The 112,274-nt window shown below is 72.4% G+C and carries 99 protein-coding genes (1 of these 99 only partly in view); 49 read left to right on the top strand and 50 right to left on the bottom strand.

Annotated elements, in window-relative coordinates; all coding sequences use genetic code 11:
• The first annotated feature begins 58 nt into the window (after positions 1–58).
• The 3 genes from ACFYXK_RS15675 to ACFYXK_RS15665 all read left to right on the top strand — a co-directional run bounded on the left by ACFYXK_RS15675 (position 59) and on the right by ACFYXK_RS15665 (position 3,527).
• A complete protein-coding gene (locus tag ACFYXK_RS15675; RefSeq protein WP_389411613.1) occupies positions 59–808 on the top strand; it encodes a hypothetical protein in 750 nt (249 codons plus the stop codon).
• A gap of 101 nt (positions 809–909) precedes the next feature.
• Positions 910–2,202 (top strand): M18 family aminopeptidase, encoded by a 1,293-nt coding sequence (locus ACFYXK_RS15670; protein WP_383506565.1) that lies wholly within the window; start codon positions 910–912, stop codon positions 2,200–2,202.
• Positions 2,203–2,501: 299 nt separating this feature from the next.
• Complete coding sequence (locus ACFYXK_RS15665) at positions 2,502–3,527, top strand: hypothetical protein (protein ID WP_389411662.1); 1,026 nt, start codon at positions 2,502–2,504, stop codon at positions 3,525–3,527.
• Between the two features lie 48 nt (positions 3,528–3,575).
• Here ACFYXK_RS15665 and ACFYXK_RS15660 read toward each other — a convergent pair whose 3' ends face one another.
• Entirely contained in the window at positions 3,576–5,414 is a 1,839-nt protein-coding gene (locus ACFYXK_RS15660) for an NHL domain-containing thioredoxin family protein (protein WP_389411612.1), read from the bottom strand.
• A 127-nt stretch (positions 5,415–5,541) separates the two neighbouring features.
• Here ACFYXK_RS15660 and ACFYXK_RS15655 point away from each other — a divergent pair, with 127 nt between their 5' ends.
• Positions 5,542–6,120, top strand: coding sequence for a Uma2 family endonuclease (locus ACFYXK_RS15655; protein WP_389411611.1), 579 nt, complete (start codon positions 5,542–5,544; stop codon positions 6,118–6,120).
• On the opposite strand, the gene ACFYXK_RS15650 is transcribed toward ACFYXK_RS15655, so the two are convergent.
• Positions 6,117–6,638: a DUF4240 domain-containing protein gene (locus tag ACFYXK_RS15650; protein WP_389411610.1), complete on the bottom strand. Its 522-nt coding sequence runs from the start codon at positions 6,636–6,638 to the stop codon at positions 6,117–6,119. The two genes, ACFYXK_RS15655 and ACFYXK_RS15650, sit on opposite strands and share 4 nt — an antisense overlap.
• Positions 6,639–6,667: 29 nt before the next feature.
• Positions 6,668–7,471: a hypothetical protein gene (locus ACFYXK_RS15645; RefSeq protein WP_389411609.1), complete on the bottom strand. Its 804-nt coding sequence runs from the start codon at positions 7,469–7,471 to the stop codon at positions 6,668–6,670.
• A 32-nt stretch (positions 7,472–7,503) separates the two neighbouring features.
• Between ACFYXK_RS15645 and ACFYXK_RS15640 the strand changes: the two genes are divergently transcribed.
• Positions 7,504–7,998, top strand: a complete 495-nt coding sequence (locus tag ACFYXK_RS15640) for an LURP-one-related/scramblase family protein (RefSeq protein ID WP_389411608.1) — start codon at positions 7,504–7,506, stop codon at positions 7,996–7,998.
• A gap of 6 nt (positions 7,999–8,004) precedes the next feature.
• Here the strand turns inward: ACFYXK_RS15640 and ACFYXK_RS15635 are convergent, their stop codons facing one another.
• Positions 8,005–8,787 (bottom strand): carbon-nitrogen family hydrolase, encoded by a 783-nt coding sequence (locus tag ACFYXK_RS15635; RefSeq protein WP_389411607.1) that lies wholly within the window; start codon positions 8,785–8,787, stop codon positions 8,005–8,007.
• A 149-nt stretch (positions 8,788–8,936) separates the two neighbouring features.
• On the opposite strand from ACFYXK_RS15635, the gene ACFYXK_RS15630 reads away from it, so the two are divergent.
• Positions 8,937–9,767, top strand: coding sequence for a maleylpyruvate isomerase family mycothiol-dependent enzyme (locus tag ACFYXK_RS15630; protein ID WP_383506598.1), 831 nt, complete (start codon positions 8,937–8,939; stop codon positions 9,765–9,767).
• Between the two features lie 186 nt (positions 9,768–9,953).
• Entirely contained in the window at positions 9,954–10,979 is a 1,026-nt protein-coding gene (locus ACFYXK_RS15625) for a helix-turn-helix domain-containing protein (RefSeq protein ID WP_389411606.1), read from the top strand.
• Positions 10,980–11,262: 283 nt separating this feature from the next.
• Here ACFYXK_RS15625 and ACFYXK_RS15620 read toward each other — a convergent pair whose 3' ends face one another.
• Both ACFYXK_RS15620 and ACFYXK_RS15615 read right to left on the bottom strand, forming a co-directional pair.
• Positions 11,263–12,576 carry a nitrate/nitrite transporter gene (locus tag ACFYXK_RS15620; RefSeq protein WP_389411605.1) on the bottom strand — a complete coding sequence of 438 codons (1,314 nt, stop codon included), beginning with the start codon at positions 12,574–12,576 and terminating at the stop codon, positions 11,263–11,265.
• Positions 12,573–13,238, bottom strand: coding sequence for a GntR family transcriptional regulator (locus ACFYXK_RS15615; RefSeq protein ID WP_389411604.1), 666 nt, complete (start codon positions 13,236–13,238; stop codon positions 12,573–12,575). The genes ACFYXK_RS15620 and ACFYXK_RS15615 overlap by 4 nt, the downstream gene beginning before the upstream one ends.
• 145 nt (positions 13,239–13,383) lie before the next feature.
• Here ACFYXK_RS15615 and ACFYXK_RS15610 point away from each other — a divergent pair, with 145 nt between their 5' ends.
• Positions 13,384–14,580, top strand: coding sequence for a DUF418 domain-containing protein (locus tag ACFYXK_RS15610; RefSeq protein WP_389411603.1), 1,197 nt, complete (start codon positions 13,384–13,386; stop codon positions 14,578–14,580).
• On the opposite strand, the gene ACFYXK_RS15605 is transcribed toward ACFYXK_RS15610, so the two are convergent.
• The 6 genes from ACFYXK_RS15605 to ACFYXK_RS15580 form a co-directional block, all read right to left on the bottom strand.
• The gene (locus tag ACFYXK_RS15605) at positions 14,546–14,881 is read right to left on the bottom strand and encodes a protease inhibitor I42 family protein (RefSeq protein WP_389411602.1); all 336 of its coding nucleotides are present in this window, start codon (positions 14,879–14,881) and stop codon (positions 14,546–14,548) included. The two genes, ACFYXK_RS15610 and ACFYXK_RS15605, sit on opposite strands and share 35 nt — an antisense overlap.
• Before the next feature lie 18 nt (positions 14,882–14,899).
• Entirely contained in the window at positions 14,900–16,858 is a 1,959-nt protein-coding gene (locus tag ACFYXK_RS15600) for a C1 family peptidase (protein ID WP_389411601.1), read from the bottom strand.
• A 174-nt stretch (positions 16,859–17,032) separates the two neighbouring features.
• The gene (locus ACFYXK_RS15595) at positions 17,033–18,046 is read right to left on the bottom strand and encodes a hypothetical protein (RefSeq protein WP_389411600.1); all 1,014 of its coding nucleotides are present in this window, start codon (positions 18,044–18,046) and stop codon (positions 17,033–17,035) included.
• A gap of 279 nt (positions 18,047–18,325) precedes the next feature.
• Positions 18,326–19,906, bottom strand: coding sequence for an MFS transporter (locus ACFYXK_RS15590; RefSeq protein ID WP_389411599.1), 1,581 nt, complete (start codon positions 19,904–19,906; stop codon positions 18,326–18,328).
• A gap of 76 nt (positions 19,907–19,982) precedes the next feature.
• Positions 19,983–20,966 (bottom strand): NADPH:quinone reductase, encoded by a 984-nt coding sequence (locus ACFYXK_RS15585; RefSeq protein ID WP_389411598.1) that lies wholly within the window; start codon positions 20,964–20,966, stop codon positions 19,983–19,985.
• Between the two features lie 188 nt (positions 20,967–21,154).
• Positions 21,155–21,733 carry an NADPH-dependent FMN reductase gene (locus ACFYXK_RS15580; protein WP_266665632.1) on the bottom strand — a complete coding sequence of 193 codons (579 nt, stop codon included), beginning with the start codon at positions 21,731–21,733 and terminating at the stop codon, positions 21,155–21,157.
• 271 nt (positions 21,734–22,004) lie between these two features.
• Between ACFYXK_RS15580 and ACFYXK_RS15575 the strand changes: the two genes are divergently transcribed.
• Positions 22,005–22,895 carry a pirin family protein gene (locus ACFYXK_RS15575; protein ID WP_389411597.1) on the top strand — a complete coding sequence of 297 codons (891 nt, stop codon included), beginning with the start codon at positions 22,005–22,007 and terminating at the stop codon, positions 22,893–22,895.
• A gap of 162 nt (positions 22,896–23,057) precedes the next feature.
• Positions 23,058–23,198 (top strand): hypothetical protein, encoded by a 141-nt coding sequence (locus ACFYXK_RS15570; RefSeq protein ID WP_389411596.1) that lies wholly within the window; start codon positions 23,058–23,060, stop codon positions 23,196–23,198.
• Between the two features lie 21 nt (positions 23,199–23,219).
• On the opposite strand, the gene ACFYXK_RS15565 is transcribed toward ACFYXK_RS15570, so the two are convergent.
• The 4 genes from ACFYXK_RS15565 to ACFYXK_RS15550 form a co-directional block, all read right to left on the bottom strand.
• A complete protein-coding gene (locus tag ACFYXK_RS15565) occupies positions 23,220–23,765 on the bottom strand; it encodes a hypothetical protein (protein WP_389411595.1) in 546 nt (181 codons plus the stop codon).
• A 79-nt stretch (positions 23,766–23,844) separates the two neighbouring features.
• Complete coding sequence (locus ACFYXK_RS15560; protein WP_389411594.1) at positions 23,845–24,201, bottom strand: hypothetical protein; 357 nt, start codon at positions 24,199–24,201, stop codon at positions 23,845–23,847.
• Positions 24,198–24,764 carry a DUF6232 family protein gene (locus tag ACFYXK_RS15555; protein ID WP_389411593.1) on the bottom strand — a complete coding sequence of 189 codons (567 nt, stop codon included), beginning with the start codon at positions 24,762–24,764 and terminating at the stop codon, positions 24,198–24,200. Before ACFYXK_RS15555 ends, ACFYXK_RS15560 begins: the two co-directional genes overlap by 4 nt.
• 300 nt (positions 24,765–25,064) lie before the next feature.
• Entirely contained in the window at positions 25,065–25,727 is a 663-nt protein-coding gene (locus tag ACFYXK_RS15550; RefSeq protein WP_389411592.1) for a TetR/AcrR family transcriptional regulator, read from the bottom strand.
• A gap of 181 nt (positions 25,728–25,908) precedes the next feature.
• On the opposite strand from ACFYXK_RS15550, the gene ACFYXK_RS15545 reads away from it, so the two are divergent.
• The 9 genes from ACFYXK_RS15545 (at position 25,909) to ACFYXK_RS15505 (ending at position 38,995) form a co-directional block, all read left to right on the top strand.
• Positions 25,909–26,460 carry an SRPBCC family protein gene (locus ACFYXK_RS15545; RefSeq protein ID WP_389411591.1) on the top strand — a complete coding sequence of 184 codons (552 nt, stop codon included), beginning with the start codon at positions 25,909–25,911 and terminating at the stop codon, positions 26,458–26,460.
• Between the two features lie 71 nt (positions 26,461–26,531).
• A complete protein-coding gene (locus ACFYXK_RS15540) occupies positions 26,532–28,145 on the top strand; it encodes a class I adenylate-forming enzyme family protein (RefSeq protein WP_389411590.1) in 1,614 nt (537 codons plus the stop codon).
• Entirely contained in the window at positions 28,145–29,350 is a 1,206-nt protein-coding gene (locus ACFYXK_RS15535) for an FAD-dependent oxidoreductase (RefSeq protein ID WP_389411589.1), read from the top strand. Before ACFYXK_RS15540 ends, ACFYXK_RS15535 begins: the two co-directional genes overlap by 1 nt.
• Positions 29,347–31,347 carry an FAD/NAD(P)-binding protein gene (locus ACFYXK_RS15530; RefSeq protein WP_389411588.1) on the top strand — a complete coding sequence of 667 codons (2,001 nt, stop codon included), beginning with the start codon at positions 29,347–29,349 and terminating at the stop codon, positions 31,345–31,347. Before ACFYXK_RS15535 ends, ACFYXK_RS15530 begins: the two co-directional genes overlap by 4 nt.
• Complete coding sequence (gene pcaB, locus ACFYXK_RS15525; protein WP_389411587.1) at positions 31,344–32,780, top strand: 3-carboxy-cis,cis-muconate cycloisomerase; 1,437 nt, start codon at positions 31,344–31,346, stop codon at positions 32,778–32,780. Before ACFYXK_RS15530 ends, pcaB begins: the two co-directional genes overlap by 4 nt.
• Positions 32,781–32,870: 90 nt before the next feature.
• On the top strand, positions 32,871–34,262 hold the full coding sequence (locus ACFYXK_RS15520) for an MFS transporter (RefSeq protein ID WP_389411586.1): 1,392 nt from the start codon (positions 32,871–32,873) through the stop codon (positions 34,260–34,262).
• On the top strand, positions 34,255–36,390 hold the full coding sequence (locus ACFYXK_RS15515; RefSeq protein ID WP_389411585.1) for a molybdopterin oxidoreductase family protein: 2,136 nt from the start codon (positions 34,255–34,257) through the stop codon (positions 36,388–36,390). The genes ACFYXK_RS15520 and ACFYXK_RS15515 overlap by 8 nt, the downstream gene beginning before the upstream one ends.
• Positions 36,387–37,778, top strand: a complete 1,392-nt coding sequence (locus ACFYXK_RS15510; protein WP_389411584.1) for an FAD-dependent oxidoreductase — start codon at positions 36,387–36,389, stop codon at positions 37,776–37,778. Before ACFYXK_RS15515 ends, ACFYXK_RS15510 begins: the two co-directional genes overlap by 4 nt.
• Positions 37,775–38,995, top strand: coding sequence for an NAD(P)/FAD-dependent oxidoreductase (locus ACFYXK_RS15505; RefSeq protein ID WP_389411583.1), 1,221 nt, complete (start codon positions 37,775–37,777; stop codon positions 38,993–38,995). Before ACFYXK_RS15510 ends, ACFYXK_RS15505 begins: the two co-directional genes overlap by 4 nt.
• 117 nt (positions 38,996–39,112) lie before the next feature.
• On the opposite strand, the gene ACFYXK_RS15500 is transcribed toward ACFYXK_RS15505, so the two are convergent.
• The 4 genes from ACFYXK_RS15500 to ACFYXK_RS15485 form a co-directional block, all read right to left on the bottom strand.
• The gene (locus ACFYXK_RS15500) at positions 39,113–40,282 is read right to left on the bottom strand and encodes an acyltransferase family protein (RefSeq protein ID WP_389411582.1); all 1,170 of its coding nucleotides are present in this window, start codon (positions 40,280–40,282) and stop codon (positions 39,113–39,115) included.
• 166 nt (positions 40,283–40,448) lie between these two features.
• Complete coding sequence (locus ACFYXK_RS15495) at positions 40,449–41,858, bottom strand: aldehyde dehydrogenase family protein (protein WP_389411581.1); 1,410 nt, start codon at positions 41,856–41,858, stop codon at positions 40,449–40,451.
• A complete protein-coding gene (locus ACFYXK_RS15490; protein WP_389411580.1) occupies positions 41,858–42,961 on the bottom strand; it encodes an AMP-binding protein in 1,104 nt (367 codons plus the stop codon). Before ACFYXK_RS15490 ends, ACFYXK_RS15495 begins: the two co-directional genes overlap by 1 nt.
• A gap of 107 nt (positions 42,962–43,068) precedes the next feature.
• Positions 43,069–43,860: an arylamine N-acetyltransferase gene (locus ACFYXK_RS15485; RefSeq protein ID WP_389411579.1), complete on the bottom strand. Its 792-nt coding sequence runs from the start codon at positions 43,858–43,860 to the stop codon at positions 43,069–43,071.
• 308 nt (positions 43,861–44,168) lie between these two features.
• Here ACFYXK_RS15485 and ACFYXK_RS15480 point away from each other — a divergent pair, with 308 nt between their 5' ends.
• The 5 genes from ACFYXK_RS15480 (at position 44,169) to ACFYXK_RS15460 (ending at position 50,019) form a co-directional block, all read left to right on the top strand.
• The gene (locus tag ACFYXK_RS15480; protein WP_389411578.1) at positions 44,169–45,785 is read left to right on the top strand and encodes a carboxylesterase family protein; all 1,617 of its coding nucleotides are present in this window, start codon (positions 44,169–44,171) and stop codon (positions 45,783–45,785) included.
• A 74-nt stretch (positions 45,786–45,859) separates the two neighbouring features.
• The gene (locus ACFYXK_RS15475) at positions 45,860–47,074 is read left to right on the top strand and encodes an MFS transporter (protein ID WP_389411577.1); all 1,215 of its coding nucleotides are present in this window, start codon (positions 45,860–45,862) and stop codon (positions 47,072–47,074) included.
• Positions 47,075–47,103: 29 nt separating this feature from the next.
• Positions 47,104–48,507 (top strand): FAD-binding oxidoreductase, encoded by a 1,404-nt coding sequence (locus ACFYXK_RS15470; RefSeq protein ID WP_389411576.1) that lies wholly within the window; start codon positions 47,104–47,106, stop codon positions 48,505–48,507.
• Positions 48,504–49,346, top strand: a complete 843-nt coding sequence (locus ACFYXK_RS15465; protein WP_389411575.1) for an arylamine N-acetyltransferase — start codon at positions 48,504–48,506, stop codon at positions 49,344–49,346. The genes ACFYXK_RS15470 and ACFYXK_RS15465 overlap by 4 nt, the downstream gene beginning before the upstream one ends.
• A gap of 187 nt (positions 49,347–49,533) precedes the next feature.
• Positions 49,534–50,019, top strand: a complete 486-nt coding sequence (locus ACFYXK_RS15460; protein WP_266665655.1) for a hypothetical protein — start codon at positions 49,534–49,536, stop codon at positions 50,017–50,019.
• Positions 50,020–50,228: 209 nt separating this feature from the next.
• Here ACFYXK_RS15460 and ACFYXK_RS15455 read toward each other — a convergent pair whose 3' ends face one another.
• A complete protein-coding gene (locus ACFYXK_RS15455) occupies positions 50,229–51,083 on the bottom strand; it encodes an arylamine N-acetyltransferase (protein WP_389411574.1) in 855 nt (284 codons plus the stop codon).
• A gap of 2 nt (positions 51,084–51,085) precedes the next feature.
• The gene (locus ACFYXK_RS15450) at positions 51,086–52,090 is read right to left on the bottom strand and encodes an aldo/keto reductase (protein ID WP_389411573.1); all 1,005 of its coding nucleotides are present in this window, start codon (positions 52,088–52,090) and stop codon (positions 51,086–51,088) included.
• Positions 52,091–52,208: 118 nt separating this feature from the next.
• Here ACFYXK_RS15450 and ACFYXK_RS15445 point away from each other — a divergent pair, with 118 nt between their 5' ends.
• From ACFYXK_RS15445 to ACFYXK_RS15435, 3 genes are all read left to right on the top strand, one after another.
• Entirely contained in the window at positions 52,209–53,150 is a 942-nt protein-coding gene (locus ACFYXK_RS15445) for an NADP-dependent oxidoreductase (protein WP_389411572.1), read from the top strand.
• Positions 53,151–53,297: 147 nt separating this feature from the next.
• On the top strand, positions 53,298–54,524 hold the full coding sequence (locus tag ACFYXK_RS15440) for a hypothetical protein (RefSeq protein ID WP_389411571.1): 1,227 nt from the start codon (positions 53,298–53,300) through the stop codon (positions 54,522–54,524).
• On the top strand, positions 54,521–55,921 hold the full coding sequence (locus ACFYXK_RS15435) for a hypothetical protein (protein WP_389411570.1): 1,401 nt from the start codon (positions 54,521–54,523) through the stop codon (positions 55,919–55,921). Before ACFYXK_RS15440 ends, ACFYXK_RS15435 begins: the two co-directional genes overlap by 4 nt.
• Here ACFYXK_RS15435 and ACFYXK_RS15430 read toward each other — a convergent pair.
• The 4 genes from ACFYXK_RS15430 to ACFYXK_RS15415 are packed head-to-tail and all read right to left on the bottom strand — an operon-like array spanning position 55,905 to position 59,574.
• Positions 55,905–57,098, bottom strand: coding sequence for a 3-hydroxybenzoate 6-monooxygenase (locus ACFYXK_RS15430; RefSeq protein WP_389411569.1), 1,194 nt, complete (start codon positions 57,096–57,098; stop codon positions 55,905–55,907). The two genes, ACFYXK_RS15435 and ACFYXK_RS15430, sit on opposite strands and share 17 nt — an antisense overlap.
• 25 nt (positions 57,099–57,123) lie before the next feature.
• Complete coding sequence (aroA, locus tag ACFYXK_RS15425; protein WP_389411568.1) at positions 57,124–58,389, bottom strand: 3-phosphoshikimate 1-carboxyvinyltransferase; 1,266 nt, start codon at positions 58,387–58,389, stop codon at positions 57,124–57,126.
• The gene (locus tag ACFYXK_RS15420; RefSeq protein ID WP_389411567.1) at positions 58,386–58,856 is read right to left on the bottom strand and encodes a transketolase C-terminal domain-containing protein; all 471 of its coding nucleotides are present in this window, start codon (positions 58,854–58,856) and stop codon (positions 58,386–58,388) included. The genes aroA and ACFYXK_RS15420 overlap by 4 nt, the downstream gene beginning before the upstream one ends.
• Positions 58,857–58,872: 16 nt before the next feature.
• Complete coding sequence (locus tag ACFYXK_RS15415; RefSeq protein ID WP_389411566.1) at positions 58,873–59,574, bottom strand: SDR family oxidoreductase; 702 nt, start codon at positions 59,572–59,574, stop codon at positions 58,873–58,875.
• A gap of 221 nt (positions 59,575–59,795) precedes the next feature.
• Here ACFYXK_RS15415 and ACFYXK_RS15410 point away from each other — a divergent pair, with 221 nt between their 5' ends.
• Positions 59,796–60,275 (top strand): AtaL-like protein, encoded by a 480-nt coding sequence (locus ACFYXK_RS15410; RefSeq protein WP_389411565.1) that lies wholly within the window; start codon positions 59,796–59,798, stop codon positions 60,273–60,275.
• 64 nt (positions 60,276–60,339) lie between these two features.
• On the opposite strand, the gene ACFYXK_RS15405 is transcribed toward ACFYXK_RS15410, so the two are convergent.
• Genes ACFYXK_RS15405 through ACFYXK_RS15385 form a run of 5 tightly spaced genes read right to left on the bottom strand, consistent with a single transcriptional unit; the run spans position 60,340 to position 65,240 of the window.
• Positions 60,340–60,654, bottom strand: coding sequence for a hypothetical protein (locus ACFYXK_RS15405; protein ID WP_389411564.1), 315 nt, complete (start codon positions 60,652–60,654; stop codon positions 60,340–60,342).
• Positions 60,651–62,534 (bottom strand): anthranilate synthase family protein, encoded by a 1,884-nt coding sequence (locus tag ACFYXK_RS15400; RefSeq protein ID WP_389411563.1) that lies wholly within the window; start codon positions 62,532–62,534, stop codon positions 60,651–60,653. Before ACFYXK_RS15400 ends, ACFYXK_RS15405 begins: the two co-directional genes overlap by 4 nt.
• Entirely contained in the window at positions 62,531–63,211 is a 681-nt protein-coding gene (locus ACFYXK_RS15395) for an isochorismatase family protein (RefSeq protein ID WP_133897449.1), read from the bottom strand. Before ACFYXK_RS15395 ends, ACFYXK_RS15400 begins: the two co-directional genes overlap by 4 nt.
• 58 nt (positions 63,212–63,269) lie before the next feature.
• On the bottom strand, positions 63,270–64,040 hold the full coding sequence (locus tag ACFYXK_RS15390; protein ID WP_030302457.1) for a 2,3-dihydro-2,3-dihydroxybenzoate dehydrogenase: 771 nt from the start codon (positions 64,038–64,040) through the stop codon (positions 63,270–63,272).
• A 30-nt stretch (positions 64,041–64,070) separates the two neighbouring features.
• Entirely contained in the window at positions 64,071–65,240 is a 1,170-nt protein-coding gene (locus tag ACFYXK_RS15385) for a 3-deoxy-7-phosphoheptulonate synthase (protein ID WP_389411562.1), read from the bottom strand.
• A 338-nt stretch (positions 65,241–65,578) separates the two neighbouring features.
• Between ACFYXK_RS15385 and ACFYXK_RS15380 the strand changes: the two genes are divergently transcribed.
• Positions 65,579–66,568: a transaldolase family protein gene (locus tag ACFYXK_RS15380; RefSeq protein WP_389411561.1), complete on the top strand. Its 990-nt coding sequence runs from the start codon at positions 65,579–65,581 to the stop codon at positions 66,566–66,568.
• Here the strand turns inward: ACFYXK_RS15380 and pabB are convergent.
• Both pabB and ACFYXK_RS15370 read right to left on the bottom strand, forming a co-directional pair.
• The gene (gene pabB, locus ACFYXK_RS15375; protein ID WP_389411560.1) at positions 66,495–68,651 is read right to left on the bottom strand and encodes an aminodeoxychorismate synthase component I; all 2,157 of its coding nucleotides are present in this window, start codon (positions 68,649–68,651) and stop codon (positions 66,495–66,497) included. The two genes, ACFYXK_RS15380 and pabB, sit on opposite strands and share 74 nt — an antisense overlap.
• Positions 68,652–68,675: 24 nt before the next feature.
• Positions 68,676–69,416, bottom strand: coding sequence for a methyltransferase domain-containing protein (locus ACFYXK_RS15370; protein ID WP_389411559.1), 741 nt, complete (start codon positions 69,414–69,416; stop codon positions 68,676–68,678).
• Positions 69,417–69,744: 328 nt separating this feature from the next.
• On the opposite strand from ACFYXK_RS15370, the gene ACFYXK_RS15365 reads away from it, so the two are divergent.
• Complete coding sequence (locus ACFYXK_RS15365) at positions 69,745–71,655, top strand: helix-turn-helix domain-containing protein (protein WP_389411558.1); 1,911 nt, start codon at positions 69,745–69,747, stop codon at positions 71,653–71,655.
• A gap of 90 nt (positions 71,656–71,745) precedes the next feature.
• Here the strand turns inward: ACFYXK_RS15365 and ACFYXK_RS15360 are convergent, their stop codons facing one another.
• On the bottom strand, positions 71,746–72,900 hold the full coding sequence (locus ACFYXK_RS15360) for an IS701 family transposase (protein ID WP_389411557.1): 1,155 nt from the start codon (positions 72,898–72,900) through the stop codon (positions 71,746–71,748).
• 383 nt (positions 72,901–73,283) lie between these two features.
• On the opposite strand from ACFYXK_RS15360, the gene ACFYXK_RS15355 reads away from it, so the two are divergent.
• Positions 73,284–74,486, top strand: coding sequence for a DUF1266 domain-containing protein (locus ACFYXK_RS15355; protein ID WP_389411556.1), 1,203 nt, complete (start codon positions 73,284–73,286; stop codon positions 74,484–74,486).
• A 9-nt stretch (positions 74,487–74,495) separates the two neighbouring features.
• Here the strand turns inward: ACFYXK_RS15355 and ACFYXK_RS15350 are convergent, their stop codons facing one another.
• A complete protein-coding gene (locus ACFYXK_RS15350) occupies positions 74,496–75,929 on the bottom strand; it encodes a hypothetical protein (RefSeq protein WP_389411555.1) in 1,434 nt (477 codons plus the stop codon).
• 101 nt (positions 75,930–76,030) lie between these two features.
• Between ACFYXK_RS15350 and ACFYXK_RS15345 the strand changes: the two genes are divergently transcribed.
• Positions 76,031–76,228: a hypothetical protein gene (locus ACFYXK_RS15345; protein ID WP_389411554.1), complete on the top strand. Its 198-nt coding sequence runs from the start codon at positions 76,031–76,033 to the stop codon at positions 76,226–76,228.
• Positions 76,229–76,309: 81 nt separating this feature from the next.
• Positions 76,310–76,726 (top strand): PPOX class F420-dependent oxidoreductase, encoded by a 417-nt coding sequence (locus tag ACFYXK_RS15340; RefSeq protein ID WP_389411553.1) that lies wholly within the window; start codon positions 76,310–76,312, stop codon positions 76,724–76,726.
• On the opposite strand, the gene ACFYXK_RS15335 is transcribed toward ACFYXK_RS15340, so the two are convergent.
• Positions 76,723–77,487 (bottom strand): hypothetical protein, encoded by a 765-nt coding sequence (locus tag ACFYXK_RS15335; RefSeq protein WP_389411552.1) that lies wholly within the window; start codon positions 77,485–77,487, stop codon positions 76,723–76,725. The genes ACFYXK_RS15340 and ACFYXK_RS15335 overlap by 4 nt on opposite strands.
• A gap of 167 nt (positions 77,488–77,654) precedes the next feature.
• Between ACFYXK_RS15335 and ACFYXK_RS15330 the strand changes: the two genes are divergently transcribed.
• A complete protein-coding gene (locus ACFYXK_RS15330) occupies positions 77,655–78,923 on the top strand; it encodes a hypothetical protein (RefSeq protein WP_389411551.1) in 1,269 nt (422 codons plus the stop codon).
• On the opposite strand, the gene ACFYXK_RS15325 is transcribed toward ACFYXK_RS15330, so the two are convergent.
• The 4 genes from ACFYXK_RS15325 to pdhA (ACFYXK_RS15310) form a co-directional block, all read right to left on the bottom strand.
• Entirely contained in the window at positions 78,911–79,846 is a 936-nt protein-coding gene (locus ACFYXK_RS15325; RefSeq protein WP_389411550.1) for a GNAT family N-acetyltransferase, read from the bottom strand. The two genes, ACFYXK_RS15330 and ACFYXK_RS15325, sit on opposite strands and share 13 nt — an antisense overlap.
• A 97-nt stretch (positions 79,847–79,943) precedes the next feature.
• Complete coding sequence (locus ACFYXK_RS15320) at positions 79,944–81,404, bottom strand: dihydrolipoamide acetyltransferase family protein (RefSeq protein WP_389411549.1); 1,461 nt, start codon at positions 81,402–81,404, stop codon at positions 79,944–79,946.
• A 12-nt stretch (positions 81,405–81,416) separates the two neighbouring features.
• Complete coding sequence (locus ACFYXK_RS15315) at positions 81,417–82,397, bottom strand: alpha-ketoacid dehydrogenase subunit beta (protein ID WP_389411548.1); 981 nt, start codon at positions 82,395–82,397, stop codon at positions 81,417–81,419.
• Entirely contained in the window at positions 82,397–83,611 is a 1,215-nt protein-coding gene (pdhA, locus tag ACFYXK_RS15310; RefSeq protein ID WP_383506773.1) for a pyruvate dehydrogenase (acetyl-transferring) E1 component subunit alpha, read from the bottom strand. The genes ACFYXK_RS15315 and pdhA (ACFYXK_RS15310) overlap by 1 nt, the downstream gene beginning before the upstream one ends.
• Positions 83,612–83,935: 324 nt before the next feature.
• Between pdhA (ACFYXK_RS15310) and ACFYXK_RS15305 the strand changes: the two genes are divergently transcribed.
• Together ACFYXK_RS15305 and ACFYXK_RS15300 are read left to right on the top strand one after the other, a co-directional pair.
• Complete coding sequence (locus ACFYXK_RS15305) at positions 83,936–84,598, top strand: response regulator (RefSeq protein ID WP_389411547.1); 663 nt, start codon at positions 83,936–83,938, stop codon at positions 84,596–84,598.
• A 90-nt stretch (positions 84,599–84,688) separates the two neighbouring features.
• Positions 84,689–85,105 (top strand): pyridoxamine 5'-phosphate oxidase family protein, encoded by a 417-nt coding sequence (locus tag ACFYXK_RS15300; RefSeq protein WP_389411546.1) that lies wholly within the window; start codon positions 84,689–84,691, stop codon positions 85,103–85,105.
• A gap of 73 nt (positions 85,106–85,178) precedes the next feature.
• Here the strand turns inward: ACFYXK_RS15300 and ACFYXK_RS15295 are convergent, their stop codons facing one another.
• Complete coding sequence (locus ACFYXK_RS15295; protein WP_389411545.1) at positions 85,179–86,732, bottom strand: protein kinase; 1,554 nt, start codon at positions 86,730–86,732, stop codon at positions 85,179–85,181.
• A gap of 262 nt (positions 86,733–86,994) precedes the next feature.
• Between ACFYXK_RS15295 and ACFYXK_RS15290 the strand changes: the two genes are divergently transcribed.
• The 10 genes from ACFYXK_RS15290 to ACFYXK_RS15245 all read left to right on the top strand — a co-directional run bounded on the left by ACFYXK_RS15290 (position 86,995) and on the right by ACFYXK_RS15245 (position 98,867).
• Complete coding sequence (locus ACFYXK_RS15290) at positions 86,995–88,683, top strand: protein kinase (protein ID WP_389411544.1); 1,689 nt, start codon at positions 86,995–86,997, stop codon at positions 88,681–88,683.
• Between the two features lie 126 nt (positions 88,684–88,809).
• Positions 88,810–89,418 (top strand): hypothetical protein, encoded by a 609-nt coding sequence (locus ACFYXK_RS15285; RefSeq protein ID WP_389411543.1) that lies wholly within the window; start codon positions 88,810–88,812, stop codon positions 89,416–89,418.
• Between the two features lie 107 nt (positions 89,419–89,525).
• The gene (locus tag ACFYXK_RS15280) at positions 89,526–90,173 is read left to right on the top strand and encodes a PadR family transcriptional regulator (RefSeq protein ID WP_389411542.1); all 648 of its coding nucleotides are present in this window, start codon (positions 89,526–89,528) and stop codon (positions 90,171–90,173) included.
• A 29-nt stretch (positions 90,174–90,202) separates the two neighbouring features.
• Positions 90,203–90,982: an ABC transporter ATP-binding protein gene (locus tag ACFYXK_RS15275; RefSeq protein ID WP_389411541.1), complete on the top strand. Its 780-nt coding sequence runs from the start codon at positions 90,203–90,205 to the stop codon at positions 90,980–90,982.
• Positions 90,979–93,801 (top strand): FtsX-like permease family protein, encoded by a 2,823-nt coding sequence (locus ACFYXK_RS15270; protein ID WP_389411540.1) that lies wholly within the window; start codon positions 90,979–90,981, stop codon positions 93,799–93,801. The genes ACFYXK_RS15275 and ACFYXK_RS15270 overlap by 4 nt, the downstream gene beginning before the upstream one ends.
• 93 nt (positions 93,802–93,894) lie before the next feature.
• Positions 93,895–94,428 carry a bacterial proteasome activator family protein gene (locus tag ACFYXK_RS15265; RefSeq protein ID WP_030292759.1) on the top strand — a complete coding sequence of 178 codons (534 nt, stop codon included), beginning with the start codon at positions 93,895–93,897 and terminating at the stop codon, positions 94,426–94,428.
• A gap of 143 nt (positions 94,429–94,571) precedes the next feature.
• Positions 94,572–95,441 carry an NTP transferase domain-containing protein gene (locus tag ACFYXK_RS15260; RefSeq protein ID WP_389411539.1) on the top strand — a complete coding sequence of 290 codons (870 nt, stop codon included), beginning with the start codon at positions 94,572–94,574 and terminating at the stop codon, positions 95,439–95,441.
• Positions 95,438–96,751: a molybdopterin molybdotransferase MoeA gene (locus tag ACFYXK_RS15255; protein ID WP_389411538.1), complete on the top strand. Its 1,314-nt coding sequence runs from the start codon at positions 95,438–95,440 to the stop codon at positions 96,749–96,751. The genes ACFYXK_RS15260 and ACFYXK_RS15255 overlap by 4 nt, the downstream gene beginning before the upstream one ends.
• Entirely contained in the window at positions 96,739–97,836 is a 1,098-nt protein-coding gene (locus tag ACFYXK_RS15250; RefSeq protein ID WP_389411537.1) for a potassium channel family protein, read from the top strand. The genes ACFYXK_RS15255 and ACFYXK_RS15250 overlap by 13 nt, the downstream gene beginning before the upstream one ends.
• Before the next feature lie 53 nt (positions 97,837–97,889).
• Complete coding sequence (locus tag ACFYXK_RS15245) at positions 97,890–98,867, top strand: NAD(P)H-quinone oxidoreductase (RefSeq protein WP_389411536.1); 978 nt, start codon at positions 97,890–97,892, stop codon at positions 98,865–98,867.
• A 44-nt stretch (positions 98,868–98,911) separates the two neighbouring features.
• On the opposite strand, the gene ACFYXK_RS15240 is transcribed toward ACFYXK_RS15245, so the two are convergent.
• From ACFYXK_RS15240 to pdhA (ACFYXK_RS15230), 3 genes are read right to left on the bottom strand one after another with little or no spacing between them, the layout of a single operon-like run.
• Positions 98,912–100,231, bottom strand: a complete 1,320-nt coding sequence (locus ACFYXK_RS15240; protein WP_389411535.1) for a dihydrolipoamide acetyltransferase family protein — start codon at positions 100,229–100,231, stop codon at positions 98,912–98,914.
• Positions 100,231–101,229, bottom strand: a complete 999-nt coding sequence (locus ACFYXK_RS15235) for an alpha-ketoacid dehydrogenase subunit beta (RefSeq protein ID WP_389411534.1) — start codon at positions 101,227–101,229, stop codon at positions 100,231–100,233. The genes ACFYXK_RS15240 and ACFYXK_RS15235 overlap by 1 nt, the downstream gene beginning before the upstream one ends.
• Positions 101,226–102,362: a pyruvate dehydrogenase (acetyl-transferring) E1 component subunit alpha gene (gene pdhA / locus ACFYXK_RS15230; protein WP_389411533.1), complete on the bottom strand. Its 1,137-nt coding sequence runs from the start codon at positions 102,360–102,362 to the stop codon at positions 101,226–101,228. Before pdhA (ACFYXK_RS15230) ends, ACFYXK_RS15235 begins: the two co-directional genes overlap by 4 nt.
• Before the next feature lie 202 nt (positions 102,363–102,564).
• Here pdhA (ACFYXK_RS15230) and ACFYXK_RS15225 point away from each other — a divergent pair, with 202 nt between their 5' ends.
• Positions 102,565–103,119: an Lrp/AsnC family transcriptional regulator gene (locus ACFYXK_RS15225; RefSeq protein ID WP_389411532.1), complete on the top strand. Its 555-nt coding sequence runs from the start codon at positions 102,565–102,567 to the stop codon at positions 103,117–103,119.
• 80 nt (positions 103,120–103,199) lie between these two features.
• Here ACFYXK_RS15225 and ACFYXK_RS15220 read toward each other — a convergent pair whose 3' ends face one another.
• From ACFYXK_RS15220 to ACFYXK_RS15210, 3 genes are all read right to left on the bottom strand, one after another.
• A complete protein-coding gene (locus ACFYXK_RS15220) occupies positions 103,200–104,828 on the bottom strand; it encodes a PKD domain-containing protein (RefSeq protein ID WP_389411531.1) in 1,629 nt (542 codons plus the stop codon).
• Between the two features lie 182 nt (positions 104,829–105,010).
• A complete protein-coding gene (locus tag ACFYXK_RS15215; protein ID WP_053787048.1) occupies positions 105,011–105,604 on the bottom strand; it encodes a TetR/AcrR family transcriptional regulator in 594 nt (197 codons plus the stop codon).
• Complete coding sequence (locus ACFYXK_RS15210) at positions 105,601–107,100, bottom strand: 3-hydroxyacyl-CoA dehydrogenase (protein ID WP_389411530.1); 1,500 nt, start codon at positions 107,098–107,100, stop codon at positions 105,601–105,603. Before ACFYXK_RS15210 ends, ACFYXK_RS15215 begins: the two co-directional genes overlap by 4 nt.
• A gap of 167 nt (positions 107,101–107,267) precedes the next feature.
• On the opposite strand from ACFYXK_RS15210, the gene paaN reads away from it, so the two are divergent.
• Entirely contained in the window at positions 107,268–108,950 is a 1,683-nt protein-coding gene (gene paaN, locus ACFYXK_RS15205; protein WP_389411529.1) for a phenylacetic acid degradation protein PaaN, read from the top strand.
• Here the strand turns inward: paaN and ACFYXK_RS15200 are convergent.
• From ACFYXK_RS15200 to ACFYXK_RS15190, 3 genes are read right to left on the bottom strand one after another with little or no spacing between them, the layout of a single operon-like run.
• Positions 108,947–109,690: a TrmH family RNA methyltransferase gene (locus ACFYXK_RS15200; RefSeq protein ID WP_389411528.1), complete on the bottom strand. Its 744-nt coding sequence runs from the start codon at positions 109,688–109,690 to the stop codon at positions 108,947–108,949. The two genes, paaN and ACFYXK_RS15200, sit on opposite strands and share 4 nt — an antisense overlap.
• A 10-nt stretch (positions 109,691–109,700) precedes the next feature.
• Positions 109,701–110,900 carry an HTTM domain-containing protein gene (locus ACFYXK_RS15195; protein ID WP_389411527.1) on the bottom strand — a complete coding sequence of 400 codons (1,200 nt, stop codon included), beginning with the start codon at positions 110,898–110,900 and terminating at the stop codon, positions 109,701–109,703.
• Entirely contained in the window at positions 110,888–111,676 is a 789-nt protein-coding gene (locus ACFYXK_RS15190) for a DUF5819 family protein (RefSeq protein ID WP_389411526.1), read from the bottom strand. The genes ACFYXK_RS15195 and ACFYXK_RS15190 overlap by 13 nt, the downstream gene beginning before the upstream one ends.
• 135 nt (positions 111,677–111,811) lie before the next feature.
• Between ACFYXK_RS15190 and paaA the strand changes: the two genes are divergently transcribed.
• On the top strand, positions 111,812–112,274 hold the start of the coding sequence (paaA, locus tag ACFYXK_RS15185) for a 1,2-phenylacetyl-CoA epoxidase subunit PaaA (protein WP_389411525.1). 584 nt of this gene lie beyond the right edge of the window; 463 of the gene's 1,047 nt are visible here — the first part of the coding sequence; it begins with the start codon at positions 111,812–111,814; its stop codon lies off the right edge, out of view.

The following is a 112,274-nucleotide window of genomic DNA, read 5'->3' as shown; positions in this document are numbered from 1 at the left end:
CCGGCGGCCCACCGGCGGCATTCACAGGTTGTCGGTGGTTCGTGGGACGCTCGTAGGCATGAGCCCAGCAGAGCAGCACGGCAACAGCAGGGGGTACTCCGTCCCGACCGGGCGGCCGTACGCCCTCAAGGAGCTGCAGGCTGCCCTGGGCAGCCTCGGCGACCATCTGCGGGAGCTGTACGACGGCGCCCACCCCGCGGAGTACGAGGCCGTCGCCGACGCCCTCTACACCGCCTTCCAGACCGCCGCCGGGCTGGCCCCCGCCAAGAGCTACACCGGCTGCTCCGAGCACCCCAACGGGGCCCTCGACCCCGAGGCGCCCGACGGCTGGGGCCGCTGCCTGATCTGCAACGACCGGCGCCGCCTCGGGCTGCGCGCCCAGGGCGTCCGCGGCGCCCGCGCGGCGGCCGCCGCCCCGCCCGCCGGGGAACAGCGCCGGCTGGGCTACCCCGTGCCCGACCCCCCGTACACCCTGCAGGCCCTGCGCGACCACCTCCGCACCGTCGAGGACCGCCGCTTCCACCTGGGCTTCTCCTCCCCCGCCGAGGAGTTCGTACGGATCGCGGACGATCTCCACCGGGCGTTCATCGTGGCCCGCGAACTGTCCCGGCCGCGCAATGCCTCCGGCTGCTCCGAGCACCCCGGCGCACCCATCGATCCGGACGCGCCGCCCGGTGAGGCCTGTATCTTCTGCGCCGGACGCAAGAGACGCGCGCAGCGCTCCGCGACGGCCCCGGAGATGCTCCCGCGCATCCGCCGGGGCGAGCGCAGGCAGCTGCAGCGCCGATTCGAGCGCCCGCCGGGCTGAAAAGCCGCCGGGAAGTGGACCACACAGCCCGCGGCCCCGGCGTCTCGGCTATCCGCCGCAGTCCGACCATGGCGAACACGACCGTCGTTAAGGTGAACCACATGAGCTCTCCCGCCCGCTTCGACCGCGGACACACCGACGATCTGATGACCTTCCTGACGGCCAGTCCGTCGCCGTACCACGCCGTGGCCAACGCGGCCGAGCGGCTGGAAAAGGCAGGCTTCAGGCAGTTGTCGGAAACGGACGCCTGGGACTCGGGCAGCGGAGGCCGCTTCGTCCTCCGCGGCGGAGCGCTCATCGCCTGGTTCGTCCCGGAGGGCGCCACCGCGCACACCCCGTTCCGGATCGTCGGCGCACACACCGACTCCCCCAACCTCCGCGTCAAGCCGCTGCCTGACACGGGGTCACAGGGCTGGCGGCAGATCGCCGTCGAGATCTACGGCGGCACCCTGCTCAACACCTGGCTGGACCGGGACCTGGGCCTGGCGGGCCGGCTGAGCCTGCGCGACGGCAGCGAGCGGCTGGTGAACGTGGACCGCGCACTGCTGCGCGTCCCGCAACTGGCCGTCCACCTCGACCGGTCGGTCAACAGCGACGGCCTCAAGCTCGACAAGCAGCGCCACATGCAGCCGATCTGGGGTCTCGGCGAGGTCCAGGAGGGCGACCTCATCGCCTTCCTGGAGGAGGAAGAGGGCCTGCCGCAGGGCTCGGTGGCCGGCTGGGACCTGATGGTCCACTCGATCGAGCCGCCGTCGTACCTGGGGCGCGACCACGAGCTCGTGGCCGGCCCGCGGATGGACAACCTGATCTCGGTGCACGCGGGCGTCGCGGCGCTGGCCGCCGTCTCGACCGCCGGCAAGCTGGACCACATCCCGGTGCTGGCCGCGTTCGACCACGAGGAGAACGGCTCGCAGTCGGACACGGGCGCGGACGGCCCGCTGCTGGGGAACGTGCTGGAACGTTCCGTCTTCTCGCGCGGAGGTACGTACGAGGACCGGGCGCGCGCCCTCGCGGGCAGCATCTGCGTGTCCTCCGACACCGGCCACGCCGTGCACCCCAACTACGCGGAGCGGCACGACCCCTCGCACCACCCGCGCGCCAACGGCGGCCCGATCCTGAAGGTCAACGTCAACCAGCGGTACGCGACGGACGGCAGCGGGCGCGCGGTGTTCGCGGCGGCGTGCGAGCGGGCCGGCGTGCCGTGGCAGACCTTCGTCTCGAACAACTCGATGCCCTGCGGCACGACGATCGGCCCGATCACGGCCGCCCGCCACGGGATCCAGACGGTGGACATCGGCGTCGCGATCCTCTCGATGCACAGCGCCCGCGAACTGTGCGGTGCGGACGACCCGTACCTGCTCGCGAACGCGCTGGTGGCCTTCCTGGAGGGCTGACGCCGGCGCGCCGCCGTACGGAGCGCGCGCTGCGCCGCCTGCCGGGACGCCCGGGAGGCGGCGCGGGCTCGGGTGGCGGGCGGGGTGGCTCAGCCCCAGGGCGGGGCGGGCGGGTGTGGGGTCGGCGGGGGCTTCGGCCGGGGGCTTCGGCCGGGCGGGTCGATCTGGGGGGCGCCGCGGTGCGATGAGCCGATGATGACACTCCGTCATGTTGTGCTGGACTCCCGTCCCGTCAGGCCGACAAGGAGAGTCCCGTGCTCCGCCTGCTCCGCACGCCCCGAACGGCCCGCAGACTCCGCATGCCGCGCATCGCCGGCGCCGCGGGCGCCGTGGGCCTCGTCCTCGCCCTGCTCGCGTCCGCCCCCGCCGCAGGCGCGGCCGCAGCCGGCCCGCCGGCTGAGGCCGCACTCTCCCTCACGGACCCGCGGATCGTCGCGCACTTCGACTTCAAGGCCGGCGAGACGCCGGAGAACATCGCCCTGGAGCCCGACGGCTCCGCCGATCTGACCTTCGCCTTCGCCCGCCAGGTCGTCCGGGTGGACCGGCACGGCGGCAGATGGGTCCTCGCGACCCTGCCCGCCGTCACGGACCCGAAGACGCCCCTCGTCGGCGCCGCCGTCGTCTCGGGGATCGTCCGCACCCACGACGGGACGCTCTACGTCGCCTTCAACACCGGGACGGCCCTGACCGGCGTCTACCGGATCACCCCGGACGGCGAGGTCGGCAAGTTCGCCGACCTGCCGCCTAACGGTTTCGCCAACGGCCTCGCCCTCGACGAGCACCGCGGCCTGCTCTACGGCGCAGACTCCGTCCTCGGCACGGTGTGGCGCATCTCACTGGACGACGAACACCCGGTGGCGACGACGTGGGCCGCCGGCGCCGCGCTCGAGCCGGCCACGTTCATCGGCGCCAACGGCATCAAGGTGCGCCACCACGCGGTCTGGGTGTCGAACTACGACCGGGGGACGCTGCTGCGGATCCCGGTCGAGGAGGACGGGGCCGCGGGGGTGATCAGGACGCACGCCACCGGGCTGACGGGGATCGACGACTTCGCGTTCGCCGGGCACGGCAAGACGGTGCTCGCCGCACTGAACGACACCGACAGCGAGCTCGCCCTGGTCCGGCCGGACGGCACCCACACCGTCGTGCTGACCGGGAAGGACGGCCTGTCCGGCCCCACCTCGGTGGCGGTCCGCCACCACAGGGTCTACGTCCCCAGCGCCGCCTTCCTCACGGGCATCGACCCGAACCTGCTGGTCGCCGACGTCGAGAGGAACACGGGCGAGCAGCACGGCGAGCCCGGAAAGCACGAGGCCCGAACCTGAGCCCCCGACGGCCGGGGCCCCCGCAGCGGGAGCCCCGGCCGGCCGTCGCTAGGCGTCCATGCCGGCCAGGACGAGGGGGAGGCGGCTCGTGCCCGCCGCCGTGACGGTCACCGGCACGCCCCAGTCCTGCTGGTGCACGTGGCAGGCCGGGTACTCGTTCGCCGGGTCGTCGTCGCACGACGCCGCCATGGCGGAGACGTGCAGGACCCCCTCGGTGACGTCCGGGTTCAGGGCCAGCTCCCGGAACAGGTCCGTCCCGGCCCCCTCGCCCGCCACCAGGAGCTCCGGCGGGGTCGAGGAGACCAGCAGGCGCGTCGAAGGCCCGTAGCGGGTGTCGAGCTTCTGCCCGGTCGGCGCCTGGAACACCACGTCGAGCCGGAGCGTGCCCGGGGCGACCTCGGTGGCGGCCCGCTGGGTGCGGTGGGCGACGGCGTCGACCCGTACCGCCTCCTCCGGCAGCCGCAGCCGGGTCAGCCGGTGCCGGGCGGACTCGACGACCACGATGTCCTCGCCGACCAGCACGGCGTCGCTGGGCTCCCGCAGGTCGGTGGCCAGCGTGGAGACCTGGCCGGTCGCCGGGTCGAAGCGGCGCAGGGCGTGGTTGTACGTGTCGCACACCGCGACCGAGCCGTCGGGCAGCGCGGTCACCCCGAGCGGGTGCTGGAGCAGGGCCTGGGCGGCGTCGCCGTCCCGGTGCCCGAAGTCGAACAGGCCGGTCCCGACGGCGGTCCGTACGGCATATCCGTCGGCCCCCTCGCCCGCGGGTTCCACGTAGCGCAGGGCGCTGTTCTCGGAGTCGGCGATCCACAGCCGGTCCCCGGCCGCCGCGAGCCCGGACGGCTGCGCGAGCCAGGCCTCGAGCGCGGGCCCGTCGTGCAGGCCCTCGCTGGTCGTCCCGGCGGAGACGGCTACGGTCCCGGTCTGCGGGTCCCAGGTCCACAGCTGGTGCACGCCCGCCATGGCGATCCACACCTTGCCCTGCCACCAGGCCACGTCCCACGGCGAGGACAGGTCCACCTCCAGGGCCGGCCCGGACGTCGGGGACCCCTGCCACCACTGCCGGCCGGTCCCGGCGACGGTCTCGACGGCGCCCGTCGCGGGATCGAAGCGGCGCAGCGCGTGGTTGACGGTGTCGGCGACGACCACGGACCCGTCGGGCAGCAGCGCCAGCCCCTGGGGCTCGCTGAAGGCTTCCGGCCCGAAGCCGCGCTCGCCGCTGCCGATGCGGCGCACGACGCTCTCGCCGTCGGCGGCGAGCTCCACGAGCTGGTGCCGCGTCGAGTCCGAGACGAGCAGGTTCCCGGACGGCAGCACGAGCGCCTTCCCGGGGAACCGCAGGTCGGTCGCCACCGGCTCGGGCGCCACGTACGGCCCGTCGCCGCGCCGCAGCGTCCCCTTGGCCTCGTGCTCGGCCTCGAGCTCCTCCACGAGCCGCGCGATGGCATGCGCGTGCCCTTCACCGGCGTGCTGGGCGACGATGTACCCCTCGGGGTCGATCACGACGAGCGTCGGCCAGGCCCGTACGGCGTACTGCTTCCAGGTGGCCAGCTCGGGATCGTCCAGCACGGGGTGGTGCACCTCGTAGCGCTCGACGGCGTCGACGACGGCGGCGTGCTCGGCCTCGTGCACGAACTTCGGCGAGTGCACGCCGATGATCACGACGGTGTCGCGGTGCTTCTCCTCCAGCTCCCGCAGCTCGTCGAGGACGTGCAGGCAGTTGATGCAGCAGAAGGTCCAAAAATCGAGGATCGCGATCCGTCCCCGCAGGTCGGCGAGGGTCAGATCCTTCCCACCTGTGTTCAGCCAGCCACCCTTGCCGATCAGCTCGGGGGCACGGAGACGGGCACGGCGGGGCGCGGGGGTGTGCGCCGGGGCGGCATCGTTCATGCTTCAAGCTTGCCATCCCGCCCTCCCGGCCCGGCGGCTCCACCCGGTCGGGTGATCGAGCCCGCCGCTGGGGAACTCCGGGACCGGCGGCGTGCGAGCGTAGAACCGTGACGGAAGGAGCTGCCTGATGGCCACCGGCGCCGAGCCCGGCGACTACGCCCAGGGTGTGGATCCCGAATCGGCTCTGAAGTACGCCATTCAGCACATGCAGGGTGACCGGGTGGAGATCGTCGAGGGGGTCATCCAGGGGGGATGCGGCGAGGTCATGACGCCGACATGGGATCACGAGAGGGCTGCCGAGAGGATCCGGTGCCAGATCCTGTCCCGTGTCCGTGAGCTGGGCTGTATCACCGGCTCGGGAAACCTCGACCTGCCGGGGTCGCCGAACCGGTACGTGCCGGATCTCGCGGTGGTCCCGGAGGGTCTCACCGACGGCGCCACGGCGCTGGTGCCCGACCAGACGCTGCTGATCGTCGAGGTGACCTCGGAGTCCGACGCCGAGACCGACCGGGTCGTCAAGCGCAGGCGGTATGCCGAGTACGGTGCGCCGCTGTACCTGCTGGTCGACCGGCTCGACAAGACCGTCACCCTCTTCTCGGGGCCCGGGCGGCTCGGTTGCACCGGGGTCGACGGGCCGCACCCGTTCGGGGAGACGGTCCGGCTGCCGGAGCCTTTCGGGATCGATCTCGACACGGGCGGGCTCTAGTCGAAGAGGGCGCTCAGGCGGGGGAGGCGGGGGGCCGTTTGGGTCGGGTCGTCGAAGTCGAAGTCCCAGGCCGGGTCCAGCGGCGGGTAGCTGATCGTGAAGGAGTCCGACGGGAGCTCGCGGCCCGTGGCCGATTCGTACGCCGTCCAGGCGATCGAGAGGGCCTCCTCGTCCCACAGTTCCAGGCCCTCCGCCGCCGCCTCGCGGACCGCGGGGTGCTCCGCGAGGGAGTCGGGGTCGGCCAGGGCGCGGGCGAAGGCCTGCTCGCCCTGGGTCAGGAGCCAGCCGCGGAAGTAGTCGAAGCCGTCGTCCGAGCAGCCGCCGTTGATCACGTAGGCCGCGGCCCAGAGGGGGCTGCGGTACGACTCCGCGAGCAGGTCCCACAGGACCTGCTGGGCGGCGGCTATCTCGGCCTCGGGGCAGCGCGCCAGCAACTCCGAGGCGCGGGCCGCCACCTGGTCCGGTCCGGCCTCGGACCGGGCCGTCTCGATCAGCTTCCAGAACGTCTGCTTGTCCATGGGGGGAAGCCTGGCATCCCCCTCTGACATCAGAGCGTGAGGAAGGAGTGAAGGGATTCGGTGAGGGCGGTGACGAAGGCGTCCTGCGTCGCCGACGGCACGAGGTCCAGCGAGAGGTACGGGTTCAGGTCCTCGAGCTCGACCAGGAGCAGCTCGCCCGAGGGGGCGCGGCAGGCGTCCACCCGCTGGATGCCGTGCGAGAGGGTGTTCCACTCGATGAAGCTGCGGGCGAAGGCGAGGTCGGCCGGCGTGGCCTCGTACGGCTTCAGCTCCCAGCGGCGGGCCGGGTCGGGGGCGTAGAGGGCGTACTGGAAGGCGTCGTCGACGAAGTAGAAGGAGACCTCGTACGCGAAGTCGATGCGCGGCTGGATGAGGTTCTCGCCCGCCGGGCCGGCCGGGTGCGGGGTGAAGGTCAGGCCTATGGAGTCCGCGCCCTGCTTGGGCTTCACCGCGTACGAGGGGACCGAGGGGAGCAGCGCGAGGTCCGCGGGGTCGTCGATCGTGGGGATCACCGGGTAGCCGGCGGCGGTGAGGTCGAGGAGGTACTGCTTGCCCGCCATGTCGCCGCGGCCGGTGAGCGGGTTGTAGACGCGGGTGCCGGCGGCGAGCGCGGCCGCGCGGAAGGCGTCGTACGCCTCCTGGTAGTGCAGGACCGGGCCGCTGTTGCGGACGATCACCGCGTCGAAGCCCCCGGTCATGGCCGCCGCGTCCAGCGGGTGGCACAGGGCCAGCGGGAAGTGCTCGCGCAGGCGGGAGGTGAGGAGGATGTCCTCGTCGCAGTACCGGCGGCCGCGCGCCGGGTACGCCAGGTCGGTCACGTAGAGGAGAGGCATGGCGGAAACCTATCGCGGGCATCGATGCGGGCATGAAATACCTGGTTCGGGACAAAATGCTGGCCGTCGGGGACGACTACTGGATCGAGGACGAGGACGGGAGGCACGCGTTCCTCGTCGACGGGAAGGCACTGCGCTTCCGGGACACGCTGGAGCTGAAGGACCCGGACGGGCAGATCCTGATCACGCTGCGGGAGAAGCTGCTGCGCCTGCGGGACGCGATGACGCTGGAGCGGGACGAGCGCCGCCTCGCGGTGATCCGGCGCAAGCGGCTCTCCCTGCTGCGCAACCACTACCTCGTGACGCTGGTCGAGGGCACGGAACTGGACGTCAGCGGACGGCTCCTGGACCGGGAGTTCAAGATCGAGTACGAGGGGGAGCTCCTCGCGCTGATCTCGCGCCAGTGGTACCGGATCCGCGAGACGTACGCGGTGGACGTGATCCGGGAGGACGCGGACGCGGCGCTGCTGATCGCGGTCGCCGTGTGTGTGATCCGCATGGCCGAGAAGGAGCGCGAGGAGTCGTGACGCCGGCTACGCGCGGCCCAGGCGGCGGTCCTTCAGGGCCGGGAACTGGTCCCGGGTCTCGGCGACCTTCGCCGGGTCGAGGTCCACGGTGAGGACGTCCTCGGCGGGGCCCGCCTCGGCCAGGACCTCGCCCCAGGGGTCGACGACCAGGCTGTGCCCGGCCTGCTCGACGCCCGCGTGCGTACCGGCCAGCCCGCAGGCCAGCACGTAGGACTGGTCCTCGACGGCCCGCGCCCGGTTCAGCAGGGTCCAGTGGGCGCGGCGGCGGGCCGGCCAGCCCGCGGCCACGACCATCGTCGTGGCCCCGGCGTCGACCAGGCCGCGGAACAGCTCCGGGAAGCGCAGGTCGTAGCAGGTGGCGATGCCGAGGGTCTGCTCCGGGAGGGTCACGGTGGTCAGGGAGTCGCCGGCGGTCATCAGCACGGCCTCGCCCTGGTCGAAGCCGAAGCGGTGGATCTTGCGGTACGTGGCGGCCAGCTCGCCGGCCGGGGAGAGCACGAGGGCGGTGTTGTAGAGCGAGCCGTCGCCCGCGCGCTCCACGACCGACCCGGCGTGCAGCCAGACCCCGGCGTCGCTCGCCGCCTTCGACATCGCCTCGTACGTCGGGCCGTCCAGCGGCTCGGCCTCGGTCTCGAACTGCTCGTAGGCGAAGGCACCCACCGTCCACAGTTCGGGCAGGACGACCAGGTCCGAGCCGGCCTGATCCCGTACGAGATCGGCCACCCGGGCACGTCGGGAAGCGACCGACTCCCCGTCGGTCACCGCGATTTGGATCAGCGAGGCGCGCACAGTACCACCGTCCTGGCATTCAAGCCGTCAACTCGGGCCTACGATCGTCACACGAAAGCACTGCCGGGGTGCTCACCGGCAGCGTAGTTTTGGAAGCAGTCCACACGCTTCCAGAAAATGCGCCACTGAACAGCACGCGAGGGGTCCCGTTGACCGTCCAGCCGCATCCCAGCCTCCAGCCCTATGCCGACGCGTGGACGCACTCCATCGAGGCGATATCCGAGCTGGTCCTCCCCCTGACGGAGGGCGAGTGGAACCGGGCGACGCCGTGCCCCGGCTGGTCCGTCCGCGATGTGGTGTCGCACATCATCGGCATCGAGTGCGAGCAGCTGGGGGATCCGCGGCCGATCCACACCGTGGCGCGGGATCTGCGGCACGTGGTCGATGAGTTCACCCGGTACATGGAGGTGCAGGTTGACGTCCGGCGCCACCACACCGCGCCGGAGATGACCTCGGAGCTCGAGTACACGATCATCCGGCGGTCGCGTCAGCTGCGCAACGAGAAGCGGGATCCGGACACGATGGTGCGGGGGCCGCTGGGCGACCAGGTGACGCTGGAGCTCGCGCTGCGGCTGCGGGCGTTCGACGTGTGGATCCACGAGCAGGACCTGCGGGCGGCGCTGGGCGTGCCGGGGAACTGGGACTCGCCGGGGGCGTTCGTGGCCCGGGACATCCTGCTGGCCGGGCTGCCGAAGGTGGTCGCGAAGCTGGCGGGCGCGCCGGCGAACTCGGCCGTGGTGATCGACGTGCACGGGCCGGTGGAGTTCATGCGGACGGTACGGGTGGACGCGGAGGGGCGCGGGACGGTGGACGGGACGCCGTCGCTGGGTCCGGCGGTGACGCTGACGACGGACTGGGAGACGTACGTCCGCCTCGCGGCGGGGCGGGTCCGGCCCCACGCCGTGGCCGACCGGGTGAAGACGGAAGGCGACCCGGAGCTGGCCGCGGCCATTCTGGCGAACTTCGCCGTCACCCCGTAGCCGCCGGGCGGCCCGGGCTGCGCACGGCGCCCTCCGCCCGCCCCCTCTCGCTCCCCTCTCGTTCCTGACGGCGGCCCGCTCTCGCCCCTCACCGCGGCCGAGAACCGCTCCTGTCGATGTCACGTCCCTGTCATGGGCGGGACAAGACAGAGCAGGAGAAGGGGGTCTTCGGGGGTGTGGTCAAGGATGTCGGCTGCCGCGGTGCCGGCGCCGGAGCGGCTCGACTGGTTCACCGATGTGATCGCGCAGGAGCTGGTGCCCACGGCGATCCGCAGCGAACGCGTCCGGGACTTCTGGGCCGAGGCCTCCGTCCTGGATCTCGGCGGCGTGCAGGTGTCGTCGTTCGAGTTCAGCTCGCTGCGCTCGACGCGCACCGCCGCCCACGTGCGGCGCAGCGATCCCGAGCAGTACCAGCTGGGACTCGTGACCACGGGGGCCATGTCGCTCGCCCAGAACCGGGGCGAATCTGGTCTTTTCACCGGGGACATGGTGCTCTGGGACACCTCGCTGCCGATGGAGTCGGACGCCGTCCCGGACGTGGAGGGCGGCCGGATCCGGGCCATCGTCCTGTCCTTCCCGCGCGATGCGATGCCACTGCGCGGCGCCCGGGTCGAACAGCTGCTGGCCCACCGGATCCCGGGTGGCCACGGCATGGGGGCGATCCTCGCCCAGTACATGAAGTCGCTCGCGGCGCACGCGGCCGACTGCGGGCCGGCGGAGCTCGACCGGCTGGGAACGGTCGCCCACGACCTGGTCGGCGCCTGCCTGGCCGGGCAGCTCGGCGCGCAGGACAAGCTCTCGCCCGAAGCCCGCACCCGTGCCCTGCTGGAGCGGATCGAGGTCTTCGTCGACCACAACCTCGGCGATCCGGAGCTGACGCCGTCCGCCGTCGCCGCCCGGCACGGCATCTCGCTGCGCCGTCTCCAGCAGCTCTTCCGGGACCGGGGCGAAACCGTGGCGGCCGGGATCCGGCGGCGCCGGCTGGAGCGGTGCCGGGCCGATCTCGGCAACCCCGGGCTGCTCACCAGTCCCGTCCACACCGTCGCGCGGCGGTGGGGGTTCACCAACGCCTCCGTGTTCAGCAGGGCGTTCCGGGAGGCGTACGGGACGAGCCCCACCGAGTTCCGGCACTGGGCGGTGCGGGAGGCCCTTGCGCGCAACATCAACGGGCCGTGCGCACCAGGCACATCCGGGGGCGTCGTGCGGCCGTAGGGTCGGCATGGCCCGGGCCGGGCGGGACTGGACGGGGGTCTGTCCCGCCGGGCCCTGCCAGGCCCTGCCGGGGGCTGAACCGGATTCGGGTGCCGCGCCGCCGCGCGAGCGGCCCCGGGCTGCGCCCGGGCCTTCGGGGGCTCCGCCCCCGCACCCCCGCGCCTCAAACGCCGGCGGGGCTGGATGTGCACCGGCGGGGTTGGAGGTGCCCCCGGAGGGGCTGGATGTGCACCGCCGGGGCTTGAGGTGCCCCCGGCGGGGTTGGAGGTGCCCCCGGTGGCGGTCAGGCCGGGGTGGGGCGGGGGGAGTCCGGGGCAGGGCGGCTCGGGGCGGCGAGCGGCGGGCGGGTGCGCTCCGCCCGCAGGGCCTGGGGGCGCAGGCGCAGGATTTGGGCCAGGCCCAGGACCTGGACCGCGAAGACCGACGAGAAGGCGATCCGGTAGTCGTCGCCGGTGGCGTCCAGCAGGAGGCCGATCACCAGCAGGGTCGTCATCGAGGCCAGGAAGCCGCCCATGTTGGTGATTCCGGACGCAGTGCCCTGGCGCTCCGCCGGGTTCGCGGGGCGGGCGAAGTCGAAGCCGATCATCGAGGCCGGGCCGCAGGTGCCGAGCACCGCGCACAGCGTGGCCAGGAGCCACATCGGGGCGTGGGCGGCGGGGTAGGCCAGGACCGAGGCCCACAGCACCGCCGTCAGGGCGACCGTGCCCAGCGCCAGGGGGATCCTGGCCGACTGGCGGCGGCCGATCAGCTGGCCGTAGACGAGGCCGAAGCACATGTTCGAGGCCACCACCAGCGTCAGCAGCCCCGCCGCGGTGGTCCGCGCCAGCCCCTGGTCCTCGACCAGGAACGGCATCCCCCACAGCAGCAGGAACACCATCGCCGGGAACTGGGTCGTGAAGTGCACCCACAGGCCCAGCCGGGTCCCGGGTTCCTTCCAGGAGTCCCGGATCTGGCGGCGTACGAAGCCCCCGCCGGCTCCCGAAGGCGCCGGCGGTTCGTGGCCCTCCGGGTGGTCCCGCAGGAAGAGCGTGAGGGGGATCAGGACCGCCACGCCCGCCACCGCGCTGCCCGCGAACGCCGGGACCCAGCCGACCTCGTGCAGGACGGGGGCCAGCACCAGCGTGGAGACCAGGTTGCCGGCCATGCCGACCAGGCCCGCCAGCTGTGCCGTCAGCGGGCCGCGCCGGGCCGGGAACCACCGGGTGCCCAGCCGCAGCACGGAGATGAAGGTCATCGCGTCGCCGCAGCCCAGCAGGGCGCGCGCCGCGAGGGCCATCCCGTACGAGGGCGAGAGCGCGAAGCCGATCTGGCCGGCCGTGAAGAGGACCGCGCCCAGCGTCAGCACCTTCTTGGTGCCGAGCCGGTCCACCAGCAGGCCGACGGGTATCTGCATGCCCGCGTAGACGAGGAGTTGGAGGAGGGAGAAGGTCGAGAGGGCGGAGGCTCCCACGTGGAAGCGGTCCGCCGCCTCCAGTCCGGCCACGCCGAGGCTGGTACGGAAGATCACCGCGACGAAGTAGACGGCGACGCCGATGGACCAGACCGCCACCGCCTTCCGGCCCCCCGGAGGGTCCTTGAACACCACGGGCCCGGTCACCGGCCCGGCCCCCGCACCAGCGCCTCCACCCGGCCCACGTGGCCCCGTACGGCGGCGGCCGCGGTCTCGGCGTCACCGGCCCGCAGCGCCTCCAGGATCTCCGCGTGCTCGGCCAGCGTCCGCTCCACCCTCTCGGGGTGGGCGTGCAGCAGGGCCACGCCCATCCGCAGCTGCCGGTCGCGCAGCTGGTCGTAGAGGCGGGAGAGGATCGCGTTCCCGGCGCTCTGCACGATCTCGGCGTGGAAGCCCCGGTCCGCGGCCATCATCGCCGCGAGGTCGCCCCCGGCGGCGTGCCGGCGCTGCTCCTCCAGCAGTTCGGCGAGCCGCTCCAGCAGGCCGGGCGGTGCCGGCACCGCCCTGCGTACGGTGAACTCCTCGACCAGCAGCCGGGTTTCGATGACGTCGGTGATCTCCTGCGCGGAGACCGGCAGGACCAGCGCGCCCTTCTTCGGGTACAGCTTCAGCAGCCCCTCGGTCTCCAGCCGCAGCAGCGCCTCGCGGACCGGCGTGCGCGACACCCCGACGGCGTCGGCGAGTTCGCCCTCGGTGAGCAGGGTGCCGCCCTCGTAGCGGCGGTCCATCAGGACGGCCTGCTTGACGTGCCGGTAGACGCGTTCGGCAGCGGTGGCGGCGGTCGGGGCGGGGGGCGCGGCTGACGGCATGCGCACAGGATAGATACATGAGGGGTGCACCGGTCGCCCCGTCCGGGATGTGGACCGCCGCCCCGCGCCGCTGCATCGAAGGATGTACCCGGGGTTCGTCCACCCGCAGGACGTACGGGGTCCCGCGCGCCGGGACGCTGAAGTCATGGCCCACACGACCCTCGTCGCCCCCGCGGCGGCCTCGACCCGGCTCCCGCTCCTCGACGTCCTGCGCGGCGCCGCCATCCTCGGCACGCTCATGACCAACGTCTGGATCTTCGCCTCCCCCGGTTCCGAGTGGAGCGTGCTCCAGGGCGGCCTGGACCTGCCCGACCCCGTCGCCGACCCGTCCGCCGCCAACATCGCCGAGACCGTGTTCCGGTTCCTCGCCGACGGGAAGTTCCTGTCCCTGCTGACGATCCTGTTCGGGGTGGGCCTGGCCATCCAGTACGACTCCGCGGCGCGGCGCGGAGAGCCGTGGCCCGGGCGCTACCCGCGGCGGGCCGCGTTCCTCTTCCTGGAGGGGACCGTCCACTTCGTCCTGGTCTTCGCCTGGGACGTGCTGATGGGGTACGCCGTCACCGCCCTGCTGGTGGCCCGGCTGCTGGCCCGCTCCGAAAAGGTGCGGCGCGTGGCGATGTGGACCGCGGGCGGGCTGCACCTGGCCCTGATCGGCCTCGTGACCCTCGGGAACCTGGCCGGGCCGGAATCCGGGCCGCCGCAGTCCCCGGATCCCGCCGCGGTCCGGCTGTACGCCCACGGCGGCTACCTCGAGCAGATCGCGTTCCGGCTCGACCACGCCCTCGCGCTGCGCATCGAGCCCGTCTTCTCCTTCGGGCTGCTGGTCTTCCTCTTCCTCCTGGGAGTCCGGCTGCACCGCGCGGGCGCCTTCGCACCGAGCGACGACGGGCGCCGGATCCGGGCCCGGATGGCCGGGTGGGGGCTCGGTCTCGGGCTGCCGCTGGGCGCCGCCGCCGCGCTCGGGGGCCACGACTTCTTCGCCCTTGGGCGGTACGGCATCGCCCCGCTCATCGCCGTCGGGTACATCGGCCTGATCGGCTGCGCCCTCGACCGGTTCCGGGTGCCGGGGGCCGGCGCCCTCGGCTCCGTCGGGCGCACCGCCCTGTCCTGCTACGTCGGCCAGAACCTGCTGTGCATGCTGCTCTGCTACGGCATCGGGCTGGGCCTCGCCGACCGGCTGGGCGGGCACGGGCCCTGGTGGGTGATGGGCCTGTGGGCGGCGGTGAGCCTCGTCCTGGTCGCCGGGTCCCGGCTCTGGCTGCGCCGCTTCGACCGGGGCCCGCTGGAGGCCGTGCAGCACTGGGCGCTCAGTCCCCGCGGGCCGCGCGGCTCCCGCCCGTGACCTCCACCTCCAGGACGAACTCGTCGAACGGGGCCTCCTGCGGGTAGGGCGGGCGGATCTGCGCGAAGCGGATCCGGGCCCGCCCGCCCGGGCAGCGGCCCCGGACGGCGTACGTGCGCTCCAGCGGGGCGCCGGGCAGGACCTCCTCGGGCGGCGGCGGGGCCTCGCTCACGTCGCTCACGGAGACGGCGTCCGCATCCCCGGTGACCTGCCAGGTCCACACGTACCCGCGCGCCCCGCGCCCGGTGAGCCGCAGCTCGTACGACTCACCGGCGCCGAGGGCGACCTTGCGTACCTCCACCCGCGACGACCTCCCGGCTCAGGCGGGGCCGATCACCGGCCCCTCGTGCCAGCCCGCCCCTCCCCCAGTCTCCGACCGGGAGGTGCCCCCACGCCAGTAGTGCTGCAGCTGCCGGTCCGTGCGCAGGACGATGACCTCCAGGTTGAACCCGAAGCTGCCCTGGAGCATCCCGGTGACGGCGAGCGCGTCGTGGCCGAAGACGGCGCTGCGGCTCCAGGCGGAGCCGGAGGCGTTGCCCCGCCACCAGTGCTCGATGCGGCCGCCCGCCACGACCGCGCACAGCTCGTAGTTCCCGGCGGTGTCTTCGTCGGCCGCCCCGTACTGCGCCTCGATCAGGCAGGGCGCGGAGGTGATGCCGCTGCCGAAGACCTCCCCGGGGCGCCAGGCGAACCCGTTCGGGTCGTCGCGCCACCACAGCTGCATGCGGCCGTCCGTACGGGTGGCGACGAGATCGAGGTGGCGGCTGCGGGTCTGGACGAGGGCGGGCCCGAAATGGGCGATGCCGGAGGCGAAGCGGCCGCCGTCGTTCCAGGTCCAGGGGGCCCCGTTGATCCGCCACCAGTGGTTCAGGCGGCCGTCGGCGGTGCGGACGACGACCTCGAAGTTGCCCGGCTTGCCGTAGTCGCTCTGGATGAACGCCGGGGTCGAGCCGATCGCCGCGTCGCCCGGCCCGAAGGCGCCGCCGTCGCGCCAGACGCCGGCGGACTGCTCGTAGTACCAGTGGCGCAGCCGGCCGCCGGTGGTCACGTGCAGGGACTCCATGTTGCGGTTGTACGTGGTTCCGGTGAAGGCGGGCTGGCCGGAGGCGTCGTTCGCGTAGCTCTGGGCGCGGGCCCAGGCGAAGGGGGCGTCGCCCTCGCGCCACCAGTGCTGGAGGCGGCCGCCGCCGGTGGTGGCGAGCATCTCGAAGTTGCGGTGGGCGCGGCCGTTGCCGCTCTCGTAGACGTTGCCGGTGTGCAGGCGGCGCTTGCTCCACGGGTCGATGTTGGTGCCGCGCAGGCCGCACTTGGCCCAGTAGTCGATCTTGACCTCGCCGTAGGCGATCCGCCCGTACCCGCCGACGTGGTAGCCCGGCCCCCAGGAGTTCTTGAACAGCCAGCAGCCGGCGGCGTCGTCGTAGCCGACGATCAGCACGCAGTGGCCGCCCGCGAGGCGGTCGCTGGTGCGGTGGTAGACGCCGGAGCCGAGGCCGAAGAAGTCGTCGTACACGTCGAAGCAGGCGGTCAGCGGGCCGACGGTGTCGAGCCAGACCTTCTGCTGCTCGACGTCGCCGAGGCGGACGTAGTCGGTGATCCGGACGGTACGGCCGGACCGGTCCCAGCTGGGCGTGTACTCGGCGCGCCAGGCGTCGCGGCGGTCGGCGGGGACGGTGGAGGGGGGCGGGGAGTAGGGCCAGCAGTCCGGATCGGCGAGGCCGCCGTTGGCCTTGACCCAGTCCAGGGCGGTCTCGGGGTTGGAGCCCTGGCCGCAGGTGAACTTCAGACCGTCGTGGACGTCCCCCTCGGACCGCTCCGCCCAGACGTTGTGCTCGATGCGGGCCATGGACTCGACGAGGCCCGTCGCCCCGAACGCCCAGCAGGAGCCGCACGGGTTCTGGTCCTTGACCTTGGTGATCCAGGGCCAGCCCCAGCGGGCCCGCCAGTCGACCGCGGCGGGGCGGGCCGCGACGACCGGCCCGCCGTGCGGCGCCCCCGGCGCCTGCGTTGCGGGCAGCAGCCCGTGGGCGGCGCGGCGCCGGGTGAGGTACGGATTGCCGCTCTCGTGCCCGATGAGCCCCCGCAGATCGACGGCGCCCGCCTCCTCGGCGGGCGTGAGGTTCGCCCCGGGCTCCAGGCCGAGGGAGGGCCGGGGCACGGCCTCCTCGTCGGCGAGGTGCTCGATGACGGACCAGCGCGCTCCGTGCTCCACGAGCTGTGCGCGCAGCTCCCCCACCGTCTGGACGGAATCGGACTCAGGCTCGACAGACTGCTCCGGCATACCGGCCCCCCAGCTGCAACCGTTCGGATTCGAGGTCCGGGAGCGTCCATCCGGGGGCGGGGCGCGTCAAGGGTGTCTGCAAGGTCGCGCAGTCGCACGGGGGGTCGTACGGGATACGCGCGTCCGCCCCCGGTGTCGGGGGGACACCGGGGGCGGACGGGGATCGGCGCGGAGTTACTCGGCCGGGTCCGGGGCGGGGGCCGGGGCGGCCGCCGGCATGCCGGGCAGGCCGAGACCGGTGAACAGGGCGACCACGGTGGTGCCGAGGTCGTTCACGACGTCCGTGGCCTTGTCCTTGGCGTCGGTCGTGCAGCCGCAGGGGCCGGCCGCCTTGGCGACTTCGTCGACGGACGCCTTGAGGTGGTCGACCGCGGCGGCGACGAGGTCGAGGGGGGCACCGGCCCGGGCAGCCCGCGCGGAGACGGGGGCGACGGCGGGCAGGGGCGCCGGGACCGCGGCCGGGAGGGTGACGGGCTTGGCCATGTCGACCGGCTTGGCCACCTCGGCCGGGGGCTTGGCCGCCTCCACCGGCTTCGCCACGTCCACCGGAGGCTTCGCGACCTCGGCGGGCGGCTTGGCGACCTCCACCGGCTTCGCCACGTCCACCGGAGGCTTCGCGACCTCGGCCGGCGGCTTGGCGACCTCCACCGGCTTCGCCACGTCGGCCGGAGGCTTCGCGACCTCGGCCGGCGGCTTGGCCGCCTCCACCGGCTTCGCGGCGTCCACCGGAGGCTTCGCGACCTCGGCGGGCGGCTTGGCGACCTCAGCCGGGGGCTTGGCCACCTCCGCCGGCGGCTTCGCCGCCTCGACCGGGGGCTTGGCCACCTCCGCGGGCGGCTTGGGCAGGACCACCGGGGCGGCCGGGGCGACCGCCGCGAACGTCTGCTTCAGGCCCGAGAGCGCCGCGTCGATCTTCTGCTTGTGCGCGGCCAGGTCCGCCTCCGGGAGCTTCCCGTCCGGCGACTTCAGGACCTCCCCGAGGAAGTTGGTGACGGGCGTGATCAGCACGCCTGCGGAGCCCAGGGCCTGCACCTGCGCGGTCAGCGCCTCGGTGCCCGGGATGGACTTCTTCGCCACGGGTGCCGACGGCCTGGCGGGGGCGTTGGCCGCCCCGGCCAGACCGGGGGACGCGGACAGCAGCGTCACGCAGAGGGCGGCGGGGAGGGTGTAGCGGGTGATGCGGTGCAAGATCTCTCTCCTGTTCAGGGGCAGAGCGGTGACATGGGACGTGGGACACGGGACATGTCGGGGGCACGGGACTTGCCCCTGTCCACTCACGGCCACTCCGTCACATCCGGCAACCGGAAGCCGGCGCGCACACCCCGCCGAAACGCCCTCAATTCGGCGCACCAACCCCTGTGACCTGCACGGATCACTTCACTCTCCGGCTGTGCTGCACCCTCGTGACACCCTCACCCTGAGTGACCACGGCGGATGCGGCCCCCCACCCCGGCCTGCCCCCCTTGGTCAGGCCGGAGTGGAGGAGTGCTCTGCCTGCCGGTCGGCGGCCCTCGGGCCGGTCCGGCCGGTCCGGTCGGTCCGGTCGGTCCGGTCGGTCCGGTCGGTCCGGTCGGCCGGGTCGCCCCGGCGGCCTCGGCGGACGGGCGCCAGCCCGTACAGCGCCAGCCCGATGGCCAGCAGGAACACCGCGCAGGCCGCCTCGAACGCGAACGCGTACCCGCCCGTCGCGGCAGCCGGGTCCCCGGCGGCCAGCAGGGTGGCCGTCCGGGCGTCGGCGGCCGAGGTGATCAGGGCCAGGCTGATGGTCGGCCCGGCCAGGATGGCCGTGTTGACCACCGCCCCGGCGAGTGCGGACTGCTCCTCCGGGACCCCGCTGACGGCCCCCGGCACCGCGGCGGACATCAGCGTGCCTATGCCGGCCGACAGGACGACCAGGCCGGCGAGGACGTACGGCGTCGAGCCCGTACGCAGCCCCACGCCGCCGATCAGGAAGAGGCCGGCGGCGATGACCGCCAGGCCCCCCACCGCCACCGCGCGGATGCCCAGGCGGGCGACGATCCGGCCCGCGACGAAGCCGACACCGAGCAGCATCGCGCTGTACGGGATGAAGGCCAGCGCGTTCTGCAGCGCCGAATAGCCGCGTACCTGCTGGAAGTAGAGGGCCAGCAGGAAGGCGGTGCTCGCGCCGATCGCCGGGCCGAGCAGCGCGCAGACCAGCGCGGTCGCCCGGTAGCGCGAGGCGAGGAAGCCGGGCGGCAGCAGGGGTGCGCGGACGCGCTGCTGGGCGGCGACGAACACGGCGAGCAGGACCGCACCGAGCGCGAGCGGGGCGAGGACCTGCGGCGCGGCCCAGCCGTGCGGGCCGACCATCACGAAGCCGTAGCCGAGGGTGGAGAGCGCGAGGGTGCCCAGTACCGCGCCGAGGAGGTCCACGGGAACCCGTACGGGCGCTGGCCCGGCGGGCAGCGACCGGGGGGTGAGGGCCAGTACGGCCGCGGCCGCGGCGGCGAGCAGTCCGAAGCTCCAGCGCCAGTTCAGCCAGGCGACGAGCGCCCCGCTGAGCACGATGCCGACGGCGGCGCCGAGGCTGGCCAGCAGACCCCAGCGGGCCAGCGCGGTGGCTCTGGCCCTGCCCTCGGGGAACACCACCCGCAGCAGGGCCATGGCCGCGGGGGCGGCGAGTGCGGCCCCGCAGCCCTGGAGGAAACGGGCGGCGAGGACGGTGTGCGAGCTGGGGGCCAGCGCCGCGGCGAGGGAGGCGGCGGCGAACAGGGCCGTGCCCCGGGTGAACAGCCGGCGCTGCCCGATCCGGTCGGTGAGCCGCCCGCCGAGCAGCAGCAGCCCGCTGAAGGCCAGACCGTACGCGGCGCTGTCGATGATGAGGTCGATCCGGCTCAGGTCGAGTTCCCGCTGCATGGCCGGACCGGCGGCGAACGTCACCGACACCGAGGCGTTGAGCATGAGCTGCAGGGCGCCGAGGATCGCGAACCGCGCCCAGGTGTTGCGCGCAGGCGCGGCGGCCAGGGGCTCGGCGTGGGCATGGGCATGGGCCTTCACCTGGGCCTGGGCCTCTGGGGAGTCGTCCATGCCGCGAGTCTGGCAGTCGCCGTCGGCAGCGGGAGGCGCCGTGGGGCCAGTCCGTCAGGTCTGCGCCGGGTCCGCGTCAGGACCCCTTCGGCAGCAACACCACACGGCTGCCGTGCAGTTCGCCGTCCTCGATGCGCCGGTGCGTACGTGCCGCCTGCGACAGGGGGACCCGCTCGACGGAACGGGCGCGCAGCTTGCCGTTCGCCAGCAGGCGGTTGATCGACCCGGCGGCCTCGGCGAGCTCGGCGGAGGTGGCGTGCGAGATCACGAAGCCGACGACGGAGCCGTCCTTCATGTAGAGCGGCCCGGCGGGCAGGACGGGCTGGGAGCGGGCGCCGGCGAGGAGCACGATCCGCCCGCGGGGGGCGAGGAGTTCGACGGCGGCGGCCAGGTCGTTCGTACCCGAGGTGTCGATGTGGACGTCGATCCCCTGCGGGCTGAACTCGCGGATGCGGGCACTCAGTTCGGGGTCCTGGTAGTCGAGGACGGTCTCGGCGCCCAGCGCCCGGCAGTGTTCGGCGTCGCGCGCGGCGGCGGTGGCGAGGACCCGGGCTCCGGCTTCGACGGCCATGACGATCAGGGCGCTCCCCACGTTCCCGGCGGCGCCGGCGACGAGCACCGTCTCGCCGGGGCGGACCCGGCCGTGGGTGAACAGGGCGAGGTACGCGGTGCCCGCGGGGTGCACGACCGCGACGGCCTCGGCGGCGTCCGTGGCGGCGGGCAGCCGGTAGAGGCGGTCGACCGGGACCACGGCCTGTTCGGCGGCGGCGCCCTGGCGGCCGCCGTGGCCGAGGCTGTTGCACCAGACGCGGTCGCCGGGGGCGAAGCCCGCCGCGCCGGGGCCGGCCGACACGACCGTACCGACCAGGTCGCGGCCGATCACGAAGGGGAACTCGACGGGGGTGCGGAACAGCCCGGACCGCACGAAGGTGTCCACCGGGTTGACGGAGACCGCCTCGACCTCGACCAGGACGTCCGTCGGGCCGGGGGTCGGAGGGGCCATCTCGCCGTAGCGGATGTTCTCGGCGGGGCCCAGTTCTTCGATGAAAGCTGCACGCATGAGGCGATCCTCGCAAGGCCCACGGGGTTCGCGCAGAGCACCGCGAAGGCTTCGTCAACTCCCGGATCCGGGAATGACCGAAGGGCCGCTACGGGGGGTGTGAGCGGCCCTTCGGAGAGGGGGGAGCGTGCAGGAGCTGGCGACTCCGGCCGGTGGGGCGGATCAGCCGACGGATCGGCGGGGACCGATCAGAGGTTGGCGGCGGCGTTGGCGCGGGTCTCGCGGATCTTCGTACCGAGCGCGGAGAGCAGCCCCTGCAGGATCTCGACGGTGGTCTCGTCGGTCAGGTTGCCGGCGTCGTCGAAGCGCTCCTGGGCGCGGAAGATCATGAGCTCGGGCTTGCCGACGACCTTGGAGTCCGTCCACAGGAACATCTGGCGCAGCGCGAGCTGGGCGCGCACGGTGCCGAAGTTGGTCTGCGCGGCGCCGGCGATCGCGATCGGCTTGCCGGTCAGCGAGGAGTTGAGGGCCGGGCGGCTCGCCCAGTCCAGGGCGTTCTTCAGGACACCGGGGATCCCGTAGTTGTACTCGGGGGTGGCGATGAAGATGCCGTCCGCCTCGGCGATGCGGCGCCGCAGGTCGGCCACGGCGACCGGGGCGGGCTCGACGTCGTGGTCGGTGTCGTAGGGCGGGATGTCGCGCAGGCCCTCGTAGATCTCGATGGCCAGGTCGCCGGGGGCGAACTTCTGGGCGGCGCGCACGAGCGCGCTGTTGTACGAGGCGCCGCGCAGGCTGCCGGAGATGGCCAGGATCTTGAGCTCGGGCATGAACTGTCCTTCCGCAAAGGTGACATGCGCAGCGAATGCCGTGTCCGGCATGCCCCTGCGAGGTGAGCGTCGGTGAATGAGCAGGAGTCTGGCCGCGCACGGGATGCACCGACAACGGCGGTCGGCGGGATCTGTCAGTTATCCCCGGGCGGGTCGGCCCGCAGGACTTGATCGAGGACGGGCCCTCCCGTATAACTGACATCGAACTGAACTGAACTGTACGGTTCATTCACCCGCAGAGCGACGGCCCCGAACGAAGAGAGAAGGCATCATGACCACGCAGGTTTCCGCTGTCGAGACCACCGCGATCCGTTCGGTGATCGACGTGCTGCAGCCGGTCCACACCCTGGAGGGCGAGGGCTTCCCGGTCCGCCGCCCCTTCCCCACGCCGCAGATCCCGCAGCTGGACCCCTTCCTGATGGTCGACCAGGTCGGCCCGGTGGACCTCGGTCCGGGCGAGCCCAAGGGCGCCCCCGACCACCCGCACCGCGGCTTCGAGACCATCGCGTACGTGATGGAGGGCGACATCGAGTACGCGGACTCCACCGGCAACCGCGGGGTCGTACCGCCCGGGGCCGTGCAGTGGCTGACGGCGGGCGCGGGCGTGGTGCACTCGGCCCAGCCGACCGACGCCTTCCGCGCGGCCGGGGGCCTCCAGCACAACCTGCAGATCTGGGTGAACCTGCCGGCCGCCCGCAAGGGGCTGCGGCCGCGCACCCAGAACCACGGGGCGGCAGGGATCCCGGTGGTCCGGAACCTGGACGGCTCCTGGTTCAAGGTCATCGCGGGCTCGGCGCTCGGCGTGACCGGCCCGTTCGACACCCAGGTCCCGGTGACGGTCGTGCACGCGTCGATCGCCCCGGGTGCGAGCGCGGACCTCCCGGCGCCGGCGGGCCGCAACGCGGCGGTGTACGTCCTGTCCGGCAGCGGCCGGGTCGCCTCGAGCGACCTCGCCGACGGCGAACTGGCCGTCCTCGCGGACGACGGCGACACGGTGCGCGTCGAGGGCGGCCCGGTCGGCGCCGACCTGCTCTTCCTGACGGGCGAGCCGATCGGCGAACCGGTCTTCCGCAGCGGCCCGTTCGTGATGAACACCCCGGAGGAGATCGACCAGGCCTTCGACGACTACGCGGCGGACCGCCTGGGCCGCTACGAGGACTGACCCCAGCGGGGGCGCCGCCGAACTCGGGCGCCCCCGGTCGCCCTTCTGCCGGGATACGCTCTCCCGTAGATCACAACGGGACCAACGGGGGGTGCCATGAGGCTGGCCTGGCTAGTTTGGCTCATACGGCATTTCGAGGAATTCGGCTACAGCCAGGGCCCGTTGCGAGCCACGATCGGCACGCTCGCCGTCGTCCTGACCGCCCTGCTCGTCGCCTACACCCTGCGCCGCTGGAAGCCGGCCGCCCTGGCCTCGGCCGCCGCGACCGCCACCGCCGGCGTCACCTGGCTGTTCCTGCACTGACCGGCACCGGCCGGCACGTCCTCAGATGCGCCGAAGGTGCCGGGCGAACAGGGCGCGGGCCCGGACGAGGTCCTCGGGGGCAGCCGCACCGCGCTTGGGCAGCACGAAGACGTGCTCCAGACTTCCGGTGAGGACGAACAGCTCGGGAGTCTCGAACCACCACGGGTACGCACGCCAGTCCACGCTGTTCCCCTCCCCGTCCGGACCGGTGGTGGTCAGCCCCTCCTCGGTGAGCGTGGTGCGGCAGGTTCCGCGGGCCGCGTCGTCCTCGTACTGGGCCCGGGCCCGGGACCTGCGCACCCACTGGCGCACGGCGAACAGGGCGATGACGCAGGGCACGGCCGCGATGAGGATCTGGCCCCCGTCGAAGCGCCACGCCACCACCCGCACGGCGAACGCCGCGGCCGCGAACACTGCGGGCAGCAGCAGCGAACCGGTGAGTCCCGGCCGGGTCCGGAGGCTGAACCGCCACATGGCCTTGTCGTAGTCCGCGGCGGCCGGGGCGTAGTCGAACCGCGCCACGTCCAGGGCGACGGCTCCGGTGCGCCCCGCTTGATCCATGTCCATGACAGCGGAGGGTACGACACGCCGGCCGGGACCGGGGCGGCGGTCGGGCCGGGACCGGGCCCCGGCCCGACCGCCGGGGTCAGGCGGCCAGCAGGTCGAGGATCCTGGCCACGGCCTCGACGATCGGCTGGCCCAGCGGGCCGACCACGGCGGCGATGCCGGCGATCGACATCAGCGCGCTCTGCCGCGACTGCGCCGGGACCGGCGCCTCCCCGGTGGCGGCGGGCAGGGCGGCGTCCAGCACCTGGGCGCTCGCCGGCGGGAGCTCGGCGCGCAGCTGCTCGATCAGGCGGCGGAGCTCCTCGACGGCCGCGCGCAGGTCCGGATCCGGACCGGGGTCGGCGGCCGGGGCGCCCACGTTCTTCACCATGCCGGTGTTGCCGGTGCCGCCGGTCATGTTGACGTTGTCGCCGAAGTAGTAGTTGTCGCCGCTCACCGGGTCCCCATCCCCACGTTGTTGGAACCGCCGTACATGTTGACGTTGTCGCCGAAGTGGTAGTTCCTCGGGTTGATCACGATGGTGTCGACCCGCACCCCGTGGAGCTCGGTGTCCGGGTGGTCGATGGCGTGGGTGATCTGGCCGACGAGCCGGTGCAGTGTGCCGGGGTCCGGGCTGGTGACCACCGCTATCGACGGGCCCGAGGTCTCGACCGCCAGCACGTAGTGCGCCGGAGCCGTCAGGACCGCCAGCCACTCCACGAGGGACCAGACCACGGCGGCCGCCGCACCGAGCCAGACGAAGCTGAGGATGGTCTCCGCCGCGTCGCGGTTCGCGAGCGACGTCAGCCCGGCCAGGATGGTCAGGGCGAAGGCGCTGGCCAGGACGACGGCGAGGTTCCGCAGGAAGCGGATCGTGGCGTCCTTGCGCCTGGGGTGCAGGGTGAAGGTGTACACCCGGGCGATGTTCTCCAGCGGGTAGGCGGCGCCGCCCACCCACAGGATCCTCCTGCTGATGCGGAGCTCGATGCCGTGGCCCCGCGGCGGCGGGGTGGGAGGCATCGAGGGCGGCGACACGGGAGGCGGAGGCGGGGCGCTCGGCCCCGCGGGTAAGGAACCGTTTGCCTGCCCGGGCGGCGGCGCGTTCCGGGATCCGGCGGGCGGCGGCGCCTGCGGCGCTCCGCCCGTCGGCTGCGAGTTCTCCATGTGTGGTGTCCCCCTGGTCTGCAAGGTGGCGCCGTGTCATGGACCGGCGAGCCTCCATTAACCATGGCGCCAGGGGACGGGGCAAGATCTCGTCGCGCCAAGTGGGCCGGTGGGGACGCCGGTTGACGGCCGGCCACGGTCCGCGCCCCTGAGCTCCTAGGAGTTCACGCCGTAGTGGTGGAGGAACATGTCCACCCCGCCCTGGACGAGGCGTTCCGCCAGGTCCTCGTCCAGGGCCGTGCCGTAGGCGCCGTAGACCAGGTGGGGGGAGAGGACCAGGCCGGAGAGCTGGAGGACGGCCAGTTCCATGTCCGGGATGCGCAGGAGCCCGCGGTCGTCGAGGCGGCCCAGGGCCGCGGCCAGGGCGGCGTGCTGGCGGCCGGGGCCCTCCTCCTGCCAGGTGGCGCCGAGCTCCGGGAAGCGGTGGCGCTCGCCCGCGATCACGTTGCGCAGCGCCAGCACCTCCGGGGTGGTGAGGCCCGCGACCCAGGTGCGGCAGGCCTCCAGCAGGTCGGTGCGGACGTCGTCCGACTCGGCGAGCCGAGCCTGGATCACCGACTGGGCCACCTCCAGCGCCTCGTCGAGCGTCTGCCCGATCACGGCGTTGAACAGGTTCTCCTTGCTGCCGAAGTGGTTGTAGATGGTGACCTTCGAGACGCCGGCCTCGGCGGCGAGCTGGTCCACTCCGGCCCCGAAGCCCTCGCGCAGGAACACCCTGCGGGCCGCCTCGAGGATGGCCTCGCGCTTGCGCGCGGCGCGCGCGCCGGTGGGAACGGGCTGCTGCTGGTGGGCTTCGGTGGCGCCGATCCTTGCGGTCATGTCGATCCCCATTCCTCGAAGGTGCGGGCCCAGTCTAGGACCCAACTGAACTGTACCGTTGCGTTCAGTTGAACTGAACTGTATGGTTCATCTAGCTGAGAGCGCCAAACACGGCGCCGAGCACAGCAGTTGAGGTCAGCAAGCAAGCACTCGAGACAGTCCAGCAACAGGAGGTCACCCCATGAGCGGCACCCAGACTCCCCTCTTCCGGTCGCGGGCCCAGATCCACGTCTCCGCCGCGCCGGCCGAGGTGTACGCCGTCGTCAGCGACCTGGCCCGGAGCGGCGAGTGGAGCCCCGAGTGCCTCGGCGGGGAGTGGACCACCGGCGCCCCCGGCGCGGTCGGCTCGGTGTTCCGCGGCGAGAACGAGCGCAGCGAGGACGTCGTCTCCTGGGCGCCGGTGGTGCGCGGCAAGTGGACGACGTTCGCCGAGGTCGTCGCCGCCGAGCCCGGCCGGACCTTCCAGTGGGCCATGCACAACAGCTCCGGCGAGAAGCAGGACAGCGTCTGGGGCTTCTCCATCGAGCCGGACGGCAAGGAGAGCCTCCTGGTCCACCACTTCCGGATGGGCTCCGCCACCGAGGGGATCCGCGGCATCACCGCCGAGATGGACGAGGAGCAGAAGCAGCAGTTCTTCGCCGAGTGGGGCGAGAAGGTGGCCGGCGACCTGGCCGCGACCCTCGAGCGCATCAAGGTCGTCATCGAGACGGAACTGCGCGCGACCGGCTCCTGAGCTTCCTCTTCCTCTTCCTCTCTCTTCCGTAACTGATCGTCATTGCAACTTACTTGGGAAAGGTCAAGGCGATGATTCTGCAGCGCATCGGGAACAAGGGAATCCGGCTCGGAACGCTCTTCGAGCGGGCCGCGAGAAAGCACCCGTCGAACGTCGTGATCCTCGATCACGACCTCGACATCGCACCGGACCTGGGGCGCCGGGCGACCGTGGCCGAGGTCGCCGACCTGATCGACGACATGGCCTCGAGGCTCTGGGCCGCCGACGTACGGCCCGGCCGCCGGGTCGTCGTCTACAAGTCCGACGGGTTCGACATCACCCTGCTGGCCTGCGCCGTGGCCCGCATCGGCGCCGTCCCGGTGCTGCTGTCGCCGAAGCTCGACGGCGAGACCGTCGCCGAACTCGTACGCCGCACCGACCAGCCCTACCTGCTCACCGACCAGAACAAGCTGGAGACCGAACTGCCCGCCTCGGTCTTCCAGGAGGCCGGGCAGGTCCTGCTCACCTCCGGCAGCTACCGGAACGCCACCGAGCTCGCCTCGCTCGCCGGGGTCCCCCGGGTCCCCGCCGTGACGATGCCGCCCGAGCACCCCACCCTGATCACGCACACCTCCGGCACCACCGGCACCCCCAAGCTCGCCGTCCACACCGGCGCCACGCTCGAGGCGCGCTACCGCCCGCAGGCCGCGATCACCAAGCCGCTCATACCGGGCCGCGAGACCATCGCCATGCACGTCTCGTTCGTCCACTCGCGGCTCATCACCGCCCTCGCCATCTCCCTCTTCCGCGGCTTCCCGATCGTCGTCCTCGCCGACTCCGACCCCAAGCAGGCCGCCGACCTCTTCGCCCGGCTGCGCCCCGGCATCCTCGAGGCCCACCCCAACTCCTTCATGGAGTGGGAGGAACTGGCCGACGACCCCCGCGGGCCGCTGGCCAACGTCAAGCTCTTCAGCAGCACCTTCGACGCCATCCACCCGCGGACCGTGCAGCGGCTGCTCAAGGCGACGAAGCGCAAGGCCCCGGTCTTCGGCCAGCTGTACGGGCAGAGCGAGATCGGCCCGGCCGTCGCCCGCTCCTTCTCCAAGCGCCGCGGGCTCGACGCCGACGGCCGCTGCGTGGGCATGCCCTTCCCCGGCATGACGGACGTCCGCGTCGTCAGCCGCAACGGACTGCCGCCCTCCGAGACCAACCCGGGCTTCATCGAGGTCAAGAGCGACGGCCGGATCGTCACCTACCTCGGCGAGCAGGAACGTTACGACAAGCAGGTCAACGACGGCTGGTGGCGGATGGGCGACGTCGGCTACCGCACCAAGTGGGGCTGCGTGCACCTGCTCGACCGCGAGGTCGACCTGATCGAGGGCTTCGGCTCCACCCTCGCCGCCGAGGACACCCTCTTCACCCGGCTGGACGAGCTCGCCGAGGTCATCATCATCCCCGACGAGACCGGCCGCGCCGTCCCCGTCGTCTGCACCAAGGACGACAAGCCCCTCGACCCCGAGGCCTGGAAGGCCGCCGTCGCCGGACTGCCGCCGATGGCCGAACCCGTCCAGTGGCGCCAGTCCGAACTGCCGCAGACCGCCACCACCAAGATCAAGCGGCTGGAGCTCGCCCGGCTGCTCACCTCCGGCGTCCCTGCCGGAGCCACCGCCGGCGCCACCGCCGACCGCACCGAGGAGAACGTCTGATGTCGAAGCTGATCATCGTCGGCGGCGGGATCGGCGGGCTGGCCACCGCCCTCGCCACCGCTCGCCGGGGACACCGCGTCCTCGTCCTGGAACGCGCCCCCGAGTTCGCCGAGATCGGCGCCGGCATCCAGCTCGCGCCCAACGGCCTGCACGCCCTCGACCGCCTCGGCCTCGGCGACGCCGTCCGCGCCACCGCCGTACAGATGGACGAGCTCCGGTTCATGGACGGGGTCACCGGCCGGCACGTGGTCAGCATGGACCTGACCGAGCGCTACCGCGCACGGTTCGGCAACCCCTACGCCGTCGTCCACCGCGCCGAACTGCACACCAAGCTGCTCGAGGCCTGCCAGGCCGACGACGCCATCGAGCTGCGCAGCGGCGCCACCGCCCTCGGGTACGAACAGGACGAGACCGGAGCCACGGTCCTCCTGGAGGGCGGCGAGCGGATCACCGGTGACGCCCTGATCGGCGCCGACGGCATCCACTCCGCGATCCGCGCCCAGCTCGTCGGCGACGGCGCGCCCCGCAACTCCGGGATCACCGTCTACCGGGCGATCATCCCGATGGAGCAGGTCCCCGAGGAGCTGCGCCACCTCACCTCGGTGACCTGGTGGACCGGCCCCCACTGCCACTTCGTGCACTACCCGATCGCCGGCGGCAAGTACCTCAACCTCGCGGCCAGCAGCGACAACAAGGCGGCCGAGACGCTCGCCGGGGTCCCCGCCTCCCCGGGTGACATCCGCCGCGAGTTCGCCGCCCTCGGCGAGGACGCACAGCGCCTGCTCGCCCTGGGCGAGGGCTGGAAGTCCTGGGTGCTGGTCGACCGGGACCCGGTCGACACCTGGACCGACGGCCGGGTCGCCCTGCTCGGCGACGCCGCCCACCCGATGCTCCACTACGTGGCGCAGGGCGCCTGCCAGGGCCTCGAGGACGCCGTGATCCTGGGCGACCTGCTCGACTGCGGCGCCGGTGAACTCCCCGGGCGCTTCGAGAAGTTCAACGCCGAGCGGCGCGAGCGGACCGCCCGGATCCAGCTCCTCGCCCGGGAGAGCATCAAGCTCTGGCACACCTCCGGAGCCGCCGCCTCGGCCCGCAACGACCAGCTGTCCTCGTACACCCCCGAAGAGCTCCACGACTACGTGGCCTGGATGCACGGCGCCCGCACCCTCGACGAGAACACCACCCCGAACGGAGAGCAGCGATGAACCGGAACCAGGGACAGAAGCAGGGACAGCACCAGGTCGCCATCATCGGCGCCGGCCCGCGCGGCCTCTCCGTCCTGGAGCGCCTGTGCGCCAACGAGCGCAGGAACCCTAGGCACTCCGCGGTCACCGTCCACGTGGTCGACCCGTCGGCGCCGGGCGCCGGCCAGGTCTGGCGCTCCGACCAGTCCCAGCACCTGCTGATGAACACGGTCGCCTCCCAGATCACCATCTACACCGACGACAGCGTCCGCACCGAGGGCCCGATCGAGCCGGGCCCGAGCCTGTACGAGTGGGCCCGCGGCATAGCCGAGTCCGGCGCCGCGGACGAGGCGACCCTCGCCGAGGCGCGCCGGCTGGGCCCGAACACCTACCCCACCCGCGCCTTCTACGGCAGCTACCTGCGCGCCACCTTCGAGCGCGTCGTGAGCAACGCCCCCGCCCACGTCACCGTCGAGGTGCACCGCTCCCGGGCCGTGGCCATGGCCGACACGCACGGCACCACCGGCGGGCAGCAGGGCGTCCGCCTCGAGAACGGCACCCGGCTCAACGACCTCGACGCGATCGTGATGGCGCAGGGCCACGTACCGGCCCGGCTGACCCCCCGCGAGGCGAAGACCGCGAGCCTCGCCCGGATCCACCACCTCACGTACGTCACGCCCGCCAACCCGGCCGACCTGGACCTGAACGTCGTGGGGCCCGGCGAGAACGTCCTGCTGCGCGGCCTCGGCCTGAACTTCTTCGACCACATGGCGCTCTTCACCGCCGGCCGCGGAGGCGTCTTCGTCCGCGCCGAGGACGGCCGCCTGGTCTACCGGCCCTCCGGCAACGAGCCCGTCCTGTACGCCAGTTCGCGGCGCGGCATCCCGTACCACGCCCGCGGCGAGAACGAGAAGGGCGCGTACGGCCGCTACCTGCCCCGCCTGCTGACCCCGCAGAAGATCGCCGAGATGCGCCGCCGCTCCGAGGACGGCGAGGGCATCAGCTTCTCGGCGGACCTGTGGCCGCTCATCTCCCGCGAGACGGAGAGCGTGTACTACGGCACCCTCCTGGAGAGCCGCGGCCGCGGCGCCGAGCGCGAGGGGTTCACCCGGCGCTACCTGTCGCTCGAGTCGGAGCAGGACCGGGGCTCGCTGCTGGACGTCTACGGCATCGAGGAAGAGCAGCGCTGGGACTGGGAGAAGCTCTCCCGCCCGTACGGCGACCGCGAGTTCACCAGCCGCGAGGAGTTCCGGGACTGGCTGGTGGCGTACCTGGCCAAGGACGTCGCGGAGGCCAGGGCCGGCAACCTCAGCGGCCCGCTCAAGGCGGCCCTGGACGTGATGCGCGACCTGCGCAACGAGATCCGGCTCGCCGTCGACCACGGCGGTCTGGACGGCGACTCGCACCGCGACGACCTGGAGGGCTGGTACACCCCGCTCAACGCCTTCCTCTCCATCGGCCCGCCGGCCTCCCGCATCGAGGAGATGATCGCGCTCATCGACGCCGGGGTGCTCGTCCTGACCGGTCCGGGGACCGAGATCCGCGTCGACACCGCCGCCGGAGCCGACGCCACCTTCATCGCGCAGTCCCGTGCCGTCCCCGGCCCCGCGGTCCGCGCCACCGTCCTGATCGAGGCCCGGCTGCCCGAGCCCGACCTGCGGCGCACCGACGACCCGCTGCTGCGCCACCTGCTCGACACCGAGCAGTGCACCACGTACCGGATCGCCGGCGCCGACGGCAGCAGCTACGAGTCCGGCGGCCTCGCCGTCACCGAGCGCCCGTACCGGCTGCTCGACGCCCGCGGCCGTGCCCACCCGCGCCGGTTCGCGTACGGGGTGCCCACCGAGTCCGTGCACTGGGTCACCGCGGCCGGCATCCGCCCGGGCGTCGACTCGGTCACCCTCGGCGACTCCGACGCCATCGCCCGCTCCGTCCTGGCCCTCCCGGCGGCGAGCGTGGTCCCCAGCGGTGTCGCGCCGCTGCCGGCCGAGACCGACCTGACCGGAGTCCTGGTATGAGCACGGCCCGCATGGTCCCGGCAGCGCAGGACGCGCTCACCGACGCGGGGCTGCTGTCGCCGGTACGGGCCGGCACCCCCGCCGAGGAGGCCGTCTGCGACCTGGCCTGGCTCCAGGCCATGCTCGACGCCGAGGCCGCCCTGGCCCGGGCCCAGGCCGGACTCGGCACCCTGCCGGAGGCCGCCGCCGAGGCCATCACCCGGGCGGCCCGGGCCGAGCACCTCGACCTGCGGGCCCTGGCCCTGGCCTCCCGCGAGACCGCGAACCCGGTGGTCGGGCTGGTGCAGGCGCTGACCCGGGTGGTCGCCGAGCAGGACACGCAGGGGACCGGAGCCGCCGAGTACGTGCACCGCGGCTCCACCAGCCAGGACATCTTCGACACCGGCGCCATGCTGGTGGCCGCCCGGACCCTGAAACTGATCCGGGCCGACCTGGCCCGTACCGCCGAGGCCCTGGCCCGGCTGGCCGGTGAGCACCGGGACACGGCGATGGCGGGCCGGACGCTGGCCCTCCAGGCCGTGCCCACCACCTTCGGGCTGAAGGCGGCCGGCTGGCGGCAGCTGGTCCTGGACGCCGACCGGCGCCTGGCCCGGGTGCAGGACGGCGGGCTGCCGGTGTCGCTCGGCGGTGCGGCGGGCACGCTGGCCGGCTACCTCGAATACGCCCGGATCGACGGCGCGGGGCGCCCGCTCGACCCCGGCGCGTACCTGGACGACCTGGTCGGGGCCTTCGCCACCGAGACCGGACTGGCCCGCCCCGCCCTGCCCTGGCACGTGCTGCGCACCCCGGTGGCCGATCTCGCCGCCGCGCTCGCCTTCACCGCCGGCGCCCTCGGGAAGATCGCGATCGACGTGCAGAACCTGGCCCGGACCGAGGTCGGCGAGGTCGCCGAGCCCGCCGTGGCCGGCCGGGGCGGCTCCTCGGCCATGCCCCACAAGCGCAACCCGGTCCTGAGCACGCTGCTGCGCAGCGCGGCCCTCCAGGTCCCGGTCCTCGCCACCGGGCTCGTGCAGTGCCTGGTCTCGGAGGACGAGCGCTCGGCCGGGGCCTGGCACGCCGAATGGCAGCTGCTGCGCGAGTCCCTGCGGCTGGTCGGCGGCGCCGCCCACACCGCGGTCGAGCTGGCCGGGGGGCTGACCGCCCGGCCGGAGCGGATGCGGACCAATCTGCTGCTGACCGGCAGCCAGGTGGTCTCCGAGCGGATCGCGGCCGTGCTCGCACCGGAGTTGGGCAAGGCGGCGGCGAAGCAGCTGCTGACCCGGGTCTCGGCCGCGGCCGAGGAGAGCGGCTGCCCCCTGTACGAACTCCTGGCCGAGGAGCCGGTGTTCAAGGGGAGCCGCAGCGCGGAGGAGCTGGCGCGGCTGTGCGATCCCGGTACGTACACCGGGGGCGCGGGCCCGCTGGTGGACCGCGCGCTGGCCCGGTCCGACTGACCGCCGGAATCCCGGAACCAACCATGGAGATTAACTGAACTGAACTGTATAGTTCAGGAGGTCAGCCGCCGAACAGAAAGCCGAGAAGCCATGACGCCGCCCGCACGGCCCGCACGGCCGGCAACCCGACGCTGGATCGAGGACTGGGACCCCGAGAACGAGGAGTTCTGGCAGCGCTCCGGCAAGCAGACCGCCCGCCGCAACCTGATCCTCTCCGTCCTCTCCGAGCACATCGGTTTCTCCGTGTGGAGCATGTGGTCGGTCCTGGTGCTCTTCATGTCACCCGCGATCGGCCTGGGCTTCACCCCCGCCCAGAAGTTCCTGCTCGTCGTCGTCCCCACCCTCGTCGGCGCCGCCCTGCGGCTCCCCTACAGCTACGCCGTGACCCGCTTCGGCGGCCGCAACTGGACCGCGTTCGCCTCGGCCGTCCTGCTCGTCCCCACCCTCGCCGCCCTGTACTTCGTGCAGCGCCCCGGAACCCCGCTGTGGGTGTTCCTGCTGATCGGCGCCGCCGGCGGGGTCGGCGGCGGCAACTTCGCCTCCTCGATGACCAACATCACCGCCCTCTTCCCGCAGCGCCTCCAGGGCTGGGCCCTCGGCATCAACGCGGGCGGCGGGAACCTCGGGGTCGCCGCGATCCAGCTGATCGGCCTGCTCGTCATCGCCACCGCGGGCAGCACCCACCCCGCGTACGTCATCGCCGTCTACCTCCCCCTCATCGTGGCGGCCTCGCTGCTCGCCGCCCTGAAGATGGACAACTTCGCGGCCGTGCGCAGCGCCCCCGGCGCCCAGCGCGAGGCCGCCCGCAACCCGCACACCTGGTGGATCTCGCTCCTCTACGTCGGCACGTTCGGCTCGTTCATCGGCTACGGCTTCGCCTTCGGGCTGGTCCTGCAGAGCCAGTTCGGCGCCACCCCGCTCGAGTCCGCCTCGTACACCTTCCTCGGGCCGCTGCTCGGCTCGCTGTTCCGGCCGGTGGGCGGGCTGCTGTCCGACCGGTGGGGCGGTGCCCGGGTCACGCTGCTGACGTTCTGCGCGATGGCGGCCGGCACCACGGTTCTGCTGCTGGCCTCGGCGCAGGGCTCCTACGGGCTCTTCGTAGCCGGGTTCACCGCCCTGTTCGTGCTGACCGGCATCGGCAACGGCTCGACGTACAAGATGATCCCCGCCGTCTTCGCCCGGCAGGCGGAGGAGGAGGTCACCTCCGGCCTCGACGCGAGCGCCGCCTTCGCCCGGGCCCGCAGGCTGTCGGGTGCCGTCATCGGCATCGCGGGCGCGGTGGGCGCGCTCGGCGGGGTCGCGGTCAACCTGGTCTTCCGCAGCGCGTACAGCGGCCCCGCCGGGTCCGGCGAGCCCGCCTTCGTCGCCTTCCTCGGCTTCTACCTGGTGTGCGTCCTGGTCACCTGGGCGGTCTACCTGCGCAGGCGGCCGGCCGGCGAGAGCGCGCCGGAGCGCGTGCGGACCGGGGCCTCCCGTGTCTGACACGACCGCGTCCTGCGAGGCCAGCGCATCCTCCGAGGCCACCGCACCCGCCGAGGCCGTCACGCACTGCCCGTACTGCGCGCTGCAGTGCGGTACGCGGCTCACGCACGCGGCAGGCCGTACGACCGTCGAGCCGACGCAGTTCCCGGTGAACCAGGGCGGGCTGTGCCAGAAGGGCTGGACGGCGCCCGCGCTGCTGGACACCCCGGGGCGGCTCACCCGCCCCCTGGTGCGCGACGCGGACGGCGTGCTCGCCCCCGCCACCTGGGAGGCCGCGCTCGACACGATCGCCGCCCGGCTGCGGGAGATCCGCGCCGCACACGGCCCCGACGCGGTCGGCGTGTTCGGCGGGGGCGGGCTCACCAACGAAAAGGCCTACCAGCTGGGCAAGTTCGCCCGGGTCGCGCTGGGCACCAGCCAGATCGACTACAACGGCCGGTTCTGCATGTCCTCGGCGGCGGCCGCCGGCTCCGCGGCCTTCGGGCTCGACCGGGGCCTGCCGTTCCCCGTCACCGACCTCGGCGGCGCGGACGTGATCCTGCTCGCCGGGGCCAACCCGGCCGAGACCATGCCGCCGCTGATGCGCCACCTCGGCCGGGCGGACCTGATCGTCATCGACCCGCGCCGCACCCCCACCGCCGAGGGCGCCGCCCTGCACCTCCAGCCGACGCCCGGCACCGATCTCGCGCTCGCCCTCGGCCTGTTCCACCTCGCCGTCGTCGAGGGGCACGCCGACCAGGGCTACCGGAACAAGCGGACCACCGGCTTCGACGCCGCCTGGGCACGGGCCGCCGCCTGGTGGCCCGAGCGGGTGGAGCGGGTCACCGGGGTCCCGGTCGCCGACATGCGCGAGGCGGTCCGGCTGCTGGCCGGCGCGGAGCGGGCGTACGTGCTGACCGGGCGCGGCGCCGAGCAGCACAGCAAGGGCACCGACACGGTCGCCGCGTTCATCAACCTCGCGCTCACCCTCGGACTGCCCGGCCGCGAGGGCAGCGGCTACGGCTGCCTGACCGGCCAGGGCAACGGCCAGGGCGGGCGCGAGCACGGCCAGAAGGCCGACCAGCTGCCCGGCTACCGCATGCTGACCGACCCCGCCGCGCGCGCCCACGTCGCCGCGGTGTGGGGGGTGGATCCGGACGCACTGCCGGGCCCCGGGCGCAGTGCGTACGAACTCCTCGACGCGCTCGGCACGGACGGCGGGCCGCGCGCCCTGCTCGTCTTCGGTTCCAACCCGGTGGTCTCGGCGCCGCACGCGGCCCGGATCGGGGAGCGGCTGAAGTCCCTGGACCTGCTGGTGGTGGCCGACTTCGTGCCGTCCGAGACCGCGCAGCTGGCGGACGTCGTCCTCCCCGTGACCCAGTGGGCCGAGGAGGAGGGCACGATGACCAACCTCGAGGGCCGGGTGCTGCGCAGGCGGCGGCTGCTGTCTCCGCCCGGCGAGGCACGCAGCGACCTGGAGGTGCTGCACGGCCTCGCGGTCCGGCTCGGCCAGCCCGCGGAACGCTTCCGGGCCGCGCCGCGCGAGGTGTTCGAGGAGCTGCGGCGGGCCTCGCAGGGCGGGCGCGCCGACTACTCCGGCATCAGCTACGAGCGGCTCGACGCGGGAGAAGCGCTGCACTGGCCGTGCCCGCAGACCGCCGAGGACGAGGCGGCGCACCCCGGCACCCCGCGCCTGTTCCTCGACGCCTTCGCCCACCCGGACGGGCTGGCCCGGTTCGCCGAGGTCGAGCACCGCGACGGCGCCGAGACGCCCGACGCCGCGTTCCCGCTGTACGCCACGACCGGGCGGGTGCTCGCCCAGTACCAGTCGGGTGCGCAGACCCGACGGGTCCCGGAGCTCGCCGCGGCCGCGCCGGAGGCGTTCGTGGAGGTGCACCCCGACACGGCCGGGCGCCACGGGCTGGCCGACGGCGGCTGGGCCCGGGTGAGTTCGGCGCGCGGCAGCACGCTGGCCCGGGTCCGGCTGGTCCCCTCGCTGCGGACGGACACGGTGTTCCTGCCGTTCCACTTCGCCGGGGCGGGCCGGGCCAACCTGATCACCGGTACGGCGCTCGACCCGCGCAGCAAGATGCCGGAGTTCAAGGTGTGCGCGGTGCGGATCGAGCCGGCAGAGGCGGTGCACGGGTGAGCGCGGGCGAGGTGCTGGTGGTCGGCGCCGGCCCGGCCGGGCAGCGGTTCGCGGAGCGGCTGCACCACCACGGGCACCGGGGCGGCATCACCGTGCTCGGCGCCGAGCACGAGGCCCCGTACCAGCGGGCGCTGCTGGGCTCCGTCCTGGACGGGACGCTGCCGGCCCCCGCCCTCGCCCTGCCCGCGCTGCCCGCGGGCGTCCGCCTGCACACCGGGGTCACCGTGACCCGGATCGACCGCGCGCGCCGGCTCGTCCACTGCACCGACGGCACGGCCGGCTCCGTGCACCGCTACGACACGCTGGTCCTGGCCACCGGGTCCCGCCCGGCCGTCCCCCGCATCCCGGGGCTGCCGGCCGAGGGCGCGACGGCGCTGCGGACCCTCGCCGATGCCGAGCGGTGCGCCGCGGCGCCCCCGGGGGCCGCCGTCGTCCTGGGCGGCGGGCTGCTCGGGGTCGAGGCGGCCGCCGCGCTGCGCCGGGCCGGGCACGAGGTGGCCCTCGTCCACCGCGGGCCGCATCCGCTGCACCGGTACCTGGACGCCGCCGCGGGCGCGCTGCTCACCCGGCGCCTCGAAGACCTCGGGGTGGACGTCCGTGCGGGCCGTACGGCGGCCGCGTACTGCCCCGGCAAGCTCACCCTCGACGACGGTCTGGTGCTCGCGGCCGACACCCTGCTGCTGGGCACCGGCACGGTCCCCGAGACCGGGCTCGCCCGCCGGGCCGGGCTCACCGTGCGCACCGGCGTGGTCGTCGACGGCCTGCTGCGCACCGACGACCCGCGCATCCACGCCGTCGGCGACTGCGCCGAGCACCCGCAGGACACCGCCGGGCACCTCGAACCCGCCTGGGCGCAGGCGGAGTCGCTGGCCCGGCAGCTCACCGGCAGCGCCGCGCAGTACGGCGGCACCCGGCAGATCACCCGGCTGCGGGTGCCCGGCGTCGACCTGGTCCGCCTGGGCCCGGGCGGGCCGGACCCCGAGGGCGCGGAGGTTGTCGCGCTCACCGATCCGGCGCGCGGCCGGTACGCCCGCCTCACCCTGCACGGGCAGCGGATCACCGGGGCGGTCCTGCTGGGGCTGCCGCGGGCCATCGCCGCCGTGAGCCGGCTGTACGAGCTCGGCCTGCCGGTGCCGGCCGGGCGGCTGGAGCTCCTGCTCGGCATCGCACCGGCCGCGCCGGGGGCCGGCGAACTCCCCGGCGACGCGGTGGTCTGCCGCTGCAACAACGTCAGGAAGCACACCGTCACCGAGGCCTGCCGGGCCGGCGCCGCCGACCTGGCGCAGATCGCCGCGGCCACCCGCGCCACCACCGGCTGCGGAGGCTGCACGGACGTCGTCCGCGCACTGTGTGCCGCCGTACGGCCCGAAGGGGGCAGCACGTCATGACCCGTACCGCTCGTACCCTCGTCGTCGCAGGGCACGGCATGGCCGGCCACCGGCTCGTCGCCGAGCTGCGGGGCCTCGATGCCGCCGGGGACTGGCGGATCGTGGTGCTCGGGGAGGAGCCGCATCCCGCGTACGACCGGGTCGCGCTGTCCTCGTACCTCGACGGCCGCAGCGCGGCGGACCTGGCCCTGGCCGGGCCCGGATCCCCGGACGACCCGCCGGCGGAGCTGCGGCTGGGCACCGGCGTGGCCGCCGTGGACCGGGCGGCGCGCACCGTGACCACCACCGCCGGCGACGTGGTCGCGTACGACGCGCTCGTCCTGGCCACCGGCTCGCGGCCGTTCGTGCCGCCCGTGCCGGGTCGCGACCTGCCCGGCTGCTTCGGGTACCGCTCGCTCGGCGACCTCGACGCGCTCCGCGCGGCCGCCGTGCCGGGCCGCCCCGGCGTGGTGATCGGCGGCGGGCTGCTCGGTCTGGAGGCCGCGAACGCGCTGCGGCTGCTCGGCATGGAGCCGCACGTGGTGGAACTCGCCCCGCGGCTGATGCCGTTGCAGGTGGACGCGGCCGGCGGCGGCGTCCTCGGGCGGCGCGTGGCGCAGCGCGGGCTGCGGATCCACTGCGGTGTGGCGACGGCGGCGCTCGAAGCGGGCCCCGACGGCCGGGTGGCCTCGGTGGTCCTGGCCGACGGCAGCACCCTCGAGGCGGACGTCGTGGTGTTCTCGGCGGGGGTGCGGCCGCGGGACGAGCTCGCGGGCCCTGCGGGCCTGGCCACGGGCGAGCGCGGCGGGTTCCTGGTCGACGAGCTGTGCCGGACGCGGGACGAGCGGATCTGGGCGATCGGCGAGTGCGCGGCCGTGTCGGGCCGCTGCCACGGGCTGGCCGCACCGGGCTACCGGATGGCGGCCTCCGTCGCCCGGCAGCTACTGGGCCTGGGCGGGGAGCCCTTCGGGGAGGCGGACCTGTCGACCCGGCTCAAGCTGCTCGGTGTGGAGGTGGCGAGCTTCGGGGACGCCCATGCGGCCGCCGCGGGCGCCGTGGAGCTGAGCCGGCTGGACGAGGCGGCGGGTACGTACGCGAAGCTCGTGCTGGACGCGGACTGCCGCACCCTGCTCGGCGGCATCCTCGTCGGTGACGCCCGCGCGTACGGCGAGCTGCGCCCCTACGTCGGCCTGGGCCTGCCCGCGGCGGCCCACCGGCTGCTGGCCGGCGCGGCCTGAGGGCGCCGGACGCAGGACGCCGCCCTTCGGGGTCCCGGGAACCCGAAGGGCGGCGCAGGGCAGGGCCGGTGGGGCGCCGGCGGGGGCGGCGCGGCCGTGCGGTGGAACGCGCAGGGGTCAGACGGTCTCGAGGGTGCGGCCCTCGGAGTCGCCCCGGACGGCGGCCTCGGCCGCCGCGGCCTTCGCCGCCCTGGCCTTGCGGGAGCTGGAGAAGCGGCGCGTGATCGGCGCCTCCACCCACGCGTACAGCGCCCAGGACAGCAGCACCGCGACGACGATCTGGGCGGCGATCAGGGCGACGGCGACCGGGGTCGAGTAGAGCCGGTCGCCCAGCAGGTCCCGGGAGTAGGCCAGGACGATGTAGTGGAGCAGGTAGAAGGCGAAGGAGATCTCGCCGAGCCAGATCATGAACCGGTTGTTGAACGGCGTCGGCTTGTTCTCCGCGTCGCGCGTGGCGACGGCCGCGATCAGCAGCACGATCGGGACGAGGGTGACCGAGCGCTGCGCGTACAGGTGCTCCACGTTCATGGCGACCGCGTAGCTCGCGGCGAGCAGCAGCGCCGACCAGGTCGTGCCGATGTTGCGCCAGCGGCCCGCCATCACGGCGCGGGCGACCAGGATGCCGAGGGCGAAGTCGAGCAGCCGGACGGGCGGCAGGACGTACGCGAACCAGTACTGCACGGTCGAGGTGCCGTCGGCGCCGGGCATCTGCATGCCGCCGCCCGGGATGACCGCGTAGGTCAGCGTCGGGGTGAGGCAGATGGCGGCGACGACGCCGGCTATCCACCACTTCAGCCGCGCGGGGTCGATCTTCTTGATCAGCAGGAACAGCAGCGGGAAGGCGAGGTAGAAGATCGCCTCGGCGCCGAGCGACCAGCTGGGCGGGTCCACGCTGAAGTTGGTGGCGAAGTCCGGTACCCACACCTGCACCATGAGCAGGTTGACCACGGCCTGCCAGGGCTTCGTCATGACCGCCGCGAACGTGAGCAGCGCGAGCGCCCAGGTGATCACGTAGTTCGGGTAGATCTTGACGAAGCGGCGGCGCCAGAAGGCCCGCATGGTGTCCTGCTCGCGGGCCGACCAGGTCAGGACGAAGCCGCTGAGCACGAAGAAGAAGGTGACGCCGAGCGCGCCGGCCTGCGAGGCGTACCTGGCGAAGGCGTCGTTCGCCGCGTCGTCCTCGAAGAGGCGGATCCACGGCACCCCGAGGGAGGCGTGGAAGAAGAAGACCAGGAGGGCCGCGGGGAAGCGGAGTCCGGTCAGCGAGGGGAGCCGGGGCGGTCTCACAGGTCTGGACCCTGCCGTTCCATTCATGGACATGACAAATACGCTCCTTTGTGGGTGACGGGATGACTGGGTGACGGGAAGAAGGGGAAGGCGGGAGACCTGTGCGCACGCGGCGGAGTGCCGTGCGTGAACGGGTCCGGGCCGAGGCCCGGACCCGTTCGGTGCGTCAGTCGCGGATGACGGTCTTGGTCCGCATCAGGAACTCGCCGAGGTAGCCGTCGTGCGGAACGCCCGGCCTGATCCAGTACGTCGGGTGGTCGCCCAGGTAGACGTTGCTGATCGTGGGCTCCTGGAGCAGCGCGTCGATCAGCACCTCGTCCTGCGTGAACGCGGTCAGCACCAGCGAGTTGCGCAGCGGGCCGATCCCGTCGGCGGGCGACCACGGGGCCACCCACACGCAGGGGAAGGGCAGTTCGATGCCGGCCTGCTCGGCGTCCGGCCGCGCCAGCTCGTGCACGGCCGGGCGCAGTACGGCGCTGCCGTCGCCGAGCTCCTCCACGATGCCGTCGCCGCCGAGGTGCGCGGTGGTCCCGGCCGCCTTGGCGAGCAGGAACTTCTCGATGGCGCGCGCCCCCTCCACCGGCTGCACCGCGAGGACGGCCTTCGCGTCCTCGGGGGGCAGGCTGGGGATCGTGGCGAGGCGCTCGGCGATGGCCCGGGCGAGCGGCGCCGGGTCGCCGTCGACGAGCACGGTGGTGGCGTTGATGCAGGCCACACCGCCCTGGTGGCTGATGGAGTCCACGATCGTGTCGAGGTGGTCGCGCCAGTCGACACCGGCCGGGACCAGCATCTTGGAGCGGCCCGGGCCCTGCGGCAGCACGTTGGTGCCCGCGTACTTGCGCACGACGTCGTCGCCGCCGTACACGAGGCCGTAGTCCGCGCTGCGCAGGATCTCGTCCGCGGCCTCGTAGTCCGTGGGCAGCAGCACCACCTGGTCGTTGCCGAAGCCGGCGGCCCGCAGCGCCGAGATCAGCCGGTGCGGGGTGAACGGCTCGCGGCGCGAGGGCCGCACCGCGACGCGGTAGCCGAGGGCGAGGGCCTCGACCCACAGCGAGTGCGGACCGGGGTGGTTGCCGGCGGCGTGCACGGCGAACACGTCGCCGCGCCGGGTCCACACGGCGCTGCCCGTACGGGTCTCCCCGGCGCGCCAGTCGTCCACCGCGCCGGTCGGCCGGGCCTGGTACGCGGCGAACCGGGACTGCTCGGTCGCCTCGATGATGGCGGCGGTCGCGGCCTGCACGACGCCGATGGGCACGCCGGAGACCCGGGCGACGGTGTGCTCGTACTCGGCGAACGACAGCCCGTCGATCGTCTCCTCGGCGAAGATCTTCCCGGCGCGGGCCAGCGCTGCCGTCCGCTCGTCGGCGGGCAGCGAGCCGGCCTTGCGCAGGGCGTCCATCGCGCGGGTCACGAACAGCTTCGGGACCAGGCTGAGTTCGGCGACCGGGGCGCCCGTCACATCGGTGACGGTCATGCGCTTGCGGGCGCGGAAGGGTCCGGAGGGCCCGAGTGCGTCCAGCGTGATCAGGCCGGCGCCGCCGGTACTCCCGGCGCTGCCGCCGCTCCCCGCGCTCATTAATAGACCCCTTCGATGACGGTCTCGTTGTCGAACTCCTGGACCGGGGCGATGTCCGCCACGGAGTCCCCGAGCTGCCAGATGCCCTCGGGGGCGGGCACCCGGGTCGCGTAGTCGCGCTCGAGGTTGTTCGGCATGAACAGGCTCTTGCTGATGTGGTGCATGACGACCTGGCCGCGCTCGCCGTACGGGACGGTCTCGCGGGTCTCCGGGTCGACCACGTCGAAGATCATGTGGGGGGAGAAGGGGTCGTAGATGCACGGGTCGTCGTCGGACAGGCCCGGGCGCTCGCTGGCGTTGCCGAGGATCATCGTCGAGCCGTAGCCGCTGTACAGGTGGGCCTTGGGGAAGACCTCGGTGCGGTACAGGTAGCGGGTGTCGGCGTCCATCTGGGTGCCGACCCAGTTGATCGCCTTGACCTTCTCGTCGATCAGCTTGGCGAGGTCCTCGCGGCGGGCGAGGCGCTCCAGGACCGGCGGCGTGCACATCAGGACGCCGATGTCCTGGGTCTGCAGCAGGAAGGCGACCTGGTCGACGATGTGCTCGGCGTACGCGCCGGCCTCGGCGCCCTTGCCGTCGGATATCAACTTCTTGACCCAGCGCGGGTCGAGGTCGACGGTGAAGGCGAGGCCACCGCGGAAGGCGGTCTGCCGCTTGATCACGTCACCGACCATGTGGGGCCCCGTCGGCGCGACGACCAGCCAGTTCACGTTCTGCGGGACGCCGTGGCGGTCCAGCTGGGCGCTGCTCCAGGCGAGCAGCCGGTCCAGCCACTCCCGGAGCAGGACGATGCGCTTCGGTGCACCGGTGGTGCCGCCGCTCTCGTAGACGCCCACGACCTCGGGCTTCTCGCCGTAACCGCGGGGTATGAGGTCCTCGGCCCGTACGTGGCGCAGTTCGTTGGCGAGGTTGGGAAACCTGCCCAGGTCGGCGAATCCGCCGATGTCGGTCAGCGGATCGAATCCGAGAGTTCCTGCGCGTTCCAGCCAGAACGGCGAACCCGTTTCCGGGGAGAAATGCCACCGCAGGGCGGCGCGCAGGAATTCGTCGGGGTCCGGCTGGGTGTCGAGTGGAAATTCCAGCAAGGGATCAACGATGGACACAATGCTCCTTCCGGATACGGAGTAACGCCGTACTCTTCGCATCGTGCGCCTCGCCGCAGCAGCCGGTCCACGGCATTCGGATGAGTCCGTCAACTGTCTGTGTCAGGTCAGCTGGATCCCGACGGTCCGGTTTGCGCCACCGTCTTCGGGAGTTCGTCGAGCAGCATTCCGAAGTGGCTGCGGTAGGCGGCCAGGATCTGCTCGTCGCCCTCCAGCTGCTCGGTCGTGCGCACCCCGCCCTCGATCCTGACCAGGCGCTTCCCCTTGAGCGTGACCCGGCCGTCCGCGAGCGGCAGCGAGCAGAACAGCTCCTGGAGGAACGGCGAGTCGGGGCTGGTGCGCCACCACCACAGGGTGGGCCCGAAGTCCTCGAGGCGGCAGGTGCGGTCGTCGATCCGGTAGAGCGGGTTCCCCTCCAGGGACACGTCGAAGCCGCTGGCCCCGGCCGGCGCGACCCGGTACTCCCCGTTCGGGTCCTGCTGCACGTCAGTGGTGGCGAAGCGGAGCGGGTGGCGGCTGTTGCGGCCGAATCCGGCGTCGACCAGCCAGGGTTCGTCCAGGGTCACCCGCAGCGCGAGGTGGCACATCGCCGGCCCCAGCCCGTCCGGCCGGTAGACCCGGCCCGGCAGGACCTCGACCCGGTACCCGAGGGCCTCCAGCAGGACCGCGAAGGCCGTGTTCACCTCGTAGCAGCCGCCGCCGCGCCGCTGGCGCACGATCTTGTCGACGACCTGCTCGCCGAGGTGGATCTCGCGGTCGAGGTGGTAGTCGATGTTTTCGAAGGGCACCGAGAGGACATGCCGCTCCTGAAGGTGGCGCAGACCCTCGAGATCGGCTTTCTCCGGCCTTTTCGCGCCGATCCGCTCGAGATATTCGGCCACTCCTGCGTCGTCCAGCATCGCATTCTCCTTGACGATTCGAACCCGGCAGCGTACGCCGAATGAAAATACACCTCCACCCGTCGTTGCCGAATCGATCTGACGGACAACCCGGCACCTGACACAGTGCCGTTCCGCTTGTTGCGGGGTTCTCGCGCGGTTACCAGCATCGGATGGTCCGGAGTCATCCGACGCGGCACATTCGGTTCGAATGGGCACCGTGGAGTCGGCGTGACTGACCGCCCGCCGATGACGATGGAGAACCCACGGCAATGGCCACCTCAGCCGCCCACCGCCCTTCGCCAGAAAACGATGCCGAAGCCGGATCCGTGCTCGCGCACACCAGCGCCGGCGTGATCGCCGGGGAACGCTGCGGACGGCTGTCCGTCTTCCGCGGCATCCCCTACGCCGCGCCGCCGGTCGGCGGCCTGCGCTTCGCCTCGCCGCGGCCGGCCGCCTCCTGGAGCGGCGTGCGCGACGCCACGGCGTTCGCCCCCGAGTCGCTCCAGCCGATCATCCCCGGCAGCGCCGAGGACTCCCTGTACGCCAACGTCTGGACGCCGGCCGCGCCCCCCGCGCAGGCCCCGGGCAGCGCCGCCGACGCCGAAGAGGACGCCGAGGGCGCCCGGCCGGTGCTCGTCTACATCCACGGCGGCGGCTGGATGGTGGGCGGCGGCAGCCTGCCCGTCTACGACGGCGCCCGCCTCGCCGACCGCGGCGACCTCGTCGTCGTCACCTTCAACTACCGCCTCGGCGCGCTCGGCTTCGGCCTGCACGAGGAGTTCACCGACCCCGACACCGGTGACTTCGCCAACTGGGGCCTCCAGGACCAGGTGGCGCTGCTGCGCTGGGTCCACGAGAACGCCGCGGCCTTCGGCGGCGACCCCGGCAACATCACCGTCGCCGGCACCTCCGCCGGCGGGGCGAGCACCTGGCAGCTCGCGCTCCTGCCCGAGCTGCGCGGCATCATCCGCCGCATCGTCCCGATCAGCGCCTGCCACGTGTGGGAGCCGTCCACCTCGCTGTCCCCCGCCGACTCCCGCCGGGCGTACGAGTCGGTCGCGCGCCGGCTCGGCACGACGGTGCCGGGCCTGCGGGAGGTCCCCGCGGCGGCCCTGATGGGCGCCTGGGAGGAGGTGTTCGGCGGGCTCCCCGGCGAGCGCGAGGTCGCCAGCGGCCGCGAGTTCCGCGGCCCGGTCGTCGACGGCCGCTGGATGAGCGCCTTCGACTACGAACTGCCCACCCCCGAGGTGCCGATCATGGCGGTCCACGCCCGGACCGAGGGCTCGTTCTACACCGGCCCCTGCCCCCCGCAGCCCACCCCCACCCCGCCGCCCGCCGACGCCGCCGAGCTCCGCGAAGCCGTGCGCGGCGTGCTGGAGAAGGGGATGGACAAGGCCCCGTACGAGCTGGCCGACGCCTGCATAGCCGCCTACCGCGAGGCCGCCGAGGCCGACGGGCTCCCGCTGGACCCGCTGTCGCTGTGGACGGAGATCTGGGGCGACGCGCTGTTCCGCTACCAGATCATGCGGCTGTCCGAGCGGCACGCCCGGCACGGCCGGTCGCCGCAGTACGTCATGGAGTTCGCCCATCCCGTACGGCCGCCGCACCACGGCACCCCGCACGAGGCGACCTCGCCGTTCCTGTTCGGCACGTACGGCGACCCCTCGGCCGTCTCCGCCACCTACCCGGTCCCGCAGAGCACGCCCCTGTTCCACGACGGACCGCACGAGCGCGCCGTCTCCGAGACCTTCATGGACCTGGTGGCCGCCTTCGCCCGCGACGGCGTGCCCACCGGCCCCGGCAGCCCCGCATGGCCGGTCTTCGATCCCGAGCAGCCCAGCACGCTGGTCCTCGGCGGTGAGCGGGTCGCGGAGATCGCCACCACGTCGAAGCTGCGGCAGCTGCGGTTCTGGGACGAGTCCGGCTGGGTCCCGCGCACCTGACCTGCCCCGCGGCCGACCTGCCGGCTCCCGGCGGCGCGGCCCCCGCCCCCAGAGACACGAATGAGGTTCTTGTCATGGCAACACTCGAAACACCCGCCGAGACCGCGGCACCGGCGCAGGCGCCGGAAGCCACGTCCCTGAAGAGCTGGTTGGCCGTCGTCTCCGTGGCCGTCGGCATCTTCACCCTCGTCACCGCCGAGCAGCTGCCCATCGGCCTGCTCACCTCGGTCGGCGGCGCCCTGCACGTCTCCGAGGGCACGGCCGGCCTCATGGTGACCGTGCCCGGCCTGGTCGCCGCGCTGTCCGCGCCGCTGATCCCGGTGGTCGTCGGCCGCATGGACCGCCGCTTCCTGCTCGTCGGCCTGATGACCGTGATGGCGGTCGCCAACCTGGTCACCGTCCTCGCGCCCAACTTCGGGATCCTGCTCGCCTCGCGCGTCCTCGTCGGCATCACGATCGGCGGCTTCTGGGCCATCGCCGGCGGCCTCGCCTTCCGGCTGGTGCAGCCCGCGGCGATCCCCCGGGCCACCGCGCTCATCTTCGGCGGCGTCGCCGCCGCCAACGTCCTCGGCGTGCCGACCGGCACCCTGATCGGCGGTCTGGCCGGCTGGCGCACCGCGTTCGCCACGCTCGGCGTCCTCGCCTTCGCGGTCCTCGTCGCCCTGCTGGTCCTGCTGCCCTCGCTGCCCGCCACCAAGCCCGTCAGCGTGGGTGAGCTGATGGGCCAGTTCGCCAACCGCGGCGTCCGCTCGGGCATCATCGCCACCGCCCTCATCGTCACCGGGCACCTCGCCGCGTACACGTACGTCAGCCCGATGCTCCAGCAGGTCTCCGGCATCGACGAGGACCTGATCAGCGTCCTGCTGCTGGGCTTCGGCGTCGCCGGCATCATCGGCAACTTCGTCGCCGGCGCGGCCGTCGCGAAGAACCTGGGCCGCACGATGGCCGTCATCATCGTCGCGCTGGCCGCCGCGATGCTGCTCTTCCCGCTGCTCGGCAAGAGCCAGGCCGGCGGCATCGCCCTGCTGGTCCTGTGGGGCCTGGCCTTCGGCGGGGTCTCCGTCAGCCTGCAGACCTGGATGCTCAAGTCCGCGCCCGACGCCATGGAGGCCGCCTCGGCCCTGTGGGTGTCGGTCTTCAACCTGGCCATCGCGCTCGGCGCGCTCGTCGGCGGTCTGATCGTCGACCAGGTAGAGCTGATCACCGTGGCCTGGCTGGGCGGCGTCGTGGTGCTGCTCACCGCGCTCACCCTCCCGAGCCTGCGCACCGCCGGCAAGGCCGCCGAGTGAGCACCCCGCCAGCGAAAGGAACCTCCTCCGTGACCACCACCGCCGTGACCACCGACGACCTCGCCGCGCTCGCGTCCGAGCTGCGCGGGCCGCTGCTGCTGCCCGGCACCGACGCGTACAAGGACGAGGCGCTCGGCTTCAACCGGATCCTGCCGGACGCCCGGCCCGCCGCAGTGGTCCTCGCCGACGGCACCGCCGACGTCCTCGCCTCCGTGCGCTTCGCCGCGCGCCGCGGCATCGCGGTCGCGGTCCAGGCCACCGGGCACGGCGTCGCGCTGCCCGCCGACGGCGCCCTGCTGATCAGCACCCGCAACCTCGACGGCGTACGGATCGACCCGCGCACCCGCACCGCCCGCATCGAGCCCGGCGTCCAGTGGAGCCGGGTCATCGAGGAGGCCGCCGCCTTCGGGCTGGCCCCGCTCAACGGCGCCTCCCCCGGCGTCGGCGTCGTCTCGTACACCCTGGGCGGCGGCCTCGGCCCGCTCGGCCGCTCGTACGGCTACGCCGCCGACCACGTGAAGAACATCGACCTGGTCACCGCGGACGGCGAGCTGCGGTTCGTGTCCCCCGAGGAGCACCCGGACCTGTTCTGGGCGCTGCGCGGCGGCAAGGGCAACTTCGGCGTGGTCACCTCCATCGAGATCGGCCTCTTCCCCGTCGCCCGGCTCTACGGCGGCGGCCTGTTCCTGCCCGGCGAGCACATCGACGAGATCCTGCGCACCTGGCGCGACTGGACGCGGACCGTCCCCGACGCGATGCAGTCCTCGATCGCCGTGATGCGCTTCCCCGACATCGACGTGCTGCCGCAGCCGGTCCGCGGCCGCTTCCTCGCGCACATCCGGATCGCGTACAACGGGCCCGTGGGGGAGGGCGAGGAACTGGTGCGCCCGTTGCGGGAGATCGCGCCGGCCGTCCTCGACACCGTCGCGGACATGCCGTACACGCGGGTCGCCGAGATCAACATGGACCCGACCGTCCCGTTCGTCTACTACGAGCGCTCCACCCGGATCCGGGAGCTCGACGACGCGGCGATCGACACCCTGCTGCCGCTGATCAAGGAGGGGGTGGACGCGGTCCGCCCCGGCATCGAGCTGCGCCACCTGGGCGGCGCCCTGGGCCGGCAGCCCGAGCACCCCAACGCGCTGCCGCACCGCGAGACCGCGTACACGCTGTTCGCGGGCGCCCCCGTCTGGCCCGAACACATCCAGGACGTACGGGAGTTCCAGGAGCGGCTGATCGAGACGATGGAGCCCTGGCGGATCGGCGGCCCGTTCCTCAGCTTCATCAGCGCCCTGGAGAGCACGCCCGAGCACCTGCGCTCGGCCTACGACGAGGCGACGTACGCCCGGCTCGTCGCGGTCAAGGACGCGTACGACCCGCAGAACGTGTTCCGGGTGAACCACAACATCCCGCCGACCGGGTGGTCCCGATGACCGAGGAGAGGACGAAGACCATGCTCAGCGATGCGATGGTGGACGCGTACCTGGAGCGCATCGGCGCGCGCCGGCCGGAGAAGGCGGACATCCACGCCCTGCGGCACCTCCAGGAGCGCCACGTGCTGTCGGTGCCCTTCGAGAACATCGACTACCACGTCGAGGGCGCCGAGCTCAGCCTCGAGCGCGAGTTCCTGTACGAGAAGATCGTCACCCGCCGGCGCGGCGGCGGCTGCTACGAGCTGAACCCCGCCTTCGGGCACCTCCTGGAGGCGCTCGGCTTCTCCGTGGAGATCCTCGCCGGCCAGGTCTTCCTGGGCGGCGGGTTCGGCGCGCCGCTGTGCCACCTGGCGCTGCGCGTGCGCCTGGACGGCCAGGACTGGCTGATCGACGTGGGCTTCGGCAAGAACAGCCGGTTCCCGCTGGAGACCGGGTCGGCGGAGGTCCAGAAGGACCCGCACGGCGATTACCGGGTGACCCGGCCCGAGGAGGGCTTCCTCCAGGTCCACTTGAACGGGGAGATCCAATACCGGCTCGACGAACGGCCGGTGCGGATCGAGGACTTCTACCCGACGCTGTGGTGGTACCGCACGGCGCCCGATTCGGTGTTCCTGCACAACCTCATCTGCTCGATCCAGAACGAGGGCGGCCGGGTCACCGTCAACGGCCGGGAGCTGACGCGCACGGACGAGAACGGCACCGTGACGGTGGAGCTGGCGGACGACGCCGCCCTGCGCGCCGTGTACGAGGAGGACTTCGGCCTGGTCATCGACCCGGCGGCCATGCCGAAGCAGCCGGACGTCGACCCGGCCATTCGCATCGTCATGCAGATCGACTGAATAACATTTCCCTGATATCCACACCCCTGTGCCGCACGCATTTCGCGTGCGGCACAGGGGTTTTTCTGCCATGGCGAACGCATCGAGCCGACCTGACGGATCGACACCTGGTCCATACCTCCCGTGAATTCACCGCGCCATCATAGGAATTGCAGGAATACTCATCAATTCCATGGGAGACAATCACATGCGCAAGAGCACCCGTATCAAGGTCGCCGTTTTCGCGGGCGTCGCCGCGCTCGCCACCGCGACGGCCGTCACGGGCTCCGCGAACGCCGCCGTCGAGGGCGGCAGCAGCTGCTACACCCTGCCGGGCAGCTGGAAGGTCGTCGACGACAACACCCACGAGACCTTCCTCGGCAGCTACTACGGCAGCGCCACCGCCACCGCCGGCGTCGTCAACTTCACCTCGCCGAACAACACCACGACCGCCTCGCACGGCGAGTGGCGCCAGACCGGCTGCGGCACCTACTCCGACACCGACGTCGCCTTCCTGATCGGCGCGGACGGCAAGGCCGCCTCCACCATCACCTTCAAGGCCAACATCTCGGTGACCGGCAAGAACACCGCGAACTTCGACTTCGCCTTCACCATCAACAACCTGGACGGCTCCTTCGTCACCAGCGGCGCCTCCACCGGCAAGGCCACCCGCATCGCCGTCCAGCCCCGCTGACCCCCGCGCTTCCCCCGCACACCCCCTGCACCGCCCTTCCCCTCGGCGCCCCCCTCAGGCGTCCGCCGTACGGGCCCGGCTCCCCCCGGCCGGGCCCGTACGGCTTTGTCACGCACGGGCGCCCGCACCGCACGCGGCCAACGCAACGGGGCCCGCGGTGCGCACCGGCCGGGTGCGCGCCACGGGCCCCGCAGGGTCCGTACGCGGGTTCAGGAGGGCTCGGGGGCCGGCAGCGCCGCGACGACCACCGCGGCCTCCTCCTCGGTCAGCTCGATCCCGAACTGCTTGGCCAGCAGCTCGCGCACCTCCCCGTCCGCCACGTGCCGGACCTCGACGGTGCCGTCGGCCCGGGTCAGGGTGAGCTTGCGGTGGTTGAGGTTGAGCCGCCAGTCCTCCGCGATCCGCTCCAGGAAGACGCGGCCGGTGAACGGCGAGCTCGCGTGCGTGGAGATGAAGTAGTTCGCCACCACGCAGTCGATGTGGTGGTGCGCCTCGGTGGCGTACCAGTACAGGGGGAACCAGCCCTCGTCCCGCTTCAGGGAGAGCACCCACTCCTTGTCGGAGCCCTCCTCGCGGGCCAGCCGGTACACCCAGCCGCCCTGGTCCGAGACGATCCCGTCCGAGACCGGGATCGGCTCCAGCGGGCCTTCGTCGCCGAAGCCCACGTCGGCGAGGTACGTCTCCTCGCCCACGGCCACGCTCAGCATCAGGTGGGTCCGGGGCAGCGGCTTGGGCGCGTCCAGGAGCGGGCGCGCGTACAGCCGCGTGACCTCGTACCCGAGCCGCTCCAGCAGCACCGCGAAGAGCATGTTGTGCTCGTAGCAGTACCCGCCGCGCCGGCTGCGCAGGAGCTTGGACTGCATGACGTCCACGTCGAGGTCGATGCCCCGCCCCAGCAGGATGTCGAGGTTCTCGAACGGGATCGTCAGGGCGTGCGCCCGGTGCAGCCGGCGCAGGGTCTCCGCATCCGGCTCCAGCGGCCCGGTGACGCCGAGGCGGTCGAGGTACGCCTCGACGTCGAGGAGTTCGGCCTGCCACTGGGCGGCGCTGCAGAACGGCCTCATGCTCAGCCCTTCTTCTCGCTGTCGAGCATGGCCATGCCCTCGGCGTCGAAGCGCGTACCGGCGACCTCATCGGCGGGGACGGCCCGCTCGATCTCGGCGACGTCCTCGGCGGTCAGCTCGAGGGGGAGCGCGCCGAGCGCCTCGGTGAGCTGGTCGCGGCGGCGGGAGCCGACGACGGGGACGATGTCCGGGCCCTGGGCCATGGCCCAGCCGATCGCCAGCTGCGAGGTGGTGACGCCCTTGGCCTCGGCCACCTTGCCCAGGGCCGCGACCAGCTGCAGGTTGCGGTCGAGGTTCTCGCCGCTGAAGCGCGGGAAGTTGCTGCGGCCGTCGTCGGAGGCGGCGGCGCGCTGGTGGTTCCAGCGGCCGGACAGCAGGCCCCGGGCGAGCACCCCGTACGCGGTGATCGCGGTGCCGAGCTCGCGCGCGGTCGGCAGGATCTCGTCCTCGATGGAGCGGGAGAGCAGCGAGTACTCGATCTGGAGGTCGGAGATGGGGTGCACGGCGGAGGCGCGGCGCAGGGTCTCCGCGCCGATCTCGGACAGGCCGATGTGCCGGACGTGGCCGGCCTCCACCATCTCCTTGATGGCGCCGATGGTCTCCTCGATCGGCACCGCCGGGTCGAGGCGCGCCGGGCGGTAGACGTCCACGTAGTCCGTGCCGAGCCGCTGCAGGGTCTGGGCGAGGGAATTCTTGACGGCCTCGGGACGGCAGTCGACGCCGAGGATGCCGCCGGACGGGTCGCGCAGGACGCCGAACTTGACGCTGAGGGTGAGCTGCTCGCGGTCGTGGCTCTGCAGCACCTCGCGCAGGAGGAGCTCGTTGTGGCCGCTGCCGTAGAAGTCGCCGGTGTCGAGGAGGGTGATCCCGGCGTCGATGGCGGCGTGCGCGGTGGCGACTCCCTCGGCCCGGTCGGCAGGGCCGTAGAAGTCGGACATGGACATCAGGCCGAGGCCGAGAGCGGAAACCTCAGGGCCGGCCGAACCAAGTGATCGCAGCTGAGTCATATACCCCAGCATTGAGCAGGCGCCTTCGGCGCAAAAACCATTCCGGGCCGGTCTGTCAGGTCGTGAATGGCCAAATATCGACGGGGATTCGGCTTGGCGAGTTGCGATCATTGAATGCATGACAGAAAAGATGCGCACGGTCCGCCAGGACGTCCTGGGCGGCACCGAAGTACTGAACCTGACGGATTCTCCGCTTCCCATTCCCGGCCCCGCGGGAATTCTGGTAAAGACCCACGCCGCCGGCGTCAATCCCATCGACTGGAAGATCCGGGCATTCGGATTGTGGATGACTCCGCCGTTCGGCGTCGGCTGGGACGTCTCCGGCACCGTCGTGGCGGTCGCCGCGGGCGAGAACCGCTTCAAGGTCGGCGACGAGGTCTTCGGCCTCCCCTCCTTCCCCGACGAGGCCGCCGGGTACTCGGAGTACGTCGCCGCGCCCGCGCGCCACTTCGCGCGCAAGCCGGGCAGCCTCGACCACGTCTCCTCGGCCGCCCTGCCGCTCGCCGGCTCGACCGCCTGGCAGGCCCTGGTCGACGGCGCGGACCTGCAGGCGGGCCAGCGGGTGCTGATCCACGCGGCCGCCGGCGGCGTCGGCCACCTGGCCGTCCAGATCGCCAAGTCCCGCGGTGCGTACGTCATCGGCACGGCCAGCGCGGCCAAGCACGGGCTGCTGCGCGAGCTGGGCGCCGACGAGCTGATCGACTACACGACGCAGGACTTCACCGAAGCCGTCCGGGACGTGGACGTCGTACTCGACCTGGTCGGCGGCGAGTACGAGGACCGCTCCCTGCGCACCCTGCGCCCCGGCGGGCTCTACATCGGCGTGACGAACCCCCTCGGGATCGAGGAGATCTCCGCGAAGGCGACCGCGGCGGGCGTCCGCGCCATCACGGTCAACGTGGCCCCCGACCACATGGTCCTGCAGGAACTGGCCACCCTCGTGGACACGGGCCGGCTGCGCCCCCTGATCGCCGAGACCTTCCCCCTCCAGGACGTGCGCAAGGCCCACGAGCTCGGTGAGGCCCGCCACACCACGGGCAAGATCGTCCTCACGGTCTGACTCGGACCGGACAGCCTCGCCGCCGCACCGGCCGCCCCGGCGGGCGGTGCGGCGGGCGGCGGCGGGCAGCGGCGGGCAGCGGCGGTGACGAAAACAAACCGTCCGGCCACTTAAAGTGATCATGCATCGTCGCCGACGATGGCCGGCATGAAGGGAACGGGAACCCCCTCAGCGGACTCCGGCGCATCGTCCGAGAGCCCAAAGCTGCGTCAGGACGCCACGGCGTCCGGTTCGGCCCGGGTCTACCAGGCCGGTCGCGACCTGCGCATCCTCAACATCCGCGTCCCGCGCAGCATCCGGAACACGTTCCTCCTCCTCGTGGTCCTGACGCTGCTCGGCGGCGGGGCCTGGGCGGTGGTGCGCTGGGTGCTGCCGGCCTACGCACCGACCTACAAGACGCAGTTCCTCATGGACGCGACCGCGGTCTCGGACTCCCAGGACGCGGACGCCGTCGCCGCCTCCCTCAAAGCCGTGGTGGGGAACGCGGGTGACTCCGACGCCCTGGCCCTGCGCCGCTTCGGCGGCGAGTGCGGTACGGACGGCAACACGGCCCGGCTGGTGGATTTCGGCACCGACAACCGGCAGGACATCGTCCGGGCCGCACAGCAGGCTGCGGTGGGCGGCCGGGCCACCCTGCTGCGGGGCATCGTCCAGGCCGTCGACGACTTCTCCGGCACGTTCGCGATCGGCGCGGGTCAGCGCGCCAAGCAGGTGAACCGCATCGTCGTCGTCACCCGGCACGGCAAGGACGCGTGCGACGACGACACCGACTTCGTACGGCGGGAGATCGCGGACCGGATCCGCGCGGCGGGCCTGAAGATCGAGTTCCGGCTGATCGGCTACCAGGTACCCGAGAACCAGAGCGAGAGCCTGAAGTCGATCGCCACCGCCGGCTCCAACCCGGCCGAGCCTGTCTTCGCCAACACCCGGGCCGACCTCGACGCGGCCCTCGAATGGTCGACCAACACCGAACCGGTCCTCCGCAACGCCACGAAGATCGTGGACGTCCTCAACCCGGCCGTGACCCGCATCAACACCGCCGTACGGGAGATCACCGAAGGCCGGCTCGGGGAGGCGGAGAAGAACCTCGACCGGGCCAGGGAACCGCACGTCGGCACCGAGTTCGAGGACCTCGCCGGACGGGCGAAGACCCCCGAGGGGCGCGACATCAACGACCGGGCGGCGAAGCTGCGCGAGCAGCAGAAGACCGTGCTGGACGCGGCCGACCGGCTGCTGGAGGCCGCGCGCTCCAAGGCGCCGCTCGGCCCCCGCCACGAGGCCTTCGAGCAGGCCGCCACCGACTACAACACCCAGGTGGACGCGATGAACAAGGCACTCGCCGCCCTGCGCGCCAAGGCCCCGGCGGCCCGGTGACGGCCCCGGTGGCGGCGCGGCCGCGCAGACGCTGGTTACGGATCGCCCTGGCGGTCCTCGCCGTGGCGGTGCTCGGCATCGGGGCGACCGTCGCGTACGTCGTACGGTCCACCCCGCAGTACCGCACCGCGTTCCTCGTCGACACCTCCGACCCCGGATCCCCGGGCGGCGGGCGGGACTTCGGCGCGCTCGCCGATGCGGTCGGTGCCGCGGTCGGCAACACCGGGGACCGCGACGCCCTGTCCCTGCGCCGGTTCGGCGGCGTCTGCGGCGAACGGGACAACACCCGCGAGCTGGTCGGCAGCGCAACCGGCAACGCGAAACGGATCAGCGCTGCGGCGCACGCGCTGACCCCGGGCGGCAAGGCCACCCTGAACAGCGGCCTCCTGGCCGCGATCGACGACTTCTCCGGGCGCTACCCGCTGCGCGCCAGCAAGCGCAACCGGATCGTCGTCGTCACCACGCAGGGCACCGACGGCTGCGGAGGCGACGCGGAGGCGATGAACAAGCAGGTCCGCGACCGCATGGACGCCCTCGGCCTGCAACTGGAGTTCCGGTTCGTCGGCTACCGCGTGCCGGCCGCGGAGCAGGAGGTCCTGACCAAGCTCGCCTCGGCGGTCAAGGCCGCCGCACCGCAGTTCACGCAGGACTCCGCCGAGCTGAACGCGGTGCTCGAGAAGCTGGTGATCCCCTCGCTGCCCGAGGCGAAGCCGGTCGAGGTCCCCTCCCAGGAGGTCTCCGTCACCGCCTGCTCGCGGACCGGTACGCCCCTGGAAGGAACACCCGCGCCCCCGCCGCCTTCGGTCCGCCTGCCGAGCCGGCTCACCGTGCCGGCAGGCGCCCGGGTGTACGCGGCGGATCCGAAGACCCACCTGATGGCGCCGGCGGGCAAGACGTGCACGCTCGCCTTCTACGACTCCGCAGTGGGCCGACAGGTACACGTGGGTGACACCCCGCTCGACTTCGAGGATTTCGGGGTGGGCCTGACGGAAGACACGGTGACCGGGGTGGCCCTGGACTGCTCCGACTTCGGCAGGACCGCACCCGAGTTGCTGAAGTACCTGGACGGGGACCCGGACGCCTCGGCGAGCACGTGCAAGGCACAGGACACGGGAAAGACGGTGAACCTCCCCACCGGCGTCCCGGGTCTCTACGTCGGAACCGTCCGAGAGTCCGGGGGGACGGACGTCAAGGGCCACCTCCGCCTCCTGAACTTCCGTGGCGAACGCCCCGTCACGAGCAGTCTCATCTGCCTGCTCCCCAAGGAGCAGGCAGACATCTGCACGGCCTCCCTCGTCTACTACTTCCTCCAGCAGGCGGCCGTCACGAACATCTCGACCGCCGACCGCGACCGTGTCACCGCAGCCATCGAGGCCTACGTCAAGAGCCTGCCGTGAGGCGGTCGAAGTCGTACGCGCCGTGCAGCCAGGCCACCTTGTCGTACATGTCGTCGTCCGACAGCGAGGCCAGCATCGCGTTGCGCTCGACCCGCGCCTCGCCCGCCGCGTGGTAGAGCTGCCGGCCCATCTCCCGGGCGACCAGCTGCACCTGCGCCGTCCGCTCGCGCCGCGCGGCGTTGTACTTCTCCAGCCGCTGCTCGTAATCGGCCGGGCAGCCGTCGAGCAGCCCGCTCAGCAGCACCGCGTCCTCGATGGCCTGGCAGGCGCCCTGCGCGGCGTACTGGAGCATCGGGTGCGCGGCGTCGCCCAGCAGCGCCACCCGGCCCTCGGTCCACCGGTCGACCGGGTCGCGGTCGCACAGCACCCAGGACTTCCAGTCCCGGCCGAGCTCCAGCAGCCGCCGTGCGGCGCCGGACAGTTCGGGGAAGGAGTTCACGACGTGGCCGTGCTCCGCCGGCAGGCCCGCCACCGCCTCCGTGGCGCCGTCGTCCCGGGTCGCGGCCAGGTTGAAGTGCTCGCCGCCCGCGATGGGGTAGTGGACGAAGTGCCACTTCGGGCCCGCCCACAGGGTGACGGTGTTCCACCGCAGCTCCTCGGGCACCTCCTCCATCGGGATCACCGACCGGTAGATGGTGTGGCCGGAGACCCGCGGGGCCCCGTCGCCGACCATCTGCTGCCGGATCGCGGAGTGCAGTCCGTCCGCGCCGATCAGCGCGTCGCCGGTGAGGCGCCGGCCGTCGGCGAGGACGGCGCGGACCGCGCCCGCCTTCTGCTCGTACGCGACGACGTGGTGGCGGCCCAGCAGCTCGATGCCGGGGTGGCGGCGGGCGGCCTCCAGCAGCGGCAGGTACAGGTCGACGCGGTGGACGACGGCGTACGGGTTGCCGAACCGGCCCCGGTACTTCTCCTTCACCGGCATCGCGGCGACCTTCTCGCCGGTCGTGCCGTCCATGAAGCGCAGCTCGTCGATGAAGACGGCGCGGTCGCGGACCTCCTGGCCCACGCCCAGCAGGTCGAGTGCGTGGAAGGCGTTCGGACCGAGCTGGATGCCCGCGCCGACCTCGGTGAAGACGTCCCTGCGCTCCAGGACGGTGACCTGGTGTCCACGCTTCGCGAGTCCGAGCGCCGCGGCGAGGCCACCGATGCCACCGCCGGCGATGAGTATGTCGGCCATGGGGGTTCTCACATCCCTTTCGTTGTCAGTGACTGTGGGTGCCCGAGCGGTGGGCCGGGAAGAGCCGTCCGAGTTCGGCGTGGAAGCCGGGGAAGGTCTTGCCGACACAGGACGGGTCGTCGAGCGTGATGCCGGGGACGCGCAGGCCCAGTACCGAGAACGCCATGGCGATCCGGTGGTCCCGGCGGCAGGCGATCCGGGCGCCCGTGGGCCGGCCCGGGTGGACGGTGAGCCGGTCCGGTCCTGACTCGGTGCGGATCCCGAGGGCCTTCAGGTTCTCCTCGACGGCGGCGATCCGGTCGGACTCCTTGAGCCGTGCGTGGCCGATGCCGTGGACGGTGATCGGCGCGTCGGCGAGCGGGGCCACCGCGGCGAGGGTCATGAAGGTGTCGGAGATGTCGCCCATGTCGACGGCGAAGCCGCCGCGCAGCGGCCCGGCGGCGGTGACGGTGGTCGCCCCGTGGGCGATCTCCACCCGGGCGCCCGCCCGGCGCAGCACCTCCACGAAGCCGAGGTCGCCCTGGACGCTGCCGCGGCCGAGGCCGGGCACGGTGACGGTGGTGCCGGTGACGGCGGCCGCCGCGAAGAAGTAGGAGGCGGTGGAGGCGTCGGGTTCGATGTCGAGTTCGGCGGCCCGGTAGCCGCCGGGCAGCACCTGGATCGCGCCGCCCTCGAACTCGTCGACGTACGCGCCGAAGTGGCGCATCAGCTCCTGGGTCATGGTGATGTACGGACGGCTGACCAGCCCCTCGCCCCGTACGGTCAGCGGCCGGCGCATCAGCGGCCCCGCCATCAGCAGTCCGGTGAGGTACTGGCTGCTGAGCGAGGCGTCCACGGTCAGCTCGCCGCCGGTCAGGCCCCGGGCGGTGACGGTCAGCGGCAGTCCGCCGACGGGCTCGGTGACCCGGGCGTCCGCGCCGAGCCGGCCCAGCGCCTCGGCGAGGGGGCGCAGCGGCCGGGCGCGCAGCTGGCCGGTGCCGTCGAAGGTGAACGTGCCGGCGCCGGTCGCCGCGAACGGCGGCAGGAAACGGGCGGCGGTGCCCGCGTCCTCGCACCACACCGCGCCGCCGACGGCCGGGGCGCGTCCGCTGCCGGTGACCTTCCAGCCGTCGGCGCCCTCCACGACCGGCACGCCGAGGCCGGACAGTGCCTCCCGGAAGGCGACCGTGTCCGCGCTGACCAGCGGGGCCCGCAGCAGCGAGACCCCGTCGGCCGCGGCGGCCAGCAGCAGCGCCCGGTTGGTGATGCTCTTCGAGCCCGGGATGCGGGCGGTCAGTACGGCCGTGTTCACGCGCTCTCCCGGTGTCCGGCGCGGGCCAGCCCGGCCCGGGCGGTGGCGGCGACCCGGGCGGCGCTGAAGCCGTGCTGCCCGTGGAGCGCGGTGTAGGGGCCGCGTGCGCCGCACTGGTCGAGCCGGACCGGGATGCCGGCCTCGCCGAGCAGCTCGTAGCAGCCGAGCGCGGAGCCGGCCGCCACGGACACCCGGGCCCGGACGCCGGGCGGCGACGGCGACGGCGTCGGCGGGCAGGGCATGGGCACCACCCGGGCGGCGATGCCCTCGCGGTGCAGGATGGCGCGGGCGTCGAGGGCGATGCGCATCTCGCTGCCGGTGGCGATCAGCACCACGTCGGGCGCGGCGCCCTCGGCGCCGGCCTCGAGCTCGGCCACGGCCTCGGCCTCGGCCTCGGCCACGACGCTGTCCCGCTTGGACCAGCCGGGCTCGCCGGGATCGCCGGGGGAACGGGGAGATGTCTGCATGGGGCGGGCCACCGCTCTACTCGCTGGTCTTGCGGTCGAGCACGAGGTCGTGCCCGACGATGTACGCGGCCGCGTCGGAGCAGAGCCAGACCACGGTGTCGGCGATCTCCTCGACGCTGGCTCCCCGGCCGAGCGGGCAGGGGCTGATGGCGTTGATGCGGATCGACTGGGCGACGTACTCGCGGGCCGCGGTCCGGGTCAGGGCGCTGACGGCGGCCGTGGACGCGGCGTACGCGCCGAGTCCGGGGAGCATGCCCTGGGCGCCGATGTTGCTGGCCGTGTTGACGATGACCCCGCCGCCGGCGCTCTCCATGTGGGCGATCTCGTGCTTCATGGACAGCCACACGCCGGTGAGGTTGGCCGTCAGGGTGTGCGCCCAGACCGTCTCGTCGATGTCCGCGACGGACTGGTGCGGGCCCAGTTCGGTGGTGTTGTTGAAGGCCACGTCCAGGGCGCCGTGCCGGCGCACGGTCTCGGCGACGACGTACGCGGCGCCGGCGTCCGCGCCGGCCGTCGTCTCCGACACGTCGGCGACCACGCTGTCGGCCTGCCCGCCCGCGTCGCGGATCAGCTTGACCGTTCCTTCGAGCGTCTCCGGGTGGCGGCCCGAGACCACCACCAGTGCGCCGAGCCGGGCGAAGGCAACCGCCGCTGCCCGGCCGATGCCTTCGCCTCCTCCGGTGACGAGGACGACCTGGCCGTCGAACCGTTCAGACATCAGCGTTCTCCTGATTCTCCGCTTCGGATTTAACGGGAAGGCGCTCTGCGGAACGCCACGACCAACCGTCACCCTGCAAGAAACAACTGCCGGTGAGGCAGTGGCCTTCTCTCATTCCGTCAGGTCCCGGGGGCAGGTGACGCAATACTCCGCCCGGCTTTGACACCACTGTTCGCCCGGCCGATGCTGCACGCCGGCTTAGCTGCGGAAAGGGGAGATCAATGCTGACGCTTTCATGGACCCGTCCGGTCGTCGGCGCAGCTCAGGAAGGGTGTCCGGCTCCTACGCGGGAGAGTCTGTGGCAGGCGCTGCTACACAAGGCGGAGTTCCCCACCGGCTATGTTCCGGCCATTACGGATTGCCGGATCAACGAACGGTACGCCGATGGATTTCTCCGGGAAATCCGGCGCGGCGAGCTGACCTTCGTGCAACGCGTCACTCCGCAGGAGAGCGCCGGGCGCATTACCTACCGGCATCTGGACGACACCGACATCGCGGAGATACGCAATGAGATCGGAGAGGACGAGGACGGCCGGCTCACGCTCACGCTGAGCATCACCCTGACCGACGGCCCGGCGGCCGCCGTCCTCGCGCAGAACACCTACCTGCGGGACCTGGACTGCGATTTCCACGGCACGCTGGACGCCATGACGGAGGTCCTGCGCGAGGTGATGACCACGGGGGCGGACCAGGGGGCGTGACCGCCACGCGTACGGCCCCTCACGCCCCCGGGGGGCCGTGAGGGGCCGTACGCGCTCTCGTGCCTCACACCTTCCCGGGCAGCGTGTGGACGCCCTCGACCGTCGCCTCCACGTCGAACACCGTGTACTGCACCGGCGCCCGCCCGATCAGCTCGGCCGCCCGCGGGGCCAGCGGCTGCGCCGCCGCCTGCGCGGACTCCCACAGCAGCACCGCGCCCCAGCGCTCCGTCGCCGGGTCCGCGATCCAGAACTTCAGCCGCAGCCCCTCGACCGCGGCGAACCGGTCGACCGCCTCATCGCGCAGGTACGCCCGCAGCGAGTCGATGCTGTGCCCCGAGTCCTTCAGGTCCCACCAGGCCACCGTCGCCTTCATGCTCATACGGACTGCTCCTGGAGCAGTCCGGACAGAGCCTCGCCGACGATGCGGATGCCGTCCTCCGTGAGCACCGACTCCGCGTGGAACTGCATCGAGCGGAAGCCGGGCCCGCGCAGGGCGTGCACCTCCCTGGTCCCCGGCTCCCGGCACACCTCGACCAGGCCGATCCCGGGCACCTCGACGGTGTCCGAGGCGCTCTGGGCGGCGAAGGTGTTGTAGAAGCCGACCCGCTCGCGCCGGCCGAACAGCTCGATCTCCCGCTGCACGCCCTGGTTGGGCTGCTCACGGCGCTTCAGCGCGAGGCCGAGCTTGGTGCTGAGCACCTGGTGGCTGAGGCAGACCGCGAGGAACGGCCGCCCCTCGCCGAGGAGGGTGTCCACCGCGGACCGCAGGTGCGCGATCTTCGGGTCGTCCACCTCCCGCGGGTCGCCCGGCCCCGGCCCCATGACGACCAGGTCGTACGGGGCGAAGCTGTACGGCTCGTCGAACCGGCGGACCGTGACGTCGGCGTCCATGGCCCGCAGCTGGTGCTCGATCATGGCGGTGAAGGTGTCCTCCGCGTCGACCACCAGCACCTTGCGTCCCATGAGGAGCGGGACCGGCCGGGCCCGGGAGGCGTCGTCGTCCAGCCAGAACCCGGCGATCGTCGCGTTGCGCCGGCTCAGGGCCGCCCGTACCTCCGGGTGGTCGCCGAAGCGGCGCGGCCCCGACGGCTCGAACATCGCGAGCAGGCCGGCCGCCTTCGCGCGGGTCTCGGCGACCTCGGACAGCGGGTCGGAGTGGCGCACGAGGGTGGCGCCGACGCCGATGCGCATCCGCCCGGCTCCGTCGATGTCGGCGGTGCGGATCAGGATCGCCGAGTCCAGCGTCCGCTCGCTGTTCTCGTCCTGTCCCATCAGGGCCAGCACGCCGCTGTAGTAGCCGCGGCCCTGGGGCTCGTACTTCTTGATGACCCGGCCCGCGCTCTCCAGCGGGGACCCGGTGACCGTCGGTGCGAACAGGGTCTCGTGCAGGATCTCGCGGGGATCGCGGGAGGTCCGGCCCTCGATGAAGTACTCGGTGTGGGCGAGGCGGGCCATCTCCTTGAGGTACGGCCCGACGACCCGGCCGCCCGATGCGCAGATCCGGGCCATCATCTTGAGTTCCTCGTCGACGACCATGTACAGCTCGTCGGCCTCCTTGCGGTCGGCGAGGAAGTCCATGACGCCGGGCAGTTCGGGCCCCGACGCGGGGAACCGGTACGTGCCGCTGATCGGGTTCATCACGGCCCGGCCGCCGGAGAGGCTGACGTGCCGCTCGGGCGAGGCACCGATGAGGGTGCGCTCGCCCGTGTGCACGATGAACGTCCAGTACGCGCCGGTCTCCCGCTCCAGCAGCCGGCGGAAGAAGCGCAGCGCAGCGGCGGTGGAGTACTCGCTGATGTCGGCCACGAAGGACCGCTTCATCACGAAGTTGGCTCCGGCGCCGGTGCCGATCTCGTCCGCGATGACGCGGCGAACCGTTTCGGCGTAGGTGTCGTCGTCGATGTCGAAGTCGCCGCCCGTCGCGAGGTGGACGGGGGCGTCGGGGATCCCCGCCAGGACGGCGGCGAGCGGCACCTGCGCCTGCTCCTCGATCACCATGGCGAGCAGCGGGGTGCCGTCGTCGGGCGCCTCGAAGCCGCGTTCGGCGAGCTGCCGGTACGGGACGAGGGTGAGGACGTCCTGGCGGGCGCCGGCGCCGGCCTCGACGTCCCGGAGCGGGATGTCGGCGAGCGTGGCCGCCTCGGTGAACTCGCCGAGGAAGAGGTCGAGGTGCCCGGTGACGGTGGTCTCCGGACGGTGGATCAGCGCGAAGGCCGGCGGTCGGCCGGTCAGGATCCGGCCCAGCAGGTCTCCGGTCATGCGGATTCCCCTCCCGCTCCCGCGTAGGCGGCCACCCGGTCCGGGAGGGCCGTCAGGAGCTCTTTGGTGGTGGTCAGACGGGCGCAGCGGCCGGCGGCGTACTCGAGCGCCATCCGGTGCTCCTCCCAGCTGAAGTCGGCGACGGCGTCGGCGACCAGGAAGGGCTGGATGTCGTTGGTGAACGCGTCGACGGCGGTCACCAGGACGCCCACGTGCGCGTACACACCGCACAGGATCAGCTGGTCGCGGCCCTGTGCGCGCATCCGCTCGAGCAGATCGGTCTTGAAGAAGGCGCTGTAGCGCCACTTGGTGAGCATCCAGTCGCCGGCGGCGGGCGCCACCGGGTCCACGACCTGGCGGTGCTCCGGGCTGGGCTGCATGCCCGGGCCCCAGAAGTCCCCGAGCAGTCCGCGCTCCTCGGGGGTCATGCCGCCCGGCTGCGCGGTGTAGGCGACCGGGATGCCGAGCTCGGCGGCGCGCACGCGCAGCGCCCCTGCGTTGCGGGACAGGTCCACGACGGGCTGCTCGCCCTCGGGGAAGGGGGCCAGGAAGTACTTCTGCAGATCGTGCACCAGCAGGACGGCGCGGTCCGGATCGATCTCCCAGTCGACGCCGGAGGCGGGCAGGTCGGCCGCCGACGGCATCGGATAGGGGTTGATCGCAGGTATGCCTGCCATGCGTTTCTCCCTCTCGTTCACGCTCTCGTTCACGGTTCGCTGACTGGTTGCACCGGTCTCAGGCACCGAGCGCCGCACCGCCGTCGACGGTGAGGTCGTGCATCGTGATGTGGGCGGCCTTGTCGGAGAGCAGGAAGACCACCGCCTCGGCGACGTCCTCGGGACGCGCCAGCTTGCCCAGCGGGATCCCGACGCGGTACGCGTCCGGGACCCCGTCGATGGAGGCCCGCGCGCTGCTCTCGTCCTGCCACATGGAGTTGAGCATCGGGGTGTCCGTCGAGCCCGGCGCCACGAGGTTCGCGCGGATGCCGTACTTGGCGACCTCCAGCCCCAGGCACTTGGTGAACATCGTCGCGGCGGCCTTGGAGGCGGCGTACGCGGACATCTCGGTACGGGCGGTGCCCGCGGCGTTGGAGGCGATCGTGACGATCGCGCCCCGCCGGCGCGGCACCATGCGGTTGACGACGGCCCGGGAGACGAAGAAGACGCCCGTGGTGTTGACCGCGAACGTCGTGCTCCACTCCTGGTCGGTCAGGGTGCGTGCCTCGGCCAGCCGCAGCACGCCGGCCGCGTTGACGAGGAAGTCGAGCGGACCGACGAGCGCCTCGACGTCGTCGACCAGCGATTCGACGTCGGCGCTGGAGGTGACGTCGGCCGGGAACGGATCGACCCGGCCGCCCTCCTCCGCGACGGACTTGGCGACGTCGCGCAGGCGGTGGGCGTCCCGGTCGACCGCGGCCACCCGGACGCCCCGGGAGGCCAGGGCGCGGACAATGGCCTCGCCGATGCCGCCGGCCGCTCCGGTGACCAGAGCGATCTTTCCTTCCATGATGGAGAAACCCCCTCTTTTTCTTCGGCCTCAGCCGCGCCAGGCCGAGACGACCTCGATGGCCTGGTCGACATTGAGGCGCGGGTCGCAGAACGAGGTGTACTTCTCGCCCAGTTCGTCGACGTGGTATTTGTCGGAAACGCATTCGTGGACCAGGTCCGGGGTCGTTTCCAGGTGGAGCCCGGCCGCCACTCCGCCGTTGTCGACGACGGCCTTCTGGAATTCCTCGACCTCGCGTACGACCGTTTCCACATAACGGGTCTTGACGCCGCCGGGCAGGCTGACGGTATTCCCGTGCATCGGATCGCACAGCCACAGCACCGGGTGCCCGGCCTCGTGCACCGCGCGGACCAGCTCCGGCAGCTTCTCGGCGGCCTTGCCCTGGCCCATCCGGGAGATCAGCGTGAGCCGGCCCGGCTCCCGCTCCGGGTCGAGCCGCCCGCACAGCTCCACGAGCTCGGCCGGGGTCATCTTCGGACCGACCTTGGTGGCGACCGGGTTGGCGATGGTCGCGAAGAGCTCGATGTGGGCGCCGCCCAGCTCGCGGGTGCGCTCGCCGACCCACGGCCAGTGCGTCGAGGTCAGCAGCACCGAGCCGTCCGGCTGGGTGCGCAGCATCGGGCCCTCGTAGTCCAGCAGCAGCGCCTCGTGGCTGGTCCACACCGGGGCCTCGGCCGCGGAGGGGCGCCCCTCGCCGTGCCAGCCGAGCCAGCCCATGGCCCCGGCGGCCGCCCGGTAGCCGGCGACCAGGCGCCGGGGGTCGGGACGGCGCAGCTCCGGGTCCGGCTCCGGGCTGTTGACCATGTGGCCGCGGTAGACGGGCAGCTCGATGCCGCCGACGGTCTCGGTCGGCTGGGAGCGCGGCTTGCCGAACTGGCCGGCCAGCCGGCCCACCCGTATGACGGGCTTGAGCGAACGCGTCTTCATGACACCGGCCAGCACGTCGAGGAGCGCCGCCTTGCGCGCCACATAGCCGGGAGTGCACTCCGCGGGGTCCTCGGCGCAGTCCCCGCCCTGGATGACCTGCACCTCGCCCCGCGCGGCCGCCGCGAGCAGCACGCGAAGGGCTTCGACGTCCTGCGGACGGACGAGTGCGGGCGCTTCGGCGAGTTCGGCCCTGGCATTCTCCAGGGCGTCTTCATCCGGCCAAACGGGCTGTTGGCCCGCGGGCAATGATTTCCAGCGTGCAACACCGTGCATGCGGCACCTCCCAGTGCTGAACCTGCCGTGACATCAGATGCAGCCAGAAGTCTGTGAAACAGGCATTCGGGGGAACCACAAGAGATTCGCCACTACGTCAGGTGGGGCCGTATTCGGTCAGGTTGAAAGCAGGGGCCCGAAATAAACCTGACGCAGTACCCGGGCGTTGGGACGGGGTCGGCGTCGAACCCTTTAAGGTCCGCACACGTGAGAGGACACGGGACCTGGAAGGTCCGGTACTTGACACACCATCAACCGCTCAGTTCATACAGATGTCATGACGTTCTAAGGTCGTGTTCGTGGTTAGTCAAGGAGCTGGAGCGCTGCTGAAGCAACTGGTGTCCGAGGGGGTTTCGCCGTGGCTGAGCACACAGGATCCCGGGGAGTTCGACGCCGGAGCCCGGTACCCGACCCTGGGCGCCCACTTCCACAACGCCCTCGCGCCGGCGGGCAGCAGCCTGGCCCAGCTCCGGCGGGCCTGCGATGTCCTGCTGCCCGTGTACGAGATCAGCAAGGGCGCGGTGGGCCAGGTCTCCGTGCCCGTCTCCCCGCGCCGCGCCCATGACGCGAAGGCGATGGGCGCGGCCGCCCGTGCGGTGCACCGGGCGGTGGACCGCCCCAACGCGCTCGTCCGCGTCCCCATGACCCCGGCGGGTCCCCAGGTGCTGTCCGACTGCCTCGCCGACGGGATCGGGGTGCACGCCTCGATGGTCTTCTCGGACGTGCGCTACGCCGAGGTGCTCGACGGCTACCTCGACGGGCTGGAGCGGTCCCTCTCCTGCGGCCGGCCGCTGGGCGCCGCCCCGATGGTGGCCTCCTTCCCGGTGGGCCTGCTCGACGTGGCGGTCGACGCCCGGCTTGACGAGCTCCGGGTCGGCTCCCGGCACGAGGTGCGCGGCGCCGCGGGACTGGCCGTGGCCCGCACGATGTACCGGCTGCGCGAGGAACGGCTGTCCGGGGACTGGTGGCGGGTGCTCCGGGCCAACGGCGCCCCGCAGCCGCGGCTGCTGTGGGGCACCGGCGCCGACGGCGGCGTGGGCGCCCTGGTGGGCTGGAACACCGCGCTCGCCCTGTCCGTGGACACCCTGGAGGCCGCCGCCCGCAAGCCGGAGCTGACCGGTGACACCCTCCTCAACGCCGACGGGGAGGCGGCCTGCGCCCTCCGGGCCCTGGAACGGCTCGGCGTGCCCGCCCGTCAGGTCGCCGCCGTGCTGGAGACGGAGGAGCTCGCCCGCCTCCAGCACGGCTGGGGGGTCAGGACGGGATCCGGTCTCGCCGCCTCTCCGGGAAGCGGGTATTCGTCAGCGCCAGCAGCGGAGCCGACTTGACGGCCGTCTCCTCGTACTCGGCGGCCGGATCCGACAGGGCCACCACCGCCCCGCCGACCCCGTAGCGGACGCGGTCGGCGGTGACCGTGGCGGTACGGATCACGATGCTCAGGTCCGCGGCGCCGGTCAGCGAGAAGTAGCCGATGGCCCCCGAGTACACCCCGCGCGGACCCGCCTCCAGCCGGTCGATGATCTGCATCGTGCGGATCTTGGGAGCCCCCGTCATGGACCCGCCCGGGAAGGCGGCCCGTACGCAGTCCACGGCCGACAGCTCCGGCCGCAGGCGCGCCCGTACGGTGCTGACCAGCTGGTGGACGGTGGCGTACGTCTCGACCCGGAACAGCTCCTCGGCCTCGACCGAGCCCGGTACGGCGCAGCGGCCGAGGTCGTTGCGGACCAGGTCGACGATCATGAGGTTCTCGGAGCGGTCCTTCTCGTCGGTCAGCAGGTCCGCGATCAGCTCCGCCTCCTCCTGCGGGGTGCCGCCGCGCGGCCGGGTCCCCTTGATGGGCGAGGACTCGACGACCCCGTCGCGGGAGACCCGCAGGAACCGCTCGGGCGAGGTGCTGAGCACGGACAGCTCGCCGAACTGGAGCAGCGCGGCGAACGGCGCGGGGCTGGAGCGGCGCAGGGTGCGGTACGCGGCCCAGGGGTCGAGCCGGGCCTCGGCCTCGGCCATGTTGGTGAGGCAGACCTCGTACGTCTCGCCGGCGGCGATCTCCTCCAGGCAGGAGTCGATGAGGTCCAGATAGGCCCCGCGGTCGTGGCGCAGCCGGATCTCCCCGCTCGGGGCGGTCGGCCGGGGGGCCGGCAGGCTCAGGCCCGCGAGCTGGGCCAGCCGCTCCGCCGTGCCGATCAGCCAGGCGTCGGCCGCGGCGGCGGACTCCTCGGCGGTCCCCTCCACCAGGGCCAGCAGGTGGGTGGTGTTCCCGACGTGGTCGAAGACCAGGGCGCGGTCGGCGAAGACCATGGTGGCGTCGGCCACCGGCGAGCGGTGCACGAGGTCGCCGCCGCATTCGGCCTTGAGCTCGTATCCGAGGTAGCCGACCCAGCCGAGCGCGAAGTCGAAGGGCAGCTCGGGGAGTTCGGTGTGCAGGGAGCGCAGGTCGCGGTCGACCCACTCCAGGAAGGGGGCGGCGACCAGCTCGCTCGCACCGCCCGCCGACTCGACGGTGACGCACCCGCTCCACACGTCGGCCGTGGCGACCCGGGCGAGCGGTCCGGTGGCGTCGCCCATGACCGAGAACCGGCCGCGGTCGCCGCCGGGCAGGCTGCTGTCCAGCCAGTAGGCGTGGTCGTTGCCGCGGAAGAGCTGGTCGTAGACGGTCTCGGGGCACCAGCGGGTGGGCAGCTCGCGCGTGACGAGCCGGAGCCGGCGGACCGGGACCTCGGAGGCGGGCGCGGGAGCGGTGGCGGTGGCGGGCGCGGTGGCGGCGGCAGGGCGGCGGGCCCGCGTCGCCTGGTGCTCGCGGTTCGCGCGATGCGTCTGGTTCGTCTGGTTCGTCTGGTGCGCGCGGGTCAGATCGGCGAAGTTTGCAAGCAGCTCGATCCCGTACTGACTGCAAATCGATTCGGGATGGAACTGCACTCCCCACATCGGCCGCGTCCGGTGCCGCAGGCCCATCAGGATGCCGTCCGGCGTCCACGCGGTGGCCTCGAGCTCGGCCGGCAGGTCCGTCACGGCGAGCGAGTGGTACCTGACCACCTCCATCGGGGAGGGCAGCCCGGCGAACAGGCCCGTGCCATCGTGCAGGACGGGCGAGGTGCGCCCGTGCCGGGGCTCCGGCGCACGGGCGACCGTGGCACCGTGCGCGTGCCCGATCCCCTGGTGGCCGAGGCACACGCCCAGCAACGGCACCGGCGAGCGCTCGACGATCTCGGCGCAGACGCCGAAGTCGGCCGCCCTGCGCGGGGTGCCGGGGCCGGGCGAGACCACGACGTTGTCGAACGCGCCGAGTTCCGTGATCTTCCAGTGCGGGTCGTCATTTCGAACGACTTCCGGCTCCCGACCATTGACCTCGGTCAGATAGTGGAAGAGGTTATAGGTAAACGAGTCGTAGTTGTCCACGAGCAACGTGCGCATGATGAAATATCCCCCCCGTCTGAATCAGGCCGAGATTGGCTTGATTTCGAGCAGCATGTGCTCGACCATGTCCTCTCCGTACTCCCCCTCGCGGACCCGGTAGCTCGCCACGGTGACCAACTCGCGCCCGCTGCTGTCGGCCATCTCGTGCAGTGCCGCCAGGTCGCCGCGGTCGCTGAAGTGCAGCAGGACGCGGCCGCCCGGGGTGGTCCAGTGCACGGACTGCTCCAGATACCGGCGGTGGGCCTGGTATCCGGTGTCCACGTATGCCCGTTCGTGCACCGACTTGTACTCGTAATCCTCGGGCCCCATCACGTAGTTGGAGCTCCAGAAGACGACGTCGAACCGCTCGCTCTCGCGCAGTCCGGAGAACAGGTCGCTGTGCAGCGCCTGCAGACGGTCCGCCACCCCGTGCCGCTCCGCGTTGACGGAGGCGTTCTCGACGGCGGAGGGGCTGATGTCGGCCGCCACGACCCGGTCGTATCCGGCCAGCGCGGCGGTCACGGCGATCACGCCGGTGCCGCACCCTATCTCCAGGAACGAACCCGAACGCGGGCCAGACCCGGGCTTGTTGAGGCCGAGCAGCTCGAGGGCCACACCCGTCGAAGGGGAGTAGACGGGGGCGAAGACCTCGTCGAACAGGTCCCATTCCCGGTCGCCGAGCGTGAACACCCGCGGCCGGTCCTGCCGGGTCAACGACAGCCGACTGCGCAGCAGCGACCGCTCGTAGCTCTGGAGCTGTGACAGCTGTGACACCTGAGACATGCGAACTCCCCCCAAGGAAACATCAGGCTGTTGGTGGTGCCGATGGTGGTGCCGATGGTGGTGTCGGCACCGGAACGCTCGGTGAGCAGCCTGCCCTTGAGTCAGCCTCGACCAGAAGGTGTTCACGTGACAGCATCAGTCATGGACCGTGGTGATCCGATCACCCTCCGCGTCGCTGACCTGGATCGCTTCTCGAGTGTTTCTTGACCGGTTCTTGCCCCAAGAGATACTTTCAGGCAGGCCAGGGATTGCTTGCACTCGGTTGGTGCAATCGTGAACGGCTTTTATGGGGGTCGGGGGAGAAGTCGTGGTTGACCACGCTTATGAAATGCTGGAACTGCTGAACAGAGAGGCGCCTGCGGCTGCCTTCGATGACGTGGTCCGCAAAGCCCGTCAATCCGGCCTGTCCGGGGACGCCCTCGCCCAGCTGACCAGGGCCAGGGACCAGAGTCTCGGCATCCGGGCCCTCTTCGTACGGCGCCAGCAGCGCGAGGCCGGCCTCGCCGCCCTCGTGGACACCGCGCGCGACCTGACCCTGCCCTACGACCTCGACGAGCTGCTGAAGGTGATCACCCGCCGGGCCCGGCTGCTGCTCGGGCTCGACATGGCCTGGGTCAGCTTCGACGACCTCGACGCGCAGTGCTCCAGGGTGCGTTCGGCCGACGGCCACGCCTCCGCGCTCACCATCGGCTTCGCCATCCCGCTGACCGGCGGGGGCGTCGGCAAACGCGCCGCGGACGGATCGGCCCCGTTCTGGTCGGCCGACTACATGAGTGACAAAACCTTCCAGCACAGCCCGGTCATCGACGAGGTGGTCCAGGCCGAGGGCCTGCACGCCGTCATGGCCGTCCCGCTGCGGCACGCCGGCACCACCCTGGGCGCCCTGTACGTGGCGGACCGGCACATTCGGCACTTCACCCCGGACGAGGTGTCGCTGATGAGTTCGCTCGCCGACCTCGCCACCGTTGCGATCGAAAAGGCGCGACTGCTGGAGCAGACCCGGTACGAGGTCGTGGAGCTGGAGCAGGACACCTCCCGTGCCCGGGACTCCTCGACCACCGCCCGCCAGCTCCGCGAGACGCACGGCCGCCTGCTCGACCTGGTGCTCCAGGGCGGCGGCCTCGGCAACCTGGCCGCCGAGGCGGTCAAGGACTTAGAGGGCACGCTGCTCGTACGGGACGCGGCCGGCCGCAACCTCGCCTGCCCGGGCGGCGAGCCCCCCGAGCTGGACGAGTCCGAGATCCGCACCGTCCTGCTGGACGCGCACACCGACCGGCAGCCGCGCAGCACGGGTGACGGGGTGTGGGTCGCCTCGGTCGCCGCGGGCGACGAGATGCTGGGCACGCTCATCCTGGCCTGCGACCAGCCGGCCACCGACCGCCAGATCCAGCTCCTCGCGCTCACCGCGCAGGTCACCGCCGTGGTGCTGCTGATGGAGCAGGGCATGGCCGCCGCCGAGGGCCACATGCGGGACGAGTTCTTCCACGACCTGCTGCGGGGCACCTCGCTGTCCCCGGTGCAGATCGCGGAGCAGAGCCGGCGCCTCGCGCTCGACCTCGACGAACCCCACGTCATCGTGATCGCCCGGCCCGAGGGCGGAGTCCAGGGCCGTGTGCTCGCCTGGGCCGCCTCGTACGCCAACCGCCACCACGGCCTCAAGAGCGTGGACGGCGACGTCGTGGTGCTGCTGCTGCCCGGCACCCAGGCCGGGGCCATCGCCCGTACGGCCTCCAAGGAGCTCTCCGAGGTGCTCGGCAAGCCCGTCACGGCGGGCTCCGCCGGTCCCGTCGACGATCCGGCCGGGATCGTCCACATGTACCAGGAGGCCCGCCGGGTCCTGGACGCGGTCGCGGCGCTCACCGGCCCCGGAAGCACGGCGTCCCCCGGGGAGCTGGGGTTCCTCGGCGTCCTGCTCTCCGAGAAGCCGAACATCGCCGGATTCATCAACGACACCATCGGTCCCGTCCTCGACTACGACGACCAGCAGTACACCGAGCTGATCCGCACCATGGAGGCGTACTTCGCCTCGGCCAACAGCCCCTCCAGGGCGGCCGAGTCCCTGCACGTCCACCCGAACACGGTCTCGCGCAGGCTGGAGCGGATCACCGAGATCCTGGGCGAGGACTGGCAGAAGCCGACCCAGGCCCTCCAGGTGCAGCTGGCCCTCCAGCTCCAGCGGACCCGGCAGGCGCTGAACAAGGGCCCCCGCGGCGACCAGCCCCGGCAGACCATCGGCTGAGGGCCGGCTGCCCGGGCCCGGGGCCGGAGCTCGGGGCCGGAGCTCGGGGCCGGAGCTCGGGGCCGGAGCTCGGGGCCGGGGCCCGGAGGCCTACCGGTCGCCGGCGCCCTGGGTGAGCACCCGCACCGCGTGCGCGGCGGAGGCCAGGGTGGTGTGCCGGTGCCAGCCGCCGAAGGAGCGGCCGCCGAAGTCGGTGAGCCCCACCTTCCGCGAGACGTTCGCGAAGTCCGCCTCGACGTGCTGCGCCCGCTTCGCGAGCCGCAGCAGCCCGCCGGGGGGCGCCTGCGTCATGTCGGTGACCCAGCACTGCTCGGGCCAGCCGCGCGGATCGCTCCACTCGCCGAACAGCAGGAGCGGCCGGGGCGCCTGCGGCAGCTCCACCCGTACCCCGACCACCAGCGTGGTGCGCTGCTGGAGGGTCAGCGGGTCCAGCCAGGTCACCGGGCGGCGCAGCGTGCCCGCCATCAACAGCAGCTGGTGCGCGGCGAGTTCCCGGTTACCGCTGCTCGGCAGGACCGGATCCACGCAGCGGACCCGCATCGAGCCGCGGGCCGAGGCGACGAAGTGCGTCCCGGCCGGGCCGAACCGGCGGGCGACCGCGGCGGGATCGACGTCGGGCAGGTCGAACACCACCGGGCGGCGGATCTGCCCGACCCAGTCGCGCAGCTCCTCGACGGCTCCGGCGGCGCATTCGAGCGGGCTGGTGGCCAGTTCCGACTCGTGGACGTTGGGGGAGAGGGGGCCGACGCTGTCGCGCCACTTCTGGGTGAGCGCGAGCCGCCAGTTCACCGGGCAGCCGTGCTCCTCGCCGACGGACCAGACCCCGAACGCCACCTGGCTGTTGACCATCTGGCCCCGTTCGGGCACGAAGCGGCGGGCCACCCCGACCGACTCCGTGCCGGCCTTGGAGATCACCACCGGCTGCACGACCCAGGCACGGGGGCGCAACGCGCGCTCCAGATACCGGGCGAGGGCGGCCCGTACAGGACCCCAGTCCCAGGTGGACGAGACCACGAAGTGGTGCAGGCTCTGCTCGGCCGCCCGGTCGCCGACGTGCGCCGCGATATTGCGTATCGACTTGCGCCCCTCGGCCTTCAGGAGACCGCGCAGGTACACCTCCCCCTTGCGCCGCTGGTCACTGCGCGGCAGCGAGGCGAACAGCTCGGCGCAGAGTTCCGCCACGACCAGGTCCGGTACGAACCGGCTGCTCATGGTCTCCAGGCGTTCGAGACTCGGTGCGCTCATGACGGATCCATCCCTTCCCCCGACGTTCTCTCCAGCCCCTCAACCCTGCGGTCGTGGAAGGCGGGAGAACCAGGTGGACCCGTCACACACATTCGGCCCGGCATGCACTGCGGGTCATCAGCCCCGAACGGACCAGGCCGGTCCGAATGATCATTTGATGGAGTGCGCCACAGGGCCTTGGCCAGGGCAGCAACCGTTCGCAGACTCCTGGAGCACCGCTGGAGCCGGGGTGGACCACCCACCCCACCCGCACCACGCCCCGGGCATACGCCGCCCGAGGTGCCCCGCCCACCATCCCGGCGCCCCGGCGTGGTGACCCACCCACCACCCCACGGCCCGGCGGGCGGAACGGCGCGCGGCGGGCCCCGTTAGGGTTGGCCCGCATGGGGACCTGGATCGCGCCGAGCGCCATCGAGAGAGAGCTGTACGAGGCCAAGAGCGCCGGCGAGTGGGGCCGGTACCTCGACGCACTCGCCCGCGCCGAGCTGTTCCTCCCCCAGCCCCGCACCCAGGTCGACGCCGAGCCCACCCAGGCCCGCTTCCACCCGGTCGGCCACAGCCTGCCCGTCTACACCCGCGGGATGCTGCCCGTCCCGACGGCCGAGACCGTCTTCGTGCGCCAGAGCCTGGCCTGGTTCGCCAACGCCTGGGACCACCGCGACCCCCCGTACCTCGCCGTGAACCCGGGCAGCCCCGCCGAGGCCTACCTCACCACCGGCCCGGCCGACCTCGCCCGCTGGCGCGCCCACTGGGACGCCGCGACCACCTGGGGCCTGGCCCCTGGCACCCTGCACGCCCTGCACACCGGCGGGCCCCTGCACGGGCCCGTCGCCCGCGGGCTAGCCGTGGGCGCCCATCTGGCCGTGACCAACGGGGAGTTCTGGAACGCACTGGCCTACCACGGCAGCGGCTACACCCGCGAGCGCGAGCGCCTGCGCAAGCTGTGGGGCATCACCACCCGCGAGGAGTGGCTCGACGTCCTGCACCGCATGCTGAACGCCGAGATCGTCAGCCCCGTCTGGGAGTTCGTCCTGCGCATCCGCCGGATCCTCGCCTCGGACTTCGCCGGGCCCGTCGACGTCGAGCACTGGCGGTACGCCGCCGAGGCCAGCCTGCGCCGCAGCGCCGAACGGGCCGCCGAACCGCAGCTCACCCCCGACGGCGTGACGGTCGCGCAGCCGCGGCCCACCGCCGAGGTCGAGGGCGAGGTCGCCGGCGTACAGCGCCTGATCGGCCGCATCGCCCGGTACGAGCAGCGCTTCCGGGCCGACGGACTGCTCCCCGAGGGGGGTTACGTACGCTCCGTCGAGGGCTGGGACATCGGCCGGGCCTCCCAGATGGCCCGCTGGGGCCTCGGCACCCGCTACGGCACGCTGGAGGAGGCGGAGCGCGCCGTGCTCCGCGCCGGCGAGGCGGCGGGCGACACGTACCGCTCCTGGGCGGAGTTCTCCGCCGGCTACCTGCTCGGCCGGTGCCTGCACTTCGACGAGGAGGAGTTCGGGGAGTGGTACACGAGCTCCCTGGCCACGCACCTGACCCTGACCACGGAACCGTCCAGCCCCTGGCTCAACATCCCCTGGAACTAGGCCGCTTCCTCACTTCGGCGGCGTGGGCGATACGTCGGCGGAGGGCTCGCCCTCAGCCATGTCCATGAGTTCCGCGAAGGGTTTCTGCTGCATCGAGCTGCGCAGGTGTGCAAGACCGTAGCGGTCAATGGCTTTCTTGTTCCGATTGGGATCGTTGATGTCGAAACCCACCCTGTCGCCCGGCGGCTCCACAACCGCATAGATGTAGGGGTAGGGATTTTTGTGCACATACCACAGAGTGATGCGTTGACGCCCTCGAGTCGCATTGAGGATCTCATTGCTGTTCGAGATGCCGGTCTGGTACCTGAAGTAGGTTTCGCCCTTTTCCGCCTTCAACTGCGGACCTTGAGGATCCTTATCCAGGCCCTTCCCCTTGAGGACATTCAGATTCTTCCCTGAACGCTCATAGTCGCCAACTATTGTCATCCTGTCCTTTCTGATGGCATATATCTCACCCTGGACGGTGAGTTTCCCGTGCACGAACTTGCCAGGATACGGGATCTCAACGACCTCGTCCGAAGAGAACTCCTCTCCGGGATTCAACTCCCGGCCGGGCGGCTTGATGAACTCACCATCCCGGATCAATGTGAACGTCTCTTCCTTCTTCATGTCAGGGTACCCGTGGATCCAGTAGATGGAGCCCAGGACGTAGAGGGGCACCTGACCGGAGTTCTTCACGTACAAATGGACCGGTAGGTACATGCTCTTTCGGTTCTCGTTCAGACTCGGCTTCCCGAAGGAAGCTGCACTGTTCACGATGGGAGATGTCGCATAGGGCACATATATCTGCGTATACGTCACATTGGGGATGGCGAGGAGAGCAGAGACAACCGCCCCGATCGCGATCCGCTTGGGATTGACAATCGTCTTCCACACCCGATCGCGGACGAGTACGCACACCGCCCCCACTGACAGCATGGTGAAAATTACCCAAAACGGCACGTAATTCGTGTACCTCCTACCGTCGATCACCTGCATAAGGAGCATGAACAAACCGACGGCAATCGACACCGAAGCGCCGAGCAGGACGACCATCCCGGAATAAGAAACTTTTCGGTTGTGCCAGTAGTCGAAAGCGGCCAGTGCGGCACCGATTTCCAGCACTGACGCAAGAAGGAAGATGATTCCCGTGACGCGTCCCGAGTAGGTGAGCGCACCAAAGGTGTCCTTCAATCCGATCACGAAGAGCATGCACGCCGTCACCAATAGGCCGACGACCATCAGAGTTCCGACGATGCGTCGGTACCACGGGCGATCCGGCCAGACTGTGCAGTTCCCACCGATCCAATGGGGCTCGATCCCGGATGCGATCCCAGCACCGCGTATGAGCTTTCCGAGCGCCTCCATCGAGCGGACCTGGCCCGCGGGACGGTCGTTGATGGTGACGTGCCGCCAGCCAAGGCCATCCGGTGGACCCACGGCAACCACGGGTGTGTTCGCCATGACACCAGTCTGCTGCCGTATGCCTGTGATCGCTCCTGGAGTGCGCCCTGAACCGATCGGAGTAACGTCATGAGCATGGCCTGTCTTCACAGGAGGTCTCCATGCGTACACGAGTTTCCGGGCTCATTGCTGCCGCCATACTGGCCGTTCTCGGCGTGATGGGCCCTGCCGCGCAAGCTGCTGCACCCGCTGCCACCGGTGCCGAATGCGTAGCAGGCACAGGGAGTGTGGAGTACAACTCGGCAACCGGCCAGTGGACCTGCATCGGCGGCACGCACAACGGCGAACCCATCGACTGACTTGGCGAGCCTGCCCGCGACTTCGCACAGTCGCAGCGCTTTCCTGTACGGCCGCTGGCCCTGCCAACTAGCCTCGCCCGCATGACGATTGAGTTGAACGAGACCGTGCGCGGCTTACTGGACTCACCCCACCCCGCGGTGCTCTCCACCCTCAACCCCGACGGCAGTCCCCAGAGTTCGGTGGTCTGGGTGACCCGGGACGGTGGGGATCTGCTGGTCTCCACCGAGCAGGGGCGCCGCAAGGAGCGGAACATCGCGCGTGACGGGCGCGTCGGGCTGACCGTGTTCGACACCGCCAACCCCTTCCTCTACGTCGAGATCCGCGGCACGGCCACCCTCGCCGAGGACGCGGGCCGAGAGGTCGCCATCCGCATCTCGGAGCAGTACCTGGGGCCGGGCGCCGGCAAGGAGTACGCCGAGGCCCCGTCCGAGAACGTCCGCGTCGTCGTGCGCATCACCCCGACCAAGGTGCTCGGCAACGCCGCGAAGGCAGGCTAGGGCAGCAGCGGGCGGACCTCCGACCAGGCGTCGACGGCCTCCGCGAGGGGGTCGCCGACCGGGAGGTGGGGGCGGGCGAGTTCGAGCCAGGGCAGCAGGAGCTTGATGCGCCGCAGGTGCCGGATGCGGGGTCGCGGCAGGTCGCGCCAGGTGCGGGCCTCCGCGGCCGCCTCCGCCGGGGCCAGGTCGATCACCGCCAGCGCGTCCCGGCACAGGGCCGCCGGGTCGGCGCCGCGGCCGGGGCCGAACTGCCGGATCAGGTAGCCCCGTACGGCGGCCACCTCGACCGCGCGGTCCAGCTCGTGCGACCCCGCCCACTGCGCCTTGCGGTGGGTCGCGGCCAGCGCGACCCGGCCCCAGCGCAGCCGGGTCTCCTCGGGCAGCCAGTCCCCCTGCATCCGGCCCACGGCCAGGGTCCGCAGCGTCAGCGGATGCGGTTCGTCCTGCAGCGGCGGATCGGTGGCCAGCCAGGCCTCGATGTCCTCGAGCGCATGCCCGCCGGGCGGGACCGCGGTCAGCACCTGCCCCCGGGTGAGCAGCGCGACCAGGGCGCCCGTGAGGTGGACCTTGGCCACGTGCCCGGCGTCGAAGAAGGCCACGCAGCGCCCGTGCCGCTCGATCCGCCGCAGGCCGAGCCGCAGTTCCCCGACGGCGTAGACCTGTCCGGCGCGCGCGACCCCGCCGAGGCAGCGGACCACGCACACGCCGCCCGTGACGTCGGCCTCCTCGACGGAGTACACCTGCAACTCGGCGATGGCCACCCCGGCCCCCCTTCCCCGGGCGGGAGGCTACCCCTCACCGGCCCCGCCCGCCGCCCGTCTGCCGCCGCCGGCAGGAACGGTTCCCCAGGAGATCGCCCCGCGGGGACAGACCGTGTGATGAGATGGCCGACGATCATCCGATCGCCACTTTCCCGGGGGGAAATCTCATGCGCGCATCCCGCGCCGCGGCCTTGGCCGCCATCGTCCTGGCCGGCAGCACCCTGCTGCCCATCGGTACCGCCGCTGCGGCGGGCGGCCCGCAGGTGGGTGTCGAGAGCACCTACTTCTCCGTGTCCAACTACCGCCTCGTCGACACCCGCGTCGGCAACGGAGCCCCGTCCGGCAAGGTCGGCCCGGACAGCGTCACCAAGATCGACATAGCGAATGCGTTCCGTCTGGGCAGCGGCGCCGTCCCGACCGCCGTCGTCATGAACGTGACCGTCGTCGACCCGACCGTCGACAGCTTCGTCACCGCCTACCCGGACGGCCGGGCCATGCCCGTCGTCTCCAGCCTCAACGTCACCGCGGGCCGGACCATCACCACCAACCGCGTGACCGTGCAGGTCGGCGCCAACGGCGTGGTCGACCTCTACAACCACGTCGGCAACGCCCACCTGGTCGTCGACCTCCAGGGCTTCTACACCGCCAAGGGCGCCAACGGCGGCTACGCGGGCTCCACGTTCACGATCGGCTCGCCCAAGCGGCTCCTCGACACCCGCACCGCCATCGGCGACCGCCAGGGCCGCGTGGGCGCGGGCGAGCAGAACGCGCTCGCCGCGGACGTCTCCTCGGTCACGGACCCGTCCCAGCCCGACACCGAGCTCGCCCTCCAGGTCACGGCCACCGCGCCGACCGAGGCCAGCCACGTCACCGTCTACCCGGCCGGCCAGCGGGTCTGGAACACCTCCGACCTCAACTTCGGGCGCGGCCAGACCGTCACCAACATCTCGTACATGGACGTGGGCCGCAGCGGCCTCGGCCTGTACAACAACGCCGGCGAGGTCGACCTGGTCGTCGACTACATCGGCCGGTTCAAGCACAACCGGGACGGCAGCGACGTCGGCACCAGCGGCCTTTTCGTCCCCGCCAACCCGACCCGCGTCCTGGACACCCGCATCGGCCAGGGCGCCCCGGCCGGCAAGGCCGGACCGGGCTCCGCCACCCGCGTCAAGGTGACCGGGCTGAACGGCGTCCCCGCGAACGTCGCGGCCGTGGTCGTCAACCTGACCTCGACCAACGCCACCGAGGACGGCCACATCACGGCCCACGCCGCCGGCACCCCCGTGCCGAACACGTCCAACCTGAACTACCGGGCCCGCACGGACATCGCCTCCATGACGGTCGTCCCGGTCAGCGCGGACGGCTACATCGAGCTGTACAACCCGCACGGCCGCACCGACCTGGTCGTCGACGTGCAGGGCTACTACACCTCCTGAGCCTCCAGGACCAGGCGGATCTCCGTGACCTCGTAGCCGGCGCGGTCGAACGCCGCGGCCATGGGCACGTTGACCGTGTCCGTGGTCGCGGTGATGCGCTCGGCGCCCGCGGCCGCGTGGAAGCGGGTGATCTCCGCGAGGACCTCGTCGATCAGGCCCCGGCCGCGCTGCTCCGGTACGACGCCCAGGTAGCCGACGTTGCGGTGGTACGGGGTCGCGGAGGGGATGGCCATGCCCGCGAGGGTGCCGTCCGGGAGCTCGGCCAGGCGCCACCAGGAGCGCTCGCCGGGGCAGTCGAGGTAGAACTCGACGTCCTCGCGGGCCAGCTGCTCGGCGTCCATCGAGCGCAGTTCGTTCTGCGTGTGCAGATCCAGGCTGTCGGCGGACAGCCGGGCGAAGGCCTCGAGGAACTCCTCGTCGGTGCCCTCGCGGAAGACCAGGCGCCCGGTGGGTTCGGCGGTCCCGGCGGCTGGGGTCCACTCGTAGCGCAGCCGCTCGATCTCCCGGGTCAGACCCGCCTTGTACGCGGCCTCCTGGCGCCAGGCGACGGCCTCGACCAGGTCGGGGCGGGTCCGCCAGTCGCCGGGCAGCGAGACGTTGTAGAGCGGCAGGTTCCCGAAGGCCTCGTGACCGGCGGCCAGCAGGGCAGCGGCGACGCCCGCCGGGTCGGCCACGGATTGCCGTACCTGGAGGCAGTCGAGCGCGAGGGGCCGCTCGCTGTCGGCGCGGCCCCACCACAGCGCGCGGGCCAGGACCTCGCCGTTCTCGTCCTCCGCGCACCAGATCCACTCGGGACGGAACCGGTTCTCGGCGAGCTCCTCGCGGATCTTGTCGGCGGAGAGGGCCTCGACGGGCCCGTCGGCCGGGTAGGCGACGGCGCGGTCGATGTCGGTGGGGTCTGTGGTGGCGGCACGGAATCTCATGCGGCTGATCATCGCCGAGGGTCCGGCGCCCGACCAGGGCTTTTCCACGCCGAAGCCCCCCTCGCGGTGCGGTGGCGAGGGGGGCTTCGGATGCTGGCTACGACCAGGTGATGAGCCGGCGCGGGTGCTCCAGGACGGCCGCGATGTCCGCCAGGAAGCGGGAGCCGAGCTCGCCGTCGATGAGCCGGTGGTCGAACGACAGCGCCAGGGTCGTGACGTGGCGCGGCTTCACCTTGCCCTTGTGGACCCACGGCTGGAGCTTGATCGCGCCGACCGCGAGGATCGCGGACTCGCCGGGGTTCAGGATGGGCGTACCGGTGTCGACGCCGAAGACGCCGACGTTGGTGATGGTGAGGGTGCCGTTCTGCATGTCGGCCGGGGAGGTCTTGCCGTCGCGGGCCGTGGTGACCAGCTCGGACAGGGCCGCCGACAGCTCGGGCAGCGTCTTGGCGTGCGCGTCCTTGATGTTCGGGACGATCAGGCCGCGGGGGGTGGCCGCCGCGATGCCCAGGTTGACGTAGTGCTTGAGCACGATCTCCTGGGCCGCCTCGTCCCAGGACGCGTTGACGTCCGGGTTGCGGCGGACGGCCACGAGGACGGCCTTGGCGATCAGGAGCAGCGGGTTGATCCGCAGACCGGCGAGGTCCGGGTCGTCCTTGAGCTCCTGGACCAGCTTCATCGTGCGGGTCACGTCGAAGGTGATGAACTCGGTGACGTGCGGCGCGGTGAACGCGGAGCCGACCATGGCCTGCGCGGTGACCTTACGGACGCCCTTGACCGGGATCCGGGTCTCGCGGGCCGACGCCTCACCGGGAACCGAGGCGGGAGCCACGGCCTGGGCCTGGGCGGGCACGGCGGCAGCGGCCGGAGCCTGCGCGACCGCGGCCTGCGGGGCGATCGCGGCCGCCGCGGCGGCGTGCACGTCCTCGCGGGTCACGACCCCGCCGTCCCCGGTGGGCACCACGGCGGCCAGGTCGATCCCGAGGTCCTTGGCGAGCTTGCGCACCGGCGGCTTCGCCAGCGGGCGCTCCCCGCCGGCGTGGCCGTTGCCGTTCAGCCCGGCGGCCGCACCGGCGGTGCCGTTCTGCGCGGCGACGGGCGCGGCGACGGGCGCGGCAGGCGCGACGGGCGCCGCCGCGGCGGACGCGGCCGGCGCAGCCTTGCGCGGGCGGCGCTTCGTGGAGGCCTCGGAGACGCCGTAGCCCACCAGGACGGGCTGACGGGCCGCGGCGGCCGGCGCCTCGGCGGGAGCCTCGGCCGCAGCCGGGGCGGCAGCGGGAGCGGCCACCGCAGCGGCCGGGGCCTGGGCCTCGGCCGGACCGGTCTGCACGGAGATGATCACCTGGCCGACGTCGACCGTGGTGCCCTCCTCGAAGAGCAGGGCGTGCACGACCCCGTCGAACGGGATCGGCAGCTCCACGGCCGCCTTCGCCGTCTCGACCTCGCAGACGACCTGGCCGTCGGTGACCGTGTCACCCGGCTGGACGTACCACTTGAGGATCTCGGCCTCGGTGAGGCCCTCGCCCACGTCGGGCATCTTGAATTCGCTGATGGTCATGAACGTGGCTCCTCAGTACGCCAGCGAGCGGTCGACGGCGTCGAGCACCCTGTCCAGGCCCGGCAGGTACTCGTCCTCCAGGCGGGCCGGCGGGTACGGAGCGTGGAAACCGCCCACGCGCAGCACCGGAGCCTCCAGGTGGTAGAAGCACCGCTCCGTGATGCGGGCGGCGATCTCCGCACCCGTGCCCAGGAACACCGGTGCCTCGTGGACGACCACGAGCCGGCGGGTCTTCTCCACGGAGGCCTGCAGCCCGTCGAAGTCGATCGGGGACATCGAGCGCAGGTCCACGACCTCCACCGACTTGCCCTCCTCGGCCGCCGCGGCCGCCGCCTCCAGGCACACCTTCACCATCGGGCCGTAGGCCGCCAGGGTGATGTCGGAGCCCTCGCGCGTCACGCGCGCCTTGTGCAGCTCGCCGGGGATGGCGTCGGTGTCGACCTCGGCCTTGTCCCAGTAGCGCCGCTTCGGCTCGAAGAAGATCACCGGGTCGTCGCTGAGGATCGCCTGCTGGAGCATCCAGTACGCGTCGCTCGCGTTCGACGGGGAGACCACCTTCAGGCCCGGGACGTGCGCGAACAGCGCCTCGGGGGACTCGGAGTGGTGCTCCACCGCGCCGATGCCGCCCGCGTACGGGATGCGCACGACGACGGGCATCTTGACCTTGCCCAGCGCCCGCGCGTGCATCTTCGCGAGCTGCGTGACGATCTGGTCGTACGCGGGGAAGACGAACCCGTCGAACTGGATCTCCACCACCGGGCGGTAGCCGCGCAGCGCCAGGCCGATCGCCGTGCCGACGATGCCGGACTCGGCGAGCGGGGTGTCGATGACCCGCTCCTCGCCGAAGTCCTTCTGCAGCCCGTCGGTGATCCGGAAGACACCGCCCAGCTTGCCGACGTCCTCGCCCATGATCAGGACCTTCGGGTCCGTCTCCAGGGCCTTGCGCAGGGACTCGTTGAGCGCCTTCGCGATCGACATCTTCTCGACAGCCATCAGTGACCCTCCTCGAAGGACGCGAGGTAGGCGGCGAACTGGGCGCGCTCCTCGTCGACGAGCGCGTGCCCGTCCGCGTAGACGTTCTCGAAGATCGCCATGGTGTCCGGGTCGGGCATGGCGCGCACGACCTCGCGCACCCGCTTGCCCAGCGCCTCGCTCTCGGCCTCGAGGGCCTCGAAGAAGGCCTCGTCCGCCCCGCCGCTCGCCAGCAGGTACGTCTTCAGGCGCAGGATCGGGTCCTTCGCCTCCCAGGCCTGCGTCTCCTCGTCCCGCCGGTACTTCGTCGGGTCGTCGGAGGTGGTGTGCGCACCCATGCGGTACGTGAACGCCTCGACCAGGGTCGGGCCCTCGCCGCGGCGCGCGCGCTCCAGCGCCCAGCGGGTGACCGCCAGGCAGGCCAGGACGTCGTTGCCGTCGACGCGGACGCCCGGGAAGCCGAAGCCCTGGGCGCGCTGGTACAGCGGCACGCGCATCTGGCGCTCGGTCGGCTCGGAGATCGCCCACTGGTTGTTCTGGCAGAAGAACACCACGGGGGAGTTGTAGACGGCCGAGAAGGTGAACGCCTCGGCGACGTCGCCCTGGCTGGACGCGCCGTCGCCGAAGTAGGCGATGACCGCGGAGTCCGCGCCGTCCTTGGCCACACCCATCGCGTAACCGGTCGCGTGGAGCGTCTGCGAGCCGATGACGATCGTGTACAGGTGGAAGTTGTTGGTGTTCGGGTCCCAGCCGCCGTGGTTCACGCCGCGGAACATGCCGAGCAGGTTCGTCGGGTCGACGCCGCGGCACCAGGCCACACCGTGCTCGCGGTACGTCGGGAACACGTAGTCGTCGTCGCGCAGCGCGCGGCCGGAGCCGATCTGGGCGGCCTCCTGGCCGAGCAGCGAGGCCCACAGACCCAGCTCGCCCTGACGCTGCAGAGCCGTCGCCTCGCCGTCGAAACGGCGGGTCAGGACCATGTCGCGGTAGAGCCCGCGCAGGTCCTCGGTGGTGATGTCCTCGACGAAGGACAGGAACTCCGCAGCGTCGGGATTGTCTGCGGCGCTGACCCGTTCCCCTTCGGGCGTCAGCAGCTGTACGAGCTGGGGCTCGGCGTTCTGCGCGGTGGCGACAGCCTTGGCAGCGGGGGCCTTGGCGGCGCTCGCCGCGCCTGCCGCCCGCTTGGTGCCGCTGCTGCGTCGCGGCTTGCGCGCGGCAGTGCTCTCCACGGTCACGTGTTGCTCCTCCGTCGGTCCGGCTCCCGGGTTCTCCGGGGTCCAGTGCGGCTCACCCGATCCGTACCAGCGCACGGGGTGGGTGCGCGTCGTGTGCGGATGCGAGCGTGACAGGTGCCCCGGCAAGTGCCCTGCGCAATGCACGTTACCCAGTGCGCCGCATAACTGCGAAACCCCACTTGACCTGCGTTTTTGCTTGGATTTCCAAGTAAATCCGCAGTGCGGGGAACAACCACTGGTCACAGCCTTGCAGGGGGCCGGAACAACGGCACGTTATCCCGGGTAACGACCGCAGGGAAGGGGTGAGTGTGTGAAACTGAGTTCGTGCGCGAAGACGGAAAAATCAAGGTATTCCTCCTGGACGACCACGAAGTGGTACGTCGCGGTGTCCATGAGCTCCTTTCGGTCGAAGAGGACATCGAGATCGTCGGCGAGGCAGGCACCGCCGCGGACGCCTTGGTCCGGATCCCCGCCACCCGCCCCGACGTGGCCGTCCTCGACGTGCGCCTGCCCGACGGCAGCGGGGTGGAGGTCTGCCGCGAGGTCCGGTCCCAGGACGAGGACATCAAATGCCTGATGCTGACCTCGTTCGCCGACGACGAGGCGCTGTTCGACGCGATCATGGCCGGGGCCTCGGGCTACGTGCTCAAGGCGATCCGCGGCAATGAGCTGCTGAGCGCCGTACGGGACGTCGCGGCCGGCAGGTCGCTGCTGGACCCGGTCGCCACCGCGCGCGTGCTGGAGCGGCTGCGCGACGGCAAGAACGGCAAGGGCGACGACCGCCTGGCGGGCCTCACCGAGCAGGAGCGGAAGATCCTCGACCTGATCGGGGAGGGCCTGACCAACCGCGTCATCGGCGAGCGCCTGCACCTGGCCGAGAAGACCATCAAGAACTACGTCTCCAGCCTGCTGTCCAAGCTGGGCATGGAGCGCCGCTCCCAGGCGGCCGCGTACGTGGCCCGGCTGCAGGCCGAGCGGCGCGTCTGACCCCGGGGCGGTTCACTCGGGACCAACGTCCCCGATCGTCGGGGCGGCTTCCTCTTTTCCGGCGGAGCGTCCGTACCGGAGAGTGGACGCATGTCACCGGAGGAACTCCACGCCATCGAACTGCTGCGCCGGGTGCCGTACGGCAGGGTGGCCACCAGCATGCGCGCGCTCCCCTTCCTCGCCCTCGCCCGCCACGTCGTGGTGGACGGCGAGGTCGCCTTGAGAATGCACGCCGGCTTCGGCTACCACCAGGCCTGCAACGGCAGCGTGGTGGCCTATGGCGCCGACAACTTCAATTCCCGGGACACCCTGCTTTGGTCCGTGCAGTTCACCGGAACGGCCCGGATCGTGGAGCCGACCACTCCGGAACTCGAGTTGTTCGGACCGGTCCCGCATTTCGTGGACGGTGCGGTCTTCGACCCCGTCTACATGCGCATCGAGCCGCAGTTCGTCACCGTGCACGCGCTGGCCGGGAATCCGGACCGGGAGTACCAGCACGCCCTCTGAGCTGCGCATTCACCGGCCAAAGCGAACGGGCCCGGCGGAATCGAATTCCACCGGGCCCGTTCACCCGTAACGCCTAAGGCTCGTCAACCGGATTCGGCGGGTCCACCGGCGGACTCACGCTCTTCGACGTCGACGGCTTCGTCGACGGCGACTTCGACGGACTGGTCGACGCCGAGGGCGACGAGCTGAACGACGGCGTCGTCGACGGGCTGGAGCTCGGCGTGAACTTGCTGCTGCGGGTCGGCTGCGGCGCGGACTCCTCCGACGAGCGCGAGGGCTGCGTGTCGTGCGACGGCGTGCTCTGCTGCGCGGACGGGGACGTCTGCTGGCCGCTCGAGGAACTCTGGACGGCGGGCGGAACGCTGTCGTCCTTGTTCTTGTGCGACATGGAGTTGACGGCGTACGCCACCCCGCCCGCGATCGCGACGATCGCCAGCACCGCGAACAGCCACAGCTTCCACCGGCTGCTGCCGCGGTCGTCGTAGCCGTCGTAGCCGCCCTGGCCGCCCGGTCCACCGCCGTGGCCGTGGTTGCCGTACCCGCCCCCGCCGGGGAAGGCCGAGCCGTCGTCCGGGTTCAACGGCGGCACCATCGGCTGCTGGAACTGCGAGGTCGTGGCGTGCGCCGGGTAGTTCTGCTGGCCGCCTGCCGGACCCAGCGGCATCGCCGTGGTCTGCGCCGCGCCGCCGCGCCCGTGCGGCAGGGCCATGCTGACCGGGCCGGTGTTCCAGGTGCCCGTGTTCGGCCCCTGGTCGTGCAGCATCTGCAGCGCGTACTGGACCAGCCCGCGCATCTCCTCGGCGCTCTGGAACCGGTCGTCCGGGTCCTTGGCCAGGGAGCGCATGACGAGCCCGTCGAGCTCCTGCGGGATGTGGTGGCCCTCCGGCAGCTGCGACGGCGGGACCGGCGCGTCCTGCACGTGCTGGTAGACCACCGACAGCGGGGTCTCACCCGTGAACGGGGGGCGCAGCGCGAGCAGTTCGTACAGCAGACAGCCCGTCGCGTACAGGTCGGAGCGGTGGTCCACCGCCTTGCCGAGCGCCTGCTCGGGCGACAGGTACTGCGGGGTGCCCATGACCATGCCGGTCTGGGTCATCGTCGACTGGGCGCCGTGCAGGGCGCGCGCGATGCCGAAGTCCATGACCTTGACCGCGCCGGTCTCGGTGATGATGACGTTGGCGGGCTTGATGTCACGGTGCACGATGCCGTGCTGGTGCGAGTACGCGAGCGCTTCGAGCACGCCCGAGGTGATGATGAGCGCCTGCTCCGGGCCCGGGGCCTCGGCGCTGATCAGCAGATCGCGGATGGTGCGGCCCTCGACCAGCTCCATCACGATGTACGGGACGGTGTTGGGGCCGACCTTGTCCTCGCCGGAGTCGTACACGGCGACGACGGCGTGGTGGTTGAGCCCGGCGACCGACTGCGCCTCACGCGTGAAGCGGGCCTTGGAGACCGGGTCCTCGGCGAGGTCGGCGCGCAGCAGCTTCACGGCGACGGTCCGGCCCAGCCGGACGTCCTCGGCGGCGAAGACCTCCGCCATGCCGCCACGGCCAAGGCGGTGGGTGAGCCGGTACCGGCCGTCGCCGACCAGGCCGCCGGCGCCCCAATGCTCAGGACCCTCGGCCATCCCGGCGCCGTTTCCCTCGGGTTCGGGTGCCATCAGTCCTCGCCGTCGTCTCTCTCGGCCGCCGCTCAGCGGTAGGTCCTTTTCGGGTGCTCCGATGAACGCTACAGCCTCGGAACAGGTCGCCGTTCGGACAATGGCGCGCCGTGGCCCCGTGGTCACGGAACGGGCACCCGGCTTGACGTGTGCTTGCCCTCCGGCAGACTGGGCCCGACATGCGCTCAGCCAGAGGCGTAGGGACACATCCCGAGGGGAAGCAACAGTCATGAGCCAGGACGGCACTCAGGGCCAGTACGCGGGCGGCTCTCTGGCCGGTGGCCGTTACCAGCTAAGGGACTTGCTGGGTGCGGGCGGCATGGCGTCCGTCTACCTTGCGTACGACTCGGCGCTCGACCGGCAGGTCGCCATCAAGACCCTGCACAGCGATCTCGGCCGTGAACAGTCGTTCCGCGAGCGCTTCCGCCGTGAGGCGCAGGCTGTTGCGAAACTGTCGCACACGAACATCGTCTCGGTCTTCGATACGGGCGAAGGCGAAGTGACGTTCAGCAACCCCGGGGCGGGCGACGCCGCGGTGATGCCGTACATCGTGATGGAGTACGTGGAGGGCCAGCCGCTCGGCTCCGTGCTCGATACGGACGTCCGCCAGTACGGGGCCATGCCCGCGGACAAGGCCCTGAAGGTGACGGCCGACGTGCTGGCCGCGCTGGAGGTCAGCCACGAGATGGGCCTGGTCCACCGCGACATCAAGCCCGGCAACGTGATGATCACCAAGCGCGGCGTCGTCAAGGTGATGGACTTCGGCATCGCCCGGGCCATGCAGTCCGGGGTCACCTCGATGACGCAGACCGGCATGGTCGTCGGCACCCCGCAGTACCTGTCGCCCGAGCAGGCGCTGGGGCGCGGCGTGGACGCCCGCTCCGACCTGTACTCGGTCGGCATCATGCTCTTCCAGCTGCTCACGGGCCGGATCCCGTTCGACGCGGACTCGCCGCTGGCCATCGCGTACGCCCACGTGCAGGAGGAGCCGGTCGCCCCGTCCTCCATCAACCGCTCCGTCACCCCGGCCATGGACGCGCTGGTGGCGCGTGCCCTGAAGAAGAACCCGAACGAGCGCTTCCCCACGGCCGCCGCCATGCGCGACGAGGTGGCGCGGGTGCTGTCGGCCGGCCAGACCGGAGCGCCGGTCATCGTCCCGGGCTCGCACACCGGCTCCAGCGGGGCCGGCGTGGGCTCGGCCGTGTTCCCGCCGGTGGACTCCGGGTTCCAGGCGCCGTCGGCCCAGTCGGTGCAGCAGCCGTACGCGCCGACCCCGACGCCGTCCCCGTACGCACCGCAGACCCCGCCGCCGGTGGCGCAGCCGCACGGGCAGGGCGGGTACGCGTACCCGCACCAGCAGCAGCCGGTCCCGCACCAGCAGCAGTACGCGCCGCAGACCCCGCCGCCGTTCACCATCTCGCCGGCGGCGACCGCGGCCCCGGCAGGCGGCGGCTCCGGCAGCGGTGACAAGCGCAACATGCCGGTGATCGTGGGCGCCATCGCGGTGGCGCTGCTGGCCGTCGGCGGTCTGATCGCGGCGATCTCGATGAGCGGCGACGACGACAAGGACAAGGCCGGCGGTACTTCCGCTTCGCCCGGTGCCTCCACGTCCGCCTCGGCGAAGTCCGGCTTCAAGGGTCCGGACGTCTCGCGCACGATCGAGTCGTCCAAGTGCAAGGAGCCGAGCAAGCACTACAGCGACGCCACCAAGTACACGGCGCCCGACCTGCGCTACAAGAACCTGCTCTCGGTCAAGGAGTGCATCCAGGCCTCGGGTGGCAAGTACAAGATCGTCGAGAAGGACGAGGCCGTGTACGGCAAGGACACCGTCCTCGACCAGAACCCGCGGCCCGGAGACAAGATCGACAAGGAAGGCACGGAGTACACGCTGACCGTGTCGACCGGCAATCCGGAGTAGCCGGGGCGGTACGGAGTAACGGGACGACATCCCGGGCGACCCTGACGGGGCGCCCGGGATGCCCGTTTTGCCCCATCGTGTCAACCTGAGCACAACATTTCGGTGCTCGGGACGGGAGGGGCCCCCGTGACTCAACGCCTCCGCGCACAGCGCTGGCTGGCCGGCGCCGCCGTGGCCGCCGCCGCGCTGTCCCCCGCGGCCTCCGCCGCATCCGCCCCGTCCGCCTCGTCCGCCGCCGCCTCGTCCCCCGCCGGCCTCGCCGCGGGCGTACGCCCGCTCGCGCCGGCCGCCGCGGACTTCGCCGCCCGGACTCCCGGCAGGGCCCCGAAGACCGACCCGGACGACACCGCCGACGCCACTGGCACCGACCCGGTGGCCGACGTACCCCACGAGGCGTACGAGGAGCTCGCCGGCAGCGCCGCCGGGGTCGGGCGGGAGCGGCCCGGGCGGCCGGCGGCCGAGCCCGCGAACCCGGACACCGTGCTGGCCGCGCGCCCGCTCCCGGTGCGCCCGCACCACCGGCCGGCCGGCCCGAAGGCAGTACCGCCGGTCGCGCCGGTCCCGCCGGCCGTGCCCGTCCCGCCGAGTCCGCCGTCCGCGGTCACCGCGCTCGGCACCGGGCCGAACGAGCGCGCCGCCGATCTGGCCGCGCACATACTGCCGCTCGGCACCGGATTCGCCCTGATGGGGCTGGGTCTGGGCTACCTCGGGATGCGGCTGCGCAAGGGCCTCTGACGCACCCGCTCCCCCTCCCCGAGTCGGAGGCGAGGGCTCCCGTCCCCCTTCCGGCCTCCGCCTCAGGATGGTTGCGCGGGCCGACATACTCGGTATACATACTGAGTATGTCGATCCGCCACGGCCTTCTCGCCCTGCTGGAAAGGGGTCCTCGGTACGGCTCTCAGCTGCGTACCGAGTTCGAATCCCGCACCGGCTCCACCTGGCCGCTCAACGTCGGGCAGGTGTACACCACCCTCGCCCGGCTGGAACGCGACGGCCTCGTCGCACCCGGCGGCGAGGATCCCGCCGGGCACACCCTCTACGCCATCACCGACTCCGGACGCGCCGAACTGCACCAGTGGTACGAGCGCCCCGTCGACCGCACCAACCCGCCCCGCGACGAGCTGTCCATCAAGCTCGCCATGGCCGTGGGCGCCCCCGGCGTGGACATCCGCGCCGTCATCCAGGCCCAGCGGCACGCCACGATCAAGGCGATGCAGGACTACACCCGGCTCAAGGCGCAGGCGCTCGCCGCGATCGACAGCGGGAAGTCCCGCGAACGCGACGACGTGGCCTGGCTGCTGGTCCTGGAACAGCTGATCTTCCAGACCGAGGCCGAAGCCCGCTGGCTCGACCACTCGGAATCGCGGCTCGTACGGCTCTCCCTGCCGGCCGACCGGAGAGCCGAGCCCGACCAGCCTCAGGCCGCCGAGACCGACGGCGCCGCCGTCACCGCACCCCAGCCCCGCGCCTCCCGCACGCCGCGGAGCTGAGGCCACCACCGTCCCAGGGGGGACCTCCCATGCCTGACCAGCAGTCCGCGCCCCACATACAGCCCGTACCGCCCGCACGGCCCGCTCAGCCCGTGCTGCAGCTCGACAAGCTCACCCGCACGCACGGCAGCGGAGCCACCGAGGTGCACGCCCTGCGCGGGATCGACCTGGCCGTGTACCCCGGCGAACTCGTCGCCGTCATGGGCCCCTCCGGCTCCGGCAAGTCCACGCTGCTCACCCTGGCCGGCGGCCTCGACACGCCCACCAGCGGCCATGTCATCGTCGAGGGCACCGACATCACCACCGCGAGCCGCAAGCAGCTGGCCGCGCTGCGCCGCCGCAGCATCGGGTACGTCTTCCAGGACTACAACCTGATCCCGGCCCTCACCGCCGCCGAGAACGTGGCCCTGCCGCGTGAACTCGACGGGACCTCCGCCCGCAAGGCCCGCGCCTCCGCCCTGGCCGCCCTGGAGGAGATGGGCCTCGGGCAGCTCGCCGACCGGTTCCCCGACGAGATGTCCGGCGGCCAGCAGCAGCGCGTGGCCATCGCCCGTGCCCTCGTCGGCGACCGCCGCCTGGTGCTCGCGGACGAGCCCACCGGCGCCCTCGACTCCGAGACCGGCGAGTCCGTCCTCGCGCTGCTGCGTTCGCGCTGCGACGCGGGCGCCGCCGGCATCCTCGTCACCCACGAACCGCGGTTCGCCGCCTGGGCGGACCGCGTGGTCTTCCTGCGCGACGGCAGCGTGGTCGACGAGACCCTGCGCAGCCAGGCCGACTCGCTGCTCTCGGGGCAGGCGGCCCGCCGGTGAAGTCCTCGTACCACTCCTGGATCGCGGCGATCCGCATCGCCCGCCGCGACGCCTGGCGGGCCAAGGGCCGCAGCGCCCTCGTCCTCGCGATGATCGCCCTGCCGATCGTCGGCGTGAGCGCCGCGGACCTCACCACGCGCAGCGCCGAGCTCTCCCCCGAGCAGAAGGTCACCCGCGCGATCGGCACGGCCGACGCCCGGTTGAAGGACTCGGAGCTGAGCGGCCCCGTCTACCAGGACGTCGAGGGCAGGAACTCCATGCCCGTCGGCGGCTACGACAAGTACAACCCCCGGTCCGAGAAGAATCCGAACCTCCTGCCCTCCGCGATCCCGCCGGGCGCCCAGTCCCTCAAGGACAGCACGGCGCACACCAAGATCCGTACGCGGTACGGCCTGTTGGAGACCGATCTGCGGGAGATCGACGCGACCAGCCCGCTGGTCAAGGGCATGATCGAGATGAAGCGGGGCCGGCCGGCCCAGGAGGTGGGCGAGGTCGTCACCACGACCGCCTTCCTGGAGGAGTCCGGGTTCTTCGTGGGCTCCGAGTTCCGCGCGCGCGGCTCGGACACCTGGTACCGGATCGTGGGCGCTTACGAGCTGCCGTCCGAGCTCGGCAGGAGCGAGATCCTCGCCCCGCCCGGCACCCTGCTGGCCCCGCTCGACAAGGCCTTCCAGGCCGCCGGGGTCCCCGGAGTGGTCGCCACCGACAGCTACTTGGTCAAGGTCGGCGGCGATGGTTTCACGTGGAACATGGTCAAGGCGCTCAACACCAAGAGCGTGCAGGTCGTCTCCCGCGCCGTGCAGCTCGACCCGCCCGCCGAGTCCGACGTGCCCTACATCGTCCAGCAGAAGGAACTGGGCTACTACACCCCGGACAAGGGGCTCCCGACCACCGAACTGGCCGCCCTGGCCACGGTCGTCGGCCTCGCGATGCTGGAGATCTGCCTGCTGGCCGGCCCCGCCTTCGCGGTGGGCGCCCGGCGCTCGCGCCGCCAGCTCGGACTGGTCGGCGCCAACGGCGGCGACCGGCGCCACATCCGGGCCATCGTGCTCTCCGGCGGCCTCGTCATCGGCGCCGCGGCCGCCGTCACCGGCACGGTCCTCGGCGTCGCCCTCACCCTGGGGCTGCGGTCGACGCTGGAGGAGTATCTGGGCGCGCGTTTCGGCGGATTCACGTTCCGCCCGCTGGAAATCCTCGGGATCGCCCTGCTCGCCGTCGTGACCGGCCTGCTGGCGGCGATCGCCCCGGCCGTCACCGCCTCCCGGCAGACGGTGCTGGCCTCGCTGACCGGCCGTCGCGGGGTCCGCCGGGCCAACCGGGTGCTGCCCGTCCTCGGCCTGATCGCCCTCGCCGCCGGCGCCGCGATCGCCCTCTACGGCACGGCCTCCCGGATGGGCTCCACCGTCGTCGCGGGCGGCAGCGCCATCGCCGAACTGGGCATCGTCGCCCTCACCCCGGTGCTGGTCGGCCTGTTCGGTCGGCTCGGGCGCTGGCTGCCGCTGTCCCCGCGGCTCGCGCTGCGCGACGCCGTGCGCAACCGGGGCCGTACGGCCCCCGCCGTGGCCGCCGTCCTGGCCGCCGTCGCCGGCACCGTCGCGGTGGCCACGTACCAGCACAGCGCGGAGGTCCAGGCCCGCCACGAATACGTCGCCGATCTCCCGGACGGCGCCGGGCTGGTGGCGATCCACGAGCTCGGCCGCAGCAAGGACATGCCCGCCGTCCGCGAGGCCCTGGCGCAGGAACTCCCGCTGGCCGTACGCGCGGACGTGTCCTACATCTCGTACGGCAAGCCCGGCTGTGAGCGCCTCACCGGCCCGGACGGCTGCGGCCGGGCCGAGATCATGCGGCCCAAGGAGCAGCGCTGCCCGCTCTACGAGGCCAAGGACGGGATCGACTCCTTCAGCCCCGCGGAGAAGAAGGCGCTGCGCAAGGACCCTCGGTGCACCTACAACCGCCACTCCGCGCAGTTCAGCGTGGTCGTCGCCGACGAGAAGCTGATGGCGGCCCTCGCGGTCGCCGATCCGGGAGCGGCGTCCGCCCTGAAGGAAGGCAAGGGCGTCTCCTTCGACAAGCGCAACGTCAAGGACGGCAAGGTCACCGTCCGGCTGATCGACAACAAGAACGACGTCTTCGAGCCGGGGGTCGACCCGAAGGGCGAGGACAAGGTCTTCGCCGTCCACCAGGCTTCCGACACCACCGAGGGGTACGGCCTGGAGCTCGTCGTGCCACCCGGCGCGGCGAAGAGCGCCGGGCTGACCACCCTGCCGTTCGCCTCGTACTTCACCCTGGACGGCACGGCCACCAGCCAGCAGAAGCAGCGGGTGGCCGGGCGGATCGACCAGATCGGGGTGGATGCCCCCGTCACCATCGAGGCCGGCTACCAGGCAGCGGCCGACATCACGATGCTGGCCCTGACCATCTTCGCGGGCCTGGTCACCATCGGCGCGGCCGGCATCGCCACCGGACTCGCGCAGGCCGATGCCGAGGCCGACCTGAAGACCCTGGCGGCGGTCGGCGCGCCGCCGCGGGTGCGGCGCACGCTCAGCGGCTTCCAGTGCGGGGTGGTGGCCCTGATGGGCGTGGTCCTGGGCTCGGCGGCGGGCATCCTGCCCGCGGTCGGCCTGCGGCTGGTCCAGCGGCGGGAGACGGAACACCTCCTGGAAATGGCCGGGGACGCGAAGGACTCGCTGTACGTGCCCATCGCGGTGCCGTGGGAGACCCTCGGCGGGCTGCTCGTCGTGGTCCCGCTCGGCGCGGCCCTGCTGGCCGCCCTGGTCACCAAGTCCAGCGGCGCCATGGCGCGGCGCGAGGCGGGCTGACGGTCACTGTGCGTTCTCGCCCCCGTACAGGGTGGATCACGCCCGTACGGGGGCACACCGTGTGAGTAAGACGGTGTGCGAGAGAATGACGGCATGGAGATGCCGAGGAGTGAACGGTCGCAGGACAGCCCCCCGCACGGCCTGATCGTGGGGCAGGACGGGATGCCGGTCGGCGGCGCCGATGACGAGTCGCGCGAGGTCCCGGTGACGGAGATGGTCGAACAGCCCGCCAAGGTCATGCGGATCGGCAGCATGATCAAGCAACTTCTGGAAGAGGTCCGCGCCGCACCTCTGGACGAGGCCAGCCGGGTCCGTCTCAAGGACATCCATGCAGCGTCCGTGAAGGAGCTGGAGGACGGTCTGGCTCCTGAACTGGTCGAGGAACTGGAGCGCCTGTCCCTCCCGTTCACGGAGGAAGCGATCCCCTCAGAGGCGGAACTGCGCATCGCGCAGGCCCAGTTGGTGGGCTGGCTGGAAGGCCTGTTCCACGGTATCCAGACGGCCCTGTTCGCGCAGCAGATGGCCGCGCGGGCCCAGCTGGAGCAGATGCGCCGCGCCCTGCCCCCGGGCGCCCCGACGGACGAGGAAGACGCCCACGGCGCCATCCGCTCGGGCCCGTACCTGTAAGCACGGCCCCCGGGGCCCGGGCGATGCCCGGGCCCCCACCCGGCCCGACCGAATCCGCACCCGGCCCGACCGGGCCCGCCCGGAATGGGTCCCGGCCAAGTGCGGCTCCCCCCGAGGGACATGGCCCGCGCATACTCATGGGTATGACCTACGACGCGATCGTCCTGGCCGGCGGCGCCGCAAGACGACTCGGCGGCGCGGACAAACCCGCCCTCCAGGTCGGCGGGCGCGCCCTGATCGACCGCGTCCTGGACGCCTGCGCGGACGCCGCCACCACCGTCGTCGTCGGCGGTCGCCGCCCCACCGCCCGCCCGGTCCGCTGGACCCGGGAGGACCCGCCCGGCGCCGGCCCCGTCGCCGCCCTGGACGCCGGCTTGCGCCAGACCACCGCCGAGCTGGTCCTCGTGCTCTCCGCCGACCTCCCGTTCCTCGACCGGGCCACGGTCCACGCCCTCCTCCACGCCCCCGCCCCCACGGGCGACGGCGCCCTGCTGCGCGACCCCGCCGGCCGCGACCAGCCGCTCGTCGCGGCCTACCGCGCCGAACCCCTGCGCCGCGAGCTCGCCCTCCTGGCGACCGAGCACGGAAGCCTCTCCGGGCTCCCCCTGCGCGCCCTCACCGCCGAGCTGGATCTGGCCAAGGTGACGGACACTGCGCCACTCGCCTCCTTCGACTGCGACACCTGGGACGATCTCGCCGCCGCCCGCGCAAGGATCAGGGAGCATGGAAGCGTGCTGGACCAATGGATCACCGCCGTCAAGACCGAGCTGGGCATCGACCTCGCCGTCGACACCAAGACCCTGCTCGACCTCGCCCGCGACGCCGCGCACGGTGTCGCCCGGCCCGCCGCCCCCCTGACCACCTTCCTGGTCGGCTACGCGGCCGCCCAGGCCGCAGCCACCGGCACCGACCCCGCCACCGCCGTCGCCGAGGCCTCCCGCAAGGCAGCCGACCTGGCCCTGCGCTGGGCCGCCGAAGCCGAGGCCGAGGCCGAACAGAACGGCTCAGGATGACCCCCACCGATGCCGACCACGCCCTGCAGGCCCTCGACGAGGCCCTGGCCCTGGTCAGCCGCGATCCCCGGTCCGCCGCGGCCGGCGCCCACCGCGCCGCCGCCTGGCCGCAGGCCCGTCAGGCCGCCGTCGGCGCCGGCTCCGGCATCCGGCCCCGCACCCACCGGGTCCCCCTCGCCGACGCGCTCGGCGAGGTGCTGGCCCAGTCCCTGGAGGCCCTCACCGATCTGCCGTCCTTCGACACCTCCGCCATGGACGGCTGGGCCGTCGCCGGCCCCGGCCCCTGGACCGTGCGCCCCGGCGGCGGTGTGCTGGCCGGCTCCGACCGCCCCGAACCGCTGGCCGACGGCGAGGCGGTACGGATCGCCACCGGTGCCCGGATCCCCGCCGACACCACCGCCGTGATCCGCAGCGAACACTCCCGCGAGTCCGGCACCCAGCTGTACGCCGACCGGGCCGTGCTCACCGGCCAGGACATCCGCCCGCGCGGCCAGGAGTGCCGCTCCGGCGATCTGCTGCTGCCCGCCGGCTCCCTCGTCACCCCGGCCGTCCTGGGCCTGGCCGCGGCCGCCGGGTACGACGAGCTCACCACCCGGCCCCGGCCCCGCGTCGAGATCCTGGTGCTCGGCGACGAACTGCTCACCGAAGGCCGCCCGCACGACGGGCTGATCCGGGACGCCCTCAGCCCCATGCTCGGCCCCTGGCTCACCCGGCTCGGCGCCGAGGTCACCGCCACCCGGCAGCTCGGCGACGACCCCGAGGGCGCCAAGGCCCTGCTGGACGCCATCACGTGCTCCGACGCCGACCTGGTCCTCACCACCGGCGGGACCGCCTCCGGCCCCGTCGACCACGTCCACCCCGTCCTGCACCAGGCCGGCGCCGAGCTGCTGGTCGACGGGGTCGCCGTACGCCCCGGACACCCCATGCTGCTGGCCCGGCTCGGCGACGGGGCCCCCGACCGGGACCCGGTCCGCCACCTCGTCGGCCTGCCCGGCAACCCGCTCGCCGCCGTCTCCGGGCTGCTGACCCTCGCCGAACCGCTGCTGCGCGCCCTGGCCGGCCGCCGCCAGCGCCCCCGGTACACGGTCCCGGTGCAGGGCGACGTACCCGGCCACCCGTACGACACCCGGCTCGTGCCCGTCGTGCTGACCGACGAGCACGCCGTACCGCTGCGCTACAACGGCCCCGCGATGCTGCGCGGCGTGGCCGCCGCGGACGGGCTGGCCGTCGTACCGCCGCACGGAGCGCGCGACGGGCAGGACCTCGAGATCCTGGATCTGCCGTGGGTCTCGGGAGGATGTTTCACGTGAAACTCCACGGCCAGGACGCGATGGCCCGTGGTGCCGACGAGAAACTCGCCTCACGGCGCATCAAACTGCCCAAGCGCGTCGTGGAGAAGCCGCTCCGACAGGTCGGCAAACGCCTGTTGATGGCCCTGTTCGTACTGTTCCTGACGGTCCTGATCGTGTGGCTCGACCGCGAGGGGTACCACGACAACGCCAACGAGCAGGTCGACTTCCTCGACTGCGTCTACTACGCCACGGTGACCCTGTCGACGACCGGCTATGGCGACGTCGTCCCGTACAGCGACAGCGCGCGGCTGACCAACATCCTGCTGATCACGCCCCTGCGCGTGCTCTTCCTGATCATCCTGGTCGGCACCACCCTGGAGGTCCTGACCGAGAAGACCCGGGAAGAGTGGCGGCTGAACCGCTGGAGGAAGAACTTGCGTGAGCACACGGTCGTCGTCGGCTTCGGCACCAAGGGCCGCTCGGCCCTGCAGACGCTGCTGGCCACCGGCCTCCGGAAGGAGCAGGTCGTCATCGTGGACCCGAGCGCCAAGGTGATCGACACGGCCAACGCGGAGGGCTTCACCGGAGTCGTCGGCGACGCCACCCGATCCGATGTACTGCTCCGTGCCGAGCTCCAGAAGGCCCGTCAGATCGTCATCGCCACGCAGCGCGACGACACGGCCGTGCTGGTCACGCTGACGGCTCGGCAGATGAACCGCGGCGCGAAGATCGTCGCGGCGGTCCGCGAGGAGGAGAACGCACCGCTGCTGCGCCAGTCCGGCGCGGACGCGGTCATCACGAGCGCGAGCGCGGCCGGCCGGCTGCTGGGGCTCTCGGTGATGAGCCCGAGCGCGGGCACGGTGATGGAGGACCTGATCCAGCAGGGCAGCGGGCTTGACCTGATCGAACGGCCCGTGCGGAAGGCCGAGGTCGGCAAGGGAGTACGGGAGACGGAGGACCTGGTGGTGAGCGTGCTGCGCGGGCACCGGCTGCTCGCGTACGACGACCCGCACGCGAGCCCGCTCCAGCTGACGGACCGTCTCATCACCATCGTGCGCGCGGCGCCGCTCGCCTCGCCGCCGATCACGAGGGGCCCGGCCTGATCCACAAGACACCCCCAGCCGCCGGGGCGCCGCGGTGGCGTACTCTCCGGGCCATGCATGCGATCACCATCGAACAGCCCGGCGGCCCCGAGGCCCTCGTCTGGGCCGAGGTACCCGATCCGGTGGCCGGCGAGGGCGAGGTCCTCGTCGACGTCGCGGCGAGCGCCGTGAACCGCGCCGACATCCTCCAGCGCCAGGGGTTCTACGACCCCCCGCCCGGCGCCTCCCGCCATCCCGGCCTGGAGTGCTCGGGGCGGATCGCCGCCCTGGGGCCCGGGGTGTCCGGCTGGGCGGTGGGCGACGAGGTGTGCGCGCTGCTCGGCGGCGGCGGGTACGCGGAGCGGGTCGCCGTCCCGGCGGGCCAGCTGCTGCCGGTCCCGGCCGGCGTGGACCTGGTGACGGCGGCGGCGCTGCCCGAGGTGGTCTGCACCGTGTGGTCGAACGTGTTCATGGTGGCCCACCTGCGCCCTGCCGAGACGGTGCTGGTGCACGGCGGCTCCAGCGGCATCGGCACGATGGCCATCCAGCTGGCGAAGGCGGTCGGCGCAACGGTCGCGGTGACGGCCGGCGGCCCGGAGAAGCTGGCCCGCTGCAAGGAGCTGGGCGCGGACATCCTGATCGACTACCGCGAGCAGGACTTCGTGGCGGAGCTGCGGGCCGCGACCGGCGGCGCCGGCGCGGACGTGATCCTGGACATCATGGGCGCGAAGTACCTGGCGCGGAACCTGGACGCCCTGGCCGTGAACGGCCGGCTCGCGGTGATCGGGCTCCAGGGCGGGGTGAAGGCCGAGCTCAACCTGGGCGCGCTGCTGGCGAAGCGGGCGGCGATCACGGCCACTTCCCTGCGGGCGCGGCCGGCGGCGGAGAAGGCGGCCATCGTCGCGGCCGTGCGGGAGCACGTGTGGCCGCTGGTGGCCGCGGGCCGGGTCCGGCCGGTGGTGCACGCGGCGTACTCGATGGCGGACGCCGCCGAGGCCCACCGCACGATGGAATCGAGCACGCACGTGGGCAAGCTCCTGCTCACCACCTGACGGGCCCGCTGCGCGCAGGTGCGGGGGCAGCGCCCCCGCACCTGCTACAGCGAACGCAACAGCACCGCCGGGGACTCCACGCAGTCGGCCACGTACCGCAGGAAGCCCCCTGCCGTGCCGCCGTCGCAGACGCGGTGGTCGAAGGTCAGCGACAGCTGGACGACCTGACGAACCGCCAGCTCACCCCGGTGCACCCACGGCTTCGCCACGATCCGGCCGACGCCGAGCATCGCCGCCTCCGGGTGGTTGATGATCGGCGTGGAGCCGTCCACGCCGAACACGCCGTAGTTGTTCAGGGTGAACGTCCCGCCCGTCAGGTCCGACGGAGCCAGCTTCCCGGCCCGGGCGACCTCGGTGAGGCGGGCGAACTCCGCCGACAGGGACTCGGCGCCGCGCGTCTGCGCGTCCCGGACCACCGGGACGACCAGGCCGCGCTCCGTCTGCGCCGCGAAGCCCAGGTGCACGGACGGCAGCCGCACGATCTCGTTCGCCGCGAGGTCCACGGTCGAGTTGAGCTCCGGGTACTTCGCCAGCGCGGCCGTGCAGATCCGGGCCAGCAGCGCGAGCACCGAGACCTTCGGCCCGCCCACGGCGTTCATCGCGGCCCGCGCCGCCATCAGCTCGGTCGCATCGGCGTCGACCCAGCACGTGGCGTCCGGGATCTCCCGGCGGCTGCGCGACAGCTTCTCGGCCACCGCACCCCGCAGGCCCTTCAGCGGAATCCGCTCACCGCTCACCGCGGCCGCCACGGGGGCGGAAGCGGGCACGGCCGCCGTCTGCGGCGCGCGGATCGCCGCCTCGACGTCCGAGCGCAGGATCAGGCCCTCGGGCCCGGACCCGTGCAGCGCGCGCAGATCGATGCCGTGGTCCCGTGCCAGCTTGCGCACCAGCGGCGAGATCACCGCGACGGGACCGAGCGCGACGGGAGCCGGCGCGGCGGGAGCGGGTGCGACGGGAGCCGGCGCGATGGGAGCAGGTGCGGGAGCAGCGGCAGCAGACGGCGCTGCGGAGCCAGGTCGCACCCGCCTCCGACGCGCCGTGCGCGAGTGGTCCGTCCCGTAGCCGACCAGGACGTTGCCCGAGCCGGCGTCCTCGGGCTCCACCACCTCGTCCGCGCCCGCACCCACCGCCACCGTGATCAGCGGTGCTCCGACGGGGAGTTCCGTGCCCTCCTCCCCGAACCTGGCGGTGACAACACCGCCGTACGGGCACGGCACCTCCACCATCGCCTTGGCCGTCTCGACCTCAACCACCGGCTGGTCGATGGCGACGACGTCGCCCACCGCGACCAGCCAGCGGACGATCTCGGCCTCGGTCAGTCCCTCCCCGAGATCGGGGAGCTTGAACTCCATTACCTGCGGCATCAGTTCTCCCACTGCAGGCGGGCCACGGTGTCCAGGATCCGGTCCACACCGGGCAGATGGTGCTTCTCGAGCATCGGCGGCGGGTACGGGATGTCGAAGCCCGTCACCCGCAGCACCGGCGCCTCCAGGTGGTGGAAGCACTTCTCCTGGATGCGGGCGACGAGCTCCGCGCCCGGTCCGGCGAAGCCGTTGGCCTCGTGGACCACCACCGCGCGCCCGGTGCGGCGTACGGACGCCACGACCGTGTCCTCGTCGAACGGGACGAGCGAGCGCAGGTCCACGACCTCCAGGTCCCAGCCCTCCTCGCGCGCCGCCTCGGCCGCCTCCAGGCACACCGGCAGCGAGGGCCCGTACGTGATCAGCGTGGCGCTCGTGCCGGTACGCCGGACGAGTGCCTTCCCGATCCCCGGCACGGCCGCCGGCGTCTCGGGGTTCCACTGCGCCTTCGACCAGTACAGCCGCTTCGGCTCGAGGAAGACCACCGGGTCGTCGCTCGCGATCGACGCGCGCAGCAGCCCGTACGCGTCCTCGACGGTCGCCGGGGTCACCACGTGCAGGCCGGGAGTGGCCACGTAGTACGCCTCGGAGGAGTCGCTGTGGTGCTCCACCCCGCCGATCCCGCCGCCGTACGGCACCCGGATGGTGATCGGCAGCGGCATCGCGCCGCGCGTGCGGTTGCGCATCTTCGCCACGTGCGAGATGAGCTGCTCGAACGCCGGGTACGCGAACGCGTCGAACTGCATCTCCACGACCGGCCGCAGCCCGTACATGGCCATGCCCACCGCGGCGCCCAGGATCCCGGCCTCCGCGAGGGGGGTGTCCGTACAGCGGTCCTCGCCGAACTCCTTCGCCAGGCCGTCCGTGATCCGGAAGACCCCGCCGAGCGTCCCGACGTCCTCGCCCATGACGTGGACCCTCGGGTCCTCCGCCATGGCGTCGCGCATGGCCCGTCCCAGGGCCTGCGCCATCGTCGCCGGCTTCACGGCCACCGTGGTCACGACTGCTCCTCCGCGTCGAGCTCGGCGCGCAGCATCTCCGCCTGCTCGCGGAGCCGGCCGGTCTGCTCCGCGTAGACGTTTTCGAACAGGTCCATCGGGTCGAGCACGGGCTCGGCGTTCATCCGCTCGCGCAGCGTCGCGGCCATCGCCTCGGCGGCGTCCTTGGCCTCCTGGATGCCCGCCTCGTCCAGCATCCCGCGCGCGGTCAGCTCGCGCTCCAGCAGCTCCACCGGGTCGTGCGCCTTCCACGCCTCGACCTCGGCGTCACCGCGGTAGCGGGTCGCGTCGTCGGCGTTCGTGTGGGCCTCGATGCGGTACGTGACCGCCTCGATCAGCGTCGGTCCGCCGCCGGCCCGGGCCCGCCGGACCGCCTCGGACAGCACCTCGTGCACGGCGGCGATGTCGTTGCCGTCGACGAGGCGGCCGGGCATGCCGTACCCGACGGCCTTGTGGGCCAGGGTGGGGGCGGCGGTCTGCTTGGCGAGCGGGACGGATATGGCGAAGCCGTTGTTCTGGACGAGGAAGACCACCGGGGCCTGCCAGACGGCCGCGAAGTTCAGGGCCTCGTGGAAGTCGCCCTCGCTGGTGCCGCCGTCGCCCACCAGGGCGAGGGCGACCACGTCGTCGCCCTGCAGCCGGGCCGCGTGCGCCAGGCCGACCGCGTGCGGCAGCTGGGTGGCGAGCGGGGTGCTCAGCGGGGCGATCCGGTGCTCGCGCGGGTCGTAGCCGGTGTGCCAGTCGCCGCGCAGCAGGGTCAGGGCCTGGACGGGGTCGAGTCCGCGCGCCACGGCCGCGAGGGTGTCGCGGTAGCTCGGGAACAGCCAGTCCTGCTCCTCCAGGACCAGTGCGGCCGCGATCTCGCAGGCCTCCTGGCCGACCGTGGAGGGGTAGACGGCAAGCCGGCCCTGCTTGGTGAGGGCGGTGGCCTGGGCGTTGTAGCGGCGGCCGCGCACCAGCTCGGCGTAGCAGCGGCGCATCAGCTCGGGATCGAGCTTCTCGGCGGCCGGCGTGCCCAGCACCCGGTACGGCTCGGGGTCCGGGAGCAGCGGGGCGGCATCCGTACGGGGCCTCCAGGCGGGCGGCGGGGTGGATCGGTAGGACGCACCGGCACCGGGCAGCTCTTGGACCGTCATGGCGGCGTACACCTCCTCGTGGGAAGTCGTCTGGGCGCCCGGGGGGTACCCCCCGCGGTGGCTGGGGGATTGTGAGGCGCCTCACCAACCGATTGTTCGGTCGATGGCGCAATTTGGCTACAGGCGGCTCCAGGCTGTGGACAAAGTGGCGCCGGGGCCCTGGGATGGGTGCAGGACGTCCAGGAGAGGGAGGCAGTGGGCCATGCCGGATGAACAAATGGCCGCAGCGGGTTCCGCACCGGTCCCCGCGGGAGGTGCGCCTTCCGCCCCACAGGCCCCGCCCCGCGCCCTGGATCCGATCGACCGTTCGATCATGCGGCTGCTCCAGGCGGACGGCCGCGCCTCGATACGGTCGGTGGCCGAGCAGGTCCACGTGTCGCGGGCGAACGCCTACGCCCGGATCAACCGGCTGATCGACGACGGGGTGATCCGCGGGTTCACGGCCCGCGTCAACCACGAAAGAGCAGGCCAGGGCGCCTCCGCGTACATCACCCTGAAGATCGTCCAGAATTCCTGGCGCACGGTCCGCGAGAAGCTCCGCGAGCTCCCGGGCGCGGCGCACATCGCCCTGGTCAGCGGCGACTTCGACGTCCTGCTCCTGGTCCACACGCCGGACAACCGCACCCTGCGCGAGCTGGTGCTGACCCGCCTCCAGTCCATTCCGGAGGTCCTCTCGACGCGCACGCTGCTGGTCTTCGAGGAGACCGACCTCCTCGACGCCGGCCCGAGCGGCGGCCCGGCGATCTCCGAGGAGTAGGGGCACGGAACGCGACAGCGCCCCGGGAACGGGCCCGGAGGGCCGTTCCCGGGGCGCTGTGCGAGGCGCCTACGGGTGGATCACTTGGTCTCGTAGTAGCCGAAGATGTCGACGATCAGGTCGGCGGTGTCCCAGCTCTGGTTCCAGAAGTCGACGACTCCGTTGACCCCGCCGGAGCTCGCCTGGACCAGGTTCGGGACGGTCTTGCCGGCCGTCCAGTTCAGGGTGGATGCGGTGGGACGCGTCAGCTGCGCCTCGGTGCCGCTCTCGTACTGGTCCGGCGTGTTCGTGTCCGGGGCGACCGAGAGGAAGCCCGCGTCCTTGGTGTTCGTCACCGTGGTGTTCAGGACATAGCCCGCGATGCCCTGCTCGCCGTGGGAGATGGGCATCCAGATGTAGCCCCGGGGGTACATCGGCCCCTGGCCCCAGGCACGGGTGTCGAGCATCCGGCCCGGGGTAACCGGCATGAAGGAGCCCGAGCTGTCGGGGCTGTAGTAGCCGACGACGTCGACGATGACGTCGGTCCCGGCCCAAGCGCCGTTGAAGACGTTGACCTTCCCGTCGCCGCCGACCGGGACGACCACCGAGTTGGCGACGGTCTGCCCGGCCTTGAAGTTCACGTTCGAGGTGTTCGGAGCCTGCTGGCCGCTCGGGTAGGCCGTCAGGTGGCCGTCCTCGCGCGGGCCGGTGGCGGTCACGTTCAGCGCCACGGCGGTGGCGTTGGCGGGCACGTACCAGCCGCCGAGCTGCACGCCGATCGTGCCGCGGCCGGCGACCTGGCCCTGGGGCGCGCCCTGGCCGGAGCGGGTGTCCACGGCGCGGACCGGGGCCATCGGCGTGTAGCCGCTGGCCGCGGTGCGGGTGAAGTAACCGGTGATGTCGGCGATCAGGTCGACCGCCGTCCAGCTGCCGTTGTAGAGCTCGACGGTGCCGTCCTTGCCGACCGGCACGACCACCAGGTTCGGGACGGTCTGCCCGGCCTCGAAGTTGAGGTTCGAGGTGGTCGGACGCGTGCCGCCGCCGGGGAAGGCCGTGACGTGCCCGGGGTTGGCGGCGTTGGTGACGGTGACGTTCAGGGCCACGGCCGTGACGCCCGCGGGGATCTTGCCGTTGCCGGCGATCTTCACCTTGGCCGAGGAGTACGCCTGGACCATGCCCTTCGGGGCTCCGGTGCCGGTCCGGGTGTCCAGGAGACGGGTCGGGGCGTACGGGGTGAAGTCCGAGCCGACCGTCGACAGCGGGAGCTCGTTGACGACCTCGGCCTGGTTCACGGAGTCCGTGACGGTGACCTTGACGTTGTACTCGCCGAGCTCGGCGTAGCTGTGCTTGAGCGACACCTCCTGGCCGGGGAAGGCGTCGACGCCGTCGGTCGTGCCGTCACCCCAGCTGTAGGTGACGCGGAGCGTGGCGCCCGGGGAGCTGAGGACCTGGGCCCGCAGTTCGATGCCGTGCGCGGACGTGCTCTGGGCGTCGAGGACGAGGCCCAGGTCCGGGTTGCCGGCGGCGGCGGTCTCCGCGCCCTGGGCGGTGGCACTCGCGCCGGCCTTGCCCTTGGCCGCGGGCAGGGCCTTGCGGACCGAGTGCTCCGCGGGGCTGTGGAACTTCTTGACTTCGGATGCACCGAGCTTGCCCAGGTCCGCTCCGGGAGCGGACACCCCCTTGGCCGCCGGTGCGGACGGACCCGCGGCCGGACCGGCCGCCTGAGCCATGCCCGGGATGAAACCAACGCTGGCCGCGACGACGACGGCAGCGGAAACTACGAGACGGCGACTGCGCACCGGCCCCCCCATTTTCTCTTTTGCTTGAACATGTTCGAAAGCATGTTCATCGTACATACCTGCGCGGCGATCGATCAGAGAATATGCCGCCAGTTCGAACGGATCATGGCCGGTCACCGACCGCGTACGGTCCGCAGGCCGTCGAGCGCCATGTGGACGACCGCGTCGGCCAGTTGGTCCGCGGTGGTGCCGGGGTGCGGGCGGTACCACTCCACCAGGGAGTTCACCATGCCGAACAGCAGCCGGGTGGCCAGCCGGATGTCCACGTCCGCCCGCAGGTCCCCGTCGGCCGCGGCGGCCTTGAGGAGCTCCGCGACCTGGTGGTCGAACTCCCGGCGGCGTTCCAGGGCCCAGCGCTCGGTCCGGGTGTTGCCCCGGACCCGCAGCAGCAGCGTCACGTACGGGAGCTCGGCGACCAGGACCTCGACCGTGCGCCGCGTGACGTACTCGACCCGCTCGACCGCCCGGCCGCGTACGGCGCCCGGCTCCTCCAGGACGGCGAAGAGCCCGTCGAGCGCGCGGCTGACGGCCCGGCGCAGGAGCTCCTCCTTGCCCGCCACGTGGTGGTAGATCGAGGACTTCGAGATGCCCGCCGCCTTGGAGAGGTGCTCCATGGAGGTGCCGTCGTAGCCCCGCTCGTTGAAGACCTGGACGGCGACCGACAGGAGCGTCTCGGGGGTGTACGTGTCGCGCCTGGCGGTGGTCATTCGGCATCCTCCGCGTAGCCGAGCTTGAACAGCGCCAGCGAGGGCGCGTAGCGGCCGCCGGGACAGCGCTCGTCGAGGTGGTGCAGCAGGTCGTACGCCCAGTCGCGGCCGAGCCGGCCGTGCCATTCGGACGGACCCAGCGGGTAGTTGACGCCGAGCCGCATCGCCGTGTCGATGTCCTCGGCGGTGGCCGCGCCGCGCGCGACGGCGTCGGCGGTCAGGTCGATCAGCATCGCGACCGTGCGCGCCACGATCATGCCGGGCACGTCGCCGATGACGGAGACCTGCTTGCCGAGCTTCTGGAACAGGCCGACCGCCTCGGCGAGGGTCCGCTCGCTGGTGTCCGCGCCGGCGGACAGCGCGATCCGGGTGGCGCCGCGGTAGTCGAGTGCGAGGTCGAAGTAGACGACGTCGGCGAACTCGATCGAGGTCTTGCCGTCCGCGAGCACCAGCTGGCCCTCGCCGGGCAGCTGGATGTACGGGCCCCCGTGCTCGGTGGAGGTGACCGCGATCCCGGCCTCCTCGAGCAGCTCGACGAGCCCGGCGGCGGGACCGAGGTCGCCGACCACGGTGACCTTCTCCGGGGCGTCCTCGGGACCGGCGGTGTGCGGGGCCTCGGCCTCGGCGTCCGGTCCGTACGGGAACCAGCCGTGCCCCGACTTGCGGCCCAGGCGGCCCGACTGGACCAGCCGGCGCTGCGCGAGGGACGGGGTGAACTTGGGGCTCCGGAAGAACGACTCCCACACGGAGCGGGTGACGGCCTCGTTGACGTCCTGCCCGATCAGGTCGGTCAGCTGGAACGGGCCCATCTTGAAGCCGCCGCACTCGCGGAGCACGGCGTCGATGGTGGCCGGGTCGGCGCCCTGCTCCTCGTACACCGCGAAGGCCTCGGCGTAGAAGGGGCGGGCGATCCGGTTGACGATGAAACCGGGGGTGTCGGCGCAGCGGACCGGCGTCTTCCCCCAGCCCAGCACGGTGCGGTACGCGCGCTCGGCGGCGGCCGGGTCGGTCGCGAAACCGCTGACCACCTCGACGAGCGGGAGCAGCGGGGCCGGGTTGAAGAAGTGCAGGCCGAGGAAACGGCCGGGGTGCGCGAGGCCGGCGGCGAGCTCGGTGACGGAGAGGGAGGAGGTGTTCGTGGCCAGCAGGGCGTCCGGCGCGACCACCTCTTCGAGTGCTCCGAAGAGCGCGCGCTTGACGCCGGTGTCCTCGACGACGGCCTCGATGACGAGTGCGGCGCCGGCGAGATCGGCGAGGGCGGAGGCCGCACCGATCCGGCCGATCGCGTCCTCTGCCTCGGCGGGGTCGAGACGGCCCTTCGCGGCCATGCGGTCGACGCGGTCCTGGACGATGCCCACGCCGCCGGCGGCGAGCTCGGCGTTGATGTCGTAGATCAGCACCCGGTGACCTGCGAGGAGGGCGACCTGGGCGATGCCCTGCCCCATGGTGCCGGCGCCGACGACCGCCACAGTGCGGGACCGCTCGATTGCTGTCATGTCCTGATCCTCCCGCACCGGGTTATCCACAGGCCTGCCGGGCCCTCTTGTCCCGACCGATCGTTCGGTTACTCTAACTCCAGTCTGCTCTTCTTCACCCGCCCCTGCCTGATCTCAGTCTGCGACCCAGCCTGATCTTGCCCGGCTCAACGAGGAGTTGGTCCCTGATGGCCGCCGAGCTCACCGTCCCCCAGCTGTCCGACAAGCACCGGTCCACCCTGGACCAGGCCCTGGCGGCCATCCGCAGCCGCGCCTACTGGTCCCCGCATCCGGAGCACCCCAAGGCCTACGGGGAAACCGCGCCGGCCGACGGGCTGGCCGCCTTCGAGGCCGTCCGCGGCACCCGCTTCGACCTGGGCCAGCCCGGCACGGACGGCTGGACGGGCGCCGAGGTGTCCCCCTTCGGCCCCGAGCTGGGCGTCGAGTACCCGCACGTCGACCCCGACGTGCTGCTGCCCGCGATGAAGGCGGGCATGGGCGCCTGGCGCGACGCCGGCCCCGAGGCGCGCGCCCTGGTCTGCATCGAGATCCTGGCCCGGATCGGCGCGCGGACGCACGAGTTCGCGCACGCGGTCATGCACACCAGCGGCCAGGCCTTCATGATGGCGTTCCAGGCGGGCGGCCCCCACGCGCAGGACCGCGGCCTGGAGGCGGTGGCCTACGCGTACGAGGAGCAGATCCGCGTCCCGGGCCAGGCCGACTGGTCGAAGCCGCAGGGCAAGAAGGACCCGCTGGAGCTCGGCAAGACCTTCACGGCCGTCCCGCGCGGCATCTCCCTGATGATCGGCTGCAACACCTTCCCGACGTGGAACGGCTACCCGGGCCTGTTCGCCTCCCTGGCCACGGGCAACGCGGTGCTGGTCAAGCCGCACCCGCGCGCCGTGCTCCCGCTGGCGCTGACGGTGCAGGTGGCCCGCGAGGTCCTCGCCGAGGCGGGCTTCGACCCGAACCTGGTGGCGCTGGCCGTGGAGCGCCCGGGCGAGGGCATCGCCAAGGCCCTGGCCGTCCGCCCCGAGATCAAGCTGATCGACTACACCGGCTCGACCGAGTTCGGCGACTGGCTGGAGACCAACGCCCGCCAGGCGCAGGTCTACACCGAGAAGGCCGGCGTCAACACGGTCGTCGTCGACTCGACGTCGAACTACAAGGGGATGCTGTCCAACCTGGCGTTCTCCCTCTCCCTGTACAGCGGCCAGATGTGCACCACCCCGCAGAACCTGCTGATCCCGCGGGACGGCATCGAGACGGACGCCGGCCACAAGTCGTACGACGAGGTCGTCGCCGACCTCGCGGCCTCGGTCGGTGGCCTGCTGGGCGACGACGCCCGGGCCAACGCGCTGCTCGGCGCCCTGGTCAACCCGGACGTCAAGACCCGCCTGGAGGCGGCGGCCGGCCTCGGCGAGGTGGCGCTGGCCTCCCGCGAGGTGGTGAACCCGGAGTTCCCGGACGCGGTCGTGCGCACCCCGGTGATGGTGAAGCTGGACGCAGCCAAGGCCGATCCGCAGGCCCCGTACCTGTCGGAGTGCTTCGGCCCGGTCTCCTTCGCGGTCGCCGTGGACTCCACGGCGGACGCCCTGGACCTCCTGCGCCGCACGGTGCGGGAGAAGGGCGCGATGACGGTCGGCGCGTACACGACGTCCGCCGACACCGAGCGGGCCATCGAGGAGGTCTGCCTCGAGGAGTCGGCGCAGCTGTCGCTGAACCTGACGGGCGGGGTCTACGTCAACCAGACCGCGGCCTTCTCGGACTTCCACGGCTCGGGCGGCAACCCGGCGGCGAACGCGGCCCTGTGCGACGGAGCCTTCGTCTCGAACCGCTTCCGCATGGTGGAGATCCGCCGCCAGGCCTAGGCCTGGCGGGGCCCGCCCCAGTGGAAGAGGGTCATGGCCACGCTCGTGGCCAGGTTGTAGCTGGAGACCTGCGGCCGCATCGGCAGGGAGACCAGGTGGTCGGCCCGGGCACGCAGCTCGGGCGAGATGCCGTGGCGCTCCGAGCCGAAGGCGAGCAGGGCGTCGTCCGGGAGGGTGAGGGCACGGATGTCCTCGCCCTCCGGGTCGAGCGCGTACAGCGGCCCGGCGGGCAGGGTGTCGATCTCCACCCGGTCCACGGTGGTGGCGTAGTGCAGCCCGGCCCCGGCCCGGACCACGTTCGGGTGCCAGGGGTCGAGGTCGCCGCGGGTCACCACACCGGTGGCGCCGAAGCCTGCGGCCAGCCGGACCACGGCGCCGACGTTGCCGAGGTTGCGGGGGTTGTCGAGCACGACGACGGGCGCGGTCCGGGGCCGGCGCTCCAGCCGGGCCCGCCCTTCGGCCCGGTCGGGCCGTACCGCCAGCGCCGCGACCCCGGTGGGGTGGACGCGGGGCAGCAGCGTCTTCAGCTCGGCCCTGCGCACCAGCCGTCCGACCTCGTCCGCCACGTCCGGCGCCAGCTCCCCGGCGAGCGCCCGCACGGCATCGGGGTCGTCGGCGACGACGGCCCGCACATCGGCCCCGAACCGCAGGGCGTGCTTCAGCGCATGGAACCCGTCGAGGAGGACGAGGTCCGCCCGCTCGGCCGCGTCCCGCCACTCCCGCCCGGTCTGCTCACTCATGCCGCCGAGCCTACGGGCCCCCGGCCTGCGCCTTCCCCACCAGGGCGGGCCCGGCATCGGCGGCCGCCGGAGCCGCGGCCGCGGCCCGGACCCGCGCAGCCACCCGCACCCCGCCGCAGGCCCTGGCCCCCGCCCACACCAAGAACCCCGTCGGCAGGAACACCGCATCGGCGGCGATCATCGCCAGCGAGAAGAACGGCAACCCCAGCAGCACCGCGATCCCGGCGTGCTCCAGCATCATCAGCCCGAGCAGCACGTTCTTGATCCGCCGGTTGAACACCGTGAACGGAAACGCGACCTGTACCGCCACGGTCCCGTACGACAGCAGCATCACGAGCGTCCCGCTCCCCGCCACCACCGACGACAGCCCCGGCCACGGCGTGAAGTAGTCCAGCCCGAGCGGGTAGTACAGCGCGGTCCCGTCCTGCCAGCGCGATCCCTGGATCTTGTACCAGCCGGCCGTCGCGTAGATCAGGCAGACCTCCGCCATGATCACCAGCAGCCCCGCGTTGTGCACCAGGTTCGCCAGGACGTCGAGGACCGCCCGTCCCTCGCCCTCCGGCTCGTACCGGTCCACCATCCACCACACCGCGCAGACCACCCACAGTGCCGCGAAGGCCGCCAGCCAGCCGTAGCCGAGCCGCGCCGTCACCGCCCCGTACCCGAGGACCGCGCCCAGCACACCCCACAGCACCGGCCCGGCCGACCCCGCAGAGGCCGACCCGCGCAGCCGTGCGCGCCGCGCGTCCAGCGACCACACCTGTGCGCACCGCGTCAGCACCAGGTACATCGCCATCAGGTGGATGACGTTGTCCCCGCCGTCGCCCATGAACACGCTGCGGTTCTGCAGCGACAGCACCCCGACCATGAACACCACGGACGTCGCGCGCGTCCGCCAGCCCAGCATCAGCAGCAGGCTCGACAGCACCGACACCGCATAGACGATCTCGAACCACGGCGTGGAGTCCGACCACATCAGCACCGTGAAGGCGTGGTTCGAGTCGATCAGCCGCTCCGCCAGCCCGAAGCTCCAGGGCCCGTCCGGCCCGTACAGCTCGTGCCGGTTCGGGAATTCCCTCAGCAGGAAGAACAGCCAGGTCGCGGAGAAGCCGATGCGGACGACGGCGCTCTGGTACGGGCCCAGCGCCCGTCCGGTGACCCGGGCGACCGCCCGGCCGGCGGCGGCGCGCGCCCGCCTCACACCCTCCACCACGGCAGCTCCCGGTAGTAGGTCTGCGTGTCGGTCTTCTCGTCGCTCCACGGCGGCGCCGCCACCGCCCGCGTCGCCGAGCGCAGCTGGATCCGTACGATCTCGCCCGCGGCGACCCCGTCGTCCGCGAGCCGGTCCAGCGCGATCCGCCGCAGGTACTGCTCCGACAGCTCCCCGCGCTCGCCGATCGGCTTGTCGTCCTCGTCGTGCGACCCGGTGAAGAAGTCCCAGGCCCGGCGCAGCTCGTTCTGCCGCACGTGGCTCGGCAGCAGGCTGTGCCGGATGGCCTCGCCGTCCTGCGCGGACAGGTCGCGCCAGGCGCTCGCGACCGGCTCGCCGCCGGCCGGCGTGCGCACCTCCGCCCGTACCTCCACCGCGATGTTCTGCTGGAGCGGGTTGGGGGCGAAGAGCTTCCAGTTCTGCTCGAACTCGGGGTAGATCCAGTCGTCGACCGTCTGGGCGTGCTGCTTGCTCACCGTGTTGGACGGGGCGACGTGCAGGAAGACCAGCGCCAGGTGCCCGCAGGCGGCGAGGCCCACGGCCGCCAGGGCGAGGGCCGTGACGACCCGGTAGGGGGCGGACAGGCCGGCGATCCCGGGCGCCCGGGGCGGCACCGGACCGGCGGGCGTCTCGGCGGACGGACCGGCGGGCGGACCGGCGACCGGATCGGCGGGCGGATCGACCGGCGGGCGCGCCGACGGGACAGCCGGGCGATCGACCGGCGGAACGACCGGCGGAACAGCCTCTTCCGCGGTCTCGCGCTCGTTCGAATCCATCCCGCCCCGATCGTCCGGCGTCCACAGGGTTGACCTCAGAGGTTGACACCCTACGGGCCGCCGACCCACCATTGAAGAGTACGAACCGAACGATCGGTCGGTCGGGCGGTCAACAATCTCTGGCAGGGGGCCGGGATGGTGGCAGTGACCCCGGAAACGGGGCAGGACTCAGGCCTCGGGGCTGACCTCGGGGCACAGCTCGCGGCAGCCTTCGACGCCGCCGTGGCGGCCGACGAGCGCGTCGAGCCGCGCGACTGGATGCCCGAGGCGTACCGCGCCTCGCTCGTCCGCCAGATGGCCCAGCACGCCCACTCCGAGATCATCGGGATGCAGCCCGAGGCCAACTGGATCACCCGTGCGCCCTCGCTGCGCCGCAAGGCGATCCTGATGGCCAAGGTCCAGGACGAGGCCGGGCACGGCCTCTACCTGTACAGCGCCGCCGAAACCCTCGGCACCAGCCGCGACGAGCTGCTCGACAAGCTGCACTCCGGCAAGCAGAAGTACTCCTCGATCTTCAACTACCCCACCCTGACCTGGGCCGACGTCGGCGCGATCGGGTGGCTGGTGGACGGCGCGGCGATCACCAACCAGGTGCCGA

This window comes from Streptomyces sp. NPDC002209 (genome assembly GCF_042890265.1).
Classification (GTDB): Bacteria; Actinomycetota; Actinomycetes; order Streptomycetales; family Streptomycetaceae; genus Streptomyces.
Note: the sequence above shows the minus strand (reverse complement) of the source record. Positions and strands in the feature narration are given on the sequence as shown.

What these genes read in the sequence shown, in the direction of transcription:
- ACFYXK_RS15505 (WP_389411583.1), top strand. Translation starts at nt 37,775, where the DNA reads ATGACCCGTACCGCTCGTACCCTCGTCGTCGCAGGGCACGGCATGGCC.
- ACFYXK_RS15660 (WP_389411612.1), bottom strand. Translation starts at nt 5,414, where the DNA reads ATGAACGATGCCGCCCCGGCGCACACCCCCGCGCCCCGCCGTGCCCGT.
- ACFYXK_RS15250 (WP_389411537.1), top strand. Translation starts at nt 96,739, where the DNA reads ATGTTTCACGTGAAACTCCACGGCCAGGACGCGATGGCCCGTGGTGCC.
- ACFYXK_RS15495 (WP_389411581.1), bottom strand. Translation starts at nt 41,858, where the DNA reads ATGAGCGCGGGGAGCGGCGGCAGCGCCGGGAGTACCGGCGGCGCCGGC.
- ACFYXK_RS15200 (WP_389411528.1), bottom strand. Translation starts at nt 109,690, where the DNA reads ATGAGTGAGCAGACCGGGCGGGAGTGGCGGGACGCGGCCGAGCGGGCG.
- pabB (WP_389411560.1), bottom strand. Translation starts at nt 68,651, where the DNA reads ATGCGCACGTTGCTCGTGGACAACTACGACTCGTTTACCTATAACCTC.
- ACFYXK_RS15575 (WP_389411597.1), top strand. Translation starts at nt 22,005, where the DNA reads ATGACCACGCAGGTTTCCGCTGTCGAGACCACCGCGATCCGTTCGGTG.
- ACFYXK_RS15330 (WP_389411551.1), top strand. Translation starts at nt 77,655, where the DNA reads ATGCGCGCATCCCGCGCCGCGGCCTTGGCCGCCATCGTCCTGGCCGGC.
- ACFYXK_RS15485 (WP_389411579.1), bottom strand. Translation starts at nt 43,860, where the DNA reads ATGCTGGACGACGCAGGAGTGGCCGAATATCTCGAGCGGATCGGCGCG.
- ACFYXK_RS15210 (WP_389411530.1), bottom strand. Translation starts at nt 107,100, where the DNA reads ATGACAGCAATCGAGCGGTCCCGCACTGTGGCGGTCGTCGGCGCCGGC.
- ACFYXK_RS15275 (WP_389411541.1), top strand. Translation starts at nt 90,203, where the DNA reads ATGCCTGACCAGCAGTCCGCGCCCCACATACAGCCCGTACCGCCCGCA.
- ACFYXK_RS15295 (WP_389411545.1), bottom strand. Translation starts at nt 86,732, where the DNA reads ATGGCCGAGGGTCCTGAGCATTGGGGCGCCGGCGGCCTGGTCGGCGAC.
- ACFYXK_RS15340 (WP_389411553.1), top strand. Translation starts at nt 76,310, where the DNA reads ATGACGATTGAGTTGAACGAGACCGTGCGCGGCTTACTGGACTCACCC.
- ACFYXK_RS15325 (WP_389411550.1), bottom strand. Translation starts at nt 79,846, where the DNA reads ATGAGATTCCGTGCCGCCACCACAGACCCCACCGACATCGACCGCGCC.
- ACFYXK_RS15645 (WP_389411609.1), bottom strand. Translation starts at nt 7,471, where the DNA reads ATGCCTCTCCTCTACGTGACCGACCTGGCGTACCCGGCGCGCGGCCGC.
- ACFYXK_RS15365 (WP_389411558.1), top strand. Translation starts at nt 69,745, where the DNA reads ATGCTGGAACTGCTGAACAGAGAGGCGCCTGCGGCTGCCTTCGATGAC.
- ACFYXK_RS15550 (WP_389411592.1), bottom strand. Translation starts at nt 25,727, where the DNA reads ATGACCGCAAGGATCGGCGCCACCGAAGCCCACCAGCAGCAGCCCGTT.
- ACFYXK_RS15440 (WP_389411571.1), top strand. Translation starts at nt 53,298, where the DNA reads ATGAAGGGAACGGGAACCCCCTCAGCGGACTCCGGCGCATCGTCCGAG.
- ACFYXK_RS15400 (WP_389411563.1), bottom strand. Translation starts at nt 62,534, where the DNA reads ATGACCGGAGACCTGCTGGGCCGGATCCTGACCGGCCGACCGCCGGCC.
- ACFYXK_RS15260 (WP_389411539.1), top strand. Translation starts at nt 94,572, where the DNA reads ATGACCTACGACGCGATCGTCCTGGCCGGCGGCGCCGCAAGACGACTC.
- ACFYXK_RS15390 (WP_030302457.1), bottom strand. Translation starts at nt 64,040, where the DNA reads ATGGAAGGAAAGATCGCTCTGGTCACCGGAGCGGCCGGCGGCATCGGC.
- ACFYXK_RS15410 (WP_389411565.1), top strand. Translation starts at nt 59,796, where the DNA reads ATGCTGACGCTTTCATGGACCCGTCCGGTCGTCGGCGCAGCTCAGGAA.
- paaN (WP_389411529.1), top strand. Translation starts at nt 107,268, where the DNA reads ATGGCCGCCGAGCTCACCGTCCCCCAGCTGTCCGACAAGCACCGGTCC.
- ACFYXK_RS15455 (WP_389411574.1), bottom strand. Translation starts at nt 51,083, where the DNA reads ATGAGGCCGTTCTGCAGCGCCGCCCAGTGGCAGGCCGAACTCCTCGAC.
- ACFYXK_RS15445 (WP_389411572.1), top strand. Translation starts at nt 52,209, where the DNA reads ATGACAGAAAAGATGCGCACGGTCCGCCAGGACGTCCTGGGCGGCACC.
- ACFYXK_RS15420 (WP_389411567.1), bottom strand. Translation starts at nt 58,856, where the DNA reads ATGCAGACATCTCCCCGTTCCCCCGGCGATCCCGGCGAGCCCGGCTGG.
- pdhA (WP_389411533.1), bottom strand. Translation starts at nt 102,362, where the DNA reads ATGACGGTCCAAGAGCTGCCCGGTGCCGGTGCGTCCTACCGATCCACC.
- ACFYXK_RS15300 (WP_389411546.1), top strand. Translation starts at nt 84,689, where the DNA reads ATGTCACCGGAGGAACTCCACGCCATCGAACTGCTGCGCCGGGTGCCG.
- ACFYXK_RS15265 (WP_030292759.1), top strand. Translation starts at nt 93,895, where the DNA reads ATGGAGATGCCGAGGAGTGAACGGTCGCAGGACAGCCCCCCGCACGGC.
- ACFYXK_RS15280 (WP_389411542.1), top strand. Translation starts at nt 89,526, where the DNA reads ATGTCGATCCGCCACGGCCTTCTCGCCCTGCTGGAAAGGGGTCCTCGG.
- ACFYXK_RS15355 (WP_389411556.1), top strand. Translation starts at nt 73,284, where the DNA reads ATGGGGACCTGGATCGCGCCGAGCGCCATCGAGAGAGAGCTGTACGAG.
- ACFYXK_RS15475 (WP_389411577.1), top strand. Translation starts at nt 45,860, where the DNA reads ATGGCAACACTCGAAACACCCGCCGAGACCGCGGCACCGGCGCAGGCG.
- ACFYXK_RS15430 (WP_389411569.1), bottom strand. Translation starts at nt 57,098, where the DNA reads ATGGCCGACATACTCATCGCCGGCGGTGGCATCGGTGGCCTCGCCGCG.
- ACFYXK_RS15540 (WP_389411590.1), top strand. Translation starts at nt 26,532, where the DNA reads ATGATTCTGCAGCGCATCGGGAACAAGGGAATCCGGCTCGGAACGCTC.
- ACFYXK_RS15565 (WP_389411595.1), bottom strand. Translation starts at nt 23,765, where the DNA reads ATGGACATGGATCAAGCGGGGCGCACCGGAGCCGTCGCCCTGGACGTG.
- ACFYXK_RS15320 (WP_389411549.1), bottom strand. Translation starts at nt 81,404, where the DNA reads ATGACCATCAGCGAATTCAAGATGCCCGACGTGGGCGAGGGCCTCACC.
- ACFYXK_RS15190 (WP_389411526.1), bottom strand. Translation starts at nt 111,676, where the DNA reads ATGGATTCGAACGAGCGCGAGACCGCGGAAGAGGCTGTTCCGCCGGTC.
- ACFYXK_RS15585 (WP_389411598.1), bottom strand. Translation starts at nt 20,966, where the DNA reads ATGCGTGCAGCTTTCATCGAAGAACTGGGCCCCGCCGAGAACATCCGC.
- ACFYXK_RS15545 (WP_389411591.1), top strand. Translation starts at nt 25,909, where the DNA reads ATGAGCGGCACCCAGACTCCCCTCTTCCGGTCGCGGGCCCAGATCCAC.
- ACFYXK_RS15405 (WP_389411564.1), bottom strand. Translation starts at nt 60,654, where the DNA reads ATGAGCATGAAGGCGACGGTGGCCTGGTGGGACCTGAAGGACTCGGGG.
- ACFYXK_RS15670 (WP_383506565.1), top strand. Translation starts at nt 910, where the DNA reads ATGAGCTCTCCCGCCCGCTTCGACCGCGGACACACCGACGATCTGATG.
- pcaB (WP_389411587.1), top strand. Translation starts at nt 31,344, where the DNA reads ATGAGCACGGCCCGCATGGTCCCGGCAGCGCAGGACGCGCTCACCGAC.
- ACFYXK_RS15610 (WP_389411603.1), top strand. Translation starts at nt 13,384, where the DNA reads ATGGCCCACACGACCCTCGTCGCCCCCGCGGCGGCCTCGACCCGGCTC.
- ACFYXK_RS15675 (WP_389411613.1), top strand. Translation starts at nt 59, where the DNA reads ATGAGCCCAGCAGAGCAGCACGGCAACAGCAGGGGGTACTCCGTCCCG.
- ACFYXK_RS15590 (WP_389411599.1), bottom strand. Translation starts at nt 19,906, where the DNA reads ATGGACGACTCCCCAGAGGCCCAGGCCCAGGTGAAGGCCCATGCCCAT.
- ACFYXK_RS15655 (WP_389411611.1), top strand. Translation starts at nt 5,542, where the DNA reads ATGGCCACCGGCGCCGAGCCCGGCGACTACGCCCAGGGTGTGGATCCC.
- ACFYXK_RS15665 (WP_389411662.1), top strand. Translation starts at nt 2,502, where the DNA reads ATGCCGCGCATCGCCGGCGCCGCGGGCGCCGTGGGCCTCGTCCTCGCC.
- ACFYXK_RS15640 (WP_389411608.1), top strand. Translation starts at nt 7,504, where the DNA reads ATGAAATACCTGGTTCGGGACAAAATGCTGGCCGTCGGGGACGACTAC.
- ACFYXK_RS15520 (WP_389411586.1), top strand. Translation starts at nt 32,871, where the DNA reads ATGACGCCGCCCGCACGGCCCGCACGGCCGGCAACCCGACGCTGGATC.
- ACFYXK_RS15370 (WP_389411559.1), bottom strand. Translation starts at nt 69,416, where the DNA reads ATGTCTCAGGTGTCACAGCTGTCACAGCTCCAGAGCTACGAGCGGTCG.
- ACFYXK_RS15290 (WP_389411544.1), top strand. Translation starts at nt 86,995, where the DNA reads ATGAGCCAGGACGGCACTCAGGGCCAGTACGCGGGCGGCTCTCTGGCC.
- ACFYXK_RS15555 (WP_389411593.1), bottom strand. Translation starts at nt 24,764, where the DNA reads ATGCCTCCCACCCCGCCGCCGCGGGGCCACGGCATCGAGCTCCGCATC.
- ACFYXK_RS15225 (WP_389411532.1), top strand. Translation starts at nt 102,565, where the DNA reads ATGCCGGATGAACAAATGGCCGCAGCGGGTTCCGCACCGGTCCCCGCG.
- ACFYXK_RS15215 (WP_053787048.1), bottom strand. Translation starts at nt 105,604, where the DNA reads ATGACCACCGCCAGGCGCGACACGTACACCCCCGAGACGCTCCTGTCG.
- ACFYXK_RS15535 (WP_389411589.1), top strand. Translation starts at nt 28,145, where the DNA reads ATGTCGAAGCTGATCATCGTCGGCGGCGGGATCGGCGGGCTGGCCACC.
- ACFYXK_RS15580 (WP_266665632.1), bottom strand. Translation starts at nt 21,733, where the DNA reads ATGCCCGAGCTCAAGATCCTGGCCATCTCCGGCAGCCTGCGCGGCGCC.
- ACFYXK_RS15360 (WP_389411557.1), bottom strand. Translation starts at nt 72,900, where the DNA reads ATGAGCGCACCGAGTCTCGAACGCCTGGAGACCATGAGCAGCCGGTTC.
- ACFYXK_RS15220 (WP_389411531.1), bottom strand. Translation starts at nt 104,828, where the DNA reads ATGGCTCAGGCGGCCGGTCCGGCCGCGGGTCCGTCCGCACCGGCGGCC.
- ACFYXK_RS15650 (WP_389411610.1), bottom strand. Translation starts at nt 6,638, where the DNA reads ATGGACAAGCAGACGTTCTGGAAGCTGATCGAGACGGCCCGGTCCGAG.
- ACFYXK_RS15625 (WP_389411606.1), top strand. Translation starts at nt 9,954, where the DNA reads ATGTCGGCTGCCGCGGTGCCGGCGCCGGAGCGGCTCGACTGGTTCACC.
- ACFYXK_RS15465 (WP_389411575.1), top strand. Translation starts at nt 48,504, where the DNA reads ATGACCGAGGAGAGGACGAAGACCATGCTCAGCGATGCGATGGTGGAC.
- ACFYXK_RS15530 (WP_389411588.1), top strand. Translation starts at nt 29,347, where the DNA reads ATGAACCGGAACCAGGGACAGAAGCAGGGACAGCACCAGGTCGCCATC.
- ACFYXK_RS15450 (WP_389411573.1), bottom strand. Translation starts at nt 52,090, where the DNA reads ATGACTCAGCTGCGATCACTTGGTTCGGCCGGCCCTGAGGTTTCCGCT.
- ACFYXK_RS15315 (WP_389411548.1), bottom strand. Translation starts at nt 82,397, where the DNA reads ATGGCTGTCGAGAAGATGTCGATCGCGAAGGCGCTCAACGAGTCCCTG.
- ACFYXK_RS15345 (WP_389411554.1), top strand. Translation starts at nt 76,031, where the DNA reads ATGCGTACACGAGTTTCCGGGCTCATTGCTGCCGCCATACTGGCCGTT.
- ACFYXK_RS15255 (WP_389411538.1), top strand. Translation starts at nt 95,438, where the DNA reads ATGACCCCCACCGATGCCGACCACGCCCTGCAGGCCCTCGACGAGGCC.
- ACFYXK_RS15350 (WP_389411555.1), bottom strand. Translation starts at nt 75,929, where the DNA reads ATGGCGAACACACCCGTGGTTGCCGTGGGTCCACCGGATGGCCTTGGC.
- ACFYXK_RS15385 (WP_389411562.1), bottom strand. Translation starts at nt 65,240, where the DNA reads ATGCACGGTGTTGCACGCTGGAAATCATTGCCCGCGGGCCAACAGCCC.
- ACFYXK_RS15615 (WP_389411604.1), bottom strand. Translation starts at nt 13,238, where the DNA reads ATGCCGTCAGCCGCGCCCCCCGCCCCGACCGCCGCCACCGCTGCCGAA.
- ACFYXK_RS15600 (WP_389411601.1), bottom strand. Translation starts at nt 16,858, where the DNA reads ATGCCGGAGCAGTCTGTCGAGCCTGAGTCCGATTCCGTCCAGACGGTG.
- ACFYXK_RS15240 (WP_389411535.1), bottom strand. Translation starts at nt 100,231, where the DNA reads ATGCCGCAGGTAATGGAGTTCAAGCTCCCCGATCTCGGGGAGGGACTG.
- ACFYXK_RS15395 (WP_133897449.1), bottom strand. Translation starts at nt 63,211, where the DNA reads ATGGCAGGCATACCTGCGATCAACCCCTATCCGATGCCGTCGGCGGCC.
- ACFYXK_RS15415 (WP_389411566.1), bottom strand. Translation starts at nt 59,574, where the DNA reads ATGTCTGAACGGTTCGACGGCCAGGTCGTCCTCGTCACCGGAGGAGGC.
- ACFYXK_RS15460 (WP_266665655.1), top strand. Translation starts at nt 49,534, where the DNA reads ATGCGCAAGAGCACCCGTATCAAGGTCGCCGTTTTCGCGGGCGTCGCC.
- ACFYXK_RS15245 (WP_389411536.1), top strand. Translation starts at nt 97,890, where the DNA reads ATGCATGCGATCACCATCGAACAGCCCGGCGGCCCCGAGGCCCTCGTC.